Below are 107,993 nucleotides of genomic sequence, written 5' to 3' on the forward strand. Positions count from 1 at the left end.
GCAGACCCACCGTCCGACGTTCCAGAGTTTCGAGGCTGAGAACCCGAGCGAATCAAGGTCGTCAGACACCTGTGGCTGATTCCTGATGGAAGCAGTGTAGGTGCGGGTGACGACCTTTTTCGCCATACGTAACCTATGTAGTCAAACCTACTTGAACGTATGGTTTAGACGTGGAATATCCTGCCCTGCTCTCGGCGGTGGATTGTAGGGGCGCTGTCGGATTCATCCCCGCCCTGAAGGACGGGGCTTTCTCCTTGAGTCTCCGTAAGTTCTTCTCTCCGTCATATCGAAAAAACGGCCGGCGTCGGGCGCTCGCCGCCGCCTCAGTACGCCGATTCGCCGACGGTCCGCAGGTACTCGACGTCGCCCGTGTGGGCCGCGTCGTCGAAGTCGCTGACGCGTACCGCGATCTTCGTTCCCTCGCGCGCTCCGTCGGGCGCGCCGTGCACGGTCAACACGGTGTCGCCGACGCGGGCGCGCACGCCGTCGTCGGTGTCCGTGACGAACACCACGAACTCGTCGCCCTCCTCGAAGCTCGGCGTGCTCGTGCGGAACGACCAGCCGGCGGTCAGCTTCGTCCAGTTCATACGCGACTCACCTCCTCGGACTCGCGGTCCGGCACGTACTCCAGGCCGAACCCGGTGAGCGCGGCGACGAGGAACACCGCGAAAAGGAACCAGCCGTGGAAGACGAACGGCACCACGTTCACGGGGCTGACGATCATCTCGGGGCCGTACTGCTCGACGAGCGCCGGCATCTGCGAGTAGCCGGCGAGGACGCCGCCCGCCCACGGGAAGATGTAGCCGAGCGCGGACGTGTTCGCGTCGAGGATGTTCGCCCGCCGGTAGCCGTTGATGTTGAACGACTCGCCGACGCGCGCGACGTACGGGGAGATGGCGATCTCGGCCGCGGTGTTGATCGTGATGGCGGCGTTGACGAGCGCTGTCCCGAGGACGAGCGTCGTCTCCGCGCGCCGCACCGAGGTCGCGGCCGTCGAGAGCAGGAAGTCCTGGATCGCCTCGAACGCGCCGCCGCGGATCATGATCCGCGCCCCGGCGACGATGAGGAGCGTGAGGACGATGAGCGGGAAGAAGCCCGACGCGCCGACGTAGAGGCTACCCCCGACGCCCGACGCGGTGTCGGGGCCCGCCATCGAGAGGATCGGGAGCCACGTGAATGCCTCCGCGAACGGCGCGTTCGCGGGCGCGACGAAGGAGAGCATCCCGTTGAGCGATTCGAGACCGAGAAGCAGGTTGGCGACGATCGCGGTGAGGATGCCCCACGTGATCGCCTCAACGATGTGTCGGCCGCGGACGGCGGTGTAGATGACGACGCCCATCGAGACGAGGTGGACGAGCCCGACCGGGTTCCCGCTCGGGAGCGCGCCGTTCCCCGCGCCCGTGGACATCGTCGCGCCCGCGATCAGGTAGGCGACGAACGCGAGCGCGGCCGCCGTCACCGCGTACTTGAAGCGCGAGGCGACGACGCCGCCGATGTCGGCGTCCTGCGTCACCGCGCTCACGATCGTCGTGTCGCTGACGGGCGCGAGGTTGTCGCCGAACGCCGCCCCGGAGAGGATCGCGCCGAACATGAGGACGGGGTTCGCGCCGAGCAGCACCGTCGCCGGGAAGAACGTCGTGACGAACGTCACGGCGGTCCCGTAGCCCGTCCCGATCCCCGTGGCGAGCAGCGCCGCGAGGATGAACGTCACGGCCGGGAGGATGGCGAGCAGCGTCGCCTGCGACACCGGAAGCGACTGGGCGACCCAAACGAGGCCCGTGACGAACCCGCCGTCCTGGAGGAGCTGGGCGAACATCCCCGCCCAGAGCCACGCGACGATCGCGGTCGCGGCCACGCGCTGGGTCATCCCCTCGAAGATCGCGTTCGCGTACGCCGACCAGTCGCCCTTGGCGAAGAACAGTCCGATGACGAGCGCGACCAGCATCCCGATCACGAGCCCGGTCGTGTCGCCGATCCCGAACAGGCCGCTCTGTACAACCGCCCACAGGACGAAGACCCCGAGCGGGATCGCGCTCGCCGCGGCCCCGCCGTGGAACTCCAAGTCGGGCCCGGACGAGCCCGCCATGTCGAGTTCCGCCTCGACGTCCTCGGTGGTCTCGTCGTCGTTCGTGTGACTCACGACTCACGTCTGTGTGTCGGGCGGATAAATAGCCTCGGAACGACACGAAACCGGCCGGGCGAGCCCGCGACCGGCCCCGCGTCCCGCGCGGCTCTCAGTACTTCGCGTCCGCGCCCGTGACCTCGTAGACGTCGTCCATGATGTCGTCGCGGCGCGCCTGCCAGCGATCGAGGCCGTCCGGGCTCGACGGGTACGACTCGTAGTGATCGAGGAGGCGGTCGGCGACGCGCTTCGTCCGGTACATCTGGTAGATCTGTCCCCAGTGGCCGAAGCTCTTCGCGGCGACCTTCGCGGCGAGGCCGACGCCGAAGCTCGACGTGCCGGCGTAGAGCGCTTCGCTGAGCTGTTCGCCGGGCAGGCTGGCGAGCAGGCTCATCAGGTCGTCGACGTCGACGGCCGTCGAGAGGACGTTGTAGACGTCGAGGGCGGCGTAGCGCGCGCCGAAGTGGTCCATGACGCGCTCGTTGTACGACCAGAGGGCGGCCTCGTCGTGGACGCCGTCTTCGAGGGCGTCGATGGCGGCCTCGGCGGCGTACGTCCCGGCGTACGCGGCGCCGGCGATCCCGCCGCCCGTCGTGGGGTTGACGTGGCCGGCGGCGTCACCGACCGCGAGGTAGCCGGGGTGGGTCGCGGAGTCGTACGGGCGTCGGGTCGGGAGCGCCGCGCCGAGTTTGTCCTTCACTTCGGCGCCCGCGAACTCCGAGCGGGTCTGCAGGTCGCGTTTGAGATCCTCGACGAGGTGCATCGGCTCCTCGTTCATCTGGAAGCCGAGGCCGGCGTTGATCTCCGTGTCCGTGCGCGGGAAGTACCAGAGGTAGCCGGCGGCGCGCTCGGTCGGCTTGAACACGAGGGCGTCGTCCCACTCGACCGGCTCGGGGACTTCGACGATCTCGCGGTAGGCGGAGCAGAACTGCGAGTAGTCGACGTTCGTGTCGAAGGTCGACTCGCTGAAGTCGACCGCGTCCTGGAGGAGCGAGAGCGAGCCGGCGGCGTCGACGACGAACGCCGCGTCGTACGTGACCGCGTCGCCCTTCCGGGTAGCCCTCACGCCGGTGACGCGGCCCGAGCGGTCCTGCTCGACGTCCTGAACGACCGTGTCGTAGTGGAACTCGACGCCGGCCTCGCTCGCGCTCTCGATGATCCGCTGACCGTACTTCCAGCGGTCGATGACGGCGAGTTCGCCGGGGATCGGGATGTCGAGGACGGTGTCCTCTTGTGGGATCTCGAAGCGTCCGTGGTCGACGCCGGTGTTGGTGAACGCCGGTTCGAGTTCGGACTTGGGGATGGCGTCCGGGAAGTTCGCCGCGCCCTTCAGCGCGTCCCCGCAAGCGATGTGGCCCGCTTCCGCGGCGTCCTTCCGTTCGACGACGACGACGTCGTAGCCCGCCTTCGCGGCGGTCGCGGCGGCGTAGCACCCGGACGTGCCGGCGCCGACGACGACGAAGTCGAACTCGTGGGTAGTCATACCGCGGTGATTGTGACGGGCCGTGAAAACTCTTTACGGACGTTCTGGACGCGAATCCGTCGCCGGCGCGGCGACACGGCGCGATAAAGAGTTTTACCGGCGCTCGTCCAAGCGCGTTCCATGACCGACCACACCGTCGAGTTCGTCGGGCGCGACGAGACCATCGAGGTCTCGGAGACCGAGACGATCCTGAAGGCCTGCCTCCGCGAGGGGATCGCACAGGAGTACTCCTGTCGCGTCGGGATGTGTCTGGCCTGCTCGGCCGAGATCGTCGAGGGCGAGGTCGCCCAGCCGGCCGCGCGCGGTCTCAGCGAGGCGGAGGCCGAGGACTACTGTCTCACTTGCATGGCGCGTCCGCTCTCCGATCTGAAGATCGAGCGCGGCAAATACCCGCCGAGTATCGAGACCGACGCCGCCGACGTCGACGCCGACGCCGACGGCCCGGTCACCGCGACTGACGACTGAGGCTCGGACGGCCGGGACTCAGAGGTCGGGCGCGGGCGCGGCCTTCTGCAGCGCGGTCTCGGCGACGTTCCCGCCGTAGTCCGCGCACCGTGAGAGCGAGTCGACGACGAGCCCGAGGTGTTGGGCCTCGTGGGGTTCGAGGTCGCGCAGGAGGTCGTCGAGGGCGCGCGCGTGCTCGTCGATCCCGAGGACGGACTCGCGGGTGCGGTTGGCGAGCTCGGTCGCGTCGTCGCGCTCCTCCGCGAACAGCGCCTCCATGGCCGTATCGACGATGTCCGCGGCGTCCCCGTGGAGGTCGCCGAGGGCCTCGGCGGTGTCCGCCGGCACGGGCTCTTCGAGTTCGAGGGCGACGTTGGCGATCTTCGCCGCGTGATCGCCGATGCGCTCCAGCTGGCGGGCGCTGGAGTGGTAGTCGAAACACGTCTCGCGCGTGACGCCGAGCTCCTGGGCGGTGCGCGGCGAGCGCAGGGACCCCCGGAAGATGCGCGAGACGACGAACCAGAGTCGATCGACGTCGTCGTCGCGCTCGATGACGTCCTCGGCCATGTCGTGGTCGTTCTCGCAGAGGGCGGTGACGGCGTCGTCGAGCATGGAGAGCGCGATGAGCCGCATCCGGCGGACGGCGTTGTGCACGGAGAGCTCGCTCGAATCGAGGAGGTCCTGCACGACGATCCGATCGCTCGTCTCTTCGAGGACTTCGAGGCCCACGAGCCCCTGCGTGGCGTTCCGAACGGTCCGACGCTGATCGGGGGTGATACGACTCGCCTCGAGGACGAGGATGTCGAAGCCGCTGACGTACATCGTCATCACCGTGCGCGTGAGCGCGTCGCCCTCCATCCCGGTGATGTCGAACGTCCCGCGTTGCGTCTCGTCGTCGCTCACGGGCGAGAGCAGCAGCGACCCGCTGTCCGGGTGGAAGGCGATCTCGTCGCCGGCGCTGACGTCGTGGTCGCGGGCCCAGTCCTTCGGGATCGAGACGGTGAACGTCGAGCCACCGGTGACTTGCACCTTGCGGCGTTCCATACCCGTGGGTCAGGCACACGCAACCATAAATCCACGCGTATCTATATACCCACCAATCGGCGAGTCGAGACTGTGCGCCTATCGGCCCGAAAACGACCCGTTGAAGGCCCAAGGCGCGATCCAGGCGGTCGATGACACCCCGGGTAAGACACGGATATCTACCGACTGCTATCAAGAACTATATAGAGACAATAGTAGAGTATTTATTTGGGGATGGAGTTCCCACAGATGATGACGAAGCAGTTCAAACGCTTCGGGAAGCGCGTCTCGCGACGGAAAGTTCTCGGCGGCATCGGCGTCACGGGCGCCGCCGCCCTCGCCGGCTGTGGGGGCAACGGCGGGGGGTCCTCCGGGGAGACTAGCACGTCGACGGGCACGATGGAATCGACCAGCACGTCTAGTTCCGGGTCGGCCGACACGGGTCCGTTGACGGCGGATGGGTCTTCGACGGTCTACCCGATCACGAACAAGGCGGCCTCCATCTGGAACTACAACCCGCCCGCCTCCGACACGGAGTACTGGCCGTACGAGGACTACGACATCAGCACGGATCAGGCGATGGCGGACTACTGGGCGGGCATGTACGGCTTCGAGACCAACGAGAGCGGCGACCCGCCGTTCAAAATATCCATCGGTCTCAGCCACTCCGGGGTGGGCCTCACGAAAGTCATGAACGGTCAAGTCGACATCGGTGACGCGTCCGCCAACGTCCAAGCGGAGCTCGAGGACGTCGACTTCGACAAGTTCGTCAACCACGTCGTCGGCGTCGACGCCCAGCCCATCGTCGTCTCGAAGTACGTCTACGACAACGGCGTCCAGCAGCTCGACGCCGACACCGTTCGAGGTATCTACAGGGGCGAAATCACGAACTGGTCCGAGGTCGAGGGCTACACGGGCGACGACAAGGAGATTCAGGCCGTCGGCCGCGCCGTCGGTTCCGGGACGGACACCTCCTTCCGCGTCAACATGCTCGGCAGCGGCGACGCGGAGATGCCGGGTGTCGACATCCGCAAGGGGGAGAATCAGCAGGTCGCCACTACCGTCAAGAACTCCGACAACGCCATCGCCTACATGGCGCTCGCGTTCGTCTCCAACGACGTCCCCGCTATCGCTCTCAACTTCGACGGCACCGTCTACACGCCGGGAGAGAACCTCTCGGACGAGGGGTACCCGCTCGCGCGTGACCTCCACTGCTACACCTACGAGGGAACCTCGGACAAGGAGGCCGCGTTCCTCCGCATGCTCCTGCACGACTACGGGCAGGGCGAGTTCGTCGGCCCCGCCGGCTACGCGACTCTCTCCAACTCTCGGCAGGAAGAGGAACTTTCAAAGCTTCCGGACCCACAGTAACGCTCACGGCACAGCATGTCCGGAGCATCCACCACGCAGGCGGTTAGCCGGTCGGTCGCCGAGCTCGACTGGTCGGCTCGCATCGCCGGGCTGGTGGGTGCGCTCTCACTTCTCGCGGCGTTCGCCGCGTTCATCGTACGGCCGGGCGCCGTCGTCTTCCCGGCCGCCGTGTTCGCCGCCGTCGCGCTCTACGGCTGGTTCACGTATCAGGCCGAAACGGCGCGATCGTTGACGTTCCTCGCTACGGCCTCGACGCTCGTCATCCTCGGGGTGATCACCGTCTATCTGTTCGTCCAGGCGGTGCCCGTCGCCCGACGAATGGGCGCCTCGCTCCTCACGAGTTCGACGTGGGACGTGCACGCGAACCGATACGGGCTCGCGACGATGATGTGGGGCACGCTCATCACCACCATCATCGCAACGCTCGTCTCCGCGCCGCTCGGCGTCGCCGGGGCCGTCTTCATCAGTGAGATCGCACCCAAATCAGTCCGAGAAGCAGTTAAGCCAGCGATCGAGCTACTCGCCGGTATCCCCTCGATCGTGTACGGATTCATCGGGTTCGTCGTCCTCAACTCCTACATGATGGATCTCTTCCGGCTCCCGACGACTGGGAGCCTGTTTATCGTCGGGCTCGTCATCGGCGTGATGGCGCTCCCGACAGTCATCTCCGTCTCCGAGGACGCGCTCAACGCAGTCCCGAACGCGATGAAAGACGGGTCGGTCGCGCTCGGCTCGACCGACTGGCAGACGACGAAGAGCGTCTCCATTCCCGCGGCGATCTCCGGGATCTCCGCCGCCGTCATCCTCGGGGTCGGACGTGCGCTCGGCGAGACGATGGCCGCCACGGTCATCCTCGCCAACGTCACGACGCTCCCTGAACCCCTGTACGACGTGTTCGGCAACACCATCACCCTCACGTCCGCGATCGCCAGCCAGTACGGGGTCGCGGCCGGCCGGCCGATGCAGCTCTCCGCGCTGTTCGCCGCCGGCGTCGTCCTCTTCATCGTCGTGCTCGCGCTCAGCATCGTCTCCCAGACCATCGAACGTCGGATGCAACAGACGCTGGGGGGTGAGCAATGAGCGAGAGCTACGGGGACGAGCGTGCGAACATCGTCGCCGAGACCTCCGCAGTCGATCAGCTCGCGGTCATCCCGGCCACCTTCGGCGCCATCGCGTTCGTCGTCGGGTGGGCGATCGTCTTCCGCTGGATCAGCGTCACCGACACGCTAGCGGGCATCGAGTACGCGACGCTGCTCTCCATCGGTCACCTCCTCGCCGCGGCCGTCCTCTGCGCCGTCGGAGTCTTCTCGACGACCGGTATCGTCGACACCGAACCCGACGACTCCACGGGCCTGTTCACCGCGCTCGCCTTCGGCGCGATCGCGTTCATCGGTGTCGGGCTCACGGCCTCACAGACGCTCGGTACGGGAGCAACCGTGTGGTTCCCCACGAGTCTCGTCGCTGCCGTCGTCGTTGCGGGCGTCGTCTTGGGCGTTCCCGAGGATCTCGGCGTCACCCTCCCCGTCGCCGCGTTCGAACTCGTCGTCGGACTCGTCGTCCTCACCGACGTCATCGGGCCGTCGTGGGTGTGGAGCCCGAACGGGTTCTCGGCTTCCTTCGTCGGTCCCATCGCCATCGCGGCGTTCGCCATGGTCGGCAGTCTCCTCTGTGTCTGGGCCGGAACGAACGCCTCGAAGGGGTTCGGATCGCGCGGCCGCGAGCTGGGAGCGTACGCCCTCATCTCTACCTACGCGGTCGCGCTTCTCGCCATCCTCGCGCTCCTCATCATCTTCGTGGTACAGAACGGTCTCAATCAGGTGCTGAAGGGCGCCCAGCTCTGGCCGTTCAAGCTCCCGTTCGTCCTGAACGGCTACGGGCTTCAGTACGACGTCAACGGGATCTTCCCGGCGATCGTCGGCACCGTCTGGCTCGTCGTCGGCGCGGTCGTCTTCGCCGTCCCGCTCGCGGTCGGCGCGGCCGTCTACCTCACCGAGTACGCCGACCAAGGTCGCTTCACGCGGATCGTCGAAACCGCGACCAACGGCCTCTGGAGCACGCCGAGCATCGTCTACGGCCTCTTCGCGTTCGCGTTCCTCCTCCCGCGTATTCAGAACGACGTCACGCTCCTCACCGGGCAACTCGTCTTGGGGTTCATGCTCCTCCCGCTCGTCCTCATCACGAGCCGTGAGGCCCTACAGAACGTCCCAGACGAGTACCGCGACGCCAGCGCCGCGCTCGGTGTCACTCAGTGGCAGACGATCCGGAGCGTCGTCCTCCCCGCCGCGATACCGGGCGTCCTCACCGGGATCATCCTCGGTATCGGTCGGATCGCCGGCGAGACCGCACCGATCCTGCTCGTGCTCGTCCGCGAACCGTTCTCCGCGTCCACGCCGAGCGTACTCGGGTCGTTCCACTTCACCGCCACCGCGCCGTTCATCACGAACGACGCGCTCCTCGGCCCGGCGACCGCGCTCCCCTACCAGCTCTTCGCCGTCATCACCGCCGGCGTCGGTGCGAGTCAGGAGTTCGGCTGGGGGACCGCCCTCGTCCTGCTGTGCGTCGTCATGTTCTTCTACGCCATCGGCATCACCACGCGTATCTACTTCAGGAAGAAACTCCGCCAATGAGCCAGATAGAAACGCAAACCACGACCGGAGAGACCGAAGAACAGATCCGCGACGAGTGGCTCGAATACGAATTCGACGGCGAGACCGCCCTCTCGGTGGAGGACCTCGACGTCTTCTACGGGAACGATCAGGCGCTCCAGTCCATCGACATGGACATCCCGGAGAAGTCAGTCACCGCTCTCATCGGCCCCTCCGGCTGTGGGAAATCGACGTTCCTCCGGTGTCTCAATCGGATGAACGACCGCATCGACGCCGCGCGCGTCGAAGGTACCGTTGAGTTCGCCGGCGAGAACATCTACGACGACGACGTCAACCTCGTCGAGCTGCGCAAACGCATCGGGATGGTCTTCCAGAGCCCGAACCCCTTCCCGAAGTCAATCCGAGAGAACATCTCCTACGGGCCGCGCAAGCACGGCGACATCGACACGGGGCTCGTCGCCCGCCTCCTCGGCCGCGACGACCGCGACGAGGAAGAAGAGCTCGTCGAGCGCTGTCTCCGCGGGGCCGCGCTCTGGGACGAGGTCCACGACCGGCTCGACGACAACGCCCTCGGGCTCTCCGGCGGGCAACAACAGCGTCTCTGCATCGCCCGCGCGCTCGCGGTCGGCCCGGACGTCCTGCTCATGGACGAGCCGGCGTCCGCCCTCGACCCCATCGCCACCTCGAAGATCGAGGACCTCGTCGAGGACCTCGCCGAGGAGTACACCGTCGTGATCGTCACGCACAACATGCAACAGGCCGCGCGTATCTCGGATCAGACGGCCGTCTTCCTCACCGGCGGCGAGCTCGTCGAGTACGGCGACACCGACCAGATCTTCGAGAACCCGCAGAGTCAGCGCGTCGAGGACTACATCACCGGTAAGTTCGGGTAATCCCCCGAACGCTTTACAAGACCCCACGCACACCCACAGCCATGCCACGCGAAAGTTACCAAGCGCAACTGGCGGACATGCAAGAGGACGTCCTCTACATGAGCGAGGTCGTCATCGACCGCCTCCGGCTCGCGCTCGAAGCGATGGAGCAAAAGGACGAGGAAGCCGCGATGGAAGTCATCGACGGCGACGACGAGATCAACGACCTCTACCTGGAGTTGGAGCAGGACTGCATCGACCTGCTCGCGCTTCAACAGCCCGTCGCCGGGGACCTCCGTCTCATCGCCTCCTCGTTCAAGATCATCACCGACCTCGAACGCGTCGGGGACCTCGCGGTCAACCTCGGCGAGCACACCCTCGACTCCCAACAGGACATGTTCCCCGAGGTCGACATCAACGCGATCGGCGACCTCACCGTGGAGATGCTCGAGGACGCGATGGCGGCCTACGAGACCCGCGACGACGAGGCCTGCTACGACATCGCCGCGCGCGACGACGAGCTCGACCAGCTCTGCGAGCGCGCCTCCCAGACCGTCGTCCGCGACCTCATCGAGACCGAACTCGACGCCGACGACGGCGAGGACGACGTCGAGGCGCTCATGCAGGACGTCTCCCGGATGCTCCTCACCGTCCGCGACCTCGAACGCGTCGGCGACCACGCGGTGAACATCGCCGCGCGGACGCTCTACATGGTCGAGAACGACGAGGAGCTCATCTACTGATCCGCCGGGTTCGCCTCGGGGCCGCCGGCGCGGCTCCTCTACTATTCGTACTGCGTTCACACGCAGGCGGCGACGGGGACGTCACTAGCACGGCCTCCGGGGCGGCCTACGCTTCGGGCGTCTCGAAGTAGGTGCCGCCGCGGAGGTAGTCGACGCCGAAGGCGACGAGGACGAGCCCGGAGAGCGCGAACAGGCCGCGAAAGAGCAGTCCCTGACCGGTGAGCGCACCGAGGCACATCGACGCGCCGAGACAAACGTGACCGACCCCAACGAGCCGGAGCGCGCCGACGCGTTCGCGGATCGGGTTCGGGACACCGCCGAGGAGTTCGAAGACGCCCGCGACGACGAAGACGGCGAGCTGGACGCCGGTGGCACCGTCGAGGGCTGGTGCCCCGAAGACGGCGAAGAACGTGGCGGCGAGGACGAGGAGGAACGCGCCGAGATAGCCGAAGCGGCGGAACGTGAGGGCCATGGCGTCCCCTGGGTCGGCCGTCCCCAAGTATCCATCACCTCGCGGGCGCGCGATCGAGTGCGCACACCGGCGTACGCGGAAGCGCGTACACGCCCTCAGGCGCGCGAAAACGCGCGTTTCGGGCCCGAAAGGTTTAGAAGCCCGTCCGGCATACCGGTGAGTATCGACCCGCCGCGAGGGCGGGATACCCACCGTGGAACTCATCATCACAGAGAAGGACAACGCCGCCCGTCGCATCGCCGACATCCTGAGCGACGGCGGCGCGTCCACAGAGCGTAGCGGGGGCGTCGACGTCTACGAGTGGGGCGGCCGGCGGTGCATCGGCCTCTCCGGACACGTCGTCGGCGTCGATTTCCCCCCGGAGTACAGCGATTGGCGGGACGTCGAGCCGGCGGAGCTCGCGGACGCCCCGGTGACGAAGACGCCGACGCAGGAGTCCATCGTGAACGTCCTCAAGCGCCTCGCGGGGGAGGCCGACTCGGTCATCATCGCCACCGACTACGACCGCGAGGGCGAGCTCATCGGGAAGGAGGCCTACGAGCTCGTCCGCGAGGCCAACGAAGACGTCCCGGTCTCGCGAGTGCGCTTCTCCTCGATCACGGAGAACGAGGTGAAGTCGGCGTTCGCGGACCCGGACGACCTCGACTTCGACCTCGCGGCGGCGGGCGAGGCCCGACAGATCATCGACCTGATCTGGGGGGCGGCGCTCACGCGCTTCCTCTCGCTCTCCGCGCGGCAGGTCGGCGACGACTTCATCTCCGTCGGTCGGGTCCAGTCCCCGACCCTGAAGCTCATCGTCGACAAGGAGCGGGAGATCGAGGCGTTCGATCCCGAGGACTACTGGGAGCTGTTCGCCGACCTGGAGAAGGACGAGGCGAGCTTCGAGGCCCAGTACTTCTACCTCGACGAGGACGACAACGAGGCCGAGCGCGTCTGGAACGAGGACGACGCCGACGCGGCCTTCGACGTCCTGCGCGAGGCGGCGACGGCGGTCGTCGAGTCCGTCCGACGTCGCACGCGGACGGACGACCCGCCCGCGCCGTTCAACACGACGCAGTTCATCCGCGCCGCGAGCTCGCTGGGGTACGCCGCGGGCCGCGCGATGAGCATCGCGGAGGACCTCTACACCGCGGGGTACATCACCTACCCGCGCACCGACAACACGGTCTACCCTGAGGACCTCGACCCCGCCGACCTGTTGGACGCCCTCTCCGCACAGCGCGATTTCGCCGAGTCGGTCGAGCTGCTCGAAGGGCTCGACGAGCTGACGGCGACGCGGGGCGACGAGGAGACGACGGACCACCCGCCGATCCACCCGACGGCCGACCTCCCGAGCAAGGGCGACCTCTCGGAGGACGAGTGGGAGGTGTACGAACTCGTCGTGCGGCGCTTTTTCGCCACGCTCGCCGAGCCTGCGGAGTGGGAGCACCTCCGCGTGGTGGCGGACGCGGACGGCGAGCGTCTGAAGGCGAACGGCCGCCGCCTCGTCGAGGAGGGGTATCACGCGGTCTATCCCTACTACGGAACGGACGAGAACCACGTCCCGGACGTCACGGAGGGCGAGGAGCTGGCCATCTCGGACGCCCGCATCGAGGCGAAGCAGACCCAGCCGCCCCGGCGGTACGGCCAGTCGCGGCTCATCGAGACGATGGAGGAGATGGGGATCGGGACGAAATCGACCAGACACAACGTGATCGAGAAGCTCTACGACCGGGGGTACATCGAGAACGATCCGCCCCGACCCACGCGGCTGGCGATGGCGGTCGTGGAGGCCGCCGAGGAGTACGCGGACCTCGTCGTCTCCGAGGAGATGACGGCCGAACTCGAGGCCGACATGACGGCGATCGCGGAGGGCGAGACGAGCCTCGATTCGGTGACCGAGGAGTCCCGCGAGATCCTGGATCGCGTCTTCGAGGCGCTCGACGAATCGCGCGAGGAGATCGGCGAACACCTCCGCGAGTCGCTGAAGGCCGACAAGCGCCTCGGGCCGTGTCCGAAGTGCGGCTCCGACCTGCTCGTGCGCCGGAGCCGACAGGGGTCGTACTTCGTCGGTTGCGACGGCTACCCGGAGTGTCGGTTCACGCTCCCGCTCCCGTCGACGGGCGAGCCGGTCGTGCTCGACGCGGAGTGCGAGGAGCACGGCCTCAACGAGGTGAAGATGCTCGCCGGGCGGAACACGTTCGTCCACGGTTGCCCGCTCTGCGCGGCGGAGGAGGCCGCGGAGACGGAGGACCGGATCATCGGGCCGTGTCCCGCGTGTAACGAGGAACACGGCGGCGAGCTCGCCATCCGGAAGCTCCAGTCGGGGTCGCGCCTCGTGGGCTGTACGCGCTACCCGGACTGCGAGTACTCGCTCCCGCTCCCGCGGCGGGGCGAGATCGAGGTCACGGACGAGTACTGCGAGGAGCACGACCTCCCCGAGCTCGTCGTCCACGACGAGGGCAGCGAGGAGCCGTGGGAGCTCGGCTGTCCGATCTGCAACTACGAGGAGTACCGGGCGCGACGGGGCCTCGACGGGATCGACGGGATCGGCCCGAAGACGAAGGAGAAGCTCGCCGAGGCGGGTATCAAGGACCTCGCGGATCTCGCGGACGCGGACGCGGAGGGCGTCGCCGAGACCGTCGAGGGCGTCAGCGCCGAGCGAGTCCGCGACTGGCAGGCGAAGGCGGACTGAGACTGAGCACGCGACCCCCGCGTGGGGGTCGCAGCATGGAACCGGAAAACAATGGCAGGGTAGGGCGCGTCGAGGCGCCCGGCGCAGGTCACCGACTGCCCGACTGACGTCGCGTCGGTGATCGTCGTACCGCCGTGGTTGATCAGTGACGACTCACCTCCGCGGGTGGGCGGCGTGCGGGTGCCGCGTGGGCGGCCCGTCGATACGTGGGAGTCGATGGTCGATATGGCATCGGTCGGTGTGCGGTTCTGTCGGTGTGTGTCTCGTTCGACTCCATGAGTGTCTCAACGGGCCTCGATGTCGAGGCTCCCGCAGGCCGGGCAGTTCTCCCGCGGCGCTTCGTACGCCTGCCCGCAGAGCCGACATTCGAAGTCGTGATCCGTCGGATCGGACAGGAGTTGCGTCGCGAGGTGTGCGATCGTAGCCATCGTCCTTCACGACGTACTGTGTGCCACACCCACTAATAACTATCGGCTGTACGTCCGGTAATTTGATCGTTCACATGGCGTACTAGCGTAGTATTCCCCCAATTACCGTACGATCTGTGTATATTGTCCCGTATGTCGCCACGTAGATCCAATCCGACAGTCGCGTGCGGGCCGTGGGCTTAAGCCCGCCGCGGCCCAACCCCGTCGCGATGCGGCTTGACGACTACGTCGAGGGACTGAAGCCCGACGAGGAGTACGAGCGGCGGAAACTCGCCGAGGAGAAGTCCTACGCGATCACGGACTACCTCGACGACGCGCGCGCCTCCTTCGAGGCCGTCAAACAGGGCGACTCGCTCTACGGGGCGACCGCCCCCTCGGTCTTCGTCGGCCGCTCGTCGTACCCGAACGTCTCCGCCGGTATCCTCTCGCCCGTCGCCGAGGAGTCGGGGGCCGACGCGGACGACTACGCGACGAGCGGTGCGTGGTACGAGCGCGGCCTCGGCATCGACAACGTCCTCCAGTACCGGACCGGGTTACTGAACTCCCGACGCTCGGCGGACGTGAACGTCGAGGACGTCTGGGACGGCTTCGTCGGCACGCAACGCGAGGTCGCCATCGCGGACCGGCCGGTGGACGTCGAGATCGGCCTCGCCTCGACGCCCGACTTCGATCCCGACCAGTACGCCCAGCCGACGGCGAACGCGCCGAGCGGGCCGAACGCGTCCGTCGAATCGGCCGACCTGACCGAGAACCCTCACGTCCCGCGCGCGGTCGAGAAGACCCTTGAGGACGACGACTGGCGCGCGCAGGGCGCGATGGTCTACCTCTACGAGCACGGTCTCGACGTCTACGACGTCAACCGCGTGCTCTCCGTCGGCGCGCTCGGACAGGGCGAGAACAGGAGACTGGTCCCGACGCGCTGGTCGATCACGGCCGTCGACGACACCGTCGGGCAATACCTCCGCGGGCAGATCCGCGACGCGCCGAGCGTCGACGGCGTCGAGGTGCGATTGAACGAGTACATGGGGAATCGCTACTGGGTCGTGCTCGCGCCCGGGAGCTGGGAGTTCGAGCTCGTCGAGATGAAGTCTCCGGGGAGCGTCTGGAACCCCGATCCCTCGGGGGACGTCTGGATGGCGGCCGCGAGCGAGGGATACGAGGGGCGCTCGGGCTACGTCGAGGAGACGGCGGGCGCGTACTACGCCGCCCGGCTCGGCGTCCTCGAACACTTAGCGGAGCGGGGCCGGCAGGCGAAGGCGCTCGTCCTCCGCGAAGTGAGCGACGACTACTGGGCGCCCGTCGGCGTCTGGCAGGTCAGAGAGAGCGTCCGGCACGCCTTCGAGCGCGAGGCCGCCGACGCCGAGACGCTCCACGGCGCGGTTCGAGACCTCGCCGAGCACCTCCCCGTGAGCCTCGCGGCGCTCCGCCGGAAGTCGACGATGGTCGCCGGCCTCCAGACCGGACTGGACGATTGGGCGTAGAAGACTTACAACGGACGGCGCGCTACGGACGTGTATGAACGCCCTCCACGCGCTCGCTCCGCCCGCGCCGGCCTTCCTCGGCGGGTTCCCCGGCGGGATAGAACTGCTCGTGATCCTCCTCATCGCCGCCTGCGTCTTCGGCATCCCGACGCTCCTCCTGCTCGGTGGCGGCGGCTATCTGTTCGCGCGCTCCTCGCGGCGCGACGAGCGTCTCGAAGAGCTCGAACGCGAAGTCGACGCCCTCCGCGATCGCGTGGGCGACGACGAGGACGACGGGAGCGATCGCGCCGAGGGCGATGGGAGCGACCGCGACGAGAGCGAACGGGCCCCGGGCGACGCGCCGCCGCGAGGGGACGGGCGGTGACGTCGCGCGTCGCGCTCGGGGCGTGCGCAGAGAGGAGTACCTTTGTGGGCCCCGCGCCAACCGCACGCTAATGGCACGTCCCTCCGCAGCCCCCGATCGCGGGGCACAGGCGAAGACGTTCGCGCTGGCGACCGGCGTCGGACTCGGCGGCCTCGCCTTCGGCTTCGCGCTCACGCTCGCCGCGGCCGCCGGCGTCCGGTTCGCCGGGTTCACGCTCACGCCGTCGCTCTCCATCGTCCTCAGCGTCGTCCTCCTGCAGGGCGTCGCGTTCGGCACGGTCGCGTACGCCTACGCGAACTACCGCGAGGACCCGGGTCGGTTCATCACCTTCCGCGTCCCGACGATCCGCGAGGTCGGGCTCGCCGTCGCGGGCTGGCTCGGCGCGCTCGGTGCGCTCGTCGTCATCTCGCTCGTCCTCCAGTCGGCGAACGCGCCGACGGCGAGCAACGAGGTGGCGAACTACGGTCTCGAACACCCCGAGGTCCTGTTGGTCCTCGTCCCGCTCTCCTTCCTCCTCGTCGGACCCGGCGAGGAGTTGCTCTTCCGCGGCGTCGTTCAGGGGACGCTCCGCGAGCGCTTCGGACGCGTCCCCGCGGTCGTGCTCGCCAGCCTCATCTTCGCCAGCGTTCACTTCACGTCGCTCTCGGGCGCGCTCACGGGACGGGTCGTCACGATCGGCGCGCTCTTCGTCATCTCGCTCGTCCTCAGCGGCCTCTACGAGTACACCGGCAACCTCACCGTCCCGGCGCTCGTCCACGGCGCGTACAACGCGACGCAGTTCGGACTGCTCTACGTCTCCATCGCGTACGGCGATCAGCTCCAGCAGGCCTCGGGCCTGCTCGGTTGAGGCGCGAGAATCGGATCGGATCGGATCGGATCGGATCTGATCGGCCGTTACGCCTCGGCGTCGTCGCTTTCCGCGTCCGCAGTGCTGTCCGCACCGTCGTCCCTTTCCGCGTCGGCGTCGGTCGCCGTCTCGTCGCCCGCCGCGTCCACCGCGCCCGCGGGCACCGGCCCGTCGCCGATCTGTTTGCGCACCGCCTCGACGAACTCGCGGCGCGACTCGAAGTACGGAACGTCGCAGTGCGCGAGGACGTCCGCGAGACGCCGGGGGCCCGTCGGCGTCCGAATCGTCGTCTCGCCGTCGCGGCGGACGATCTCGCTCCGCTGGATCCCCCACGTGAAACGCGAGGCGACGCGCGCGATCGGCGCGCCCTCGACGGGAGCGCCCGGACCGAGTTCGACCGCGGGCTCCGCCGCCTCCTCGTCGTCGTCTGCCATACGCGAGGTGTCGGCGGGCCGCCGATTAGGGCTTTCGGTGCGCGCGCCCGGGGACCGGCGTCTGACGTACCGTTTTTACGCTCGGGGTCGTATGTGGAGGTATGACCAGCCTCGCGGACGCGTATCAGCGCGACGCCAACGGCGCGAGCCAGCGTCGCGTCTACGCGGGGACCGCGCTCTTCGGGGCGGGCGCGCTGCTCGTGGTCGCCGGCATCCTCGCTGGCGCGACCCACCTCGTGATGGGGCCGACTCCCTCGACGGCCGCGAAGTTCGCCGCGCGCGAACTCGGCTTGACGCTCGGGTGCCTCGGCGTCCCCGCCATCTTCGTCGGCGTCTTCACCGTCCTGCCGGCGAGTCGGTTCTACCGCGTCGCGGCCGCCGCGGGCGCGCTCGTCGCCGTCGCCGGGACGCTCGTCCTCCGCTATGCCTACCCGACGCGGTGGTACGCGGGCGGCGGCTCCGTCCCCTCGACGACGGCGCTCGCCGGCGCGCTCGTCTACGTCTTCGCGCTCATCGTCATCTTCTGGTGTCTGTTCACCGCCGTCGCCACGTTCAAGACCCGAAACGCCCCCGGCGGAACCGTCACCCTCACCGTCACCGAGGACGGGCGGACGAGGACCGTCGAGGTACCCCGCGAGGACCTCGACGCGCGCACCGCGGTCTCGGGCGACGACACGGGCTCGTTCGGCGGCGTCGGCGTCTTCGGCGGCGTCGAGCGCGAGGACCACGGTCCACGGCCGACATCCGACGGCGGCGCGACGACGCCGGACGTTCGGGACGTCCCGAACGGGGAGCGCGAGGCCGAATCGTCGGAGTCGGAACCCGACGTCGGTCCCGACCGCTACTGCGGGAGCTGTACCCACTTCGACTACGTCCGGACCGACGACGGCGACATCCGACCGTACTGTGGCTACCACGACGAGCTCATGGACGACATGGACGCCTGCGAGCAGTGGACGCGAGAGTAGGGCGTCAGAGCGACGCCAACCGCGCTCGGACGTCGTCCCAGTGGCTCCCCGTCCAGTAGCGTTGTCCGCAGTCGACGCAGCGCCACACGCGCTCCGCGTCGTCGGGGACGTGTTCGGGATGGGGCGGATCGGCGTCCGCCAGCCGGCCGTTGCAGGACGCACACCGCTCGGGTTCGTTGGGGAGCGAGAGGGCGAACCCGCGCTCGTCGAGCTCCGCGAGCTGGTCGTCGACGTGGCGCGTCCGTAAGAGGACGCTCTCCGGCGTGCGCCGCGCCAGCTCCTCGTCGCGCGTGAGGAGCGTGCGTCCCTCGCGGGCCGCGATCTCGCGCAGCCGATCGTCGTCCTCGACGCCGCGATCGAGGGCGTACGCGGCGTCGTAGCCGCACATGCGGAGGACGCGCGCGAGCGTTCCGAGCATGACGTCGAGCAGCAGCGGTCCGTCGCCGTCGCCGTTGCCCGCCATCAGTCGAGGAACGCGCGGAGCCCGTCGGCGTCGCGCGCGTTCAGCACGTCGCCGGCTTCGGCCCACCCGCGCCGGGCGGTGTGGACGCCGTAGGGTCGTTGGGCGTACTCCGCGGGCGAGTGCGCGTCGGTATCGACGGCGATGGTCGCGCCGGCGTCGACGGCCGCCCGGACCGCGGTCCCCCACAGATCGAGGCGGTGGTAGTTGGCGTTCACCTCGAGCGCCGTCCCGGCGTCGGCGGCCGCGGCGGCGAGCGCGGCGGCGTCGAACGCCATCGCCGGCCGCTCGGTGAGCAGGCGACCCGAGGGGTGTCCGAGGACGTCGACGCGCGGGTGCTCGACGGCCGCGACGAGGCGGGCGGTGCGATCGCCGCCGTCGTCTCCCAACCCCGAGTGGGGGGAGGCGATCACGAGGTCGAGATCGGCGAGGACGTCGTCGCTCACCGAGCCCACGTCGCCGTCGGCGTCGACGTTCGCCTCGACGCCGTGGAGCACCTCGACGGCGACGTCGTCTCGGACGTCGTCGACGGCGTCCATCTGCTCGCGGAGGTCGGCGTCGCTCAGTCCGGAGTCCCCGAAGACGCCCGGACCCTCGGCGTGGTCGGTGATGCAGACGTAATCGTGGCCGAACTCGGCCGCGGCCTCGATCATCTCGCGGAGCGAGTGCCCGCCGTCGGACCAGTCGGTGTGGACGTGGAGGTCGCCCCGGAGGTCGTCCTCGGCGACGAGGTCCGGAAGCGCCCCCTCGCGCGCGGCGTCGATCTCCCCGCGATCCTCACGGAGCTCCGGCGGGATCCACGGCAGGCCGAGCGCGTCGTACACGCCCGCCTCGGTCTCGGCGGCGAGCAGGTCGCCGACGCGCTGGCCCGCGTCGGGGTCGTCGACGTCAGCAATATCGAAGGCGCCGTACTCGTTGACCTTCTTGCCCTGTGCGATGGCGTGGTTGCGCAGCGTGACGTTGTGGGCCTTCGAGCCCGTGAAGTACTGGAGCGCCGCGCCGAACTCGGCGTCGACGACGACGCGGAGGTCGACGCGCAGGCCGTCGACGCGCACCGAGGTCTTCGTCTCGCCCGTCTCGATGACGTCGCCGACGCGCTCCCAGTCGGCGAGGTGATCGCCGACGCGCTGACCCGCGTCGCTCGCCGCGAGGACGTCCACGTCGCCGTTCGTCTCGCGCCACCGGCGGATCGAGCCCGCGATCGCCGCGCGCTCCACGGCGTCGTGCGTTTCGAGATGGTCGACCACGTCGTCGGCGAGCGGGCGCGTCTCGCCGAGGAGGGCGCGCTCGCCGGCCTGACGGGCGAACGGGATGCCCTCGCGGATGTTCGCCTCCGTCTTCGCGCCGAACCCCGAGACCCCGCTGATCTCGCCGCTCTCTGCCGCGTCTTCGAGGTCGTCGAGGGTCGTCACGCCGAGCGCGTCGTAGAGCTTCTTGACGGTCTTCGGCCCGACCCCCTCGACGCGCGTCAGGGCGTCCATCTCGACCGGGAGTTCGTCACGCGCGTCCTCGAGTTCCGCGAAGGAGCCCGTCTCGACGTAGTCGACGACGTGATCCGCGATCCCCTCACCGACGCCGTCGATCCGTTCGACCGCGTCGGCCCCCTCGTCGACCAGGTCCTCGATGGCCTCGGGGTGATCGCGGACGTTGTCGGCGGCGCGCCGGTAGACGCTCGGGCGGTAGTCGTCGCCCATCGCCTCCAGCAGGTCGGCGTACTCATCGAGGACGGCGGCGACCTCGGCGTTCCGGCTCACCGTCGCCCCCCGCCGTGTCCGGCACCGCCGACGCCGTTCCCGCGACCGCGGCCGCGGCCCCGCGAGCCGTCGTCGTCGCGTCCGAGCGCCTTCTTCAGGAAGGTGTGCCAGCGTTTCGTGTCGGCGGCCTCCTTCGCCTCGATCTCGCGTTCGATGTCCGCGGTGTCGAGCGATTCGAGCGCGTTGAGCGCGCGATCGATGCCGATGACCTCGTCGGCGAGCGTCTCGCCCTCCGCGTAGTCGATTTCGGCCTCCTCCAAGCGCTCAACGCGCTCGCGGCGCGCGCGTCGGAGCGTGCGTTTCGCGTCCTCGACTTCCTCGCGGCGCTCGGGGGGGATCCGATCGAGCCCGCTCGTCTCGAAGACGAACTCGCGGAGGGGGAACGACTCGCCACTGAGGGCGATCTCGTCGGGGATCGTCGCGCCGACGGTCGCGGACTCGCGTCCGATACGCTCCAAGAGCCCCTTGCGCTCGTACTCCTTCATGCGTCCGTGGACGTCGGGTGTGGCCTTGTAGGCTGGGGGGAGAGCGTGGGGCCAAACGAACGTGAGGGCCCACGAAAACGCGAACGGGGAGCGACGCGACCCGTGAGCGAAGACCGATCGCGGGACCGAAGTCACTAACCGGGAGCCGTCCCGACACGTCGGTAATGGCGACGTGTGACCGCTGCGGAAGACAGGTGGGGATGCCCTATCGGTGTCGGTTCTGCGGCGGCACGTACTGCGAGGAGCACCGCCTCCCGGAGAACCACGACTGTCCGGGCCTCGACGAGTGGGACGACCCGGCGGGCGTCTTCGGGCCGGAGGAGACCGGCCGAGAGGAGAAATCGCGCGTCGAGCGCGCCGTCCAGTCGGTCGGTGCGACGGGCGGGCCGCTCGGCTACCTCCGAGGGAACGTCGCGTACGTCTTCCTCGGGCTGATGGTGCTCACGGTCGGGCTCCAGGGGGTCGTCTCGACGCTCGGGATCTCATCGGTCTCCGCGCAGAACCTCTTCACGCTGAACACGACGAACCTCCTCTGGGTCTACCCGTGGTTCACCTCGATCTTCGCGCACGGCGGGTTCGCCCACCTTCTCGTCAACGGGATCGCCCTCTACTTCTTCGGGCCGACGGTCGAGCGACGGGTGGGATCAGGGCGCTTCGCCGCGCTGTTCCTCGGCGCGGGCGCGCTCGCCGGCCTCGCGCAGGTCGGCACCGCGGCGTTCCTCGGACAGTACGCGGCGGTCCTCGGCGCGAGCGGCGCGATCATGGCCGTGATGGGCGTCCTCACCGTCTTGAACCCGAGCCTGCGGGTGTACATCTACTTCATCCTCCCCGTCCCGCTCTGGCTGTTCACGCTCGGGTTCGCCGCCTACTCCCTGTTCGTCACCTCGGTCGGCGGCATCGGGAGCGGCGGCGTCGCGCAGGTCGCGCACCTCGCCGGCCTCGCGGTCGGCCTCGTCTACGGCGCGTACCTCAAGTCGCAGGGCGGGCGTGCGCCGGACGAACTCACGCTCGGCGGCGGGCCGGGCGGCCCGGGTGGACCCGGTCGGGGGCGCATCTGAATGGAGGTCGTCCGTCCGGCGTACCTCCCGGACCCCGCGCTCGACGCCGCGGCGATGGAGGCGATGCAGCGCGATATCGCCGCGGACGCGACGTTCGCGGACGACCACGGCCTCGCTCCGGACGCGATCCGGGTCGACGACCGGATCGAGGCGGGAGAGTCGGTGGAGCCTGCGCAGGCGACGCTCGACGGCGACGGGCCGGTCGTCGCCGGCGTCGATCAGGCCTTCCGGGAGGACGAGGCCGTCTCGGTCGCGGTGGCGCTCCGCGGCGGGCGGGTCATCGAGCGGGCGGTCGGGCGCGCGCCCCTCGAAATCCCGTACGTTCCCGGGCTGCTCGCCTTCCGCGAGGGCAGCGCGATCGTCGACGCGCTCGAATCGCTCTCGGTCGGGCCGGATCTGCTCGTCCTCGACGGGAGCGGGCGGATCCACTACCGCGAGGCCGGTATCGCCACGCACGTCGGTGTGCTCTTCGACGCCCCGACCGTCGGCGTCGCCAAGAACCTCCTCTGCGGGACGCCGGTCGCGGACGTCGAGGGCCGCTACCTCGACGCGGGCGAGCGCGTCGGTATCGAGGCGAACGAGGAAGTCGAGACGTGTCCGGCGGGGACGACGATCGGCCACTTCTACCAGTCGCGTCAGTACGATCACCCCGAGCGCCGCCACGTCAATCCGCTCGTCGTCAGCCCGGGCCACCGGGTGGCGACGGGGACGGCGACGGATCTCGTCGCCGCGACCTGCGCGGGGTACAAGCTCCCCGAGCCGACCCGCCTCGCGGACGCGGCCGTCGGTGACGTGACGGGAGAGTAGCGTGGCGACGAGGGACTAGCGAGTCGCCACGAGGAAGCGAGCGGGAGCACCGAGAGCGACACGCGAGTAGCGTGGCGACGAAGGACTAGCGAGTCGCCATGAACGCATCGACCGGAGCGGGGCGTGCGGAGCCGCGGACGGGACCGCTTCGCCCACGCTTAACTGCCCGGCGCGCGACCGGACGCGTATGACAGACGAGACCGTACTCATCACGGGCTGTTCGTCCGGGATCGGACGGGCGACGGCGGAGGCGTTCCTCGCGGCGGAGTGGACGGTGTGGGCGACGGCGCGCGACGAGAGCGATCTGGCGGCGCTCCGCGAGGCGGGTGCGCGCACCGCCGAGCTGGACGTGACGAAGCCCGCGCAGTGCCAGGAGGTCGTAGAGGAGCTCGTCGCGGCGGAGAGACGCCTTGATTGTCTCGTGAACAACGCGGGCTACGGGCAGATGGGCGCGGTCGAGGACGTCCCGACGCGCCGGGTGCACAAGCAGTTCGACGTGAACGTCTACGGGCCCCACCGGCTCGTCCGCGCGGTGCTCCCGCACATGCGCGAGCGCGAGGCGGGGACGATCGTCAACGTCTCCAGCGTCGTCGGGCGCGTCTCGACGCCCGGACAGGGCGTCTACGCCGCCTCGAAGTTCGCGCTCGAAGCGCTCAGCGACGCGCTGCGCGGCGAGGTCGAACCCCACGGCATCGACGTCGCGCTGATCGAGCCGGGACCGGTGGACACCGAGTTCGGCGAGCGCGTCAGCGAGGAGCTCGAACCGGTCGGCTCCTCGGGTGCGTACGATCGCGTCTATCGGTTCCTAGAGGGCTTCGATACCGTCTCGAACGGGTTCGCGACGAGCGCGCCCGAGGACGTCGCGGCGGCGGTCCTCGAGGCGGCGAGCACGACCCGACCCGCGGCGCGATACCCCGTCGGCCCGGCGGCGAAGGCGATGAGCCTCGCGCGCTACCTCCCGGATCGGCTGCGCGATCGCGTCGTGAACGCGCTCTACGATCTCGCCTGATGGTCGCGAGCGACGCCGAGGCGCGCCGGGACCTCGCGCGCGAGTGCGCGCTGGCGGGATTCGAGGCCGCGCATCCGGCGACGGTGGTCCGCGAGGAAGTCGCGCTGGACGGCGGACGCCTCCGCATCGGCGGGGCGACGATCGACTGCGACGACTACGAGACGGTCGTCGTCCTCGGCGGCGGCAACGCGGCCTCGCAGGTCGCGGCGGCGCTCGAAGACGTCCTCGGAGACGCGCTCGCGGGCGGCGTCGTCGTCACGGACGATCCGGCGGAGACCGAACGCGTCGACGTGCGACCGGGCGATCACCCGGTGCCGAGCGAGCGCGGCGTCGCGTCGACACAGGCGTTGTGCGAGGCGGCCGACGCGGTCGACGAGCGGACGCTCGTCCTCGCGGTGATCACGGGCGGCGCGAGCGCGCTCCTCCCCGCGCCGGCGGCGGGGCTCACGCTCGCCGACCTCCGCGCGACGACGGACGCCCTGCTGGACAGCGGGGCGACGATCAACGAGGTGAACGCCGTCCGCAAGCACTGCTCGGCCCTCAAGGGCGGCCGCCTCGCGGCGCGTCTCGCGCCGGCGCGCGTCGCCACGCTCGTCTTCAGCGACGTCGTCGGCGACGACCTCTCGGTCATCGGAAGCGGGCCCACGGTGGCGGACCCCTCGACGTACGCGGACGCGCTCGCCGTCCTCGACGACTACGACGTAGCGGTACCCGAGGCGATCCGCGGGCACCTCGAACGCGGTGCCGCCGGTGAGCGCGCGGAGACCCCCGGCGCGGACGATCCGGCGTTCGAACGCGTCTCGACGCACGTCTTGGCGACGAACCGGACGGCGGTGGACGCCGCGGTCGGGCGGGCGCGCGAGGCGGGCTACGAGCCGCTCGTGCTCTCGACGCGCGTCCGGGGCGAGGCCCGCGAGGCCGCGAAGACCCACGTCGCGATCGCGGAGGAGGCGCTGGCGACGGGCGATCCGCTCTCCCCGCCTTGCGTCGTCGTCTCCGGCGGCGAGTGCACGGTGACGGTGCGGGGGGACGGCGAGGGCGGGCCGAACCTGGAGTTCGCGCTGTCGGCGGCGCTCGAACTCGACGGGGAGACGGCGCTCTGCGCCGTCGATACGGACGGCATCGATGGCGCGACGGCCGCGGCGGGTGCGGTCGTGGACGCGGCGACGCTCGCGGACCGGCGGGCGGCGCGGCGGGCGCTCCGCGAGAACGACGCGCTCCCCGTGCTCGACGACGCGGACGCGCTCGTCACGACGGGGGCGACGGGGACGAACGTGAACGACCTCCGGGTGCTCGTCGTCGGGTGACCCGCGTCAGGCCACGGCGACGACGATGTTCTTGAGGATGACGATCCAGACGATGCTGACGATCCCGAGCGCGAGCGTGGCGAGCGTCCACGCCTGGTAGGCCGTCGCGGTCTCCATGTCGGAGAACTCGGTGATGATCCAGAAGTAGGAGTCGTTGGCGTGGCTGACCGTCATGCTCCCCGCGCCGATGGCGAGGACGGCGAAGACGCTGCCCCACGTGCCGGCGAGGCCGAGGTTGGGGAGGAGCGGCGCGACGATCCCGGCGGTGGTGAGGATGGAGACGGTCGAGGATCCGAGCGTCGTCTTGAGCGCCGCGGCGAGGACGAAGACGGCGATCAGGCCGAGGCCGAGGCCGCCGAGGGCGTTCCCGACGAAGTCGCGCAGCGGGAGTGCGCCGAGGACGCTACCGAAGGCGCCGCCCGCCCCGGTGACGGCGAGGATGACGGCGGCGTTCGTCAGCCCCTCGCTCACCCACTCGCTCGACATCTCGTCGGTGTACGTGGGGACGGTGGCGAAGCCGACGAACGCGCCGATGATGAGCGCGACCGAGGGGTCGCCGACGAACTGGAGCGCGCTCTGGAGCTGGCCGGTGACGAACGCGGGGTCCTCCGCGCTCGGGTAGGTGGCGACGCTCCCGACGGCGATGAGGACGATGGGGACGACGAGCGGGGCGAACGCCGCGGCCGGCGAGGGGAGGTGTCCGTATTCGGCCTCGATCTCCTCGACGGTCGTCTCAGGTGCGGGGTCGATCTCGTAGTTCGAGGCGACGCGATCGGCCCACTTCGCGGCGGCGAAGATCACGGGGATGCTGACGACGATCCCAGCGAGCATCACGAGCCCGATGGGAGCGTGGAGGATGCCCGCGGCCGCGATGGGGCCGGGCGTCGGCGGGACGAAGACGTGCGTCGTGTAGAGGCCGCCGGCGAGCGCGACGGCGACGGTGGCGAGCGACAGCGACGAGCGCTCCGCGATCGCGCGGTTCAGCCCGGAGAGGATGACGAACCCGGAATCGCAGAAGACGGGAATGCTGACGAGGCCGCCCGTGGCCGCGAGCGCCTCCGTCGTCAGGTCCTCACCGAAGAGGCCGAGGACGGTCTCGGCGATGACGATCGCGCCGCCGGACTTCTCCAGGATGGTGCCGATGATCGTGCCCGCGAGGATGACGATCCCGATGTAGCCGAGCGTCCCGCCGAAGCCGTCGGTGACGAGCGTGGCGGCCCGCGCGGGATCGATTCCGCCGAGGAGCGCCGTCCCGTACGCGGCGACGAGCAGCGTCAGGAACGCGTGCAGTTCGAGGCGCGCCGTCGCGACGACGATGAACGCGACGGCGAGGAGCAAGAGCGCGAGGAGTGCGTATCCCTGTAGCATACGCACGGGAGTGCGTCACCCCTAGTAATAATCATTATCGTTTCGCCCGTCAGGCGAGACACGCCGCGACGACCCGGAGCGCGTCGGGGCCGCGGACCTCCTCGGCCAACAGCGGGACGCGTTTCACGTCGTGACCGCGGAAGAGGTCGTGGGCCTCCGCGAGCGCGTCCTGCTGGACGTCCCAGCGGCGTTGGCAGAACTCACACTCGTCGAGGTTCGGCGAGACGAACGTCTCCGGGGGGATCTCAGGCACCACGTCCACGAGCGGCTCCATCACTTTGTTGACGACGACCGTCGAGACCGGGATGTCGAACTCGGCCAAGCGCTCGCGTAAGCGCGTCGCCTCGACGACGCTCATCCCCTCGGGGACGGTGACGATCCGGAAGTCCGTCCGCGCGGGGTCGGTCAGGACGGCGCGCAGACGCGTCACGCGCTCGCAGACCTCCTCGACGCCGGCCGTCCCCGCGTCCGCGCCCGCGTCGTCACCGGCGCCGAACATCCCCTTCATCGAGTCCATCATCCCGCCCATCTTCTCCCGGAACTTCAGCATGCGGCCCATCATCGAATCCATCAACTCGGGGAGTTCGAGCAGGCGGAGCGTGTGACCGGTCGGCGCGGTGTCGACGACGACGCGCTCGAAGCGATCGTCGTCGAGGTACTCGACGAGCAACTGCATCGCCGCCGCCTCGTCAGCGCCCGGCATCGGTCCGCCGAGGGGATTCGCCGACTCCCCGCCCGCACCGCCCAGCAGGTCGCCGAGGCCGCCCATCGGTCCCGCGCCCGCACCCTCCTCGCCGCCGAGGCCCATCGCGCCCGCGCGCTCCATCGCCTCGTCCGGGTCGATCTCGACGCCCCAGAGCGGGACGTCCTCGCGGAGCCGCCCGGGTCGATTCGGCACGTCGACCCCGTACGTGTCGGAGAGGCTGTGCGCCGGGTCGGTCGAGACGACGAGCGTCGGCGTCCCGTCGGTCGCGCTCGCCAGTCCCGTCGCCGCCGCCATCGTCGTCTTCCCGACGCCGCCCTTCCCGCCGTAGAGGACGTACTCCGCCGTGCCCGCCGCGACGCTCGGCGCGTCGAGGTCCTCGACGGCCTCCACTTCGAGTTCGCTCATACGTGGATGAGGGAGTTCCGGAGGGGTAGGCTCTCTGGTCCGCGCGAGCGAAGTAAGTAAGCGACTAGCGGGGCCGGAGGTCCCGCGAGGGGGAAAACTCCCGGTCGCTGGAGGCGACCGATGAAACTCGCGCCGACAGAGCGAGTACGCTGAACCGCAGACCACACCGGGAACGTTCGACGTAGAGCAGCCATTGAACGTTCGATAGAGGGCGGATCAGCCTACTGCGTGGACACGACCGCGTCATACGTGTGGTTGTCATATCTCACGTAGCGGTAGTGAGTCCACGGGTGGACACTGACATTCTTCGGCACGTCAGCGATCCCCTTCTGAAGCGCGTGCTTGAAGACCCGCTGTTGGGCAGGAGTCAGCTCATCGAATTGGACCGCATCGCCGGATGAAACGTTCCCGTCTGCTTGCTGAACGTGAAGGTGGTACTGTGAGTTCTGGTTGTTCGATGGCGATAGAGGGTTTATAGCGGCACAGCCTGCAAGGACGATTAAGCACACTGCAACGAAGGTGTGGAGGGAGACACGGACCATATACTGAGCTGATGGTTATCTGTCAGATACTTTCAGGGGGTGTTCCTACTCAGTCATTCGATAGGCAACAGACCGGACGCCCGTTCCACGACGAGCGACGGCGAGTCGAACGACGCGGGCCAGCGTTCGCGGGACGAGTGGTCCGACAGGACCCGGTAGTCCCGCGATTCACTCGCGGCTTCGCCGCGAGGCGCGAGGACCCCTGAAGGGGGTCCGATGCGCTTTTGTCGTAGCTTTTGCCAGCGAGTGAGCGAAGCGAACGAGCGCGGCAAAGGGTACGTTAGGTCGTTTAGAAGTACTCAGCCAGTCGTTCGGCGGCGGTGTCGACGCGCGGGGAGACGAGCGCGAAGCGGAGCCAGTCGCTTCTGGCCGCTCCGAATGCCTCGCCGGGCATCCCGGCGACGCCGGCTTCGTCGATGAGGCGCTTCGCGTTCGCCATCGTGCCGGGGTAGTCGGGGAAGCGCGCGAGGACGTAGAAGGCCCCCTCGGGCGTGGTGTACGCCGCGCCGGCGCGATCGAGGGCGGCGGTGAAGGTCTCGACCCGCTCGCGGAGGCGCTCGCGGTTCGCCTCGTGGTAGGAGGCGTCCGTCGTTCGCAGCGCCTCCAGGACCGCGGCCTGCGCGGGGCGGCTCGTCGCCACGTTCGTCAACATGTTCCGCGTCCGGGCCGCGGGGGCGTCGCGCGCGGGGAGAACCACGTAGCCGACGCGGAAGCCCGTGATGGCGTACGTCTTCGAGAAGGAGTTCGTGACGACGACGTGCTCCGAGTTGAGCGCGAGCGCCGACGTGAACTCGCCCGTGAAGTCGAAGTGGTCGTACACCTCATCAGAGACGAGCATGGCGTCGTAGTCCTCGGCGACGGCGGCGAGTTCGCGCATCGTCTCCTCGCGGTAGACGGCCCCCGTGGGGTTGTTCGGCGTGTTGACGACGATGCAGGCCGTCTCGTCGCTCGCCGCGGCGCGGACGTCGGCGGCGTCGAGGCAACCCGTGTCGTCGACGGGAACGAAGCGCTGGACGCCGCCGAGCATCTCCGCCTTACCGGGGTAGTAGGGGTAGACGGGATCGGCCATCAGGACCTCGGAGCCGTCGAAGCGTTCGAGGGCGCGCGCCATCCCGAGCGTGTTCGCCATCCCGCCGCCGTTCGTCACGATCACGCGCTCCGTGGCGACGCCGCGGCGCTCGGCGATTCGCTCGCGGAGCTCGCGGAGGCCGGCGCTCGGCGGATACTGGAACTGTTCGCCGCCGGTGTCCGCGTAGTCGTGGAGGCCCTCGCTGATCCCGTCGGGCGCGCCCCAGTCGGGGTTCCCCGACACCATGTCGACGACATCGCGCTCGGCGGCGTCCGCGTACTGCATCACCGTGAAGAAAAGCGGTTCCTCGTACTCCATACGGGGGAGCGCGGCCGCGAGGCGGTTAAGCGCTTCCCGACGAGGACGAGGCCGCGTCGCGCGTCCACCCGGGATCGCGCCCGGTCCGCGCGATGCGCCCCGCCCGGCACGCCGGGCAGTAATCGGGGGCCTCCTCGGCGCTCCGCGGGACGTACACCGCACCGCCGCACTCGACACACGCGTCCGCGACGACCGTCGCGCAGTCGGCGCAGACGTTGAAGTCGTCGACCGTCAGGTCGCGGAGGGGTTCGAGTTGTTTGTCCAGGACGTACTCGTCGATGACCGACTCACAGTTCTGGCACGGTTGCATGGCGATCCGTATTGCCGTCTGTTGGCATGAACCATATAGCTGTCCCCCGATCGGGCGGACGGCGCGGTGGGGGAGTGGGTAGGTGAGTACAGCGCGCACGTCGGCCGATAGGACCGTCGCGCCGCGGGGCCGAACCGCTTAGGTAGCCGACGCTCCCCATCACGGGTATGACGGACAACGCGGACCCGGACGCGGCGCGACGCTACTACGACCTCGTCGACGACGAGGACTACGAGGGGTTGCTCGGCCTCTTCAGTCCCGATGTCGTCTACGAACGCCCCGGACAGCCGGCCATCGAGGGGCTCGCGGACATGGAGGCGTTCTACGAGACCGGCCGCCCGCTCGAAGACGGCGAGCACACCGTCTTCGACGTCGTCGCCGACGGCGACACCGTGGCCGTCCGCGGACGCTTCGAGGGCGTACAGGACGGCGAGTCGGTCGCCTTCGGCTTCGCCGACTTCCACGAGTTCGACGGGGAGGGGTTCATCGCGCGGCGCTACACCTACACGGATCGGGACACGGTCTGAGGACAGTACGACAGTGCCGCGGCGAGCGCGGGACGCCCGCAACTGCAATACCCTCCCCGCGACTACGCCGGGGTATGCGTGACTACGCCGACGACCCGCCGATCGAGGAGCGCCTCGGCGACGCCCTCCGTTCCGCCGGTGACACGATCGCCACGACGGAGTCCTGCACGGGCGGCCTCGTCGGGTCGCTCCTCACGGACGTTCCCGGCTCCTCGGACTACTTCGATCGAACGTACGTCACCTACACGTACGACGCGAAACTCGACACGGGCGTCTCCCGCGAGGCCCTCGACGGCCACGGCGCGGTGAGCGAGCCCGTCGCCCGCGAGATGGCGCGCGCCGTCCGCGACGCCGCGGGGACGACGTGGGGCGTCTCCACCACGGGGATCGCCGGCCCGACGGGCGGGAGCGAGGCCAAGCCCGTCGGCACCGTCTACGTCGGCGTCGCGCACGCCGGCGCGTGGGGCGCGGACGACACCTACGCGACCGTCGAACGCTACGAGTTCGACGGCGACCGTACCGAGATCAAAGAGCAGATCGCCCGGCAGGCGCTCGACGACGCCCTCGACGCCGTGGAGGCCCGCGAGTGAACAAGAAAGACCACATCCTCAACGGCGGCCTGCTCGGGATCGGCCTCGGCTTCGTCCTCCACCCCGAGGGGAACGTCCAGACGCTCGTCACGATGGCCGCCGTCTTCGTCCCCGTCGTCCTCGGCGCGCTGGTCCCCGACATCGACACCGAGTTCGGCAGGCACCGAAAGACCCTGCACAACGTCTTCGTCGTCGCCGTCCTCTACGGCTACACGATCTACTTCTCGAACCTCCAGTGGGTGTGGATCGGCGTCGTCTCCCACTTCGTCCTCGACGTCCTCGGCTCGAAGCGCGGCATCGCGCTCTTCTACCCGCTCTGGGACGAGGAGTTCGGCACGCCCGTCGGCGTCACGACGTCCTCGCAGTACGCGACGGTGATCACGATCGTCATCACGCTCGTCGAGCTCGGCGCGATCTACGCCCTGCTGACCTACGCGCCGAGCGTCATCCCCACCGTCGATCTCTCCGCGGTCTCCGTCTCCGTGCAGGCCCTGGGGTCGGGGGTCTGAGAGGCCGTCTCGGTTTCAGTAGACCCGCACGTCGTCGAAACGCCCCTCGTACGCGATGTGGCGCGGGTGCGTCGGCTCCATGCCCGAGAGCAGGATCCGATCCGCCTTCTCGTAGGTGTTCTCCCACGCGAGGTGGCAGAACTCCGCGCGACAGCGGAGGGTGTGTCGCCAGCCCGTCCGGTGTTCGACGCGCCGCGGCGCGCCCGCTTCGAAGGCCGCACAGAGGTCGGCCGCGCTCTGGATGTCGCGCTCGAACGTCGTCCACACCTCGCCGACCGTCGCGCGCCGGTGGGCGTAACTCGACCCGAAGGCGGGGAGGCCGTGCGCCTCGACGAGTTCGCGTGCGCGCTCGTTCTGGTACGGCCACTGCTTGGGGTTGTACACTTCGCCGGCGGCGATCCGGTCGCCGTAGCGCTCGACGTCCGCGGGCCCGAGGCTCACCGTGGCGAACGTCGGGTGGGGCGCGAGCACCGTCGCGTCCTGCGCGTCGAACGCCTCGAACGCGCCGTCGAGCGTGATGAAGTCCGGGACGGGATCGTCGAGACCGAGCGCGAGCACGTGTCTGCGCTCCTGCCACGGGCCGGTGAACACCTCGCGCGCCGGCACGACGAGGAGGTCGTCGTCGGTGAACGCGTCGGCGCGCTCGCGGATCGCGGGGAGGCGCGTGAAGTGCGGTGCGTACACGAGCACGTCGATGCCGCGGGCCTTCGCGCGCGCCGCGACGTCGGCGTCCAGGACTTTCACGTGTGGATCGACGCGGGTCTCCGTCACGCGACGGCGTACGCGGGGCGAGGCTTTTAGCGTTACACTTTCGCGCGCCCGGCCGGACGCTTTTTCTACGCGCCGCGAGACGCTCCCGATCATGTCCGACGACTGGCGCGACGACGACATCGACGCCGTGCTCCGCGTCCTCTCGCAGGGCGCGATCGGCGTCTCACCCGCCGGAATCGCCGCGAACGCCGACGCGCTCCTCGACGAACACCTCTCGATCACCGACGTCGAGGCGGCCCTCGACGCCCTCGCCGAGCGCGACGTGGTCGAGACGCTCGACGCCGGCGCGGCGGGCGCGTACTACCGACTCACCGATCACGGTCGGGATTACGTCGACGCCGAGTTCGCGGCGAACGCCTTCGGCTACGTGGATTAACCGAACGGAGCCGCCACCGCGCCGTCAGCGGACGGCACGGCCGTGAGCGAGTGGAAAGCGGGTCGTTCGCGGGGCAAGGACTATACCGCTCGTTCGTATCGATACCGGTGTGCCGACGAACGCCACGGGCCGACTCGCGTACCTCGCAGGCGAACGCGAGGTCGAGATCCGCGAGTATCCGGTCCCCGACCCCGAACCGGGCGCGCTTGTCACCGAAGTCGTCCGCGCGAACGTCTGTGGCTCCGAGCTGCACATCTGGAACGGGACCCATCCGCTCCTCGACCGGATGGTGCTCGGTCACGAGGCCCTCTGTCGCGTCAGCGACCTCGGCGAGGGCGTGACGACCGACTACGACGGCGAACCGATCGCGGAGGGCGACCTCGTCGCGCCCACCTACTTCGTCGCCTGCGGGAAGTGCGCGGCGTGCGGCCGCGGGGAGTTCCGCTCCTGCGAGAACGCCCTCTCCCACTGGGTGAAACACCCCGACGAGTTCCCGCACTTCCACGGGACCTTCGGGACGCACTACTATGTCCACCCCGAACAGTACTTCTACAAGGTCCCGGAGAACATCCCCGAGGGCGTCGCGGCGGCCGCGAACTGCGCGCTCACGCAGGTGCTCTTCGGGCTCGAGGAAGTGGACCTCTCCTACGGCGAGACCGTCGTCATCCAGGGCGGCGGTGGCCTCGGGCAGAACGCCATCGCCGTTGCGAACGAGTTCGGCGCGGAGACGATCCTCGTCGAGGGCGTCGAAGAGCGCATCGAGCGCGCGCGCGACTTCGGCGTCGACCACGTCGTCGACTTCCGCGAGTACGACACCGTCGAGGCCCGCGCGGATCGCGTCGCCGAGCTCACGGACGGCCGCGGCGCCGACATCGGCGTCGAGGTCGCGGGCGTCCCCGAGGCCTTCGCGGAGGGCCCACACCTCCTGCGCAACGGCGCGCGCTACCTCGAGATCGGGAACATCACGCCCGGCCACACGACCGAGTTCGACCCCGCGCTCCTCACGCGCAAGAACATCCAGGTGACGCCGACAATGCACTACGACCCGTGGTATCTCGGCAAGGGCCTCGACTTCCTCTCGCGCACCGTCGAGCGCTACCCCTACGCGGAGTTGATCGACGCGGAGTTCGACCTCGTCGACGTCTCGACGGCGCTGCAGAAGGCCGACGACCGCGAGATGACGCGTCCGTCGCTCGTTCCCGGTCACGAGCACTGACGAATCGCGCACGGGTCGACTCGTCCCGCGCTCGTATCGCCGAGGAGCGCTCCGCTCTGCTCAGCGTTCCTCGCTGTCGAGCACGCGGATCTGGTCGCCCCGGACCGTGACCGGGATGGGGACGGTCGCCTCGTAGAGTTCGACGGTGACCTGATCTTTGCCCTCGTCGATGCGCTGGACCTGCGCTTTTTCGCCCTTGAACGGGCCGGCGATGAGTTCGACGATGTCCCCCTCCGCGATGCCCTCGACGTCGGGCTTCGGGCTGAGGAAGTGCTCGACCTCGCTGATCGAGGACTCGCCGGGCACCATGCTGCGCGCGTGCGGGATCTCCTCCATGACGCGCGAGATGACGGCGTCGTTGTCCGCCTCGACCATCACGTAGCTGGTGAGCGCGTCGGGCGCGAGAACGGCGTGGATCTCGTTCTCCTCGCGGTTGGCGATCATGCTGGCGACCGTCTGCTCCTGACTCGCGGTCGTCTTGACGGCGAACACTCCCATGCGTCAGACACCCGTCCCGGGGATGAAGCCCATGACGAGGAAGATGACGAAGCCGATGATGCCGATGAGGAGGATACCGGCCCCGGCGATGAGGGCGATCTGGGAGAACTCCTCCCACTCCGGGGTGCTCGCCAGTTTCAGCACCCGCGTGTACGCTGAAAGCTCTAGGGGAACGTCCATACGGGAGGTTCGTCGTCGGTCCTTTTCTATCTTCCGCAACGGTCCGCGCCAGCGTGGTGGGGCGTCGACGTGAGGTTACAGGCCTTCGAGGCTCCGGAGTTTCTGCTCGACCTCCGGCGGCGCGCCGCTCGGGGCGTCCCGAACGCGATGGTCGGGGACGACGAGCGGAACGGGGTTCTCCGCGAGCGCGGTGCGCGCCAGCTGGCGGTCGGCCTCCTCGTCGGCGTCGAGACCGGCCGTCATACGAGTGAGCGTCTCGACGGTGACCTGCTCGCCGTAGCCGATCTGGCGCACCGTTTCGAGGACGGCGCGCTGGTCGGTCGCCATCGTGAGCCCGACGGCGACGTCGGCGAAGTCGTCGGCCACGCCCTCGAAGTAGGCGTTCAGTCGCTCGAAGAGCGGGTGGTCGTCCCGCGCGTCGTCGTCCGGGTCCTTGGGGAAGGAGACGTCGATGATGCGGTCGCCGGCGACGCCGAGTTGCACGTAGCGATCGAGGTACGTCGGGGCGAACGCGTAGATGCCGGCGTCCATACGGGTCCGGTCGGCCAGCGCGGACTTCAAGGTTCGTGGTCCGGGCGATCGGAGGGAAACGCTCTTGTACAGATGCGTGCATTAGTGTACAGTAATGGACGATGATTTCGCACCACAGGTGCGCTCGATCCTGCGCGCGGCGCGCGAGCGCGACGTCGCGGGCGGCCGGGTGTCGGTCGACCCGCGCTCGCTCGGAGCGGCCGTCGCGGACGCCAAGGCGGACGGACGGGTGCCCGTGATCGCGGAGGTGAAACCGACGAGCCCGACGACCGAGGGCGAGCGACGCGACGACCCCGTCGAGCTCGCCGAGGCGATGGTCGCCGGCGGCGCGAGCGCCCTCTCGGTGCTCACCGAGCCCGAGCACTTCGGCGGCTCGACGGCGAACCTCGAACGGATACGGGCGGCCGTCGACGTCCCCGTCCTCCGCAAGGATTTCGTGGTGCGCGAGGCGCAACTGGACGCCGTCGAGGCCGACGTCGTGCTCCTCATCGCGCGGTTCGTCGGCGACGACCTCGGACGCCTCCACGACGCGGCGCGCGAGCGTGGCTTTCAGGTGCTCGTAGAGGTCCACGACCGCGAGGAGGTCGCGCGCGCGCTCGACGCGGGCGCTGAGTACGTCGGCGTGAACAACCGCGATCTCGCCGAGCTCGACGTCAACCTCGGGACGTTCGAGGAGGTGGCGCCCGCGGTCCCCGACGACGTGACGCTGATCGCGGAGAGCGGGATCACCTCGCCCGCGGACGTCCGGCGGATGCGCGCGGCCGGCGCGGACGCGCTCCTCGTGGGCTCCGCGATCATGGACGGCGACGTCGCCGCGAACACCGAAGCGTTGGTGAACGCGGAGGTGGTGGAGTCCACATGAGCCGACGCGAGACCGCCACGGACGCGAGCACGAACGCGGACGATGGCGCGGGGAAGTTCGGTCGCTACGGCGGCCAGTACGTCCCCGAGGTCCTGATGCCCGCGGTCGAGGAACTCACCGACGCCTACGAGCGATACGTCCTGAACAACGAGGACGGCTTCGTGGACGACTTCCGCGAGCGCCTGCGCGACTTCGGCGGGCGACCCACGCCGCTGGGACGCGCGGACAACCTCTCCGAGCGGTACGGCCTCGACGTCTACCTCAAGCGCGAGGACCTCCTCCACGGCGGCGCGCACAAGCTGAACAACGCGCTCGGGCAGGTCCTCCTGGCGAAGTACATGGGCAAGGAGCGGATCATCGCGGAGACGGGCGCGGGCCAGCACGGCACCGCGACGGCGATGGCCGCCGCGTACCTCGACATGCCCTGCGAGATATACATGGGCCGGACGGACATCAACCGCCAGCGTCCCAACGTCTTCCGGATGCGCACCCACGGCGCCGAGGTCAACCCCGTGACCGTCGGTTCTGGGACCTTGAAGGAGGCGACGAACGAGGCGATGCGCGACTGGGCGACGACGGTCGAGGACACCCACTACGTCATCGGCTCCGTCGTCGGACCCCATCCGTTCCCGACGATGGTGCGCGACTTCCAGTCCGTCATCAGCGAGGAGGCCCGCGAGCAGGCGCTGGATCAGCTCGGCCGGCTCCCGGAAGCCGTCGTCGCCTGCGCGGGCGGCGGCTCGAACACGATGGGCGCGTTCCACGAGTTCGTCGACGACGAGGACGTCGCCCTCTACGCGGTCGAAGCGGGCGGGTCCGGCCTCGGCGTCGAGGCATCTGAGGAGTACGCGCCGAACTCCGCGAGCCTCGGCACCGGTACCGTGGGCGTGCTCCACGGCGCGAAGACGAAGCTCCTCCAGACGGCGGAGGGACAGATCGTCGAGTCCCACTCGGTCTCCGCCGGCCTCGACTACGCGGGCGTGGGCCCCGAGCTCGCGCACCTCGTCGATTCGGAGCGCGTGACGCCCGTGAACGTCGATGACGACGCGGCGCTCGCGGCGTTCCACCGGCTCTCGCGCGAGGAGGGAATCATCCCCGCCTTGGAGTCGAGCCACGCGATCGCTTACCTCGAACACTACGAGGGGGACGGCCCCGTGATCGTGAACGTCTCCGGGCGCGGCGACAAGGACCTCGACACCGTCATCGAGGAGTCCGAGAAGCGGGACCTCGAGGAGGCCCCGGACATGGAGGTGTTCCGCGCGTGAGCGCCGACGACGTCACCGCGGCGTTCGCGGACGGCCCCGCGCTCGTGCCGTACGTCGTCGCGGGCGATCCGAGCGCCGACGCCACCGAAACGTACGTCGAAGCGCTCGTCGAGGGCGGCGCGGACGTGATCGAGCTCGGCCTCCCGTTCAGCGAGCCGATCGCGGACGGTCCGACGATCCAGGAGGGCATCCGGCGCGCGCTCGACGCCGGAATGACGCCAGCGCGCTACCTCGACCTCGTACGCGACCTCGACGTCGACGTCCCCATCGTCTGCATGACGTACTACAACCTCCTCCTGCAGTACGGCGAGGGGGACGGGGTCGACGCGTTCGTCGAAGCCGCCGCGGACGCGGGCGTCTCGGGGCTCATCATTCCCGACCTCCCCGTGGAGGAGTCCACGGCGCTCGAAGCCGCCTGCGAGGCACACGACGTCGCGCTGATCTTCATCGTCGCGCCGACCACCACCCCGGAGCGCATCGAGCGCATCCTCGAACGCGCCTCGGGGTTCATCTACGTGCAGGCGCGCATGGGGACGACGGGCACGCGCACCGACGTCTCCGAGGACACCTACGAGAGCCTGGAGCGCCTCCCCGAAGGGGAGCTCCCCTACGCGGTCGGCTTCGGCGTGAGCGAGCGCGAACACGCGAGGGCGATCGTCGAGGGCGGCGCGGACGGCGTCGTCGCCGGCAGCGTCTTCGTCGACGCGATTGCCGCGGCGGAGAGCGTGGAGGCGGCCGCCGACGCCCTCCGCGAGAAGGCGGCGGAGCTGAGCGCCGGGATCGAGGACGCCACGCGGGGCGAAGCGCCCGAACCGGAAACGACAAAGTAGCCCGTACGGTACCACGTACCAACACGATGCACACGGGTACACGGGCGCGCCTCGACCGGATCGGCACGGACGGCAACTACCTCACAGTCCCGATGGACCACGGGGTCACGCTCGGGCCGGTCGCGGGCCTGCGCGACATCGAGACCACGATCGACGCGGTGACGCGCGGCGGCGCGGACGCCGTCCTCACGCAGAAGGGGATCGCCGAGCGCGTCCACCCGAACAAGAACGACGCGGGCTACATCGTCCACCTCAACGGCTCGACCGTCATCGGCCCGGACGAGAACGACAAGCGCCAGACGGGCACGGTCGAGGACGCCGTGCGCGCCGGCGCGGACGCCGTCTCGTTCCACATCAACGTCGGGAGCGACCACGAGCCCGAGCAGCTCACCGCGCTCTCCGAGGTGACGAGCGAGGCCCATCGGTTGGGACTGCCCGTGCTCGCCATGGCGTACGCCCGCGGTCCCGGCGTCGACGGCCACGACCCCGAGTCGCTCGGGCACGCCGTCCGCCTCGCCGAGGAGCTCGGCGCGGACCTCGTGAAGACCGCCTACTCGGGCGACACCGAGAGCTTCGAGCACGTCGTCGGCTCCACCGCCAAGCCCGTCATCATCGCCGGTGGCAGCCCCGAGGGAGATCGCGCGACGCTCGCCGCCGTCCGCGGCGCGATGGACGCCGGCGGCCGCGGCGTCTCCATGGGGCGCTCGATCTTCCAGCACGACGACCCCGAGGCGATGGCGCGCGCCGTCTCCGCCGTCGTCCACGACGACGCCAGCGTGGACGACGCCCTCGCGTACTTCGACTGAAGCCCGCCGGTTCCTTTTTTCCCCGCGGCGCCGATCGGTCACCGTGGGACGACTCAGCTACGACTTCGAGGGCGAGACGGTGATCGTGACCGGCGGGAGCTCCGGCATCGGGCGCGCGGTCGCCACGCGCTTCGGCGACGCGGGCGCGACGGTACTCGTCGCCGACGTGGACGAGGAACCGCACGACGTGGACGCCGTCGTGCCGACCGCACAGCGTATCCGCGACGACGGGGGCGAGGCGCACTTCGTCGAGACAGACGTCTGTGATCCCGACGAGGTCGAGAGCGTCGTCGACGCCGCTCACGAGTTCGGCGGCGTCGACGTGATGGTGAACAACGCGGGGATCAGTCGACAGGCGCCGTTCCTCGACATCGACCCCGACGACCTCGACGCGCTCTACGGGGTGAACGTGAAGGGGGTCTTCGTCGGCACGCAGGCCGCGGGCCGCGACATGATCGAGCGCGACGATCCGGGCTGTGTCGTCAACACCTCCTCGATCAGCGCGGAGGTGAGCCAGTTCGGCCAGTCCGCCTACGACGTTTCGAAGGCCGCGGTGGGGATGGCGACGCGCGGGGCCGCCCTCGAACTCGGCGAGCACGGCGTCCGCGTGAACGCGGTCGCGCCCGGCCACATCGGCACGGAGATCACCGAGGGGTGGACGGCGGAGGCGCGCTCGTACGACCGCGAGAGCGACCTCCTCAAGCCCCTCCCGCTCGGCCGCGCCGGCACGCCCGCGGACGTCGCGGGCGCGTTTCTCTGGCTCGCGAGCGAGGACGCGGGCTACGTGACGGGCGAGACGGTGACCGTCGACGGCGGGTGGCTCGTGACCTGACGGCGTCGGCCGCGTCCCCACGCGACGGCCCGAGCGTGGCCGTAGTCGCCACGTTCAAGCCGTCGCGTACTGAGGTGCAACTAATGACACGCGAAGTGTGGCTGAAGGCCGACGGCGCCGTCGGCGACTGGGAGGCCCGGAAGCGACGGATCACCGCCGGTCTCGAAGCCGGCGTCGACTGGGTGCTCGTCGACGAGGCGGACGTCGCGCGCGTCCGCGAACTCGGGCAGGTGAACGTCGCCGCGTTCACGAGCGAGGACGCCGACGTGATCGGCGAGGCCGAGGACGACGCCGCGGACGCCGACGCCTACGTCGTCGGCAAGAACGGCGAGGGCGACGGAACGGTCGAGCTCCCGAGCGACTTCTCCGGGAGCGCCGACCTCACCACGCTGCGCCGGAACGACGAGGTGGCCGGTGCCTACGTCCGCATCCTCGGGACGGAGTACGAGTCGTTCGCCGAGGCCGCCGCCGCCGACGCCGACTACACGTTCGTCGTCGGTGAGGACTGGACGATCATCCCCCTCGAGAACCTCATCGCACGCATCGGCGACGAGACCACGCTCGTCGCGGGCGTCACCACCGCCGAGGAAGCCGACACCGCCTTCGAGACGCTCGACATCGGCGCCGACGCCGTCCTCCTCGACAGCGACGACCCCGACGAGATCCGCCGCACCGTCGGCGTCCGCGATCGGGCCGAGCGCGAGACGCTCGACCTCGAATGGGCGGAGGTCGTCGAGATAGCCGAGGCCGGCGCGGCCGATCGGGTCTGCGTCGACACGGGAACGCTCATGGACGGCGACGAGGGGATGCTCGTCGGATCGATGAGCCGCGGGCTCTTCTTCGTCTACGCCGAAACGGCGGAGTCACCGTACGTCGCCTCCCGTCCCTTCCGCGTGAACGCCGGCGCGGTCCACGCTTACATCCGGACGCCCGACGGCGGGACGAAATACCTCGCCGAACTCGAGAGCGGCGACGAGGTGCAGGTCGTCGACGTCGAGGGGCACACCCGCGAAGCCGTGGTGGGGCGCGCGAAGATCGAGCGCCGCCCGATGTTCCGCCTCACCGCCGAGACCGACGACGGCGATCGGATCGACACCCTCATCCAGAACGCGGAGACCATCAAAGTCGAGACCGAGGACGGACGCACCGCCATCACCGACGTCGAGGCCGGCGACCGCGTCAAGGTCTTCACGCAGGAGGGCGGGCGTCACTTCGGCGAGCAGGTCGAAGAGCGGATCATCGAGAAGTAGCGAGCCCCGACCGCACGCGGGCCGCTACGCGTCCCGCGTCTCCTCGCCCGGATACTCCCACTCGAGTTCGGTCGTACACCACGGGCAGAAGTCGAGGTCGGTGTCGAGTTCCTTCCCGCAGACGGGACACGTCGGCTCGTCGCTCGCCGTCCGCGCCGGCGTCGACTGCCGGACGGCGACGAAGTAGGCATCGATAACGTTACAGAGTCGGACGACCAGCAGCGCGGCGGCCGCGTCCGCCGGAAGCGCCGCGGCGCTGAGCGCGCCGAAGTCGCCGTTCGAGAGCGCGACCTGGTACGTCTGGATCAAAGAATCGGGCACGAGGACGTACGCGGTGGCGAACGAGAGCACGATCCAGCCGACCGCGCGGAGCCACGCTCGGAGGTACGCGTGTCCGATCCCCGGATAGATCACGGAGAGGGCGGCCGCGACGACGCCCCGACGGTTGACACTCACGGTTACGCGGTATAGAGCGGGGTGGCTCTTAAACGCGGTCCTCTCACTCGACGGAGCGGAGAGAAGCGAGGGGCGGGCGCGAACGCGCGGGTTGGGGCGTCGCTACTGCGGCGACGGGCTCCCGCCCTGCGCGCCGGCGCTGCTCTTGCCCTTCTCCAAGGCCTCACCGGTGATGTTCTTCAGCCGAGCGACGAGCGAGTCCTTCTCGGGCTCGCCGACGAGCGCGAGATCGAGGACCTCGCTGATGTGGCTGACCGGGATGACCTCGATCTGGTCTTTGTACTCGTCCTCGATCATGACGTCCTGTTCGTTCGCCTTCGGGATGATGACGCGATCGCAGCCGGCCTTCGCGGCGGCCTCGATCTTGTGTGTCACGCCCCCGACGGGGAGGACGTCCCCGCGCACGGACAGACTGCCGGTCATGGCGAGGTCCTGTGCGATCGGGATGTTCTCGAGGGCGCTGATGACGGCGGTGGCGACCGTGATGGAGGCGGAGTCGCCCTCGACGCCCTCGTAGGACTGCACGAACTGGATGTGGATGTCCTTGTCCGCGATGGATTCGCCCGTGTACTTCTTGATGATCGCGGAGACGTTCTCGACGGCCTCCTGGGCGATCTCCTGGAGTTTCCCGGTCGCGTAGATCTCGCCGCCCTCGCCCTGGCGGGGCGTGACTTCGGCCATGACGGGCATCATGATGCCGGAGTCCCCGCCCATGACGGCGAGGCCGTTGACGCGGCCGACGGCTTCGCCGTCGGAGGTCTTCAGCTCGTAATCCTTGCGGCGCGCGATGTAGTTGTCCGCGACCTGCTGCTCGATGGAGCGCGAGCGCTTTTTCGCCTCCAGGACGTCGTCGCGCTCGGTGTGCTCGTGGCCCTTCGAGCGGGCGATGTCGCCGGCGACGCGGACGAGCCCACCGAGGTTACGCAGTTCGAGCGTGAGGTGCTCCTTGCGGCCCGCGCGGCGCTTCGCCTCGAGGATGACCTCGCGGACGGCGTCCGGCGTGAAGTCCGGGAGCTGGCCGTCGCGCTCGATCTCCTGGGCGACGAAGCGCGCGAACTTGCGGCGCATCTCCGGGGTGTCGTCGATGGTGTCGTCCATGTACACCTCGTAGCCGTACCCCTTGATGCGCGAGCGCAGCGCCGGGTGCATGTTCTCCATCGCGTCCATGTTCCCCGCGGCGACCATGATGAAGTCACAGGGGACGGGCTCGGTCTGCACCATCGCACCCGAACTACGCTCGGACTGGCCGGTGATGCCGAACTCGCCCTCCTGAATCGCCGTCATCAGGTGCTGCTGAGAGCGGACGTCGAGCGTGTTGATCTCGTCGATGAACAACACGCCCTTGTTGGACTTGTGGATCGCGCCGGCCTCGACGCGCTCGTGGGCCGGGGTCTCCATGCCGCCGGACTGGAACGGGTCGTGCCGGACGTCGCCGAGGAGCGCGCCGGCGTGCGCACCGGTCGCGTCCTCGAAGGGCGCCGTCTGACGCTCGGCGTTGTTGATCAGGAGCTTCGGGATCATCGCGTCGCTCCCGCGATTCGAGTAGCGGAACGCGAAGTAGATGATCCCCGCCGCGAGGATACCGAGAAGGATCGCACCCTCGACGAGGAAGGCGTAGCCGACCACGACCGCGAGGACGATCCACATGAGGAACGTGCGCATCTGGTTGCGCTTTCGCACTTCCTCCTGGTGGGCCTCGACGATCTGGTCGCCCTTCCCGGCGGGGACGGTCCGGACCTTCGGTTCGTTCGAGTCGTCCGGGTTGTGGTAGACGAGGACGTCCTGCAGGCTCTCCTTCGGGAGGAGTTGGCTCATCGCCTTCGCCAGCATGGACTTCCCCGTCCCCGGAGTGCCGATCATCATCACGTGGCGGTGCTGTTTGGCCGCGCGCATCACGATGTCGCGGGCCTCCTCCTGGCCGATCACCTGATCGACCAGTCGCTCTGGCACCTTGATGTCCGCCGTCGAATCGACCTTGAGGCCGCCGAGGAGGTCGTCCTCCGCGGCGTCCTCGTCGATCTCGACGTCGCCCTCGACGTCCACTTCACTGCCGAGGTCGTCGAGGTCGCCGTCGGGCGAGGGGTCCGGGCGGGTGTCGGTGTCGTTCTCCCCCTCGTAGGGAGTGTCGGTCGTACGGTCGTTGCTCATAGAACCCTTATCGCTAGGTGATGGAAGGGGAGCGCGATTGATATACTTTCTCCCTCCGAGGAGCGACGAAAACGCCGGACACCGGCGCGGAGAAGCGGATATTCGCGGGTCGGTGACGCCGCCGTCGCCACGCTTATGCGGGCCCGGCGGGTGGGTGTGGGTACCGTAACAACCGATCATGACTCGTGGGTTCTACATCGGGCGGTTCCAGCCGTACCACCAGGGTCACCACCGCGTCATCGCGGACATCGCCGAGGAGGTCGACGAGCTCGTCGTCGGCATCGGAAGCGCGGATCAATCGCACAGCGTCCGCAACCCCTTCACCGGCGGCGAACGGATCATGATGATCACGAAGGCGCTGGCCGACCTCGACCTCGTGACGTACGCCGTCCCCCTAGAGGACATCAACCGGAACGCCGTGTGGGTGAGTCACGTCCGATCGATGAGCCCGAACTTCGACGTCGCGTACTCCAACAACCCGCTCGTCGTCCGCCTCTTCGAGGAGGCCGGCATCGAGGTCCGCGGGTCGCCCATGTTCGACCGCGAGGTCCTGCGCGGCACCGAGATCCGCGAGCGGATGGTCGCGGGCGACGACTGGTCCGACCTCGTCCCCGACGCCGTCGAGCGCGTCGTCTCGGAGGTCGACGGCATCGAGCGGATCAGACGGGTGAGTGACACCGACGTCGAGGCCACCCCGAACGACTGACCGATCCCCTCGCTTTTGTCCCTCGCTCGCGTTCGCACCCGACGTGATCACGCTCGCCTCCGACTTCGGGTCGCCCTATCCGGCGGCGATGCGCGGCGTCCTCTGCTCGCGCACCGACGCCCGCCTCGTCGACGTCGCGCACGACTTCCCCAGACAGGACGTCCGAACCGCCGCGTTCTGGCTCCGCGAACTCCTCCCCACCTTCCCGGCCGCCGTCCACCTCGCCGTCGTCGACCCCGGCGTCGGCACCGACCGTCGACCGATCGTCGTCACCGCCGGCGAGCACGCCCTCGTCGGCCCCGACAACGGCCTCCTCCTGCCCGCCGCCCGCGCGCTCGCCGAGGGCGACGACGGCGCGGCCGTCTCGTGCTACGAGGTCCCCGTCGACGACCCCGAGAGCACGACGTTCCACGGCCGCGACGTCTTCGCGCCCGCCGCGGCCGCCGTCCACGAGACGGGACCCGACGGCCTCGACTACCCCACCGTGGACGATCCGGTCGATCTCGCCTTCCCGGAGGCCACCGTCCGGGGCGGCGAGGCACGCGGCGAGGTGCTCGTCGTCGACGGTTTCGGGAACGCCATCACGAACGTCCCCGGCGACTTCCTCGCCGGTCGCCGGGGGGCGTACGCCCGCGTTGACGGTGAGCGCGTCCCGGTCGCGCGAACGTACGACGCCGTCGAGACGGACGAACGACTGGTGACGGTCGGGAGTCACGGCAACGTCGAACTCGCGGTGAACCGGGGACGCGGCGACGCGGCGTTCGGCGTCGAGGCCGGGAGCCGGATCCGACTCGCGCTCCCCTAATCGGTCGTTCCGGCCTCAGTCTCCATCGCGTCCGCGCCCGGCCCCTCGACGGCCTCGGTGAGCGAGACGTTGAGCGTGAGCATGCTGACGACGCCGCCGACGACCGTGACGGCGTTCTTCACGGCGTGATCGACGAGAGCGACCGCGAGCGCCGCGGGCGCGCCGATCGGCGTGAGCGCGACGACGAGCAGCGTGAACGCCCCCTCGTAGAGCCCGATCCCGCCCGGCGAGAGCGGGAGGACCTTAGCGAGGTTCCCCACGGAGACCGCGAAGAAGCCCGTGGCGAGGAGCGTCGAGAGCGGGAGGTCGACGCCGAACGCGAGGAGCACGCAGAGCGCGGTGACGACGTCGATCCCCCAGACGAGAACGCTCGTCGCGCCGACGCGCGCGAACGCCGGCCCGTCCGCCGCGACGGTCTGCACGTCGGCGACGAACGACTCGACGACGCCCGCGACGAGTTCGACGTAGCCGTCGTCGCTCGCCCACTCGATCAGGCGACGGGCGTAGCCGCCGTCCATGCGTGCGGACGCGACGATGGCGACGACGGCCGCGACGGCGAGCGCGCCCACGAGCCCCGCGACGGCGAGGGCGGTCTCCGCGCTCCGCTGGTCGGCCCCGAGCGCGTCGCCCGACACGGCCCCGGCGATCGCCGCCACCTGCTCGGGCGCGAAGGCGGCGAGGCCGAGCAGGACCGATCCCGCGAGGAGCGTGATCGTGAGCAGGTCGAAGACGCGCTCGACGGCGAGCGACGCGAACCCGGAGGTGTAGGGGACGCGCCGCCGGGCCTTCACGACGTACGCGCGGATGAAGTCGCCCCCGCGCATCGGGAAGACGAGGTTCCCCGTCTGCGAGACGAACACCGCCCCGGTGAGGAACCAGACGTCCTCCCTGTAACCGAGTTCGGAGAGGATGTCCCGGTAGCGCAGCCCGCGCAGCGGCCACGAGAGCGCGTAGACGACCGCCCCGAGCGCGACGATCGCCGGGTCCGCGTCCGCCATCGCGGCGAGCACCGAGCTCGGATCGAGGTAGAAGAGCATCAGCCCGAGCGCGACGAGCGTGAGCACGATGCCCGCGAGCGCGCCCGTCCGCCGCGTCACGTACGGCTCGACGCTGAACTCCCACCAGCAGCGCACGACCTGCGATCCCATCCCGAAGACGTCGCGCACGAGATCAACCTTCGAGTCGCCCTTCGGCTCCCAATCGACCGGGAACTCGTGGACGCGGAGACCCGCCCGCTGTGCGCGGACGAGCATCTCCGTGTCCCAGAACCAGTGTTCGTCCTCGACGTCGGGTTCGAGACGCTCGAACGCCTCGCGCGAGAACGACTTGAAGCCGCACTGGTGATCGCGCAGCTCGGACCCGAGGAAGAGCCGCGCGGCCAAGTTGAAGCCGCGGGAGGGGATGCCGCGCTTCGCCGGGCGATCCGCGACGTTCTCGGACATCCACCGCGATCCCGTCGCGACGTCGTAGTCGCCCGAGCGGACGCTCTCGACGAGGTGTTCGAGGTGGCGCATGTCCGTCGCCATATCCGTGTCGAAGTAGACGAGGACGTCGCCGTGGGCGGCCGCGAAGGCCGCGTCGAGCGCACCGCCGCGGCCGAGACGCTCGTCGCTGTGGAAGTGTCGAACGTCGTCGAACGCGGCGGCGAGTTCGTCCGCGATGTCGGGCGTTCGGTCGTCGCAGCCGTCCTCGGCCACGACGACCTCGTAGCTCCCGGCGGGGAGGAACGCACCGAGCGCGTCGCGCGTCGTGCGGACGGTGTGTTCGATCGTGTCCTCCTCGTTGTACGCGGGGAGGACGACGCTGACCTCGGTCTGCCGGTCGCTCATCTACCACTACTCGCCACGCTCCGAGTAAGTACCTTCTGCTCTCCGCCATCGGCGGTCGGGGTCGGCGGCCTGTTTCGCCATCCTACCAGGCCGGCCCCGAACGGCCGTTCGCGGGCACACGCAGTTCACTCTAATGCCCCGTTTTGTGGCCCCTTACCCCTCAAATACGGCGTTTTAACGGACGTACCAAACCCCCTATAGCCGATCGACCCCTCTCGTCACGTATGAGCACGAGCACGAGCGCGACCGCGGCGACGAGCACCCTCACCCCGAAGCAGGAACGGATCCTCGCGTACCTCCGCGAACACGCGGGCACGCGCACCTACTTCAAATCGCGGCTCATCGGCGACGCGCTCGATCTCTCCGCGAAGGAGGTCGGGACGAACATGACGGCGCTCCAAGAGGGGGAGTACGGGATCACCGTCGAGAAGTGGGGGTACTCCTCCGCGACGACGTGGAAGGTCTCGGTCTGAGTCAGGGGTCGTAGGCGACGAGCGCGTCGGCCTCGCGCGCGAGGGCGGCCGCCGCGTCGCCGAACGAGTCCGCGTAGCGGACGACGAGGACGAGCACCATCTCGGGCTGTGTGATCGCGTATCCGTCGTCTCGAGAGAGGAGGCCGACGCCCTCGAGCTCCGCGGCGTACTTACTGATCGTGCCGCGCGAGACGTCCGCGGCGTCGGCGAGCGCCGCGCCGTCCGCGTCCGGGTCGCGGAGGAGGGTGACGAGCATCGATCGGGGCGTCTCGCGGCGGAGGTAGCCGAGCGTGATCTTCTCGAGGTCGGCGAACTCCCCCGCGGGGTAGAACCGCCGATAGTCGCCGTCCCGGTAACTCTCGACCGCGCCGGCATCGACGAGCCGGCGGAGGTGGTGTTGGGCCTCGCCGGTACCGAGCTGGAGGTCGTCGCGGAGCTTCGAGAAGTGTGCGCCGGGCGTCGTCGTCAGATAGCCACCGATCGCCCCGGGGACGTCGCTCTCGCCCGCCGCCTCGTCGGCGAGACCGACGAGCGGGCTCGCGGCTCCGACCGCCGCGAACCGCCGGAGGGTCGCGCGCTTGCTCTCGTCGATCCCCATTCGGGCACGAGTACGTCGGGCTCGCGCAAAAAGTTTCGGACGCGCTACGACCGCTCCGTCTCGGTCTCGGCGTCGTCGGTCGCGTCGGGGGTCGTCGACCCAGACGTCTCCGCGGGTGACGCGCTCCCGGTATCGCCGCCCTCGAACTCGGCGTCCATCTCCTCGATGACCTGATCGGTCTCGGTCGCGCCCGTGTCCTGTCCGGCCATCACTTCCTCGGCCTGCTGTTCGAGCTTCTCCGGATCGACGTCCGCCTCCTCGCTGATCTCGTTCAGCAGCTCGTCGATGCTGTCGAGCCCGAGGAGTTCGCGCGTCTCCTCGTCGAAGTCGAGGCTGTCGAGCCCCTCGGCCTGCGTCGCCACGTCGCTGTCCGTGAGGTGCTTCCCGTATCGTCCGACGAGGCTCGTGAGCTCCTGCGGGAGGACGAACGTCGTCGACTCGCTCTCGCCCATGCGCTCGATCGCCTCCATCCCCCGCTCGATGACGGCGCGCTCGCCCATCGATTCGGCGGACTTCGCGCGGAGGACGGTCGAGACGGCGTCACCCTGCGCTTCGAGGACTTGAGACTGCTTTTGCCCCTGCGCGCGGATGATGTCCGACTGCTTCGCACCCTGCGCCTCCTCGATCGCGGACTGGCGTTCTCCCTGCGCTTCGAGGATCATCGCGCGGCGCTTGCGTTCCGCGGACGTCTGTTGCTCCATCGCCTGCTGGACGTCCTTCGACGGATTGACCTCGCGGACCTCGACGCTCTCGACGCGGATCCCCCACTCGTCCGTGGGTTCGTCGAGCTCCTTGCGGATGCGCGCGTTGATCTCCTGACGCTTGTTGAGCGTGTCGTCAAGCTCCATGTCGCCGATCACGGCGCGCAGCGTCGTCTGCGCGAGGTTCGAGACGGCGCGCTTGTAGTCGTCGACTTCGAGGAAGGCGCGTTTGGCGTTCATCACGCGGATGTAGACGACGGCGTCCGCCGTCACCGGCGAGTTGTCGCGCGTGATCGCTTCCTGTCGCGGCACGTCGATCGTCTGCGTCCGCATGTCGAACGTGTACGTCCGCGAGACGAACGGCGGGATGAAGTTGATACCCGGTTCCAAGAGGCCGCGGTACTCCCCGAAGACCGTGAGCGCCTTCTTCTCGTAGGCGTCCACGATCTCCACCATCTGATAGACCGTGACCGCCGCGAGCGCGACGAGGAGCACTGCCACGATCGTGAGCGGCAGGCTCCCGCCGAGCTGCAGCGGGGTGAGTGGGACCATGCGTAAACGATCACACAATTCGGGGATAAAGCTTCGCCCCGACCTTTTGCCGCGCGCCTTCGGCGCTTGCGAAAGCTCGACCATCGCCGGAAATCTTCGATTTCTGTCTATGCAGCGAGATCGTTCGAAAGACGCGACGCGTCTTTCGTGATGACGAGACGGCTCCGCCGTCTCGAACCACGCCGAAGGCGTCTCGCACGCAAAATGTCCGTCAGACCCCTCCACGGGAGGGGTCTTCGGACCTCGCGGCGAAGGCGCGAGCAGGATCGCTCGCGGTTCCCGTACCGCATCCGCCCACCGCCCCCGCATCCGCCTACCACTCCCGCATCCGCCTACCGCCCCCGCATCCGCCTACCACTCCCGCATCCGCCTACCGCTCCCGCTCCGCCTCGCCGTCCGTCTCCTCCGCCTCCGCGTTTCGTTCCGCGTTCGCCTCCGCTTCTCGTTCCGCCGCCGCCTCCCGTCCCGTTGCGAGTTCGCGGTCGATGTCGTCCGCGCCGTCGGTCTCCGCGACGGTGAGTACGTTCCCACCCCCAGGGTCGACGACGATCACGTCCGTTCCCTCCTCGATCGCGTCGGCGCCGTCGATGGTGCGGGCGGCGTACGTCGGGTCGAACCCCCCGGCGTCGGTCAGTCGAATCTGTCCCGACGAGCCCGTGACCCGGTCCGTGACGACGCCACGCGCGCCGCGCAGCGACGTCGATCCCTCCGTCTTCCCGCGACCGCTTCCCTCGTACAGTTCGAAGCGCCGGTAGCCCCAGAGCGCCAGCACGCCCACGACGAAGACGAGGAGGGCGAGCACGACGGGCGTGACGACGCCCGGAAGGAGCACGCCGGCGAGGCCCGCGACGAGGAGCGCGACGCCGATGACGACGAAGTGGGCACCGGGCGCGAACGCCTCCGCGATGCAGAGCGCGACGCCCGCGACGACGAGGACGAGCGAGAGCGACGCGCCGAATAGGTCCGCCATACGGGTACTCGGGGTGCGACCGGGAAGAACGTTACCCGCGACCTTTGGCTGCGCTCGCCTTCGGCTCGCTGGCAAAAGCTCGACCAAAAGCGCAGCGGACCACCTTCGGTGGTCCTTGCGCCCGAGCGCGAAGGGCTCGGTGGCTTCGCAAGTGAGCACCGCGAACGAACGCGATCGGCGCGACGGAGTCGCTCCGGAACCGGCGGGCGTCACGCGAGGCCGCAGGGCCGAGTGTGACTCAGAGAGAACGGAGTTCTCGCCTGACTCCGGGTCTTGACGGACTACTCGATCGCCGAACGCTTATACCGTGGTTTGACCACGTTTCGGCTGCCGAACGTTCCAACTGGTCAGCGTCCGCGCGACGAGCGGTCGCCGCTCGTCGCGCGGTTCACTCGCCCGGAGGGCGAGGCCGACGAATCCCCGTCAGGGGGCGAGGAAGGCTTTTTGTCGAGTTTTTGCAAGCGCGCATAGCGCGCGCTGCAAAAGGTCGTGCGTCAGCCGACGAGCAGGAGTGCGAAGACGCCGACCGCGAGCGCGACGCCGGCGACGAAGAAGACGACGTTCTCGGAGCTCGGTGAGCCGGGTTCGACCGGCGATGGCTCCGGACGCTCGGATTCCACGACGCCGTCCTCGCCGACCTCGTTGACGCCGAAGCGCCACTGCTCGTCGCCGGCGTCCGCGTCGTCGCCACCGTCGTCCGCGCGGTCGCTCCCGGCCATCACCGCTCACTCTCGCCGCCACTGATACTGCCGGCGTAGACGACGCCGCGTTCACCGTCGATGGTGACGACGTCACCGTCCGCGACGTCGTCGCTGAGCGCCGCGCTGCCGACCATCGGGAGATCGAGTTCGCGCGCGACCATCGCCGCGTACCCCGTCAGCCCGGTGTCGGCGCTGATGACGCCCGCGAGCCGTTCGAGGTCGCCCTCGAGCTCGCCCTCGAAGTCGGCGGAGAGGACCGCGATTGCGTCGTCGGGGGCGTCCGCAAGGTCGCCGTTCGTGACGCGGTGGACGGGACCGCTCACGCGGCCGCCGACCACCGACCGCCCCGTGGCGACCGTCTCGGCGGCGACGTGGACCTTCAGGGTGTTCGTCGTGTCCGTCCCAGCGATTTCTGTCATCATCCCGGAGATGACGACGACGGTGTCGCCCGACTCGACGACCCCCGCGTCGATCGCCGCGGAGACGGCGTTCTCGATGACCGCGGAGGCGCCGCCGTTCGTGTAGTCGGCGTACTGCGGCGCGACCCCGCAGGAGAGCGCGAGCTGCCGGCGGACGTCGTCGTTCGGCGTCGTGGCGACGACCGGCATCGCGGGGCGGAACTTCGCGGCCTTCCGGGCGGTGTACCCGGACTCCGAGGCGACGACGACCGCGGTCGCGTCCACGTCGCGCGCGAGGTAGCGCGCGGAGCGCGCGAGCGCGTCCGTTCGCGACTCGTCGGCCTTGGGCACGCGCTGCTCTCGCAGTTCGTCGTACTCGTCGCTCGCCTCGGCCTCGCGGACGATGCGGTCCATCGTCTCGACGACGTGCACGGGGTCGTCGCCGACCGCGGTCTCGGCGGAGAGCATCACGCCGTCCGTCCCGTCGAGGACGGCGTTGGCCACGTCGCTCGCCTCCGCGCGGGTGGGGCGCCGCGAGTGGACCATCGAGTCCAGCATCTCCGTCGCCGTGATGACCGGCGATCCCGCGTTGCGGCACTTGCGGATGATTCGCTTCTGCGTCACAGGGACGTCCTCCATCGGGCACTCGACGCCGAGGTCGCCGCGCGCGACCATCACGCCGTACGCGGCGTCGATGATCTCGTCGAGGTTCTCGACCGCGCCCGCGCGCTCGATCTTAGCGATGATCGGGATGTCCGCGCCGAACTCCTCCAGCGTCGAGGAGATCTCGTAGACGTCCTCCGCGCTCCGGACGAACGACGCCGCGACGAAGTCTACGTTCTCCTCGGCGGCGAGCCGCAGATCGCGTCGGTCCTTCTCCGTGACGATGTCGAGGTCGAGTTCGACGCCGGGGACGTTCACGCCCTTGCGCGACCCGAGCGTGCCGCCGCTGACGACGGACGCGGTGATGACGCCGTCGTCGACGGCCTCGACGCGCGTCTCGATCCGGCCGTCGTCGAGCAGGACGACGTCGCCGGGTTCGACCGCCGTGATGTCGTTCGAGAGGCCGATCCGTTCGGGCGTCGCGGTGTCGCCGACGGCGAACTCCACGCGCGCGTCCGTCTCGATCTGGATCGGGTCGTCGATCTCGGCCGTCCGGACCTCCGGACCCTGCGTGTCGAGCATCACCGCGAGCGGTTCGTCGGTGACGTCGTCGACCTGCCGAACGGTGTGGATCCGCTCGCGGCGGTCCTCGACCGTCCCGTGGCTCGCGTTCAATCGCGCGATCGACATACCGGCGTCGGCGAGTTCGCGGATCGTGCCCCGGTCGTCCGTCGCCGGGCCGAGCGTACAGATGATCTTCGCGTTCCTCATTGCCGCTCGCTTCGCTCGCCGCGAGGTAAAAGGTCGGGGGTTACTAGGAGCCGAGTTACTCTTTTCGAGCCGGCGCCACGTTCTTGCTCCTCCGGCGCTTCCTCAGCCCATGAGCCAGCGAATACGGATCGTCAGCGTCCTGCTCGTCGCTGCGTTCCTCCTCGCCATCGCGCCCGGAAGCGCCGCAGCGGCCGACGACTGTACCACCGGCGGCGTCAACGCGTCTGACGTCGAGGCGTTCGTCGACGGCTACAACGACAGCACCGACCGACTGCCCGGGATGCTCCGCGATCGGCTCGCCGACGAGCGCGTCGCCGTCGACGTCACCGGCGTGAACGACACGTACACCTGGTGACGAACGGAAGCGCGCACGTCGCGGAGATCGAGAACGGCAGCGTCGACCCGACCCTGCGCGTCACGACGACGGCGCCCGTCCTCTGTAACGCGACGGCGTCCGAGGACCCCGCTGGCTCCATGCTCGACGCCTACGACCGTGGCGACGTCGACATCGAGGGCGTCGGGATCGTTCGCGGCGCCGGCGTCACCGTCGCCAAGGCCGCCTACGGCGTCGGGAGCGCGCTCGGCGTCTGGTGACCGTCAGATGACTCCGGTCTTCGCCACGGCCTCGCGCGCCGCGGCCTCGCTGAGACCGTTCCCGAGGATCGTGTAGCGGTCCCTGATCTCGTGGGCCGTCGTGAGCGCCTCTAGGAGGAGCTCGTCGTCGATCCCGAGTCCCGCCGCGGTCGTCGGCGCGTCGATGGCGTCGAGGGCGTCGCGGACGGCGCGCCAGTCGCCGCGCTCCCCGCTGTGGAGGTACTCGGTGACGATGGCGGCGACGCCGACCTGGTGGCCGTGGAGGGCCTTCCCGGGCGCGATCCGATCGAGCTGGTGGCTCACGAGGTGTTCGGCGCCCGACGCCGGCCGCGAGGAGCCCGCGATGCTCATCGCCACGCCCGAGGAGACGAGCGCCTTCACGACCATCCACGCGGCCTCCTCCAGACCCGGACGGACGCTGTCGGCGCTCTCCACGAGGAGTTCGGCCGTCATCTCCGCGAGCGCCGCCGCGTACTCGCTGTACTCGACGTTCTTCAGCCGATTGGCGAGCCGCCAGTCCTTCACGGCGGTGTAGTTCGAGATGATGTCCGCACACCCAGCGGTCGTGAGCTCCCACGGCGCGTCGGCGAGCACGCCCGTGTCCGCGACGACGGCGACCGGCGGATCCGCGGCGACACTGTGACGCGTATCGCCCTCGGGGACCGAACCCCGCCCGGAGACGATGCCGTCGTGGCTCGCCGCCGTCGGCACGGAGACGAAGCCGAGGTCGCAGCGGTCGCTCGCCATCTTCGCGATGTCGATCGCCTTCCCGCCGCCGACGCCGATCAGGTACGCGGCGTCGCTCGCTTCGGCGGCGTCGATGACGCGTTCGACGGCGTCGAAGCTCGCCGTGTCGACTTCGACGATCGCGGGGTCCGTGCCGCCCGCCTCGTACTGCGCGACGATGTCGGCCGCCGCCACCTCGTGGGGCGTCGGGCTGGTGACGACGAGCGGACGGCCGCGGAGGTGCGTGTCCGCGACGACGTCCCGAACCTCCCCGAGGACGTCGTGGCCGACCACCACGTTCCGCGGGAGCTTGATCCACGACGTTTTGGTGAACATACCGGTTCGTCGGCGGCCCGCGACAAAGCGGTTGTCCTCTCTTCTCCCCTCCGCTCCCACGGCCCCCTCAGATCGTTTCGAGGACGTCGAGGACGGTCTCCTCGGCCGCGCGCTCCGGGCCGTTCTCGACCCCCGTTCGGTCGCCCTCGCGGTGCTCCCGCGCCGTGGTCGCCATCGCTTCCGCGACCGGCGTCGAGTCCCAGCCGAGCGCGGCCAGCTTGTGCGTGTCGAGCAGGTGCGGCGCGGGCCGGTAGAGCGGGAACGACCCGAGTTCGAGGCCGACCGTCGAGAGTTCGCGGTCGCTCGCGCGGACGAGTTCGACGTCCGTATCGAGGGCGTCCGCCGCCGCGCGCAGCGTGTCCGCGAGCGTGAGCGCGTTCCGATCCCCGACGTTGTACGCCTCGCCGGGCGTTCCCGACTCGGCGACGAGCCGAAGCGCCGACGCGACGTCCGCGACGTAGGCGCGCTGCCAGAGGTTCGTCCCGTCGCCGGGGACGACGACGCGATCGTACTCGTCGACGCGGTGGAGCCAGTAGTCGAGGCGCTCCGTGTAGTCGTGGGGGCCGTAGACGACCGTCGGGCGCACCGCCATCGCGTTCACCCCCCGCTCGGCCGCGCGGAAGACCATCCGATCGCCCTCGGCCTTCCGGTTCCCGTACGTCGCGTCCGTGTCGTCCGCGGCCTGATCCGCCGAGCAGTCGCACAGCGGCGTCTCGTCCTCCCGCTTCGGGACGTCCTCGGCCGCGTACGCCGCCCCGGAGGAGACGTAGACGTACGCGCCGACGTCGGCGAAGACCTCCGTCGCCTTGCGGACGTCGCGCGGGTGGTAGGCGACGCAGTCGATCACGACGTCGGGTTCGACCTCGCGTTTCGCCGTCAGGAGCTCGCGGTCGTTCGTCCGGTCGCCCGCGTAGTGATGAACGCCCTCGCGGTCCGCGAAGGGGGACGCGTGCTCCCCGCGGTTGAAGACCGTCACGCGGTAGTCGTGATCGAGTAGCTCCTCGACCGTGTGGCGACCGATGAATCGTGTCCCGCCGACGACGAGCGCTTCGTCCATACCGGCCGATCGTGCGGCCCGCAAAAAGGGGTGACGGGACGACGGACTCAGGCGACGCGGAAGCGCGCGACGTACGCCGTCCACGCGCCGTCCGCCCGGGCGACGACGCTGAACGCATAGGTTCCGGCGCCGAGAGTGAGCGGGCCGCAGACGACCGTCTCGTTCGCGGGCGACGCGTGCGACGCGCCGACCTGGAGCATCCACGCCTGCGACGCCCCCGGCGGGATCTCGCGCCACGGCTCGATCGTCGCGTCCGGCGCGACGCGCTCCCAGCCGTCCGCCGTCTCGCGGTGGACCGCCCAGTCGTAGGGGTTCATACCGAGCGTCGACTCGCCGCCGTTCGACAGCGTGAACTGGAGCGTCCCCGGCGCCGTGACGGTCGTCGCCGACGGCCGGAGGACGACGGGCGCGTCCGCGTTCGCCGCACAGACCGTCGCGTCGGCGGCACGGAGCGACGGGCACTCCCCGAAGGGCGGCGTCGTCCCGTCGCCGTCGTCGCCGTCACCATCACCGTCGTTCCCGCCGGCCCCGCCCGAACAGCCGGCGAGCGCGACGCTCACGGTTCCGGCGAGCGCGCCGCACAGTCGGCGTCGTGAGAGCTGTGTGCCCATACCGTCGGTAACGCGACGGGCGAGAAAAGCGATTTCGGGGACTGAAACGGGCGTTTCAGTCGGATCTCAGTCCGCGTGACCCGGTTCGGGTTCCGCCGCGGGCGCCGGGAGCGACTTGCGCGCGTCGTCCTCCGGGCGCTCCGCGATGGCGTCGGCGTAGGCGTCCGGCATCACCTTCACGAAGTCGTCGCGGGCCGCCGACCAGGTGCCGAGCAGGGTGGAGGCGCGATCGGAGTCCGTGTAGGTCTCGTGGTTCTGGACGAGTCGACGGAGCATCGCCTCGTCCTGGTCCGTGAGTTCGGTCTCCAGGGAGACCATCCCCCGGTTCGCCTTCTCGGCGAGTTCGTCGTCGGGGTCGTAGACGTAGGCGACGCCGCCGGACATCCCGGCCGCGAAGTTCCGCCCGACGTCGCCGAGCACCGCGACGACGCCGCCGGTCATGTACTCGCAGCCGTGATCGCCGACGCCCTCGACGACGGCCTTCACGCCCGAGTTCCGGACGGCGAATCGTTCGCCGGCCGTGCCATTCACGTACAGCTCGCCGTCCGTCGCACCGTAGAGCGCGACGTTCCCGATGAGGGTGTTCGTCGCCGGGTCGAAGGGCGCCTCGTCGGGCGTGTTCACGACGATCTTCCCGCCGGACATGCCCTTGCCGACGTAGTCGTTCGCCGCGCCCGTGAGGTTCAGCGTGACGCCCTGTGCGAGCCACGCGCCGAAGGACTGCCCGGCGATGCCGTCGAGGTCGAGCGACACCGTGTCGTCCGGGAGGCCATCGCCGCCGTGCGCCGTCGAGACGGCGTTCGAGAGCACGCCGCCGACCGCGCGATCGACGTTCGTCACGTCGGTGTCGACGCTGACGGAGTCGCCGGCCTCGATCGCGTCGCCGACGTCTTCGAGGACGTCCCAGTCGAAGTGCTCGTCGTGGTCCGTGTCCTGCTCGCGGGTGCGGTAGCGGTCGTCGTTGTCGACCGGGTCCGCGATGACGCGAGAGAGATCGAGCGTGCGGGCCTTCGGGTGGTCGACGTCGCGCTGGTCGAGCAGTTCGGTCCGCCCGACCATCTCGTCGAGGTCCGTGAAGCCGAGTTCCGCCATGATCTCGCGCAGCTCCTGCGCGATGAACATCATGAAGTTCACGACGTGTTCGGGCTGGCCGGGGAAGCGCTCGCGGAGCTTCTCGGACTGCGTCGCGATCCCGACCGGGCAGGTGTTGGCGTGACACTGTCGCGCCATCACGCAGCCGGAGGTGACGAGACTACCCGTCCCGAACGCGAACTCCTCGGCGCCGAGGAGCGCGCCGATGGCGACGTCGCGGCCCGTCTTGAGCCCGCCGTCGACGCGGAGCGTGACGCGCGAACGCAGGCCGGTCTCGCGGAGGAGCTGGTTCGCCTCGGCGAGGCCGAGCTCCCACGGGAGGCCCGCGTGCTTGATCGAGGTCTTCGGGGACGCGCCCGTCCCGCCCGCGTGCCCGGAGATGTGGATGCAGTCCGCCTTCGCCTTCGCGACGCCGGCGGCGATCGTACCGATGCCGGCCTCGGAGACGAGCTTGACGTGCACGCGCGCGTCCGGGTTACCCGAGCGCAGGTCGTAGATGAGCTGCTTGAGGTCCTCGATGGAGTAGATGTCGTGTTGGGGCGGCGGGCTGATGAGACCGACGCCGGGCGTCGAGCAGCGGACGCCGGCGATCATCTCGTTGACCTTCGAGCCGGGGAGGTGACCGCCCTCGCCGGGCTTGGAACCCTGCGCCATCTTGATCTGGAGATCCTCGGCCTCGGAGAGGTACTCCGAAGTGACGCCGAAGCGCCCGGAGGCGACCTGCTTGATCTTACACTCCCGCTCGGTGTTGAAGCGCTCGGGCGGTTCGCCGCCCTCGCCGGTGTTCGCCTTCGCGCCGATGGAGTTCATCCCCTTCGCGTTGTTCTCGTGGGCCTCGGGGCTGAGGCTCCCGAGACTCATCGCGGCCGTCGAGAAGCGCTCGACGATGTCCTCCGCGGGCTCGACCTCGTCGAGCGGGACGGGGTCGCGCTCCGAGCCGTCGATGTCGATGAGGCCGCGCAGCGTCTGGAGCTGCTGGGTCTGATCGTCGATCAGGTCCGAGAACTCCCCGAACTGCTCGTAGTCGTCGGAGCGGACCGCGGACTGCAGGGCGTTGACCGTCTGGGGGTTCCACTGGTGGAACCGACCGTTCGAGGTGTTCGTGAACTCGCCCTGTCGTTCGAGGTCGACCTCCTCGCTGGCGTACCCCTGCCGGTGGCGCTCGCGGAGGTCGGCCTCGATCTCGTCGAGCCCGATGCCGCTGGTCTTGTTCGGCGTCCCCTCGAAGTACTCGTCCACGAGGCCGTCGTTCAGGCCGACCGCCTCGAAGATCTGCGCGCCCCGGTAGGACTCGACGGTCGAGATGCCCATCTTGGACATGACCTTCAGCAGGCCCTGTTCGAGGGCGTCGACGTACGTGTCGACGGCCTCGGCGTCGTCCATCCCGTCCGGGCCGGCGACGAGGTCCGTCACCGTCTCCATGGCGAGGTAGGGGTTGACCGCGCCCGCGCCGTAGCCGACGAGCGTCGAGAGCTGGTGGACGGTCCGGGGATCGCCGGACTCGACGACCAGACCGGCACGCGTGCGCAGGCCCTCGCGGACGAGGTGGTGGTGGACGGCGCTCGTCGCCAGCAGGCTCGGGATGGCGAGGCGCTCCGCCCCGACGTCCCGATCGGAGAGCACGACGATCTCGGCGCCGTCGCGGATCGCGGCCTCGACCGTCGCGCGAACGTCCTCGACCGCGTCTTCGAGGTCCGTCTCGGGGTCGTAGGTGATGTCGACCGTGACGTCCGGGACGTCGGTGTCGCGGACGCGATCGAGGTCCCCGTCGGTCAGGATCGGGGAGTCGAGGACGACCTGATTGGCGTGGGCGGCCGTCTCGTCGAGGAGGTTTCGCTCCCGACCCAGTCGGGTCTGGAGGGAGGTGACGACGTCCTCGCGGATGTAGTCGATCGGCGGGTTCGTCACCTGCGCGAACATCTGGCGGAAGTAGCTGAACAGCGGGATGTTGAACTTCGAGAGGACCGCCAGGGGCGTGTCGTCGCCCATGGAGCCGACCGGGTCCTTCCCGGCGTCGAGCATCGGCTCCAACACTTCGTTCAGTTCGTCGTGGGTGTAGCCGAAGGCGGCCTGTCGGGCGCGCAGCGCGTCGCCGTCGCCGCTCGGGAGGGGGTCGGCGGCGTGCCCCTCGTAGTGCGTCTGCTCGGCGTCGACCCACTCGCCGTACGTCTCGTCGGTGAGGTCCTCGAAGACCTCGTCGTCGGGGACGACGCGCCCCTCCTCGGGGTCGGCGACGAAGAGCTGGCCGGGCTGGAGCCGGCCGCGCTCGGCCACCTCGGCGGCGGGCGTCTCGACGGCGCCCGCCTCGCTCCCCATGACGAGCGTGTTGTCGGTCGTGATCTCGTAGCGACACGGGCGGAGCCCGTTGCGATCGAGGGCCGCACCGACGCGTTCGCCGTCGGTCCCGACGACGAGCGCGGGGCCGTCCCACGGTTCGATGAGCGAGGCGTGGTAGTCGTACCAGTCCCGGCGCTCCTCGTCCATCGCCTCGTCGCCCTCCCAGGCTTCCGGGATGAGCATCCGGAGGGCGTGAGGGAGGTCGCGCCCGCCCTGCATCAGCAGCTCGAGGGCGTTGTCGACGCTCGCGGTGTCGGACTGGTCCGGGTCGGGGATCACGGGGCGGATCGTGTCGAGCTCGGCCTCGCTGAAGCGCTCGCTCTCGACGTCGTCCTCGCGGGCGCGCATCCAGTTGACGTTGCCCTTGATCGTGTTGAACTCGCCGTTGTGGACGATGTTCCGGTAGGGGTGGGCGAGGTGCCACGCGCCGAGGGTGTTCGTGGAGAAGCGCGCGTGCACGAGGACGAACGTGGAGGTGAGACGCTCGTCCTGTAGGTCCGGGTAGTAGTCGCGTACCTGATCGCCCTTCAGGAGACCCTTGTAGACGAGCGTCTGTCGGTCGAGCGAACAGACGTAGAATCGCTCGTGGTCGACCGCCTTCTCGACGGCGCGCCGGCCGACGTAGAGCGCGCGATCGAAGTCGTCGTCGTCCATGTAGTCGTCGGGAGTGACGACGAGTTGGGCGACGTGGGGTTCGGAGTCGAGGGCGGTCTGTCCGAGGTCGGCGTTGTTGGTCGGGACGTCGCGCCACGCGACGACGTCGAGACCGTGTTCGTCGAGGGCGGCGGCGACGGCGTCCTTGGTGTCCGCGCGTTCGTCGGCGTCCTGCGGGAGGAAGAACGATCCGACGGCGTACTGCTCGGGGAGGTCGTCGATCTCGTCGGCGAAGAAGCCGTCCGGGATTCGGAGGAGGATGCCGGCCCCGTCGCCGGTCTTCTTCTCAGCGCCGGTCGTCCCGCGGTGTTCGAGGTTCGCGAGGAGGTCGAGACCGTCGGAAACGACGTCGTGGCCGCCCTCACCGTCGAGGTCCATGACGACCCCGACGCCGCAGTTCGAGCGTGCCTCGGCCGGGTCCGCGAGGCGCCGGCCGCCGCTCCGTGCGTCGTGCTCAGTCATATGTGACTGTAAGACACGGGTCGTCGCATAAAACACCTTCCATCAGCACCTTAGGACATATAACCACAGCCTTAGACAGTATTAGGAGATAGGTATGGAAACAAACGAAAGCGGTCGAGTGGAAGGGGGAAGAACCGGGGGCTCAGTACGATCGGGCGAAGTACGCCGTCTCGACCGCGTCGTCGCCGCAGATCGTACACTCGTCGCCCGGTTCGTGGACCGCCTCCGCGCGGTGGGCGTTGTCGCGGTGGTCGCCCTCGACGGCCGATTCGTCGAGCGGGACCGCGACGATCTCCGCGTGGACCTTCTCCTTGATCGCCTCCTCGCAGGCCTCGTCGCCGCACCACGGCGTGCGGACGTAACCGCCGTGCTGGCCGATGGTACCCATGATCTCCTCCGGGCTGTCGGCCTCCCGGACGTTCTCCTCCAGGTTCTCCTCGGCGGCCGCGTAGAGCTTCGCGTACACCTCGTCAAGGTGCGCCTCGACGTCCTCGACGAGCGTGTCGCGCGCCGTCGTCGTCTGCTCGCCGTCGGGGCGGTGGACCGCGGTGACTTCCCCGTCCGCGACCTCATTCGGGCCGATCTCCAGGCGCAGGGGGACGCCCTTGAGCTCCCACTCGTTGTACTTGAACCCGGGGTTGCGCTCGTCGCGGTCGTCGAGGTGGACGCGGACGCCCGCCTCCTCCAGTTCCGCCGCGATCTCCGCCGAGTACTGGAGGACCGACTCCTTCGTGTCCTCCTGCCAGATCGGGACGATCACGACCTGCTCGGGCGCGACCGTCGGCGGCAGCACGAGCCCCTGATCGTCGGAGTGCGTCATGATGAGCGCGCCGAGCGCGCGCCACGAGAGCCCCCACGAGGTCGTGTGCGCGACGCGCTCCACCTCGTCCTCGTCGCTGAACGTGAGGTCGAAGGCCTCCGCGAAGGACTGCCCGAGGTTGTGCGACGTCGCGCCCTGCACGGACTTCCCGTCCGGCATCAGCGCCTCGACCGTGGTCGTGGTGTCCGCGCCCGGGAACTTGTCGTGGTCGGGTTTCGCGCCGCGCATCACGGGCATCGCGAAGACGTCCTCGTAGAGGCGCTGGTACTGATCGAGTCGCGTCAGGGTCTCCTCCCACGCGCCCGCTTCGTCCTCGTGGGCGGTGTGGCCCTCCTGCCAGAGGAACTCCTTCGTCCGGAAGAACGGCTTCGTCTCCGTGGCCTCCCAGCGGACGACGCTACACCACTGATTGAGTCTGAGGGGTAAGTCGCGGTGCGAGCGAACCCACTGGGCCATGTAGGGCGCGATGATCGACTCGGAGGTCGGGCGCACGGCGAGGCGCTCTTCCAGCTCGTCGTGTCCGCCGTGGGTCACCCACGCGACCTCGGGGTCGAAGCCCTCGACGACGTCCTTCTCGCGTTCGAGGTAGTCCTCGGGGATGAACAGCGGGAAGTAGGCGTTCTCGACGCCGGTCTCGTCGAACCACCGATCGAGGTTGTCCTGCACGCTCTCCCAGAGGCTGTATCCGCGCGGGCGCGTGACGATGAACCCACCCATCCCCTCCGGGGCGTAGCTCGCGAGTTCGGCCTTCTCGACGACCTCGGCGTACCACTCGCCGGGGTTGTACTCCTTCTGCTCGGTGATGCCGAGCTCCTGATCCTCACTCATTGTCGGTTTCGAGGCCGACTGCGGCCTTAAATCTCCTGAAGGGGCCCGCCGACCGGACGGGGGACAGGCTTAAGTGGCATGCGGACACATACCACGATGTAATGGGAGATACGAAGCGCGGTCGCGAACGGAAGGGCATGGGCAAACGCCAGCAGCGTCGCGAGCGCGAGATCTATCGAGCGCTCCGCGAGGACGACGGTCCGTCGGAGCCGTTCGTGCCCGAGGACACCGAGCTCTCCATCGGAAGCGACTGAGGGGGTCCCCGGCCGCGGCGTCCCCCGCCGCGGCCACCGTCGGTGTCGGTTACTGGTCTGGCGATTGTTTTCGCGCGCCGGGAAGGTAGGTCCCGGCGACGCGGTCAACGTCACGGTTCGAAGGTGTTGTCGCCGTCGCGCCACGCCCACCCGGGGAGTCGCGTCTGAACGCCCGCCGCGAGCGCCGCATCGAGATCGTCGAGTCCCGCACGGCCCGGCGTGTCCGCGACCGCCGTCACGTCCGCGTAGTGGAACGTCGCCTCCGCGAGCAGTCGGAGGGGCTGCTCGCCGGCGATCGTCGCGGCGAGCTCGCGGCCCAACAGCTCGTCCACGACGAACCCCGGGTAGTCGCCCCGGACGTCGAGCTCGCGGAGACAGAGCGCGAGTCCGGTGACGTTGACCGCCCGGTCCCCGTCCGCGAAGACCGCGTCGATCGCGTCGCGGTAGTCGTCGGCGTCGATCCCGGGCACGTCGGTGTCGAACGCCGCACCGAGGTCCGCGCGGACGGCGTTCACGACCGGAACGACCGCGTCCGCGCGGCCGCGGAGCCGCTCGCGTTCCGCACGGACCGTCGTCGGTGTCACGTCCATACCCCACCTCCCGCGGCGGCGACCGTCTACCTTGCGAAGGTGTTTTATAACCGCACGGGTATATAACTGGGCAAGCGGGTTTTCACGACTGCTCCCGCGGGATCCACGGGCATCTCCCGTGGGTCGACCGCACTCACTACGATGTCATCTCTCGGCCAGTCACCGAGCACGGGACGCGCGGCCGGGCCGTCTCGTCCGCGCCGCGCCGTGCCGTGACACCCCGACGAAGCCCGCCAAGTTCACTATGAGCTCCGTAGACACGCAACTCGAAGAACTACAACAGACGATCGCGGACGAAGTGCCACCGGACATCTCGGTCACCGAGGTCAAGTACGAGGGTCCCGAACTCGTCGTCTACACCCGCGACCCGAAGAAGTTCGCGGAGAACGGCGACCTCATCCGCCGACTCGCCTCCCAGCTGCGAAAGCGAATCACCGTCCGCCCCGATCCGGACGTCCTCTCCCCGCCCCGCGAGGCCCGCGAGGAGATCATGGACGTCGTCCCGGAGGACGCCGGCGTCACCGACCTCGACTTCCACGAGGACACGGGCGAAGTGGTCATCGAGGCCTCGAAGCCGGGCATGGTCATCGGCCGACACGGCTCGACCCTGCGCGAGATCACCCAGCGCGCGGGCTGGACCCCCGAGGTCGTCCGCACGCCGCCGATCGAGTCGTCCACCGTCCGGAACGTGCGGAACTTCCTGAAGACCGAGCGCGACGACCGACGCGACATCCTCGAAAAGGTCGGCCGACAGATCCACCGAGAGGAGATGTCCGACGACGAGTACGTCCGCATCACGACGCTCGGCTGCTGCCGCGAGGTCGGGCGCGCGAGCTTCATCCTCAGCACGCCCGAGACGCGCATCCTCATCGACTGCGGCGACAAGCCCGGGAGCGAGGACGAAGTGCCCTACCTCCAAGTCTCCGAGGCGCTCGGCGCCGGCGCGAACACCATCGACGCCGTCGTCCTCACCCACGCGCACCTCGATCACTCCGCCTTCATCCCGCTGCTGTTCAAATACGGCTACGACGGCCCGATCTACTGCACGGAGCCGACGCGCGATCTGATGGGCCTGCTCACGCTCGACTATCTCGACGTCGCGGCCAAGGAGGGACGAACGCCGCCCTACGACTCCGAGATGGTTCGAGAAGCCATCAAACACTGTATCACGCTCGACTACGGCGACGTGACGGACATCGCGCCGGACGTCAAGCTCACCTTCCACAACGCCGGTCACATCCTCGGGAGCGCCGTCACGCACTTCCACATCGGCGACGGCCTCTACAACGTCGCGTTCAGCGGCGACATCCACTACGAGGACACCCGCCTGTTCAACGGCGCGGTCAACGACTTCCCGCGCGTCGAGACGCTCGTCCTCGAGTCGACGTACGGCGGTCGGAACGACTACCAGACCGATCAGGAGGACTCCGAGCGCAAGCTCCTCGAAGTCATCAACGAGGCCTACGAGCGCGGGGGCAAAGTCGTCATCCCGGCGTTCGCCGTCGGGCGCTCGCAGGAGCTCATGCTCGTCCTCGAAGAGGCGATGCGCAACGACAAGATCCCGACCATGCCCATCCACCTCGACGGCATGATCTGGGAGGCCACCGCCATCCACACCACCTACCCCGAGTACCTCCGCGACGACCTCCGCGATCGGATCTTCCACGACGACGAGAACCCATTCCTCGCCGAGCAGTTCAACCACATCGACGGCGGCGAGGAGGAGCGCATGGACGTCGCCGAGGGCGAGGAGTGCATCGTCCTCTCCACGTCCGGGATGGTCACCGGCGGCCCCATCATGTCGTGGCTCGAACACCTCGGTCCGCAGGAGGACAACCAGATGATCTTCGTCGGCTACCAGGCCCAGGGGACGATGGGGCGGCGCATCCAGAGCGGGTGGGACGAGATCCCCGTCGGGGGCTCCGGGGGCCGCACCCAGCACCTCCAGCTCAACATGGACGTCGAGACCGTCGACGGCTTCTCCGGCCACGCCGACCGGCAAGGCCTCGAGAACTTCGTGCGCACGATGAACCCGCGCCCCGAGAAGGTGCTGTGCGTCCACGGCGACGAGCGCTCCACGCAGGACCTCTCGAGCGCGCTCTACCACGACTACAACATGCGGACGTTCGCGCCGAAGAACCTCGAAACGTTCCGCTTCCTCTGACTCTACCCGGCCGTTCACAGCGCCCCGGCCTCGCCGAGGCCGGAGGGCGAGCACGGCCCGACGAGACGGGCTCCGTCGGGGAGTCCATCACCGCGCGAGCGCGCGACGTTCCGGTGCACGCGAAGCCGCGTCTTCGGCGCGAGGCGACCGGCCGCCGTCAGTGGTCGGCGCCGCGTCCGCGTGCGAGAGGGCGTCGTCGTCTCGAACCGCGACTTCGCCCTCTCGTCACTGCGCGAGACCACTCGCCCGGTCAGAGCGCGAGGGCGGTCGCTGGCGCACGAAGGCGGTCGCGTACCAAGCTTCTTACTGCCACCACCCGGAGTGTCGATATGCGTATCGCGCTCATCGCGCACGACAAGAAGAAACCGGACCTCATCGACTTCGCGCAGAACCACGAGGAGCGACTGGCGCAGTTCGACCTCATCGGGACGGGGACGACGGGGAAGCGGATCATGGAGGAGACGAATCTGGAGGTGGAGCGCAAGGCCTCGGGACCGTACGGCGGCGACATGATGATCGGTGCGGAGGTGGCGGAGGGGACGTGCGAGGCGATCATCTTCATCCGCGACGTGCTGACCTCCCAGCCGCACGAACCGGACATCTCGGCGCTGTTGCGTATCTGCGACGTGCACGACGTCCCGCTGGCGACGAATCTCTCGTCGGCCGAACACGTCATCGACGGCCTCGCCGACGAGATCGGCGCGGACGAGTAGGAGCGGCCGCGGACGCTTAGTCGGTCGCGTCCGCGGGGTCGACGACGTCGCCGGCGTCGGGGTAGACGCCGACCTGCGCGCAGACGTCGGCCATCGGGCAGGCCTCGGGATCGTCGAGACACGCGGGTTTACGGGCGGTGCAGAAATCCCGACCGAACTGGATCATCGCCGTGTGGCCGAAGCCGCACTTCTCGGCGGGGAGCTCGCGCTCGATCGCCTCGCGGACGCCCTCGTGGTCGGCGTCAGGCGGCGCGAACCCCATCCGTCGCGCGATCCGATGGACGTGCGTGTCGACCGGGAAGACGCCGTCGCGCCCGCCGGCGAAGAGCAGGACGCAGTCGGCGGTCTTCGGCCCGACGCCCTTCATGTCGAGGAGAGCGGCGCGCACCTCGGCGTAGTCGGCCTCGCGGACGAAGCCGTCGAACGCGTCGGCGCCGCCGTACTCCGTCAGGACGCGCTCGGCGAGTCTGATGATCGTCTCCGACTTCTGGTTGTAGAGCCCGGCAGACGAGATCGTCTCGGCGAGGTCGGGCTGGTGGGCGTCCGCCAGCGCCTCGGCGAGGTCGGCGTCGCCGTCGGCGTAGCGCGCCATCAAGGAATCGTGGGCGGGCTGACTGGCCTCGTCGGACGTGTTCTGCGAGAGGACCGTGCGGACGAGGCACTCGAAGGCGTCCCGTCCGCCGTAGGTCTTCTGCCAGTAGCGCTCGCCGAGGCGGTCGACGACGCGTTCGACGAGCGGCGTGTCGGGATGGTCGCTCGCGTCGAAGGCCGCGCTCACGCCGCCGCCCGCGTCGCCCCCGGAGATGTTTCGAGTCGGCTCGTCGTCGCTCATGTGAGGAGGATAGCCGGCCGGCAGTAAAAGCGGGGCGGCCCGCGCCCGCTACGCGCCGAGGGCGTTCACGATGTCGTTCACGGCGTCGATCTCGTCCGCGAAGATCCCGTGCGGGGCGTCCGGGTAGAGACGCTCGTCGACGTCCGCCCCGAGGTCGCTGAGGACGGCGGTCGTCTCGCGGACGCGCTCTTCGGGGATATGAGGGTCGGAGTCGCTACAGCCGACGAACGCGGGCGTCCCGTCGAAGTCGCCGCCGTAGCGCTCGCGCTCGACGGTCTCGCCGATGAGGCCGCCGGAGAAGGCGGCGAGGCCGCCGTATCGGCGGGCGTCGCGCGCGGCGTACTCGGTCGTGAGACACGCTCCCTGCGAGAAGCCGAGCAGGAGGACGTCCTCGCACGCGATCCCGGCGTCCGTGAGCGTGCCGACGGCGCGCTCGACGGTGGCGAGCGCGGAGTCGAGGTGCGGCTGATTCGCTTCAGTCGGCGCGGTGAACGGATTTGGGTACCACGTCCGGTTCGCGGCCTGCGGGGCGAGGTACGCGACGTCGTCGCGCTCGAACTCCTCGGCGAGGCCGAGGACGCTCTGCGCGGTGGCACCGCGGCCGTGGATCAGCACCGCACCGACGCCGGCGTCGGCCGGGTCGGGACCCGCAGTGGCGAGTCCAGCGTCCGCGTGAGGGTCGGTGGCCGCCACCTAGAACACCCCGACGTTGAGGGCGTACTGCCAGTCGACGCCGCCGAGCGCGAGGAAGCAGAGCGCGCCGCCGGCGAGCCCGACGTTCTTCAGGAACGACGTCTGCTCGTCGCTCCGCTGGTCCTCGGGCGCGGCCCAGTAGTCGTGGATGGTGACCGCGGAGACGAGCAGGAAGACGGCGAGCGCGCCCGCCGCGAGCACCGGGAACGCGCCGACGACAATGGCGAGACCGCCGAGGACGAGCATCCCCCCGGAGACGAGGACGCCCGCCGTCGGCGCGGGGATTCCCTTCGACGCCGCGTAGCCCGCCATGTAGTCCGTCGCCCGGAAGTGGTTGAGCCCCATGTAGGCCAGCGTGAGCCCGAAGCAGAGCCGTGCGAGGAGGAAGATCTCGCCGGCAAGCGGCGTGTTCGCGATCGTCATCGCGACCCCCCGTCCGTCCGGCCGCCGATTCCGTTCCAATCCGCCGCGATGTCGTACACTGATTGCATCGTGTTACCTGATACGGTAGCGAACTACTTATTCCCCCGCGAACGTACCGGTAAGTAGGTGACATCCGTGTCAGTAGGCACCGAGATCGAGGCGGAGAACGAGGAGGCCTGTGCGGCCGTCGATTCGTTGGAGCTGATCGGCTCGCAGTGGCGACTCATCGTCCTCTACGCCCTCCAAGACGGCGAGAAGCGCTTCAACGAACTCAAACGCGCGACCGGCGCGAACGCGCGCACGCTCTCGCGCGTCCTCGACGACCTCGGTGACGCCGGACTCGTCTCCCGGCGCGTCGAGGAGGACGCGCCCGTCGCCACCTACTACGCCCTCACCGAGAAGGGCGGCGCGCTCTGCCCCGTCTTCGACGAGATCGAGGCGTGGGCGGACGAGTGGCTCTAGACGATCTTTTACTGCGAGCGCGCCTGCGGGCGCGCTCTGGCAAAAGCTCGGCCAAAAGCCCAGCGACCCACCTTCGGTGGGTCTCGGGCCTCGCGGCTTCGCCGCGAGTGAACCGCTTCGCTCGGGCTTTTCAAGCCACTCGCTCGCGGATGCTCGCCGCGTTGTTTGTCCGTCTTCGGTAGCGACACCCGATGAACAAGCCACGTGGCTAGCGTTCGGCAACCGAGCGGCTCGAGGAGTCCACGCGAGCGGAGCGAGTGTGGGCGAGCGAGAACTTTGTTCTCGCCCGGCGCCCGGAAGGTCGCCGATTCGCTCGCCGAAGGCGAGGCCGAGGAGGGTGCGAAGCACCCGACGACGGCTTTTGTCGTCAGAACGCCCCGCGTTCTGACTGAACAGTAGGAAGCCTCGCTTCCTACGGTGGCCGAGCTTTTACCAGAGCGTCCGAAGGGCGCTCGCAGTAAAAGGTCGTGGGACAGACTTTTGCTCGTCCTCTCAAATTGCGCCGGTATGGCCGAGGACGGAGCCGACGGCGAGCGAGGACTGCGCACGACGAGCGTTCACGCGGGCGCGAAACCCGATCCGGTGACCGGGGCGCGGGCGACGCCCATCTACCAGACGACGTCCTACGAGTTCGACGACGCGGAGGACGCCGCGGGGCAGTTCGCCCTGGAGAAACCGGGCCACATCTACGCGCGGTTGATGAACCCGACGGTGGACGTGTTGCAGGAGCGCCTTGCGGCGCTCGAAGGCGGGGTCGGCGCGGTGGCGACCGCCTCCGGGATGGGCGCGCTCAACCTCGCGACGTTCATCCTCGCGGAGGCCGGGGACAACATCGTCTCCGCCTCGGCGCTCTACGGCGGCACGTACACGTACCTCACGCACACCGTCGAGCGCCGCGGCGTCACCACGCGGTTCGTGGACACGCTGGACGTCGAGGCGTACGCCGAGGCGATCGACGAGGACACCGCGTTCGTCCACCTGGAGACGATCGGCAACCCCGCGCTCGTCACGCCGGACATCGAGGCGATCGCCGAGGTGGCCCACGAGCACGACACGCCGCTGCTCGTCGACAATACCTTCGCCACGCCGTATCTCTGCAACCCGATCGAACACGGCGCGGACCTCGTCTGGCACTCCACGACGAAGTGGCTCCACGGCGCCGGCACCACGGTCGGCGGCGCGATCGTCGACTCGGGGAACTTCGACTGGGCGGCGCACGCGGACGACTACCCGGAGGTCGGCGCGGACAACCCCGCCTACCACGGCGTGAACTTCGCCGAGCGCTTCGGCGACGCCGCGTTCACGTACGCCGCGATCGCGCGCGGCCTCCGCGATCTGGGCAATCAGCAATCGCCCTTCGACGCGTGGCAGACCCTCCAGGGCGTCCAGACGCTCCCCCTGCGGATGGAGCGCCACTGCGAGAACGCCGCGATCGTCGCGGAGTACCTCGACGATCACGACGACGTCGCGTGGGTGAACTACCCCGGCCTCGACTCCCACGAGACCCACGAGACGGCGAGCGAGTACCTGGACGGCGGCTACGGCGGCATGATCACGTTCGGCCTCGCGGCGGGCTACGACGCCGCGCGCGCGACCGTGGAGAACGCGGAGATGGCGTCGCTGCTGGCGAACGTCGGCGACGCGAAGACGCTCATCATCCACCCGGCGAGCACGACGCACCAGCAACTCACGGAGGAAGAACAGGAGGCCGCGGGCGTCACGCCGGACATGGTGCGGCTCTCCGTCGGCATCGAGGACCCCGAGGACGTCCTCGCGGACCTCGACCGGGCCATCGAGGACGCGACGGCGTAACGCCTAGTCGACGGTGAGCGTGACCGTCGCCTCGGCGCCGTCGGCGAGCGCGCTGACGAGGCCGCGATCGATTCCCTCGGCGGCGTGCGTTGCGTCGAGGAGGATCGTCCGGTCGTCGACGTAGTCGCTCGTGCGCCCGACCATGGAGCGGTCGCTCGCGTAGGTGAGCGCGGGGTCGCCGCGTCCCGTGACGGTGTGTTCGTGCCCGCCGGCTTCGAGCGTCGCCGTGATGGTCGCGTCGGCGTCGCTCGCGGCGGCGACGAACGCCTCGTCGAAGTCGGCGGGGGCGCGATCGGCCTCCACGGCGAGGATGCAGTCGCCGGCGGGCGTGAGGTAGTCGTCGGTCGTGACTTCGAACGTGCTCGCGTGCGCGGCGGTGACGTTCCCGTGACCGGACGCGCGGACGACCTCGCGGTGCATACGCCGCGTAGCCCGCGGGGGCTATTTCAGTCCGTCCGTTCGGCGCGACGGGGACCGGCGAGGGCGGTACGTACGCGTGGTGTGCTAGCTGTTTACAACACCTCAGACAGCGGAAACTTTAAGTGCGGAAACGACGTACAGTCTGGTACCAGAACGCTGCGGGCGTTCGTCAGCACCGCTCGAGAATGAACCGACGCTCTCCTTACGACGGGCAACAGGACACGACGAGCGGTCGCCGTACGCGACGCTCCGGCGGAATGGAACCGAGGATCAAACAATGGTAGAGGAAGCAACTCTCGAAGTATCCGACGCGGACGAACTGATCACCGACGAAGAGCTCCAAGAGAAGTCCAAGGGGCAGCTCATCAAGAAGGCGGGTCAGTTCCGCGACCGACGTAACGAACTCAACCAACTCGCTTCTTCGCGCGCCTCCGACCGCGACGACCTCAACGCCAAGACGCGCGAGAAGGTCGACGAGGCCCAGGAACACCGCGAGAAGCGCGACGAACTCAACGAGCGCGTCCAGGAGCACAAGGAGCAGCGCAACGAGCTGAACGCGAAGGCCAACGAGCTCTTCGACAAGGTCGACGAGCGCAAGGGCGATCTCGAACTCGACGAGGGCAAGGACCTCGACGAGCTCAAAGAGGACATCGAGCAGCTGGAGTTCAAACAGCAGACCGAGGTCCTCTCTCCCGAGGACGAGCGCGAGCTCATCGAGAAGATCGAGAACAAGCGCGAGGAGTACCAGACGCGCAAGGAGACCCTCGAGGACAACGACGACCTCGAAGACCTCGTCGACGAGGCCGAGGAGGTCCGCGCCGAGGCCTCGAACCACCACGAGAAGGTCACGGAGCTCGCCGACGAGGCCCAGCAGCACCACAACCAGATGATCGAGGCCTATCGGGAGGCCGACGACATCCGCGACGAGGCCGACGAGATGCACGAGAGCTTCGTCGAGGCTCAGGAGTCCGCCGACGCCCACCACGAGGCGTTCGTCCGCGTCCAGAAGCGCCTGCGCGAACTCGACAAGCAGGAGGAAGAAGAGCGCAAGGACGAGCGCGCCGCGAAGCAGGAGGAGGCCCGCGAAGAGGCCGAGGAGATCTACGAGCGGTTCAAGGAGGGCGAGACGGTCGACACCGAGGACCTCCGCAAGCTCCAGAAGTCGGGCCTGCTGTAAGCCCCGACGCCGACGCGACGTTTTTCCCCGTTTTTTCACCCGACCGGTAGTGGCCACGCGACGCTCCGCCTAACGCTTGACGCGTGACCCGTGTGTTTAGGTGACTCGCGACCCCGAGAGGCGATATGGACACCTTCGGGAAGCGAGCCGGGCGGGCTCTCCTCGTGCTGGGAGCCGTCTTCGTCGCGCTCGTCGTCGGCTGGACCGTCTTCGTGCGGGTGCCGAGGGACGTCGCCGACCTGCTCGGCGTCCTGCTCGTCCTCGGACTCGGGGTCGTCGTCTCGCGGGCGGCCGCGCGCGCCGGTCGGCGGTGGTTCGCCGCGTACGACGTCGCGGAAGTCGCGGTCGAGGGGCCGATCAGCCGCGACGGGAGCACGGGCGGGGTGACGGGCGGCGTGGTGACGCCGCCGGCCGACGCCGTCGTCGAACAGATCGAGCGGGCGGACGACGATCGGAACGTCGAGGGCCTGCTCGTGGCGCTGAACACGCCGGGGGGCGAGATCGTGCCGAGCGACGACATCCGGCTCGCCGTAGAGCGCTTCGACGGGCCGGTCGTCGCCTACGCGACCGACCAGTGTGCGAGCGGCGGCTACTGGATCGCGTCTGCGTGCGATCGGCTGTTCGCCCGCGAGGGCAGCCTCGTCGGAAGCATCGGCGTGATCGGCTCGACGGTGAACGCGACGGAACTCGCGGAGGAGCTCGGCGTCTCGTACGAGCGCTTCGCCGCGGGGAAGTACAAGGACGCGGGCCAGCCGCTCAAGAAGCTCGACGAGGACGACCGATCGTACCTCCAGGGGATCGTCGACGACTACTACGACGACTTCGTCGAGCGGGTCGCGGCGGGCCGCGGCCTCGATCCGGAGACCGTCCGGGAGACGGAGGCGCGCGTCTTCCTCGGCACCGAGGCGGAATCGCGCGGTCTCGTGGACGAGATCGGGACGGCGCGCGACGCCGAGGACGCGCTCGCCGACGAGCTGGGCCACGAGGTGACGGTGGAGGCGTTCCACGCGTCGCCCGGCCTGATCCGCCGGCTGCAGGGCGGCGGGCGCGCGCTCGCGCGGGCCGCGGGTGCCGGCGTCGCGGACGCGCTCGCCGGCGAAGACGACGGGGAGTTCCGTCTCCGCTGACGCGCGTGCGGCGCGCGAGGCGACGATGTGAGTCTTTTTACGCGCCGCGCGCGACGGTCGAACCGTTCGATGCGTACGTTGGTCGTGTGCGTCGACCGCGCGGGTGACGTCGCCCGGTCGACGGGAGTGGCGCTGCCGGTCGTCGGCCGGGACGCCGTCGAGTCCCTGGTCCTCGACCTCGGGCGTCACGACCCCGAGGACGCGACCGTCAACTGCCTCTTGGAGGCGTTGCGGGTCGGTGCGGACGTCGAGGACGGCGACGGCGAGGCCGTCGTCGCGGTCGTTTCGGGGTCGGCGGACACCGCCGTCGGGGCGGATCGCGCGCTCGCCGCGCAGCTCGACGAGCTCGTCGCCGCGCACGACCCGGACACGGCGGTGGTCGTGATCGACACCGCGGGCGATGGGGGCGTCGTCCCCATCGTGGAGAGCCGAGTCCCCGTGGACGCCGTCGACCGCGTCGTCGTCCGGCAGGCCCGCGACATCGAGAGCACGTATTACCTCCTGAAGCAGTTCCTCGCCGACGAGGAGCTCCGCGAGAGCGTTCTCGTTCCCCTCGGGGTCGTCCTCCTCGTCTTCCCCGTCCTCCTCACGGTCACGGGGAGCCTCGCGCTCGCCATCGCCTCGATCACGGCCGTCATCGGTGCGTTCCTCCTCTACAAGGGGTTGAGCGTCGACGAGCGTCTCGGAAGCCTCTCGACGCAGGCCCGCGAGGCGCTCTACTCGGGGCGGGTCTCCATCGTCACCTACGTCATCGCGGTCGGGCTGACGCTCGTCGGGGCGTTCGCGGGCGCGCTCGGCGTCTCGGGGCTCGGCGACGCGGGCGCGTTCGTCGCCGCGATGGCGTTCGTCTATCACAGCGTGCCGTGGCTCGCGCTCGCCGCGCTCGCGGGTGCGACCGGTCGGCTCATCGACGAGTTCATCCGGGAGGAGGGAGTGCGCGCCTCCTACCTCAACCTCCCCTTCGGCGCGATCGCGGTCGGCCTCGTCGTCCGGGGGTTCAGCGCGTACTTCGTCGAGCAGGCGGGTGTCATCCCGCCCGTGCACACGCCCGCGTTCCCGCTCGTCACGGCGGGGGCCATCTCGCCCGAGGAGCGCCTCACGGCGTACGTGTTGCTCGGCGTCCTCGTCAGCCTCGTCGGCATCCGGGTATCGAGTCGGCTCACCGCCGACGACCGCGACCGCGGCCGCGACGAGACGCCGTAGCGCGGGACCTTTAGCCGTCGGCGCGTACGGGGGCGTATGCACGACGGCGACGCGAACGGCGGAAGCGCGAGCGGCGGGGGCGCGAGCGGCGGCGAGTGGGTGGCGCTGTTCTCCGGCGGGAAGGACTCCAGCTGGGCGCTCTACGAGGCCCTGCGGGCGGACATGAACGTCACGCGCCTGCTCACGGTCCACCCGAGCGAGGACTCCTACATGTACCACGTGCCGGCGACGCGCCTCACGAGCCTCGCGGCGGAGAGCATCGGCATCGAGCACGTGAACGTCCGTCCCGACGACTTCGACGCGCCGAACGCGGTAGACGCGAGCGCGCAGGGCGACGCCGAGCTCGAACCGCTGGAGCGCGCACTGCGCGGCCTCACCGACGACTTGGAGAGGGGGCTCGCGGGCGTCACCGCGGGCGCGATCGAGAGCGAGTTCCAGACCTCGCGCATCGAGGCGATGGCCGATCGGCTCGGCTGCGAGGTGTTCGCGCCGCTCTGGGGGGAGGACACGCGCGAGCTCGGCGAGGCGATGCTCGATGCGGGATTCGAGATCACGATCCTCCAAGTCGCCGCGTACGGCCTCGACGAATCGTGGCTCGGCCGGACGCTCGATCGGGGCGCGCTCGACGAACTCGGCGCGCTCAACGACGAGTACGGCGTCCACCCGCTCGGTGAGGGGGGCGAGTTCGAGACGTTCGTCACCGACGGCCCGCACATGGATCGTCCGATCGAATTGGCGTACGACACCGTCTGGGAGGGGAACCGCGGTCACGTCGAGATCACCGACGCGCGGCTCGCGTGATCGCCGCCCGGCGCGCTCCGTGCGCCGTCTCGTCAGTCCGGTTCTTTCGAGATCGGGGCGATGCGGACGCCTCGGCGACGAGAAGCGTCGGTCCGGAAACCCTAACCGCCACTGCGCCGAGTACGTCGGTATGGGGGACGTCGCCGATTTCGTTCGGGACGGAGGATCGCTCCGCGATGAGTCGGAGTTCCTTCGCGTGCTCGTCGAGAACAGTTCACAGGGGATACTGACGATCGACACGGACAGCGTCGTGCTGTTCGCCAATCCGTCGATCGAGCGGATCCTCGGCTACACGCCCGAGGAGCTGATCGGGAGCTCGAAGATGACGATCATCCCCGAGCGGCTGCGCTCGGCGCACCAGAACGGGCTGGACGCGTTCGTCGAGACGGGCGAGCGGCACATCGACTGGAACGGGACGGAGCTCCCGGCGCTCCACAAGGACGGCCACGAGGTCCCCGTCTCCGTGAGCATCCGAACCCACGAGTACGACGGCGAGCGGGTGTTCACCGGGATGTTCACGGACATCACGGAGCGCAAACACCGCGAGGCGACGCTCCGCGAGCAGAAGGCGGAACTGGAGGAGTTCGCGGACGTGCTCTCGCACGACCTTCGCAATCCGCTTCAGGTGGCGAAGGCGCAACTCGCGCTCGGCCGCCACGCGGACGACGCCGCGGAGCGCGAGGAGTTCTTCCACACCGTCGACGAGTCGCTGGATCGGATCGACACGATCATCGAGGACATGCTGGCGCGCGCCCGCGACGAGGGGGAGGCGCGGACGCCCGACACGCTCTTACTCCACGCGATCGGGCGGGCGGCGTGGGAGACGGTGGCGACGCGGAACGCGACGCTGACGCTCCCCGATGGGGCGTGGCAGGTGCGGGCGAGTCGGAGCCGGCTTCGGCAGCTCTTCGAGAACCTCTTTCGAAACGCGGTGGAGCACGGCGGCGACGACGTGACGGTCCGCGTCGACGTGCTCGACGACGGACGGGGGTTCTACGTCGCCGACGACGGGCCGGGGTTCGACGACGACGTGAAGGCCGAGGCGGTGACGGGCGACGGGCCGATCGGCGGACACTACGGTCTCCACATCGTCGGGACGGTCGCGTCCGAGCACGGCTGGGAGATGCGACTCGCGGACGCCGCCGAGGGCGGGGCGCGGATCGAGTTCCACGACGTGATGCTGATGGAGAAGGAGTAGGCCCGCTATTCTTCGTTCGTGATGTGCGTGTGTGCGCCGACGAGCGCGCCCGAGAAGTCGATGTTCTCCAAGCGGGTGTCGCGATCGATGATGGAGTTCCGAACGTCGCACTCGTAGAGGCTGGCGTCCGGGAAGACGACGGCGCGATCGAGGCTGGAGTCGACGACCTCCGCCCCGCCCATGACGTGGACGTCGTCGCCGACGACGGTGTTCTCGACGGTGGCGTCGTCGTCGACGAGCGAGTCGCCGCCGAGGGTCCACGCGACGGCGTCGAGGTAGGACTCGGGCGTCCCGATGTCGAACCACGCGCCCTCGAAGGTGTAGGCGTGGACGCCGGTGCGACCCTGCAGCCACTGGATGAACCACCCGGGCTCGTCGGGGTTCTCGCCTTCGCTGAGATACGTCTCGAAGAGCGGCACGACGTCCGCCGGGAAGGCGTAGCAGGCGATGGAGACGAGCGTGCTCTTCGGGTCGTCCGGTTTCTCTTGGAAGTCGACGACTTCGTCGCCGTCGAGGTCGACGAGTCCGTAGGACTTCGCGCGCTCGTAGCTGCCGACGTCGTACGCGGCGAGCGTCGGCGCTTCCTTCGACTCGAAGAAGTCGACGAAGTCAGAGACGTCGAAGCTGATGAGGTTGTCGCCGGCGATGACGAGCGTGTCGTCCGCGACGTTCTCGCGCTCGAAGAGCTGCGCGAGCGCGCCGACGACGCCGAACTTCTCGTCCTCCTCGCTGGTCTCCTCCACGGAGAGCGTCGGCTTCTCGTACTCCGAGTCGGCGAGGTGGTAACGGAAGTCGTCGGCGAAGCGCTCGTTCGTCGAGACGAACACCTCGTCGATCCGGTCGTCGGCCTCCAGCTCGTCGAATATCCGATCGATGACGGTGGACTCGCCGACGGGGAGGAACATCTTCGGGCGGTTCTTGGTGATGGGCCAGAGACGCGTCGCGTACCCGCCCGCCAGCACGACGGCTTTCATACGCTCACCGATCATCGCGGTCGGTAAGTCCTTTTTGCTCCCCATCCGACAGATCACCGCTAGCGCTAAACCCCGAGACGCCCCAGGTGGGCGTATGGAGTCACGGACGACGCGCGAGCGCATCGCCGACGCGCTTCACGAGGGACCGGAGACGCCGAGTTCGCTCGCCGAGCGGTTCGAGGTGACGCCGCACGCCGCGCTCGGACACGTCGAGCACGTCGCACAGTCCGTCCGGGGCGCCCCGAACGAGGAACTGCTCGTCCGCCCGCCCGAGTGCCGCGAGTGCGGTTTCACCGGGTTCGACGACCCGCTGAACCTCCCCTCGCGCTGTCCGGAGTGCAAACACGAGGGCATCGAGGAACCCGCGTTCGTCGTCGAGGACTAGAACCCGAGGCGTTCGCCGGGGTTCGTCGAGCGATCGCGCCCCGCGTGGGCCTCGCTCTCGCCGACGCGAACGAAGTCGTAGTCGCCGTCGACGAGGTGGACGGCGCCGTCGGCGACCGCGACGGCCGCCTCGTCGAGCGTCGCGCCCTCGGGCGGTCCGAAGTCGCAGTAGCCGCTATCGCGGTCGAAGGTCGCCCCGTGTTTCCCGCAGACGAGGTCGTCGTCGCGGATCGTGGCCCCGTCGCCCGTGTCGAAGCGGACGTCCGTCCAGTGGGGACAGACGTTGCGCCACGCGGCGACCTCGCCGCCGCCGACGCGCACGAGGACGAACTCGACCTCCTCGCCCGCGGCGTTCCGGAGCGTGACGAGGAGCGTCGAGTCGGGCGGGACGTCGTCGAGGTCGACCAGCCGGGTGCCCGGGGCCATCAGTCGAGTCGATCGGTCGCGTCGTCCACCCAGCGGCCGACGCGCTTGGGCGAGAGACCGATCTCGTCGGCGAGGTCGGCGACGTCGGCCGCGGCGAGATCGGCCACGGTCTCGACGCCGGCGTCGGCGAGGCGCTCCGCGTACGCGGGGCCGACGCCGGAGATGATCTCGACGGACTCGGCGCCCTCGGTGTCGGGGACGTCGTCGCCCGCGTCGGGATCGACGTCCTCGATGTCGGTCTCCATGTCGACCTCGCTCGGCCCGGCGGCCTCCGCGGGTTCGGCGGCGTCCGCGGGCGACTCGGGGTCGGCCTCCTCGACGGCGTCGTCGACGAGCGACTCGGTGGACGCCGACGCGTCCGTCGCCGCGGCCGACGGGGAAGCGGACGCGTCGTCGCTCTCGGTAGCGTCCGTGGTCTCGGAGTCGTCGACCGTTCCGGACTCGTCGTCGGTGTCGCTCGCAGCGTCCGCCGCGGTCGGGTCGACGGCGTCGACGTCGGTCGTCACGTCGTCTGTGCCGGGTCCGGCGGCCTCGGCCGGCTCAGCCGCCTCTGCGGGCGATGCAGGCTCTCCCGCCTCGACCGACTCCTCGACGAGCGACTCCGTAGACGCCGCGGCGTCCGTCGCCGCGGCGGGCGGTTCGTCGACGTGGTCGTCCGTCTCGGTAACGGCGACGTCGTGACCCCGTCCGGACCCCTCAGTGCTGAGTCCGAGCAGCGTCTTCAGCTTCGAGATGAGGCTCATACACCCGGCTAACACCCGGAGACGACTTAAACCCGGTCCCGAAGCGCGTCGTTCATCGCGTCGACGGGCGCGTCGCGCCCCGTCCAGCGCTCGAAGGCGGCGACGCCCTGGTAGAGGAGCATCCACGCGCCGTCGATGGTCGTCGCGCCCGCCGCGGCGGCCTCGCGGAGGAGGCGCGTGTCGAGCGGCGAGTAAACGGCGTCGAGCACGGCGAGATCGGCGTGGAGCGCCGCCGCGGGAACGGGCGAGACGTCCTCCGCCATGCCGACGCTCGTCGCGTTCACGAGGACGTCCGCGTCCGCGAGCACGTCGGGGAGGGCGTCGAGGCCGGACGCCGTCCCGCCGACGTCGTCCGCGAGGGCCTCGGCGCGCTCGACGGTCCGATTAGCGACGTGGACGCTCGCGCCGTCCTCGACGAGCGCGACGGCGGCCGCTCTCGCCGCCCCGCCCGCGCCGACGAGCACCGCGTCGGCGCCCGCGAGAGGGACGTCGAAGCGCTCGAAGGAGCGTCTGACGCCCGCGACGTCGGTGTTGTGTCCCGTCGGGACCGGCCCGGAGAAGTCGACGGTGTTGACCGCGCCGACGCGGCGCGCGAGGTCGTCGGGTTCGACGGCGTCGAGGGCGTCCCGCTTGAACGGGATGGTGACGTTGAGACCGGCGAGACCGAGCGTGTCGGCGGCGTCGATCGCGGCCGCGCCGCGGGCGGCGTCGGGTTCGAGCGTGACGTACCGTGCGTCCACGCCGCGCTCGGCGTACGCGGCCTCGTGCATCGGCGGGGAGAGCGAGTGCCCCGCGGGGTTGCCGATCAGTCCGTAGACGTCCATGGCGGTCCGGGGACGCCCGGCGGCAAAAGTCCCCCGCTCGCGCGGCGGCGACCCGTCGGCGGCGGTCGCGGCGTCAGTGGCCGCCGGCGGTGACGCCGAGGGCGAGCACGAAGTAGACGACGACGGTGATGAAGACGGCGTAGAGGAGTCCGCCGATCAGGAAGGGGCGGGGCTTCATCGGACGCTCGGCGGCGGAGTGCGCGCGGAGGTAGAGGATCCCCCCGGAGACGACCGCGAGGACGACCGAGAGGGCGTTGAGGAAGCCGGACGTCCCCCACGCGAGCGAGAGGTCCCAGTCGGTGAAGACGATGCCGAGGGTGACGGGGAGCGTCCCTTGGAACGCCATCGCGCCCGTGATGTTGCCGAGCGCGAGCGTGTCCTTGTCGCGCGAGATCCAGAGGATGGAGTTGAACTTCTCCGGGAGTTCGGTGGCGAGCGGCGCGATGAGGAGCGCCACGATGGCGATGGGGACGTCGAGGACGTGCGTGGAGAGCCACTGCACCTCGCTGACGAAGAGATGCGCCCCGGTGACGATGATCACGAGCGCGAACGCCGTCTGGCCGGCGACGAGGGCGGGCCGGGGGTTCTCGCCGTGCTCGCGCGGGTCGTAGCCGACCGCGGCGAGGGCGCGCTCGACGAGGAGGCCGAGGTGGAGCGCGTCGATGTCCTCGCTCTCGGCGAGTTCGCCGCTGCGGAGCGAGCGGACGAGGTAGACGAGGTAGAGGAGGAGGAGGAGCGCGCCCATGGCGTACTCGACGGGGCGGGAGTGGACGAACGCCGCGGCGAACGCGACGACGTAGCCCACGAGGAAGAAGGAGAGGTCGCGGCGGGTCGCGGCGTCGTTGAAGTGCATCTCGTCGCCGAACGTCCGCCGGTCGCGGAAGTGGAGGACGCTCGCGCCGACGAGGAACATGGCGATGGTGGCGAGCATGAACGGCGCGCCGAGGATCGCGCCGACGCCGACGTGTGCGGCCTCCTCGCCCCCGTGGAGGATGGCGATGACGGGGATGAGGGTCTCGGGGAGCGCGGTGCCGACGGCCGCGAGGATGCTCCCCGTGGCGGACTCGCTGACGCCGAGGCGGTGGCCGAGCCACTCGACGCCGTTCGTGAAGACCTCCGCGCCGAGCAGGAGGAGCGCGAACGCGCCGAGCAGGAGGAGCGAGCGGTCGGCCGTCGCGGAGAGGAGCGCCGGCGCGAGACCGGGGTACATGCCTGCGCGTAGCGAGAGCGCTCTTGTAAGCGCGTTCATTCCACCACCCGCTGGCCGAGACTCGACGGTCCTAAGCGCGCCCGCGCCGTTCGCCCGATATGACCGTCGGGATCGTCGTGAGTCGCGCGGACAGCGCGTCGGTACGGATCGGCGAACAGCTACGCGAGCGCGCCGACTGGGAGCGAGTCGACGACGGAGACGGGGCGTCGGGTTCGGGCACGGGCGCTGGCGACGGTCCGGCTCCCGTCGCCCGCTACGCCACCGAGGGGTTCGAGCTCGCGGAGTTCGAGCCGTGGCACCTCGAACTCGACGGGGTCGCCGCGGCGTTCGACGACCCGGACTGCCTCGTCTTCGCGTCGCGCCACGCCGGCGAGACCGGCCCGCTCCTGACCGCCCACTTCACGGGCAACTTCGGCGCGGCGGAACACGGCGGGTCGGATCGCGCGCTCGCCGAGGCGTGCCCGAACGCCCACCGCGCGGTCGTGCGCGCGCTCGCCGACCACGCCCCCGAGGGGTACGACGTCGGGATGGAGTGCACGCACCACGGGCCGACGTCGGTCGGCGCGCCCTCGATGTTCGTCGAACTCGGCTCCACCGAGGCCGAGTGGACGGATGACGCCGGCGCGGCGGCGGTGGCGGACGCCGTCTTGGACCTCCGCGGCGTCGCCCCCGACACCGAGCGCGCGGTCGCGGCGTTCGGCGGCGGGCACTACGTCCCGCGCCCCACCCGGATCGTCGAGGAGACGGACTGGGCTGTCGGGCACGTCGCCGCGGACTGGTGTCTCGACGACCTCGGCGACCCGCGGGAGCACCGGGACGTGATCGAGCGCGTCTTCGCCGCGAGCGGCGCGACGCGCGCCGTCGTCGACGGCGAGAAGCCGCGGCTCCGCGACGTGATCGACGAGGCGGGCTACGGGGTCATGAGCGAGACGTGGCTCCGCGAGACGACGGGCGTCGCCCTCGATCTCGTCGCGGCGCTCGAAACCGAGCTCGGGAGCGTCGACGACGGCCTGCGCTTCGGCGATCCGGCGCGGGCGGCGGACGCGACCGCGGACTACGTCGTCGTCGACCACCCGGACGCCCTCTGGGCGGACGCGCACAGCGTCGATCCGGACGCGGCGCGCGCGGCGGCGCGCGAGCGCACACTGGCGTACACGACGGAGGAGAACGGTAACCGCGTCGCCGGCGCGCTCGCGGTTCCCGACACGGCGGCGTACGACGCGTACGTCGACGCGCTCGCGGCGCTGCTGCGTGAGAAGTACGACGAGGTGACGCGCGCGGACGGGTCGGTCCAGATCACCGACACCGGGTTCGACCCCGCGGCGGCGGCCGAACGCGGCGTTCCGGAGGGGCCGAAGTTCGGTCGGCTGGCGAACGGGGAGGCAGTCGAGGTGGACGGCGAGACGATCGCGCCCGCCGACGTCGCGCGCGAGCGGACGGAGACGTACGGGCTCGCGGACCCGAGCGAGGGAAAAGGTAATTAAACACTTCTCGTTTACTGTATAGGCAAATGGACTCCATCGTGCAGGACGCAATCGACGAGGCCGAGGAGGACGACGCGTCCTCCACGGGCGTCTCCCCCGACACAGACGGCGGTGGGGGCGACTCCGGGCGGATGTCTGACGAGGAGCTGCTCGGGGTACTCGAAGAGCTCCAGACGAACATCACGGTCGTCGGCTGCGGCGGCGCCGGATCGAACACCGTCAACCGGATGTTCGAGGAGGGAATCGAGGGGGCGAAGCTGGTCGCCGCGAACACGGACGTCCAACACCTCGTCGACATCGAGGCGGACACGAAGATCCTCATCGGTCAGGAGAAGACCCGCGGACGCGGTGCCGGGTCGCTCCCGCAGGTCGGTGAGGAGGCTGCACTGGAGTCCCAAGACGACATCAAGGAGGCCATCGCCGGCTCCGATATGGTCTTCGTCACCGCGGGCTTGGGCGGCGGGACCGGCACGGGGAGCGCCCCCGTCGTCGCCGAGGCCGCCCGGGAGGCCGGCGCGCTCACCATCAGCATCGTCACGACGCCGTTCACCGCGGAGGGCGAAGTGCGACGGAACAACGCCGAGGCCGGCCTCGAACGCCTGCGCGACGTTTCTGACACAGTTATCGTCGTCCCGAACGACCGCCTGCTCGACTCCGTGGGTAAGCTCCCGGTCCGACAGGCGTTCAAGGTCTCCGACGAGGTGCTCATGCGCTCCGTGAAGGGGATCACCGAGCTCATCACGAAACCCGGCCTCGTCAACCTCGACTTCGCGGACGTGCGCACCGTCATGGAGAAGGGCGGGGTCGCCATGATCGGCCTCGGGGAGTCCGATAGCGACTCCAAGGCCGTCGACTCGGTCAAGAGCGCGCTCCGGAGTCCGTTGCTCGACGTGGACATCGGGCAGGCGAACTCCGCGCTCGTGAACGTCACCGGTGGGCCGGACATGAGCATCGAAGAGGCGGAGGGCGTCGTCGAGGAGATCTACGACCGCATCGACCCGGACGCGCGCATCATCTGGGGGACGTCGGTGGACGAGGAGCTCGACGGCGAGATGCGCACGATGGTCGTCGTCACCGGCGTCGAGTCGCCGCAGATCTACGGCCACAGCGACGACGCCGAACTCGAGACGAGCGGGAGCGGCCGCGACATCGACTACGTCGAGTAACGCCGTCGCCGCCTTCGGGTTCGCGTCGGCCGCCGCGCGCGGCAGAATCGTTATGTGCCGAGACGCTCACCCTCGGGTATGCGCGAAACCGACGTGTTCTGTCCGCTCGTCACGCCGATGGACGCCGAGGGAGAGATCGACTACGACGGGCTCGAATCCGTGGTTCGTAGCGTCCGCGATGCCGGCCTGGACGGGTTCGTCCCCTCCGGGACCACGGGCGAGTTTGCGAGCCTGACGCGCGAGGAGAACCGGGCGGTCGTCGAGCGCGTGCGGGCGGTGGCGGGAGACGACGCGACGGTGATCGCCGGGGCGGGCGCGACGTCCGTCCCGGACACCGTCTCGGCGCTGACCGACGCCGCGGAGTCGGGCGCGGACGCGGGTCTCGTCGTCGTCCCCTACTTCCACACCGCGAACGCGGCCGACGGGAACGCCCGCTTCCTCCGCCGCGTCGCCGACCGGAGCCCCCTGCCGCTCTATCTCTACAACATCCCGGCGTGTACGGGAAGCGAGATCCCGGTCGAGACCGTCGTCGAGCTCGCCGACCGCGACGACGTCCACGGGCTGAAGGATTCGAGCGGCGACTTCGGCTACGTGACCGACGTCCTCGCGGCGGCGCCGGACGACTTCGCGGTGTACCAGGGCGTCGACGACCAGCTCGTCCCCGCGGGACTGATGGGGGCGACGGGCGGGATCAACGCGCTCTCGAACGCGGTGCCGGAGGTGTTCGCAGCCGTCCGTGACGCGCTGAACGCGGGCGACGACGAGCGGGCGCGCGAACTCCACCGCGGTGGACTCAAGCCGCTGTTCTCGTTCTGTGCGGATCACGGCTTCGCGCCGGCGACCAAGGCGGCGCTCGCGGCGCGCGGACGGATCGACGAGGACGCGGTCCGGCCGCCGCTCGTCGAGCTCGACGAGGGCGCGCGCGCGGCGATCGCGGCGGCCGTCGACGACGCCCTCACGCTCGTGTCGTGAGCTGAAGCGAGCGCGTCCGCCGTCCGCGGATCACGGGACGCGGCCGAGGACGACGCGCCCGCCGTATTCGGCCGCGAGGAACGTCGCCGCGGCGGTGAGGCCGATCGTGGCGTACTCGCCGAGCGCGAGCGCGAGAGTCAGCGCGCCGACGGCACAGCCGACGACGATCCCGGCGAGCCCGGCGACGATGCCGTGCGCGATCGCGCGGTCGCGTTCCGCGGGGACCGTCTCGGGGTTGAGCGCGACGTCCATGACGGGGACGGCGACGGCGAAGCCGACGGCGAACGGGAACGGCGCGGGCGCGACGGTCGAGACGACGGCGGCGAGCGCACCGGCGAGGAGCGCTCCCAGGACGAAGACCGCGGCGCGGACGTGGCGGGCGGGAGTGTTCACGGCCCCGCGTTCGCGGGCCACGGCCTAAAAGCGGTGGTCGGGGGAGGCGCGGCTACGTGGTGGGCGTCCGAGAGGATCGAGGCGACGAGACGCGACGGAAGACGCGGAGGGTTACGCCGGGAGGGTGTCCTCGGCTTCGAGGAGCTCGTGGTAGCGGTTGCGGATCGTCACTTCGCTGATGTCGGCGACCTCGCTGACCTTCGCCTGCGTCGTCTTCTCGTTGGTGAGGAGCGCGGCGGCGTAGACGGCGGCGGCGGCGAGACCGACCGGCGACTTCCCGGAGTGAACGCCCTTGTCCTTCGCGGTCTTCAGCAGGTCGCGGGCGCGGTGTTCGGCCTCGTCGCTGAGACCGAGGGAGGACGCGAAGCGCGGGACGTAGCTCTCGGGGTCCGCGGGGCGAACTTCGAGGCCGAGCTCTCGGATCACGTAGCGGTACGTGCGGGCGATCTCGGCCTTCTCGACGCGCGAGACGTCGGTGATCTCGTCGAGGCTGCGCGGGACGCCGGCTTGTCGGGCGGCGGCGTAGACGCAGGAGGTGGAGACCCCCTCGATGGAGCGACCGGGGAGGAGGTCCTCCTCCAGCGCGCGGCGGTAGATGACGGAGGCGGTCTCCCGGACGTTGTCGGGGAGGCCGAGCGCGCTCGCCATCCGGTCGATCTCGCCGAGCGCCTGCTTCAGGTTGCGCTCCTTGGCGTCGCGGGTGCGAAAGCGCTCGTTCCACTTGCGCAGGCGCTGCATCTTCTGGCGCTGATTCGAGGAGAGGCTGTTACCGTAGGCGTCCTTATCGCGCCAGTCGATGTTCGTCGAGAGCCCCTTGTCGTGCATCGTGTTCGTCGTCGGCGCTCCCACCCGACTCTTCTGGTCCTTCTCCTGCGAGTCGAACGCGCGCCACTCGGGGCCGCGATCGATGTCGTCCTCGTCGACGACGAGACCGCAGTCCATACAGACGGACTCGCCGTGCTCCTCGTCGGCGACGACGAGGCCGCCGCACTCGGGGCATTCGTCGGTCGATTCGGTGGTGTCTTCCTGCTCCGTTTCGCGCTCTCCGCGCTGTCGTGCTCTGGTGCGTGCGTTTTGCATACTGCGTGTGCCCCCGGAAAACCCGGAAATCGTCGTGACGCCTTTCTTTTCGCAAAACGCACTTAACGGTTCCGTAATAGACCGACAGCGGTATGCGTAGGCGCCACATACGGCAGTATCGTTCGTGAGAGTCTGTTCGCTCGCGCCGGCCGCGACGGCGACCGTCGTCGCGCTCGGTGCCGGAGCCGATCTCGTCGGCGTGACGCACAACGCGACCGTGGACATCGATGCGCCCCCGGTCGGCGGCTGGCTGAACCCCGACTACGACCGAGTCGCCGAGTGCGATCCCGACGTCGTCCTCACCGGCGACGCCCTCCAGCGCGACGTCCGAGACGAACTCGCCGCTCGGGGACACGACGTCCGACACCGCGAACCGACGCGCCTCGACGACGTCCTCGCGGGGTTCGCGATCCGGGGCGACGACGTGGGCAGGGCCGCCGCCGGCGAGCGCCTCGAAGCCGACTGCCGCGAGCGCGTCGCGGCGATACGTACGGCCGTCGAGGGGGCCACACGGCCGGTCGTCTACTGCGAGGAGTGGGACGATCCGCCGATGGCGGCGGGAAACTGGGTCCCGGACGCCGTGCGGGCGGCGGGCGGACGCCACCCCTTCGTCGACCCGGGAGACCGCTCGCGCGAGGTCGAACGGGAGACGGTCGAGGCCGCCGGCCCCGACTACGTCGTCGCGCACTACTGCGGGCGTGGCGGTCGGGACGGCCGCGCTCGGCCGGACTTCGACGCGCGCGGTTGGCGCCTCGACGCCGAGGTGCACGTCCTCGACGACGCGCTCCTCAATCAGCCGAGTCCGGCGCTCATTGATGGGATCGAGGCACTGGCGCGACGACTCCACCCCGAGCGGATGTGAGAGACGGGGCGGGTCTCGGGGGGATCGCGCTCGAACGGTCGGCGGTCGTCGGAGCGTCGAGCCCCCGGTCCCCACACCGGACGCGCGATCCCGTGGCGGCGAGGACCGCCGAGAGAACGCGACGGTGGGCGGTCCGGGGGCGGTTCACAGTCGGTCCTCGGCCCGCTTGGCGACGCGAGCGAGGCGGGTGCGCTCGAAGTAGGTGAGTTCGACGACGAAGACGGCGGCGAGGGTGAGGACGACGAAGCCGAAGGTCTGTGGTTCGTGGACCGCGAGGTGGTAGCAGAGCAGCGGGAAGAGACAGGCGGCGCCGACGGCCCCGAGGAGCGGCGGGAGCGGATGGACCCGGTCGCGGTCGCGCTCGGCGAACGCGAGCGCGCTCATGGTGCCGAAGACGACGAGGAAGGCGAAGGACGCGAGCGCCGTGATCCCGTCGAGCGTGCCGTAGACGGTGAGCCCGAGCGTGACGATCCCGAGGAGAAGGACGGTGCGCTGGGGGACGCCGTCGCCGTCGCTCGAAGCAATACGGTCCGGGAGGACGTTCTCGTCGGTCATCCCGTCCGCGAAGTGGGCGGCGGAGAAGAGTGTCGCGTTGATCGCGCTCCCCGTCGAGACGACCGCCGCGACGGCGATGATCGTGAACCCGAGCGATCCGAGGACCGGTTGGGCGGCCTTCGCCAGCGCGATCTCGCCGTACTGGGCGATCTGCGCGGGCGTGAGGAGACTCGTCGTCGTGACGCCGACGAGGACGTACGTGGCGACGGCGACCGGGACGGCGACGTAGACGGCGCGCGGGATCGTCGTCTCGGGGTCAGCGATGCTCTCCCGATCGTAGAAGAGCAGCTGCCACCCCTGGAAGGCGACGAAGGAGACGCCGGCGGCGACGACCGGCGCGACCGTCGCGGCCCCGGTGATACCGAAGTCGAGCAGGCCGTTCGCGTGCCCGTAGACCGCCGCGAGGACACCGAACCCGAGCAGGACGGCCATCTTCGCGGCGACGAGGACGTTCTCCGCGGTACCGGTTGCGCGCGCGCCCATGCGGTTGAGCGCGACGAAGCCGACGACGGCGAGCGCGGAGACGAGCGGTCGCGCGAGCCCACCCAGCGTCTCGCGGAGTCCGAGGAGACCGACGGAGTACTCGCCGAAGGCGTAGGCGTACATCGCCATCGAGCCGATGTAGCCGAAGAGCAGCGTCCACCCGACCATCCCCGCGATCGTCGTGTTGTTCGTGTAGCGCTGGACGAACGTGACCGACGCGCCGGTCCGGTCGGACACCGCGTTGAGTCGATTGTACGAGTAGCCCGCGCAGAGCGCGACGACGCCGGCGACGACGAACGCGAGCCACGTCCGCGTGCCGGCGATCCGCGCGACGACGCCGAGTACCGAGAAGATCCCGCCGCCGATCATCCCGCCGAGCGCGATGGAGACCGCGGACGGCATGCCGAGTCGATCCGACATCACGCCACGGTACGGCGAGGATCGTCTTAGGGACACGGGCCGCGGCCGGCCCGACGCCGCGCGGCGAACCCCGGGGCGTTCGACGCCCGCGCGGGTGAAGGCGGACACCGGGCGCGTCAAGGACGAGGGTGCGGGCCCGCCGCAGAGAACGAGGAGCGACCGGCGAACGGTTCGGAGGCGGAGTGCGTCTTTCGACGCTGCGCGGGCCGGGGAGTCGCGGGGTCTGCGAACGAGATGCGTTCGCCCGGCCTCGCGGGAGCGACGTCCCGCCGCCGACGGCAGACGCCGCGTTACTCGGCGGCGATCACGTCGTCGATGCGGACGATCATGGTCGCGGCCTCGGTCGCGGCGGCGAGCGCTTCGTGCTTGACGGCGGCGGGGTCGAGCACGCCGTGCGCGACCGGGTCGCCGATCTCGCCGCGGTCGCCGACGGTGACGACGCCGGCGCGGCCGGTCTCGTTCTCGGCGCGGAGGTCGACGAGGGCGTCGATGGGGTCCATGCCGGTGTTCTCGGCGAGGGTGCGCGGGAGGACGTCGAGGGCGTCGGCGAAGGCCTCGGCGGCGAGCTGCGCACGGCCGTCGATGCGCGCGGCCTCGTCGCGGATGCGGTCGGCGACGACGATCTCGACGTAGCCGGCGCCGGGGACGACGACGCCGTCGTCGAGAGCGACGGCGACGACGTCGAGGGCGTCGCCGATGGCGCGTTCGAGTTCGTCGAGGACGTGTTCGGTGCTGCCGCGGACGAGGAGAGTGACGGTGCTGGCGTCGGCCCCGCCTTCGACGAGCGCGAGGTCGTCCTCGCCGTAGCGTTCGACACGGACGGACTCGGCGTATCCGAGGTCGGCGTCTTCGACGAGCATCTGCGCGGTGGGGTGTTCGATGTCCATCTCCGCCAGGATGGTCACGCCGTCGTTCGTGATGACGACGGTACCCGTCGAGTCGACGAGCATCTTGTCCATGCCGCGGGGGCCGAGGGTCGTGCGAACCGCGTCGGCGACCGCCTTCCCGGCGGCGATGTTCGCCGTCTGCGCGTCGCGCCCGCGGGTGCGCCGGGCGTCGTCACCGAGGATGACCACCGGACTTCGGGTACCCTGATGGGACATGGATGACCGGAAGGCTCGCAGTTCTACATATGGTTTTCGCGGCACGTGCTGTGAAAGAACGCACGAGCGGTGCGAGCGCGGGTCAGCATGGCGGCTACAGGTCGTAGCGGGACATCGCGCGGTCCATCCGCGAGGAGACGCCGTTCGGGTTCCGAGTCGGCGTCCGGTCACGTCGGCGGGCGCGGAGGCCGGCCTCGACACCGCTGACGGCGTTCGTCAGGACCGCGCGTCCCCGCGAGAGCCACGACGACGGGGTCTCGTCGCCGTCGAGCACGTCGCGCGCCGCGGCGCCCGCCTCGCGGAGCGCGTGGCGGACGGCGCGCCACGCGACGGAGAGGCTGACGCCGTAGTTCTTAGCGAGGCGGTAGGCGAGCGCGCGGTACTTGAGGCCCGTCGCGGACCCCTCCGGGGTCTCGGCGACGCGGTCGGGCACGTCGTCGCCGTCCGCGCGGAGGACGGCGAAGGCGGGTTCCCAGACGACGCGCGTGTCGAGGCCCGCGAGGCGGTGGGCGGCGTCGCGGGCCGCGCCGGTCTCCAGGTACTCGTCGAAGCCGTCGAGGGCCTCGGCGGCCGCGCGCGTGAACGCGACGTTCCCGCCGTCGAAGTAGCGGACGTCGCGGCCGGCGACGGTCTCGCGTTCGCACTCCTCCGTCGTGACGCCGCCGGAGACGGCGCGGTGGACGGGGCCGGTGACGACGTCCGCGCCCGCCTCGATCGCCGCCGCGAGCGCGTCGTACCACCCTTCACGGACGACCGAGCGGTGATCGACGAACGCGACGACGTCGCCCGTCGCGGCCGCGAGTCCGGCGTTTCGGGAGGCGTTGAGGTTCCGTTCGGGAATTTCGAGGAGGACGTCGGCGGCCGGGTGGTCGCGGACGAGCCCCGAGGTCCCGTCGCTCGACGGGCCGTTGACGACGACGACCTCGACGTCGGGGAGGTGCGTATCGAGGGCGTCGAGGGCGCGCGCGAGACGGCGGCGCGCGTTCAGGGTGGGGACGACCACCGATAACTCCATAGCCCTACCGAACGGGGCCGGGCGTAAAAGCGACGCGACACGGCGTCAGACGTGCGCGTGCCAGTAGGAGACGGACGCGAGGCGATCGCCGAACGGGGTGTCGCCGACGGCGACGTCGGCGTCGCGGATGGGGTCGGCGAGCCACCCGGGGAGCTTCCGGTAGAAGCCGTACGGGAGGACGAAGTCGTGGGCGTCGCTGCGAAGCGTGAGGCCGGCGCCCCCGAGGAGGTCGCGGACTTCGCTCGTCGAGTAGAGCCGGGACCCCATCGGGAGGAGGGAGTTGTAGAGCGAGCGCGTGCTGTATCGGTTGAAGGTGTCGAAGAAAACATCGCCCTTCGAGACGCGCGCCATCTCACTGAGGAACTTCGCGGGGGTGTCGGCGAGGTGGAAGAACCGCATGGCGAAGACGGCGTCGAAGTAGTCGTCGGGGAAGGGGAGTCGGGCGGCGTCGCCCCGCATGAACTCCAGGTGGTCGTCGACGCCGACCTGACGGGCCTTCGCGCGCCCCTCGCGGAGCATCGCGGCGGAGATGTCCATCCCGGTGATGTCGGCCCCCCGTTGAGCGCAGAGGACGGTGAATCGGCCGGTCCCGCACGCGACTTCGAGCACCCGCTTGCCGTCGAGTGGGCCGAGGGCGTCGAGGACGGCCTGCTTCTCGCGGCGGTCGATGAGCCGGCCGCCGCCGGAGAACCGCTTGTCCTCGTACTCCGCCGCGACCTCGTCGGCCTGGTACCACTCCTGTCCCTTCACGGTCTACACGACTCTACATCTGCGGGAATGTAAAACGATACTGGATGCGCGTCGGGGGACCCCGCGACGGTCGTCCGACGACGACGCGTGCGGCTCACTGGTACGACCTTATACAGTATAAGGTAGCCGTCGTTCGAAGTACCAACCTTTATCTACGGGTGTGTGCGATTTACTGCCATGAGTACGACGGGAGAGCAGCGACCATCACCGATAAAAGACGACGAGGAGTTCCGCGAGCGGCTCCGCGACCTCCCGCCGAGCGCGAAGCTCGTGGCGAAAGTCCTCGAAACCGAGGAGCCCCTCTCACAGGGCCAGCTCGCCGAGGAGTCGCTGCTGCCGGATCGAACCGTCCGATACGCCCTCAACCGCCTCGACGAGGCCGGTCTCGTCGACTCGCGGTACAGCTTCCGCGACGCGCGCAAGCAGGTCTACTTCCTCGATCACTGACCGGCGCGTGTCCGGCATCGAGCGCGTCCCCGTCCCCGTCGACCGCCGCGTCCCGAGCGGCCGGACGAACGCGTACGTCGTCGATACCGTCCTCGTCGACCCCGCCGCGCGCTGCGCTCGACTGGACGGCGTCGGCGGGATCGAACACGTCGTCGCCACGCACACGCACCCGGATCACGTGGGCGCGCTCGCGCGCTACGCCGAGCGGAACGGGGCCACCGTCTGGGCGTACGCCCCCTACGCCGATCGCTTCGCCGACGCCACCGGCGTCGCTCCCGATCGGACGTACCGCGAGGGCGACTCGGTGGGACCGCTCGACGTCGTGGCGACGCCCGGCCACGCGCCCGATCACGTCTCCTTCGTGTCCGGCGACGAGTATCTCGTCGGCGACTGCTGTCGCGCGGGCGGGAGCACCGCCATCGCCGACGAGGGCGACCTACGGGCGTACCTCACGAGCCTCCGACGGCTCTACGCCCGCGACCCGGGGACGCTCTACCCCGGACACGGCGACCCGATCGAGCGCCCGCGCGAACGCCTCGCCGCGGTCGTCGCGCACCGCCGCGAGCGCGACCGGGACGTCCGTGCGGCCGTGGCGAGCGGCGCACGGACCGTCCCCGAGATCGTCGAGGCCGTCTACGACCGCGACCGCGGTGCGTTCCGGTCCCTCGCCGCCGCCACCGTCCGCGCACACCTCGACAAGCTCGTCGTCGAGGGACGCGTGACGCGCGAGGAGACGCCGGACGGGCCGCGATATCGCGCCTGAGAGCACGACACGGCGCGCGCCGCGCGGCTCGGCGTCGAGAGCCGGGGGACACGGGAGGCTTTTGGCGGTCGAGCGCCGATCCGTGCGCATGGAACGCCTCGAAGACGAGCTCGAGCGCGCGCGGGAGTTGGACGTGGCCGCGCTCGCGGACGCCATCGAGGCGATCGGCTTCGAGTGCACGCGCTGTGGCGGGTGCTGTAAGGGCGTGGGCGAGGAGCACACGGCGACGGTGTTCCCGGACGAGGCCCGAGCGATAGCCGACGCCGAGACGTTGGAGTGGCGCGACGTCGCGCGCCCGATGCCGTACGGCCTCGACGCCGACGGGGCCGGGGAAACGTTCGAGTGGGCCCTGCAGACCGACGACTGCGGGGACTGTACCTTCTACGAGGAGGAGGGGAGCGCGACGAGCGACTCCGCGGGAACCGGCGCCTGTACCGTCCACGACCACCGACCGCTCATCTGTCGGACCTACCCGTTCTCGGTGGCGCTCGGCGGCACGAGCCAGCCGATGGGCGAGGCCGTCGACGAGGCGGGGATGGTTCGCGCCCACGAGTGCGAGGGACTCGGCCGCGACATCTCGCGGGCCGACGCCGAGGAGCTCGCCGCGGCGCTCAAGGAGCGCGCCGTGACGGAGTTAGAGGAGGCGATCGACGTCCGCGACGCGTACGCGCCCGTCGATCCCGACCCCGGCGAGACGGTCGTCCACGACTCCGAGGGCGCAAAGCGGCCGGACGGGACGCGATACGAGGGGTAGACCCCCCGCGAGCGGCGGGGGGAAGACGGAGACGGTGCGGGTACGGAGATCGGACGGTCAGGCGTCGGCGTCGTCCTCGATGGTCTCGCCGACCGCGAAGTTGGACTTCACCTGTGTGATCTCGACTTTGACGCGATCGCCGATCTCGACGTCGGGGACGATGATGACGTAGCCGCGTTCGACGCGGGCGATACCGTCGCCCTGCTTGCCGATGTCCTCGATCTCGACGTACCGGATCTCGCCCTCCTCGACGGGGGGCTGTGGCCCCCCGCCGGTGGCGTCACCCGTCGCGGGCGTGGAGCCACTCGAAGCGGCATCGCTCGATGAGTCGGCGCTCGCCCCGTCGTCGTCGCGTTCGATGAGCGCGACGCGGTACACCTCACCGGGATCGACGGCACCGGCCTCGATCTCGCTTGTCGGGACGCGGACGACGTACTCGTCGTCGCTGACGGTAACTTCGGCGTTGAACAGACAGAGGAGCTGATCGGAGATTTCCACTGTGAGACCCTCGTGGGAGCATCGGCATCGTCCATAATAGTTCTACCCCACCCCTAGCGGGTGAAGCGCGCGAGGTCGGCGTCCCCCGGTGCCTCCGCCGGGGTCTCGTACGGGCGGTTGACGACGATGTCGCCGGCGGTGCCCGAACCGACGCCGGGGAGCGCACGGAGCTCGTCCATCGACGCCTCGTTGAGGTCGAGGGGATGGGGGACGCCGGTGACGGAGCGATAGCCGTGATCGGTGACGGCGACGTCCGTGACGGTCCCGAGCTCGCGTTCACCGGGGACGGCGACGAGGAGCGCGTACGTCCCGAGCGAGCGCCCGAAGGTCTTCCCGTCCTGGTGGTACTCGAAGTGGACGTCCTCCAACACGGTGCCAGGCGGACAGACGCGTTCGAGCATCGGCTGGTCGACCTCCTCGCGGACCGCGCTCTTGTATCGCTTGAAGCGCTTCTTGTTCTGCCTCGCCACGTCCGCGCCCGTCTCCGCCATCTCCGTCCCCTCGAACGCCATCACCTGCCGGATGTTGATACGGCGGAGCATCAGCCCCGCCTCGTAGACGCGTTCGAGGAAGCGCCTGTTGTGCTCGTAGGTCTCCTCGCGTTCGCCCTTCAGCCCGTGCAGGAGATTGATGCCGGGGAGGAGCTTGGGGAGACGGCTCACCTCGTCGCCCGTCGAGGGGCCGACTTTCTCCGACTCGCCGGGCCGCCAACCGCCCTCCTCGTTGACGATGCGGACGGCCTCAAGGCACTCGTCGGCGTCCACGAGGAGGTTGTTCTCCTCCTGGACGACGGGGTCCGCGGATTCGAGGCCGAAGGCCGCGGTGTCGCCCGGCGTGTTGTGCTCGGCGATGACTCGGATCGCCTCGCGGGACTTCTCGGGATAGTCCACGATGGTCACCGGGTTCATGTTGTCGAGGTGGAGCGTCCCGAGGTCCGGGACGGCCGCGCGGATGCCGCCGTAGAGCTCGCGGAGGGCGTCGGGGTTCGGCGCCTCGCCGTCCCCCCCATAGGCGAGGATGTCGGCCTGCCGGCCGATGCGGAAGTCGTTCACGCCGGCGTCCGCGAGCGCGGCGACCTCGGAGACGACGGAGTCGGGCGTCCGGAAGTCCGGGTCGCCGTACATCGGCTCCGTGCAGAACGAACAGCGGTACGCACAGCCCCGGGAGGTTTCGAGTTCCGCGATGAGGTACTCCGGGTGGTTCGGGTGTTGCTCGACGACGAACGCACCCGCCTCCGCCCAACGATCGAGTTCCGCGTTGTCCCGATAGCGGTCCTCGAATCCCTCGAGACCGCTCGCAACGAGGTCGTGGGCGGCCGCCTCGACGTCCGCCATAGCGAGGAAGTCGAAGTCGAGGTCGTCGCGCGCCATGTCCTGCGCGCCCGCGTTCTCCTCGCCGACGCCGAACCTGATCGGGCCGCCCATCAGCGAGGTGCCGTTCGCCGTCCACGCGAGTTCGCGCACCTCGTCGGGTTCGGCGGGCGTGCCACCCACGTATTTCCCCGGAACCGTCATCCCGCCGAGGTAGATCATGAGGTCCGCGTCCTCGACGTCCAGCCAGCGCGAGCGGTCGTCGCGGAGCGCGTCGATCGTGTGGTAGGTGATCTGCGACTCGGGGACGCCCGCCTCACGGAGCGCACCCGCCGTGTAGCGCGGATAGGTGGAGATGTACGGCGGCACCCCGAAGTGGGCCGGCTCGTCGACGTAGCCGTCCACGATGGTCACGGAAAGCGTCGCGGGGTCGGTCATGAGCGGGGAAGGGGTTCGACGCGTAAAAACGCGACCGTCGCGGCGCGCCGCGCGAGCGGACCGGCCGAATCCGCGGAAGCCCGCGTGTTTATTGACCTCCCGGGCGAACGCACGAGCATGCCCGCGACGATGGAAGTCGAGTGCACGGCCGACGACTGCGAGCTCGACATGGCGGAACTCCACTACACGTACGACGTCCCGGACGACGTCTCGACCGCCGACCTCCGGTGTCCCTACTGCGGGTCGGAGACGTCGCTCGCGGAGATCGAACTGTGAGCGACCTCGTGACGTACGGCGCGGCCGCGAGTCGCGCCGTTCTGAAGCGCGTCGGTCGCGCGATGAGCCGCGTCCAAGAGCGCACCGCGCTCGCCGTCGACGTCCTCGAAAGCGACGACGAGTACCTCCTCGTCTTCGACGCGCCGGGCGTCGAGACCCGAGACGTCGAGGTCACGGCGGAGGACGGGGGCGTCACCGTTCACTTCGATCGGTACCGGGAGTATCGCGACGGGTTCCGGACGCTGCTCGCCGGCCGCGGCCTCGCGCTCGACGGTCACGCGGAGCTACCGGCGGACGCCGCGGTCGACGATCCGGGCGCGCGCGCCGAGCTCCGAGACGACGGGACGCTCCACGTCTACGTGCCGAAGGGCGACGCCGTCGCCATCGAGTAGCGGGGAACCCCGGACGGGCGCCGCGTCACCCGCATCGAACCGGTTCAGAACCGCGTCGGATCGAACGCGCCGACGCCGTCACGTTCTCCCAACACGTCTTCCGCGAGTCGCTCGCCGGCGGCCGGCGCGCGCATCAGCCCGTGACCGTTCCACCCGGCCCCGACGTAGAGACCGTCCGCGACCTCGCCGAGCAGGGGATCGTTGTCCGGCGTCCGCGCACAGACGCCCGCCCACGAGCGCTCGATCGGGACGTTCGCGTTCACGACGCGCTCGCGGAGGCGCTCGACGATCCGATCGCGGAACGCGTCGTCGGCCTCGCCGTCGTAGTCGTCGGGATCGACCGGCGTCGTGACGCCGTCGCCCGCGATGATCCCCTGCGCGTGCGGCCGGGCGTAGTACTCCCGCGTCGCGTCGTAGAGGATCGGGATCGCCGGCCCGCCGGCGACGGCCGCCTGGACGCGATACGGCTCCACGGGCACGGAGACGCCCGCGTCCGCGAGTACGTCGCCCGTCCACGCGCCCGCGGCGACGACGACCGCGTCGTACGCCGCGCCGTTCACCCGGGGCGGGTCGAGGGCGACGGACGCGGTCGTGTGCGTTCGCACGTCCGCGCCCGCGTCGCGGGCCTTCGCCGCGAGCAGGTCGACGTAGCCCGCAGGATCGACCGTACCCGCCGTCCGCGCGAGGCCGGCGACGACGACGTCGTCCGCGCGCAACACCGGAAACCGCCGTCGGATCGCCTCGGCGTCGACGAGTTCGACGTCGCGGTCGTGGTGGCGCATTCGCTCGACTTGTTCCCGGATCGCGCCCGCGGCCGCTCCGCCCTCCGTTGCGAACCAGAGGTACGGCGTGCGTGCGAAGCGGAAGTCGCGTTCGCCCGAGAAGGAGCGAAAGCGCTCGATTGCGCGCTCGGCGAGCGCGACGTCGACGTCCTCCGCGTAGGCGTCGTACGCGATGCCGGCCGCGCGCGACGTGCTCCCAGCCCCGAGGTCGTCGCGCTCGTACAGCGTCACGTCCGCGTCCCGACAAGCGAGATCGTACGCGGCCGTCAGTCCGACCGCGCCGCCGCCGACGACCGCGACCGAGCGCGCCGTCATCGCGGCCACCCCGTCGACGCGCGACCACCCGGCCGTCCCGTCGACGCCCGACTACCCGGCCGTCCCGGGGCCCGCCGCCCGTCGCCCGCGCGTCCGTGTCCGTGCATATCCGATGGGGTGGCGCGGCGGCCACTTCAACGGACACGGTCGCGCGGCGTGCTCGGTGCGTGCGAACCCCCGGTTGAGCGGAGAGGAAATAAAATTATACTGATACGTGACCGGAGGACCGGGGTCTGAGGCCACGACGCGACCACTTTCACTTTCACCACGCGCACGGGTGAGCTATTAGCAACGAGGGATCGTAGGCCGGTGTATGAGTGCCGATGGAGCGGCCGTCGTCGGGGAGTCGAGTCGTGAGGAAGCGCGAATCGACGTCACGGAGGCGTCGTTCGCGTGGGTGCGCTCGTTCGTCCGCGGGCGCGACGCGCACTTCGAACGCGACGGCGAGCGGACGTATCTCGTGCTCGACTAGCGGAACGCGTCGGGGCCGCGGGCGGGGTAGCCGACGACAGTGTCCGCGCCGGCGTCCTTCAGTTCCGCGACGCGCTCGCCGACCGTCTCGGCGTCACCGACGAGCGCGTAGTCGCGCACGGCGGCGGAGAGCACCTCGCGGGCACGGCCGGTCGCCGACCCGTCAGTCGCGGCGTCGTCCGGGAGCGCTCGCCGGACGGGACCGCGTCGAGCCGTGTAGTCGCCGAGCGCGTCCAAGATGGCCTCCTCGTCGTCGTCGAGAACGACGGGTGCGTAGAGCGAGACCTGCCCCTCGTAGCCCGCCACGCGGAGCGCGCGGAGGTCGCGGTCGGTCGAGCGCGAGAGCAGTTCGAACTGACCGGCGCCGGTGGCGAGCGCGACGCGCTCGATACCCTCGGTGCCGACCCACGCGTCCGGGTAGGCCTCGACGGCCGCGCCGAGGCGCGGCGCGATGCGCTTCTCCTGCTCGTCGTCGTCGAGGTACGCGCCGTGGCCGGCGACGAGAACGCGGCCGGCGTCCTCCGGGAGCGTCGCGGCGAGCTCGTCGTCGCCGAGCGGGTCGAACCCCGCCGCCCGAACGGGCGTGGTGAGCCGGAGGTCGCGCCGGGCCGCGATGTCGGCGAGGACGTCCGATTCGGGGAGGTGCGCGCGACCCTCGTAGTCGATGACGACCGTGTCGAAGGGGAGGTCGGCGGCGACGCTGACGTCGCACTCCATCGGCTTCAGCGCCACCGCGTCGATGCCGGTCTCGCGGGCGCGGGCCGCGGCGCTCAGCACGCTGTGCCCTCCGCGACGCGTCGGCGACGTGTCTCGCTCACGGCTGCGGTCTCAGAACGGTGCTGGAACGCGACCACTCGTCTGGGCGACCATGTACGTCCGCACTAGGCCGCGTCCCGGCAAAAGCGTAGCGGATTCACGGCTCGGCGTCGGGATCGACGACGCGATCCGGCGTCGTCGGTCGCTCCCACCCGCAAGCGAGTTCGAGGAACTGGACGAGGATGCGCCCGGTCGCTCCCCAGACGGTGTATCCGTCGACCCGGAAGAAGTGAACGTCGAGCTCGCCGTATTCGGGGTGGTCGCGGCGCTCCAGTTCGTGGTTCGCGGGGTCGAGCAGGGCCGCGAGCGGGAGGACGGCGATCTCCGCCACCTCGCGGCGATCCGGGTCGTACGTCCGGTCGGGAACGCGAGCGACGATGGGCGTGATCGCGTAATCGGTCACCGTCTCGATGTCGTCGAGGCGTCCGACGACGCGCGCCTCCTCGGGGCGGAGACCGATCTCCTCGTCGGCCTCTCGGAGCGCCGTCGCGGTCGCGTCGGCGTCGCTCGGTTCGCGGCCGCCCCCGGGAAAGCTCATCTGTCCCGGATGTTCGCCGAGGTGATCCGCGCGCTTCGTGAAGAGGAGCGCGGGACCGTCGGACGCCTCGACGACCGGGACGAGGACGGCCGCCTCGCGCTCCGCGCCCGCGCTCGTCTCGGGACGGCGGGTGGCGATGCGACCGAGGTCCATGCCGGTGTGCAGACGCCTCGCCCCCTTAATCGTTCCTCGGGACGCGTCACCGCGCATCGGCGATGCGCTCCCGGACGTCGGTGAAGTCGGTCCCGGTCAGCGCCGCGGCGTCGTACGTGACGTCGATCAACACCGCCGGGTCGGGCGCCTCGATCCCCGCCTCGTCCCCGCTCTCGTCCTCGCCGTCCGCGTCGCCTCCGCTCTCATCGAGCGCGGCGACGTCGGCCGCGAGGCGCGCGCGGAGCGCCGTCTCGACGGCGTCGCTCGGCACGTCGCGCCGCGGTGCGTCGAGCAGGTGAGGGAGGTCCTCGCCGCCCTCGGGGGTCACCGGGAACGCCCGCGGCCCGGGGACGAGGAGAGATGCGTCGGCGTCGAGCGTCCCGAGGCCCGCCGGATCGACTTCGAGGAGCGCGTACGCCTCGCGGGCGTCCGCGACGGCCCGATCGTGCGACTCGCGGTCGTGATCGTCCCCCCGGCGCGCGGCGAGATCGGCGACGGCACCGGCGAGCTCCTCGCGTGTCAGGCCGCCGAAGAGGTCGCAGACGCCCGCGAGTTCGTCTGAATCGAGGGACATGGAGGGGAGTGGGCGTCGCGGGCGCTTCAACGTACCGCGTCGAGGTCCGCCGCGGCGGCCTCGCGGACCTCCGCGATCGAGAGCGGCGCGTCGTCCCACGCGGGGAGGCGGGTGTCGGGCCCCGGTTCGCTCACGGCCGCACGGTACGTCTCGACCTGTTCGCGCTCGGCGGCCGCGTCGTGCGCGAACCCGTTGAACGCCGCGTCGGCCGCGTAGCCGCGCTCGAAACGCTCGGCGGCCGCGACGTAGCGCTCCGGGAGCGTGTCGTACTCCGGGCTGACGCCCGCCTCCTCGACCACGCGGAGGAGCGCGTCGCCGACGCCCTCGCTCATGTCGCCGAGCCCCGTGGGGCCCGAGACGGCGCGGTGGTCGTGTTCGTAGAACCCGAGGTCCACCTGCGCGACGCCGTCGGGTCCGGTCGTCCGGTAGGCCTCGCCGAGCGTCCCGACTTCGAGCCCCCAGCGCCGCTGGACGCGCAGCGAGCGCGCGACGTCGCCGGTCATCGCGCACTCGCCGGCGAGCGCGTAGCGGAACGCGCCGAGATAGTCGAGGATCTCGTGATCGTGGCGGTCGGCGAGCGCCGCGATCAGCGGCTCGTAGAAGAGCCGAAAGAGCCGCCCGTAGAGCCGGCCGGACTCCACGCGGGCGTAATACCCCTTCGTGAAGTCGAAGTCGCCGGCGAGCGGCGCGAGGAGTTTCGGCACGTCGCGCTCGCTGTAGCTCTCCGCGTCCGCGTCGTGGAGGGCGACGTGCGCCGAGTCGGCCGCGAGCCCGAGCGCCAGCCAGATGTCCCGGCCCTTGCCCGTCTCGCCGTCGAGACCGACCCCGTCCAACAGGTCGGCGAGGCGCGTCCCTGAACACCAGAGCACCTCCAGGGGGAGATCGAAGCCGTCGAGCCAGTCGCAGAAGGCCGGGACGCGCTCGGCCGGGGCGCGAAGCGGCACGAGCACGCGCTCAGGGTCGAGCGACGCGAGCGTCGAGAGGACGCCCTCGGCGGCCAGCCCCGCGTACTCCCGTTCGGTCATCGGGACGATCACCGTCGTGCGGCCCACGGGGGCGTCCGGGGCCGCCCCGCCGTAGTCGTGGAGCGTCGCCACCCGCTCCTGCGTGTACTCCATACGGGGCGTGGGCGCGCCGACGGCAAAAAGTCGGGCGAAGCGGGCGCGCCGGCCGACGACGAACGCGTTATCGTCCGGCCCGGTACGCACGGACCGCGTCCATGTACCCCTCGCGGTACGTCGGATACGCGTACTCGTAGCCGAGATCGCGCACCAACGCGTTCGAGCAGCGCTTACTGGTCGTGAGTCGCCGGCGCGCCGCCTCGGAGAGGTCGTCGGCGGCGAGGCGGTCGGCCCGCGGGACCGTCGCCGGCCGCGCGACGCCACACGCGTCCGCCAGCCACGCCGCGAGATCGCGCCGATCCACCGGCTCGTCGTCCACCGCGAGCAACAGCGGTTCGTCCGTCTCCGTCAGCGCGAAGCGGACGATCCCCGCGGCGTCGTCGCGGTGGAGCATGTTCAGGTACCCCTCGACGACCGAACCCGTGGTGTAGCGTTCCAGCCGGTAGCGATCGGGGCCGTAGAGGCCGGCGAAACGGACGACGCGCCCCGCCATCCCGTGTTCGGCCGGGCGCTCGCGGGCGACGCGCTCGGCCTCGACGAGCACCTCGGTCTTCTCCGTCGTCGGCCGGAGGGGCGTGTCCTCGTCCACCCACTCCCCGTCGTGGTCGCCGTAGACCCCCGTGCTCGACGTGTAGACGAGCTGGGTCGGCGCGTGCTCGCGCTCGCCGAAGGCGTCGATCGCGGTGCGCAGACCCTCGACGTAGACCTGTCGGGCGGCGTCGGCGTCGCGCCCGCCCGAGGAGGCGGCGAAGACGACCGCGTCGACGTCCGGGACGGCATCGAGGCTCTCGGCGTCCGTCACGTCCGCGCGCACGGCGTCGAAGCCCGCCTCGCGGATCGCCGCGAGGCCGTCGTCGGAGCGCCGAACGCCGATCGGTTCGTGGCCGGTCGCGGCGAGCTGGCGGCCGAGTTCGAGGCCGACGTAGCCGCAGCCGAGGATGGCGACCCGCATCGTCACCACGGGTTCTCGACCGCGAGGTGGTGAACGACGCGCGCGTACTCCGCGAGCGTCATCTCGCGGCGCCCCTCGACCTTCTGCTGGAGCACCTTCGGGTCGAGATCGGTGTCGATGGCGCGCTGGAGCGCGCCGATGTCGACGACCGCGGAGCTCATCTGGAGCATCAGGTGATCCCGGACTTCGAGCAAGTAGTCGTCGGCCGCGGGATAGTCCGGCGAACAGGACAGGACGGCCGCGGCCTCCGCGAGGGTCACGTCGTCGGGGTTGTCGAGGATCACCTCGACGCGTTCGGTCGAGAGGTCCGTCTCCGCGGCGACGGGCTCGATCCCGCGTTCCTCAATGACGGCCGTGAGCGCGGCCAGATACTGGGTTCGGAGCGCCTCCGGGGCTGTCGCCGCTGGATCGGCGATCTCCTCTGTGAGCATACTCGACGTTAGCGCTCGGGCTAAATGGGGGTTTCTCACTCGCCGCGCGCCGCCCACCCCGCCGAGGTCTCGCTCAGCCGCCCGACGTCGCCGACGCCACGCGGACCCGGCGGGACGACCGCGACGACGCCCGTCCGATAGTCGAAGGCGAGCGCGGTGTCGCGGCCGAGGCGATCCGCGCGACCGTCGCCGTCCACGTCGAGCGCCACGGGGGCGTCGGCGCGGACGTAGCGGCCGGGCTCAGCCCTTGACGAGGCTACCGCCGTCGAAGTCGGTGGCGTCGAAGTCGATGTCGAGGAGGTCGAGCATCGTCGGCGTCAGATCGAAGAGGTTGGCCTCGTCGATGGCGACCTCGGGCGCGTCGGTGACGAGCGTCGCGTTGTCGAAGGAGTGCATCCCGTTGCGCGGGCCCTTATCGAAGACCGTCTCGCTCCCGCGGAAGCCGGCCTTCAGGTCGAACCCGTGGTTCGGGATGGCGACGAGGTCTGGCGCGATCTCGTCGTGATCGCCCGCGAAGGCGTCCTCCTTCTCGACGACGCGCGCGACGACCGGTTCGCCGTTCGGTCCTTCGAGCGCCTCGATCTCGGCCTTCAGCTCGTCGCGGACCTCGTAGTAGTCCTCCTGTGCGACGCTTCCGCGCGGCTCGCGCCCCTCGAGGTTGAGGTAGAAGCGCCCGGGAACGAAAGCGTACGCGCGCGTGTCGTCGTCGATGTCAGCGAGGCTGTCGTGCTCGTCGTCCTCGAAGGAGAGCCACCCGCGCTCTTCGAGCCAGTGGTTGAGGTGGACCTCGTAGTCGAGCGTCGTGAAGCCGTGATCGGAGGCGACGACGAAGGTCACGTCGTCGGGCGCGGCCTCGCGGAGCTTCCCGATGTAGTCGTCGACCTGATCGTAGAAGTCGAGGAATTCCTCTTTGTTCTCGCCGTCGCGCTCGTAGTCCTCGAAGAGGAAGTGGTTGACCCGGTCGGTCGTCATGAAGACGCCGAAGAAGAGGTCCCAGTCGTCCCCCGTGAGGTAGTGGTCGAAGGCCTCGTAGCGCTTGTCGAGGGTGTGGTGGGCGTCCTCGACGAACTCCGTCTTGTCCTCGTCGTGACCGAGTTTGGCGTTGACGTCGATGCGATACCCCAGCTCGTCGAGGTAGTCGCCGACGTCGCTCGGGTGGGAGGCCTTCTTCACGCCAGGGGAGAGGAACCCCGAGACCATCCGGTCGACGTTGCGCTGGGGCGGGAAGGTGACGGGGACGTTGAACACGGAGGCGCGCCGGTCGGCGTCGGTGACGCGATCCCAGAGACGGGTCGCCTGTACGTCGCGGCCCATCGGGACGTACGTGTCGTACGTCCCGGTCTCTCGGTCCTGAAAGCCGTATACGCCCGTCTTGCCGGGGTTGACGCCGGTCGTGAGGGAGGGCCAGCAGGCGCTGGATTCGGGAGGCACGATGCTCTCGATGGCGCCACCGGCACCGTCCTGTGCCATCGCCGTGAGGTTCTCGAACACCTCGGGGTGGTCCGCGACGAGCGAGTAGGGCACGCCGTCGATTCCGATGAACGCGACCCGCGGACCGTCGTCGCCGCGGAGTCGGTCGAAGAGTCCCATATCGCCTTTGTCCGCTCGCGCGGCTTAAGAACGTTCGTTCGCGTCGGCTTTCGCCCCTGTCTACGAGCGGGTCGCCGACGAGCGAAACGGGAGCGGCGCGGCGGGAGGCGAGCCACGGACGGCGATCGGTGGCGACGGGGCAGCAGCGACGCGACGTTATACGTCGTCGGTGGCGGTGGCGACGGGGCAGCAGCGACGCGACGTTATACGTCGTCGGTGGCGGTGGCGACGGGGCAGCAGCGACGCGACGTTATACGTCGTCGGTAGCGGTGGCGTCCCCGTCCGCGGTGTCGTCGGCGTCGGCGGCGTCGTCGGCGTCGTCGTCGTAGTTCGTCGGGACGACGGTGAGGTGATCGAGGCCGACCGCGGGACGGTTCGTGGACATACGCGACCGTCGGGCCGCCACGCCCAAAGTATTACCCATGCGCATACCTCATCGGCGTGCCGGCGGCGGATACCCGATGGTAATCGGCGCCACGACGCGGCACAAAGAAGCGGGGCGGGTGCGTTAGAAGTTCTCGTCGTAGAGGTGCTGGGCGTGCTCGATGGCGTCCTTCGCCGTCTGCGCGTCCTCCCAGTCGCCGACGGAGACCTCCTTGCCCTCCTCGAGGTTCTTGTAGGTCTCGAAGAACTCGGCGATCTCGGCCTTCTTCTGCTCGGTGAGGTCCTCAACGTCGGTGATGTGGTCGTAGCGCGGGTCCTCCTCGGGGACGGCGATGACCTTGTCGTCCTTCTCGCCGTCGTCGTCCATCCGCATGAGGGCGACGGGGCGAGCTTCGATGACGCACTCGGGGAACGTCTGATCTTTCACGAGGACGAGGACGTCGAAGGGGTCCCCGTCGTCGTAGTAGGTCTGCGGCATGAAGCCGTAGTCCGAGGGGTAGTGGACGTTGCTGTGGAGGACGCGATCGAGCACCGTGCCCGGGATGTCCTTATCGTACTCGTACTTGTTGCGCTCGCCCTTCAGACACTCGACGACCGCGTAGACGGTGTCGGGCGCGTCGGGTCCGGTTTCGAGGTCTTCCCAGAGGTTGACCATAACGATTTGGTGTGCGATTGACGCCGTAAAGGGCCTTTCGGGTCACCGGAGCGGGACTCAACGCCGGAATCGTGAGAAGCGTTTAAATACCGTCTGTGTCATTAAGTACAACTATGTCAGAGGCACAACGCGCGGCGCGTACCGGCGTCCGCGATCTGACAGCGTTCCAGAAGAACATCCTCGTGGTCCTCGCCGAAGAACCACGATACGGGCTCGCGGTCAAGCGGGAGCTCGAAGAGTACTACGGCGAGGAAGTCAACCACGGCCGACTCTACCCGAACCTCGACGACCTCGTCGAGGAGGGGATGGTCGAGAAAAGCGAACTCGACAAGCGGACCAACCAGTACGCGCTGACGGACGCCGGCGTCGAGGCCGTCTTCGACGACCTCTCGTGGGCGCTCGAGAAGTTCGTCGCGACCGGCGAGCGCGCCGCGCGGATCCGCGACGTCGTCGCCGAGTACGAATAACGGGGCGGTGCGGACGTCCCGCTACGGCACCTCTTCGTCTACGAGTGCGAACGCGTAGCGCAGCGACTCTGAGAGCCGATCGAGCTGTGCGTCGCTCGGCCACGCGTTGCGCACGAGGTACTCCTCGCGGAACTCGTCGAGCTCGTCGCGCGTGAGCGCCTCGATCGGCTTCGCGTAGTGATTGCTGGCGAAGTCGGCGAGCGCCGTCACCGTCTCGCCGTGGACGCTCCCGTGCGCCTCGTGGACCGCGCGGGCGATCCCGCGGTTGTGCGTGGCGACCTCGTCCCACTCGTCGGGGTCGCCCGGGCCGCCGAGGGGGCGCTCGACGGCCTCCTCGGGGTCGAAGCGGTCCATCCGGATCGTCCCCGCCTCGTCGAGCCACGCTTCGGGGTAGCAGACGAGCGTGACGGTGCCGCCGTCCTCGCGCTCGCGGGCCGCGTACCCCGCCTCGGCGAGCAGGGCGTCGCGCTCCGATCGATAGGCGTCGGCCTCGTCGGGGTCGCTCGCGCGCAGAGCGAGACAGGTGAGACGTTCGGCCTCGGCGACCGTCTCCGCGGATAGCTCAGGCACGATCGAGCGCCTCGTTCGCCAGGTCGTCCGCGCGCTCGTTCACTTCCCGGGGGACGTGCGTGATCGACCAGTCGTCGAACTCGCCCAGCAGTTCCCGGACGCGCACACGACGCTCGCGGAGGGCGGGGTCGTTCGTGTCCCACGCGCCCGTCACCTGCTTGGCGACGAGTTGAGAGTCCCCGCGGATCTCGATCTCGTCGAAGCCGAAGTCGGTCGCGGCCTCGAGGACGGTGATGAGCGCGTCGTACTCCGCGCGGTTGTTCGTCGTCGACCCGATCGTCTCCGACCCCTCGGCGACGATGCCGTCGCCGGGCGAGACGAGCACCCAACCGACCGCCGCGGGGCCGGGGTTACCCCGGGACGCGCCGTCGAAGTACGCGTGGACGCGGCCGCCGTGCTCGCGGAGGACGGCGGTGACGTCCGCAGGGCGTGCGCCCTGCACGACCACCTGATCGTCGTAGGCGACGGCGCTCGCGTCGCCGAGCGTCGCCCGCCAGCGCTCGTGCTCGGTGTTCCCCTCGGCGAACGTCGCGCCCGCCTCGTCGAGGCGCGTGCGGGCCGCGTCGGGGTCGCAGTCGATGACCGGCATTCGGGTGAACGTCGGGGCGGTGCGAGTAAAGGGGTTACCGTTCGGCGCGCGGCGCCCGAACGACGGCGGGCGGGCGGACACCGCGAGCGGACGGGCGCGGGCGGCGTTCGTGCCGGCGAGCGCGCCGAGCCGGCGGTCCGAAGGGGTTTTGCTGGCCCGGATTTATACCCCGAGCATGCACTCCCCGTGGGCCGACTGGGACCACGTCCTCAAGGTCGACCCGGACAAGGACCTCGTCGACGGCGAGACCTTCGACGACGTCTGCGAGACCGGGACGGACGCCATCGAGATCGGCGGCACCCTCGACGTGACGAGCGACAAGATGCGCCGCGTCATCGACGCCTGCCGGACGCACGACGTCCCGCTCTATCAGGAGCCGTCGAACCCCGCGGTCGTCGTCGAGGACGACGCGCTCGACGGCTATCTCGTTCCGGTCGTGATGAACGCGGGCGACGTCGCGTGGATCACGGGCGCGCACAAGGAGTGGGTCCGCATCGACGACGTCGACTGGGCGCGTACCGCGACCGAGGCCTACATCGTCCTGAACCCGGAGGCTTCCGTCGCCGAGCTCACGGACGCCGACTGCGAGCAGAACGCGGACGACGTCGCGGCGTACGCGGAAGTCGCGGAGCGGATGCTCGGACAGGACGTCGTCTACGTCGAGTACTCGGGAACGCTCGGCGATCCCGAGAAGGTCGCGGCGGCCTACGACGCTCTGGAGGAGGCGACGCTGTTCTACGGCGGCGGCATCCACGACTACGACGACGCCTACCTGATGGGCCAGCGCTCGGACGTCGTCGTCGTCGGGGACCTGCTACACGAGGAGGGGTGTGAGGCGGTCCGCGAGACGGTCGAGGGCGCCCGCGACGGGAAGGCCGCGCGGTAGGCGGACGTCCCCGCCGACGCGAAGGGCGGCATTTAAGCGCGCCACGCCGATATGGGCGCACATGGACGAGAGAACGTACACGGCCGACGCCGAACCGGGCGACCACGTGACGGTCGCCGGGTGGGTTCACGAGGTCCGCGACCTCGGCGGGATCGCCTTCCTCATCCTCCGAGACAAGTCCGGCAAGATCCAAGTGAAGTTCGAGAAGGACGAGATGGACGAGGACCTCGTCGAGACGGGGCTCAACGTCCACCGCGAGTCCGTCATCAGCGTCACCGGCGAGGTGGAGGCGGAGGATCGCGCCCCGACGGGCGTCGAGATGCTCCCCGGGTCGGTGGAGGTCCTGAACGAGGCGGACGCGGAGCTCCCCCTCGACCCCTCCGGGAAGGTCGACGCCGACCTCTCGACGCGCCTCGACAACCGGACGCTCGACCTCCGGAAGAAGGAGGTACAGGCGATCTTCGAGATCCGAGCCGAGGTCCTGCGCGCGGTCCGCGACTACTTCCGAAGCATCGGCAGCACGGAGATCAACACGCCGAAGATCGTCGCCACCGGCACCGAGGGCGGCACGGAGCTCTTCCCGATCACGTACTTCGGCGAGGAGGCGTTCATGAACCAGAGCCCGCAGCTCTTCAAGCAGCTGATGGTCGGCTCCGGGCTGGAGCGCGTCTTCGAGGTCGGCCCGATCTTCCGCGCGGAGGAGCACAACACGCCCCGACACCTGAACGAGGCGACGATGATCGACTTCGAGTCCGCGTTCATCGACCACGAGGAGGCCATGGACGTCTGTGAGGGCACGCTGAAGGCGGCCTACGAGGCCGTCGCCGAGAACTGCACCGAGGAGCTCGACCTGCTCGGCTACGACGACTTCGAGACGCCGGACGGCGACTTCCCACGGCTCACCTAC

Annotated in this window: 118 protein-coding genes (1 of these 118 running past the window's edge); 55 read left to right on the forward strand and 63 right to left on the reverse strand. The window is 69.7% G+C overall.

Features of this window, described 5'->3' with window-relative positions; genetic code table 11:
* Positions 1-323: 323 nt before the first annotated feature.
* From J2754_RS08805 to J2754_RS08815, 3 genes are all read right to left on the reverse strand, one after another.
* A complete protein-coding gene (locus tag J2754_RS08805) occupies positions 324-587 on the reverse strand; it encodes a DUF7513 family protein (RefSeq protein ID WP_188877904.1) in 264 nt (87 codons plus the stop codon).
* Positions 584-2,086: a Na+/H+ antiporter NhaC family protein gene (locus J2754_RS08810; RefSeq protein ID WP_188877938.1), complete on the reverse strand. Its 1,503-nt coding sequence runs from the start codon at positions 2,084-2,086 to the stop codon at positions 584-586. Before J2754_RS08810 ends, J2754_RS08805 begins: the two co-directional genes overlap by 4 nt.
* Positions 2,087-2,234: 148 nt before the next feature.
* On the reverse strand, positions 2,235-3,605 hold the full coding sequence (locus J2754_RS08815; protein WP_211087209.1) for a geranylgeranyl reductase family protein: 1,371 nt from the start codon (positions 3,603-3,605) through the stop codon (positions 2,235-2,237).
* 120 nt (positions 3,606-3,725) lie between these two features.
* Between J2754_RS08815 and J2754_RS08820 the strand changes: the two genes are divergently transcribed.
* Positions 3,726-4,070, forward strand: a complete 345-nt coding sequence (locus tag J2754_RS08820; RefSeq protein ID WP_211087210.1) for a 2Fe-2S iron-sulfur cluster-binding protein — start codon at positions 3,726-3,728, stop codon at positions 4,068-4,070.
* Between the two features lie 18 nt (positions 4,071-4,088).
* Here the strand turns inward: J2754_RS08820 and J2754_RS08825 are convergent, their stop codons facing one another.
* Complete coding sequence (locus J2754_RS08825; RefSeq protein WP_211087211.1) at positions 4,089-5,093, reverse strand: phosphate signaling complex PhoU family protein; 1,005 nt, start codon at positions 5,091-5,093, stop codon at positions 4,089-4,091.
* A gap of 231 nt (positions 5,094-5,324) precedes the next feature.
* Here J2754_RS08825 and J2754_RS08830 point away from each other — a divergent pair, with 231 nt between their 5' ends.
* From J2754_RS08830 to phoU, 5 genes are read left to right on the forward strand one after another with little or no spacing between them, the layout of a single operon-like run.
* The gene (locus J2754_RS08830) at positions 5,325-6,443 is read left to right on the forward strand and encodes a PstS family phosphate ABC transporter substrate-binding protein (RefSeq protein ID WP_211087212.1); all 1,119 of its coding nucleotides are present in this window, start codon (positions 5,325-5,327) and stop codon (positions 6,441-6,443) included.
* A 15-nt stretch (positions 6,444-6,458) separates the two neighbouring features.
* Entirely contained in the window at positions 6,459-7,523 is a 1,065-nt protein-coding gene (pstC, locus tag J2754_RS08835; protein ID WP_211087213.1) for a phosphate ABC transporter permease subunit PstC, read from the forward strand.
* Positions 7,520-9,070, forward strand: coding sequence for a phosphate ABC transporter permease PstA (gene pstA, locus J2754_RS08840; RefSeq protein WP_211087214.1), 1,551 nt, complete (start codon positions 7,520-7,522; stop codon positions 9,068-9,070). Before pstC ends, pstA begins: the two co-directional genes overlap by 4 nt.
* Positions 9,067-9,942 carry a phosphate ABC transporter ATP-binding protein PstB gene (gene pstB, locus J2754_RS08845; protein WP_188877896.1) on the forward strand — a complete coding sequence of 292 codons (876 nt, stop codon included), beginning with the start codon at positions 9,067-9,069 and terminating at the stop codon, positions 9,940-9,942. Before pstA ends, pstB begins: the two co-directional genes overlap by 4 nt.
* A gap of 41 nt (positions 9,943-9,983) precedes the next feature.
* A complete protein-coding gene (phoU, locus tag J2754_RS08850) occupies positions 9,984-10,664 on the forward strand; it encodes a phosphate signaling complex protein PhoU (protein ID WP_188877895.1) in 681 nt (226 codons plus the stop codon).
* A gap of 106 nt (positions 10,665-10,770) precedes the next feature.
* Here phoU and J2754_RS08855 read toward each other — a convergent pair whose 3' ends face one another.
* Positions 10,771-11,136 (reverse strand): DUF7994 family protein, encoded by a 366-nt coding sequence (locus J2754_RS08855; RefSeq protein WP_211087215.1) that lies wholly within the window; start codon positions 11,134-11,136, stop codon positions 10,771-10,773.
* Positions 11,137-11,329: 193 nt separating this feature from the next.
* Here J2754_RS08855 and J2754_RS08860 point away from each other — a divergent pair, with 193 nt between their 5' ends.
* Positions 11,330-13,810: a DNA topoisomerase I gene (locus J2754_RS08860; RefSeq protein WP_211087216.1), complete on the forward strand. Its 2,481-nt coding sequence runs from the start codon at positions 11,330-11,332 to the stop codon at positions 13,808-13,810.
* Positions 13,811-14,094: 284 nt separating this feature from the next.
* Here the strand turns inward: J2754_RS08860 and J2754_RS08865 are convergent, their stop codons facing one another.
* Positions 14,095-14,238 carry a PhlB family protein gene (locus J2754_RS08865; RefSeq protein WP_211087217.1) on the reverse strand — a complete coding sequence of 48 codons (144 nt, stop codon included), beginning with the start codon at positions 14,236-14,238 and terminating at the stop codon, positions 14,095-14,097.
* A gap of 209 nt (positions 14,239-14,447) precedes the next feature.
* Here J2754_RS08865 and nreA point away from each other — a divergent pair, with 209 nt between their 5' ends.
* The 3 genes from nreA (at position 14,448) to J2754_RS08880 (ending at position 16,930) form a co-directional block, all read left to right on the forward strand.
* On the forward strand, positions 14,448-15,719 hold the full coding sequence (gene nreA / locus J2754_RS08870; RefSeq protein WP_188877890.1) for a DNA repair protein NreA: 1,272 nt from the start codon (positions 14,448-14,450) through the stop codon (positions 15,717-15,719).
* A gap of 34 nt (positions 15,720-15,753) precedes the next feature.
* Positions 15,754-16,083, forward strand: a complete 330-nt coding sequence (locus J2754_RS08875) for a hypothetical protein (RefSeq protein WP_211087218.1) — start codon at positions 15,754-15,756, stop codon at positions 16,081-16,083.
* Between the two features lie 70 nt (positions 16,084-16,153).
* On the forward strand, positions 16,154-16,930 hold the full coding sequence (locus J2754_RS08880) for a CPBP family intramembrane glutamic endopeptidase (protein ID WP_211087219.1): 777 nt from the start codon (positions 16,154-16,156) through the stop codon (positions 16,928-16,930).
* A 47-nt stretch (positions 16,931-16,977) separates the two neighbouring features.
* Here the strand turns inward: J2754_RS08880 and J2754_RS08885 are convergent, their stop codons facing one another.
* Positions 16,978-17,364, reverse strand: coding sequence for a DUF5789 family protein (locus J2754_RS08885; protein WP_425350985.1), 387 nt, complete (start codon positions 17,362-17,364; stop codon positions 16,978-16,980).
* Positions 17,365-17,465: 101 nt separating this feature from the next.
* On the opposite strand from J2754_RS08885, the gene J2754_RS08890 reads away from it, so the two are divergent.
* Positions 17,466-18,332, forward strand: a complete 867-nt coding sequence (locus J2754_RS08890) for a cell division protein CdpA domain-containing protein (RefSeq protein ID WP_188877886.1) — start codon at positions 17,466-17,468, stop codon at positions 18,330-18,332.
* A 4-nt stretch (positions 18,333-18,336) separates the two neighbouring features.
* Here J2754_RS08890 and J2754_RS08895 read toward each other — a convergent pair whose 3' ends face one another.
* From J2754_RS08895 to J2754_RS08905, 3 genes are read right to left on the reverse strand one after another with little or no spacing between them, the layout of a single operon-like run.
* On the reverse strand, positions 18,337-18,795 hold the full coding sequence (locus J2754_RS08895; RefSeq protein WP_188877885.1) for a Mut7-C RNAse domain-containing protein: 459 nt from the start codon (positions 18,793-18,795) through the stop codon (positions 18,337-18,339).
* Complete coding sequence (locus tag J2754_RS08900) at positions 18,795-20,546, reverse strand: DNA polymerase/3'-5' exonuclease PolX (protein ID WP_188877883.1); 1,752 nt, start codon at positions 20,544-20,546, stop codon at positions 18,795-18,797. Before J2754_RS08900 ends, J2754_RS08895 begins: the two co-directional genes overlap by 1 nt.
* The gene (locus J2754_RS08905) at positions 20,543-21,031 is read right to left on the reverse strand and encodes a DUF5788 family protein (RefSeq protein WP_188877882.1); all 489 of its coding nucleotides are present in this window, start codon (positions 21,029-21,031) and stop codon (positions 20,543-20,545) included. Before J2754_RS08905 ends, J2754_RS08900 begins: the two co-directional genes overlap by 4 nt.
* 164 nt (positions 21,032-21,195) lie before the next feature.
* Between J2754_RS08905 and J2754_RS08910 the strand changes: the two genes are divergently transcribed.
* The 4 genes from J2754_RS08910 (at position 21,196) to J2754_RS08925 (ending at position 25,212) form a co-directional block, all read left to right on the forward strand.
* The gene (locus tag J2754_RS08910; protein WP_188877881.1) at positions 21,196-22,089 is read left to right on the forward strand and encodes a rhomboid family intramembrane serine protease; all 894 of its coding nucleotides are present in this window, start codon (positions 21,196-21,198) and stop codon (positions 22,087-22,089) included.
* The gene (locus J2754_RS08915; protein ID WP_188877880.1) at positions 22,090-22,896 is read left to right on the forward strand and encodes an endonuclease V; all 807 of its coding nucleotides are present in this window, start codon (positions 22,090-22,092) and stop codon (positions 22,894-22,896) included.
* 187 nt (positions 22,897-23,083) lie between these two features.
* Positions 23,084-23,905 (forward strand): SDR family oxidoreductase, encoded by an 822-nt coding sequence (locus J2754_RS08920; protein WP_211087220.1) that lies wholly within the window; start codon positions 23,084-23,086, stop codon positions 23,903-23,905.
* Positions 23,905-25,212: a glycerate kinase type-2 family protein gene (locus J2754_RS08925; protein WP_188877877.1), complete on the forward strand. Its 1,308-nt coding sequence runs from the start codon at positions 23,905-23,907 to the stop codon at positions 25,210-25,212. Before J2754_RS08920 ends, J2754_RS08925 begins: the two co-directional genes overlap by 1 nt.
* 6 nt (positions 25,213-25,218) lie before the next feature.
* On the opposite strand, the gene J2754_RS08930 is transcribed toward J2754_RS08925, so the two are convergent.
* The 5 genes from J2754_RS08930 to J2754_RS08945 form a co-directional block, all read right to left on the reverse strand.
* Complete coding sequence (locus tag J2754_RS08930; RefSeq protein ID WP_188877875.1) at positions 25,219-26,580, reverse strand: GntP family permease; 1,362 nt, start codon at positions 26,578-26,580, stop codon at positions 25,219-25,221.
* Between the two features lie 49 nt (positions 26,581-26,629).
* A complete protein-coding gene (locus tag J2754_RS08935) occupies positions 26,630-27,691 on the reverse strand; it encodes an ArsA family ATPase (protein WP_211087221.1) in 1,062 nt (353 codons plus the stop codon).
* 221 nt (positions 27,692-27,912) lie between these two features.
* Positions 27,913-28,233 carry a DUF7979 domain-containing protein gene (locus J2754_RS16835; protein ID WP_483420142.1) on the reverse strand — a complete coding sequence of 107 codons (321 nt, stop codon included), beginning with the start codon at positions 28,231-28,233 and terminating at the stop codon, positions 27,913-27,915.
* Between the two features lie 289 nt (positions 28,234-28,522).
* Positions 28,523-29,620 carry a pyridoxal phosphate-dependent aminotransferase gene (locus tag J2754_RS08940; protein ID WP_188877872.1) on the reverse strand — a complete coding sequence of 366 codons (1,098 nt, stop codon included), beginning with the start codon at positions 29,618-29,620 and terminating at the stop codon, positions 28,523-28,525.
* Positions 29,621-29,645: 25 nt separating this feature from the next.
* On the reverse strand, positions 29,646-29,930 hold the full coding sequence (locus tag J2754_RS08945; protein WP_188877871.1) for a DUF7571 family protein: 285 nt from the start codon (positions 29,928-29,930) through the stop codon (positions 29,646-29,648).
* A gap of 167 nt (positions 29,931-30,097) precedes the next feature.
* Here J2754_RS08945 and J2754_RS08950 point away from each other — a divergent pair, with 167 nt between their 5' ends.
* The 3 genes from J2754_RS08950 to J2754_RS08960 all read left to right on the forward strand — a co-directional run bounded on the left by J2754_RS08950 (position 30,098) and on the right by J2754_RS08960 (position 31,556).
* Complete coding sequence (locus J2754_RS08950) at positions 30,098-30,457, forward strand: nuclear transport factor 2 family protein (protein ID WP_188877870.1); 360 nt, start codon at positions 30,098-30,100, stop codon at positions 30,455-30,457.
* Positions 30,458-30,531: 74 nt separating this feature from the next.
* Positions 30,532-31,047 carry a CinA family protein gene (locus tag J2754_RS08955; RefSeq protein WP_211087222.1) on the forward strand — a complete coding sequence of 172 codons (516 nt, stop codon included), beginning with the start codon at positions 30,532-30,534 and terminating at the stop codon, positions 31,045-31,047.
* Positions 31,044-31,556 (forward strand): metal-dependent hydrolase, encoded by a 513-nt coding sequence (locus J2754_RS08960; RefSeq protein WP_188877868.1) that lies wholly within the window; start codon positions 31,044-31,046, stop codon positions 31,554-31,556. Before J2754_RS08955 ends, J2754_RS08960 begins: the two co-directional genes overlap by 4 nt.
* 15 nt (positions 31,557-31,571) lie before the next feature.
* Here J2754_RS08960 and J2754_RS08965 read toward each other — a convergent pair whose 3' ends face one another.
* Complete coding sequence (locus J2754_RS08965; protein ID WP_342590114.1) at positions 31,572-32,327, reverse strand: PHP-associated domain-containing protein; 756 nt, start codon at positions 32,325-32,327, stop codon at positions 31,572-31,574.
* A gap of 91 nt (positions 32,328-32,418) precedes the next feature.
* On the opposite strand from J2754_RS08965, the gene J2754_RS08970 reads away from it, so the two are divergent.
* The gene (locus J2754_RS08970; RefSeq protein WP_211087224.1) at positions 32,419-32,703 is read left to right on the forward strand and encodes a hypothetical protein; all 285 of its coding nucleotides are present in this window, start codon (positions 32,419-32,421) and stop codon (positions 32,701-32,703) included.
* A gap of 109 nt (positions 32,704-32,812) precedes the next feature.
* A complete protein-coding gene (locus J2754_RS08975) occupies positions 32,813-33,919 on the forward strand; it encodes a zinc-binding dehydrogenase (protein WP_342590115.1) in 1,107 nt (368 codons plus the stop codon).
* A 60-nt stretch (positions 33,920-33,979) separates the two neighbouring features.
* Here the strand turns inward: J2754_RS08975 and J2754_RS08980 are convergent, their stop codons facing one another.
* From J2754_RS08980 to J2754_RS08990, 3 genes are all read right to left on the reverse strand, one after another.
* Complete coding sequence (locus J2754_RS08980) at positions 33,980-34,417, reverse strand: transcription elongation factor Spt5 (RefSeq protein ID WP_188872009.1); 438 nt, start codon at positions 34,415-34,417, stop codon at positions 33,980-33,982.
* A 3-nt stretch (positions 34,418-34,420) separates the two neighbouring features.
* Positions 34,421-34,597 (reverse strand): protein translocase SEC61 complex subunit gamma, encoded by a 177-nt coding sequence (locus tag J2754_RS08985; protein WP_188877864.1) that lies wholly within the window; start codon positions 34,595-34,597, stop codon positions 34,421-34,423.
* A gap of 75 nt (positions 34,598-34,672) precedes the next feature.
* Entirely contained in the window at positions 34,673-35,128 is a 456-nt protein-coding gene (locus J2754_RS08990; RefSeq protein WP_188877863.1) for an MGMT family protein, read from the reverse strand.
* A 94-nt stretch (positions 35,129-35,222) separates the two neighbouring features.
* Between J2754_RS08990 and trpC the strand changes: the two genes are divergently transcribed.
* The 6 genes from trpC to J2754_RS09020 all read left to right on the forward strand — a co-directional run bounded on the left by trpC (position 35,223) and on the right by J2754_RS09020 (position 40,973).
* Entirely contained in the window at positions 35,223-35,990 is a 768-nt protein-coding gene (gene trpC, locus J2754_RS08995) for an indole-3-glycerol phosphate synthase (RefSeq protein WP_211087225.1), read from the forward strand.
* Positions 35,987-37,255 carry a tryptophan synthase subunit beta gene (gene trpB, locus J2754_RS09000; RefSeq protein ID WP_188877861.1) on the forward strand — a complete coding sequence of 423 codons (1,269 nt, stop codon included), beginning with the start codon at positions 35,987-35,989 and terminating at the stop codon, positions 37,253-37,255. Before trpC ends, trpB begins: the two co-directional genes overlap by 4 nt.
* Entirely contained in the window at positions 37,252-38,085 is an 834-nt protein-coding gene (trpA, locus tag J2754_RS09005; protein WP_211087226.1) for a tryptophan synthase subunit alpha, read from the forward strand. Before trpB ends, trpA begins: the two co-directional genes overlap by 4 nt.
* Positions 38,086-38,111: 26 nt before the next feature.
* On the forward strand, positions 38,112-38,891 hold the full coding sequence (locus J2754_RS09010) for a 2-amino-3,7-dideoxy-D-threo-hept-6-ulosonate synthase (RefSeq protein WP_188877859.1): 780 nt from the start codon (positions 38,112-38,114) through the stop codon (positions 38,889-38,891).
* 43 nt (positions 38,892-38,934) lie between these two features.
* Positions 38,935-39,723, forward strand: coding sequence for an SDR family NAD(P)-dependent oxidoreductase (locus J2754_RS09015; RefSeq protein ID WP_188877858.1), 789 nt, complete (start codon positions 38,935-38,937; stop codon positions 39,721-39,723).
* Positions 39,724-39,806: 83 nt separating this feature from the next.
* Positions 39,807-40,973 (forward strand): 3-dehydroquinate synthase II, encoded by a 1,167-nt coding sequence (locus J2754_RS09020; protein ID WP_211087227.1) that lies wholly within the window; start codon positions 39,807-39,809, stop codon positions 40,971-40,973.
* 24 nt (positions 40,974-40,997) lie between these two features.
* Here the strand turns inward: J2754_RS09020 and J2754_RS09025 are convergent, their stop codons facing one another.
* Positions 40,998-41,429, reverse strand: coding sequence for a DUF7575 domain-containing protein (locus J2754_RS09025; RefSeq protein WP_188877855.1), 432 nt, complete (start codon positions 41,427-41,429; stop codon positions 40,998-41,000).
* Between the two features lie 102 nt (positions 41,430-41,531).
* Positions 41,532-43,577 (reverse strand): ATP-dependent protease LonB, encoded by a 2,046-nt coding sequence (gene lonB / locus J2754_RS09030; RefSeq protein WP_188877854.1) that lies wholly within the window; start codon positions 43,575-43,577, stop codon positions 41,532-41,534.
* 178 nt (positions 43,578-43,755) lie between these two features.
* Here lonB and J2754_RS09035 point away from each other — a divergent pair, with 178 nt between their 5' ends.
* Positions 43,756-44,283 (forward strand): nicotinamide-nucleotide adenylyltransferase, encoded by a 528-nt coding sequence (locus J2754_RS09035; RefSeq protein WP_188877853.1) that lies wholly within the window; start codon positions 43,756-43,758, stop codon positions 44,281-44,283.
* A 43-nt stretch (positions 44,284-44,326) separates the two neighbouring features.
* Entirely contained in the window at positions 44,327-45,088 is a 762-nt protein-coding gene (locus tag J2754_RS09040) for an SAM hydrolase/SAM-dependent halogenase family protein (RefSeq protein ID WP_188877851.1), read from the forward strand.
* On the opposite strand, the gene J2754_RS09045 is transcribed toward J2754_RS09040, so the two are convergent.
* A complete protein-coding gene (locus J2754_RS09045) occupies positions 45,085-46,917 on the reverse strand; it encodes a flippase-like domain-containing protein (RefSeq protein ID WP_211087228.1) in 1,833 nt (610 codons plus the stop codon). The two genes, J2754_RS09040 and J2754_RS09045, sit on opposite strands and share 4 nt — an antisense overlap.
* Positions 46,918-47,141: 224 nt before the next feature.
* Here J2754_RS09045 and J2754_RS09050 point away from each other — a divergent pair, with 224 nt between their 5' ends.
* Positions 47,142-47,390, forward strand: a complete 249-nt coding sequence (locus J2754_RS09050) for a DUF7123 family protein (RefSeq protein ID WP_188877847.1) — start codon at positions 47,142-47,144, stop codon at positions 47,388-47,390.
* A gap of 1 nt (position 47,391) precedes the next feature.
* Here J2754_RS09050 and J2754_RS09055 read toward each other — a convergent pair whose 3' ends face one another.
* From J2754_RS09055 to pyk, 5 genes are all read right to left on the reverse strand, one after another.
* Positions 47,392-47,988, reverse strand: a complete 597-nt coding sequence (locus tag J2754_RS09055; protein ID WP_188877846.1) for a winged helix-turn-helix transcriptional regulator — start codon at positions 47,986-47,988, stop codon at positions 47,392-47,394.
* A gap of 44 nt (positions 47,989-48,032) precedes the next feature.
* Positions 48,033-49,241 carry an SPFH domain-containing protein gene (locus tag J2754_RS09060; protein WP_211087229.1) on the reverse strand — a complete coding sequence of 403 codons (1,209 nt, stop codon included), beginning with the start codon at positions 49,239-49,241 and terminating at the stop codon, positions 48,033-48,035.
* A gap of 370 nt (positions 49,242-49,611) precedes the next feature.
* Positions 49,612-50,211: an NfeD family protein gene (locus J2754_RS09065; RefSeq protein ID WP_188877843.1), complete on the reverse strand. Its 600-nt coding sequence runs from the start codon at positions 50,209-50,211 to the stop codon at positions 49,612-49,614.
* Positions 50,212-50,705: 494 nt separating this feature from the next.
* A complete protein-coding gene (locus tag J2754_RS09070) occupies positions 50,706-50,930 on the reverse strand; it encodes a DUF7312 domain-containing protein (RefSeq protein WP_211087230.1) in 225 nt (74 codons plus the stop codon).
* Entirely contained in the window at positions 50,930-52,684 is a 1,755-nt protein-coding gene (pyk, locus tag J2754_RS09075) for a pyruvate kinase (protein ID WP_211087231.1), read from the reverse strand. The genes J2754_RS09070 and pyk overlap by 1 nt, the downstream gene beginning before the upstream one ends.
* A gap of 109 nt (positions 52,685-52,793) precedes the next feature.
* Between pyk and J2754_RS09080 the strand changes: the two genes are divergently transcribed.
* Entirely contained in the window at positions 52,794-53,039 is a 246-nt protein-coding gene (locus tag J2754_RS09080) for a hypothetical protein (RefSeq protein WP_188877838.1), read from the forward strand.
* Positions 53,036-53,278, forward strand: a complete 243-nt coding sequence (locus J2754_RS09085) for a hypothetical protein (protein ID WP_188877837.1) — start codon at positions 53,036-53,038, stop codon at positions 53,276-53,278. Before J2754_RS09080 ends, J2754_RS09085 begins: the two co-directional genes overlap by 4 nt.
* A gap of 3 nt (positions 53,279-53,281) precedes the next feature.
* On the opposite strand, the gene J2754_RS09090 is transcribed toward J2754_RS09085, so the two are convergent.
* From J2754_RS09090 to proS, 5 genes are all read right to left on the reverse strand, one after another.
* A complete protein-coding gene (locus tag J2754_RS09090) occupies positions 53,282-54,340 on the reverse strand; it encodes an NAD(P)-dependent glycerol-1-phosphate dehydrogenase (protein WP_188877835.1) in 1,059 nt (352 codons plus the stop codon).
* A 67-nt stretch (positions 54,341-54,407) separates the two neighbouring features.
* Positions 54,408-55,397: an NAD-dependent epimerase/dehydratase family protein gene (locus J2754_RS09095; protein ID WP_188877833.1), complete on the reverse strand. Its 990-nt coding sequence runs from the start codon at positions 55,395-55,397 to the stop codon at positions 54,408-54,410.
* Between the two features lie 47 nt (positions 55,398-55,444).
* Complete coding sequence (locus tag J2754_RS09100) at positions 55,445-56,008, reverse strand: hypothetical protein (RefSeq protein WP_188877831.1); 564 nt, start codon at positions 56,006-56,008, stop codon at positions 55,445-55,447.
* A 66-nt stretch (positions 56,009-56,074) separates the two neighbouring features.
* On the reverse strand, positions 56,075-60,553 hold the full coding sequence (gltB, locus tag J2754_RS09105) for a glutamate synthase large subunit (RefSeq protein WP_211087232.1): 4,479 nt from the start codon (positions 60,551-60,553) through the stop codon (positions 56,075-56,077).
* 142 nt (positions 60,554-60,695) lie between these two features.
* Positions 60,696-62,201, reverse strand: coding sequence for a proline--tRNA ligase (gene proS, locus J2754_RS09110; protein WP_211087233.1), 1,506 nt, complete (start codon positions 62,199-62,201; stop codon positions 60,696-60,698).
* Between the two features lie 101 nt (positions 62,202-62,302).
* On the opposite strand from proS, the gene J2754_RS09115 reads away from it, so the two are divergent.
* Positions 62,303-62,455 carry a hypothetical protein gene (locus J2754_RS09115; protein WP_188877827.1) on the forward strand — a complete coding sequence of 51 codons (153 nt, stop codon included), beginning with the start codon at positions 62,303-62,305 and terminating at the stop codon, positions 62,453-62,455.
* Between the two features lie 110 nt (positions 62,456-62,565).
* On the opposite strand, the gene J2754_RS09120 is transcribed toward J2754_RS09115, so the two are convergent.
* The gene (locus J2754_RS09120) at positions 62,566-63,045 is read right to left on the reverse strand and encodes a DUF7984 family protein (RefSeq protein WP_211087234.1); all 480 of its coding nucleotides are present in this window, start codon (positions 63,043-63,045) and stop codon (positions 62,566-62,568) included.
* Positions 63,046-63,289: 244 nt separating this feature from the next.
* Between J2754_RS09120 and J2754_RS09125 the strand changes: the two genes are divergently transcribed.
* Together J2754_RS09125 and J2754_RS09130 are read left to right on the forward strand one after the other, a co-directional pair.
* Positions 63,290-65,209 carry a beta-CASP ribonuclease aCPSF1 gene (locus J2754_RS09125; protein ID WP_211087235.1) on the forward strand — a complete coding sequence of 640 codons (1,920 nt, stop codon included), beginning with the start codon at positions 63,290-63,292 and terminating at the stop codon, positions 65,207-65,209.
* A 329-nt stretch (positions 65,210-65,538) separates the two neighbouring features.
* A complete protein-coding gene (locus J2754_RS09130; protein WP_211087236.1) occupies positions 65,539-65,922 on the forward strand; it encodes a methylglyoxal synthase in 384 nt (127 codons plus the stop codon).
* Between the two features lie 16 nt (positions 65,923-65,938).
* Here J2754_RS09130 and J2754_RS09135 read toward each other — a convergent pair whose 3' ends face one another.
* Genes J2754_RS09135 through J2754_RS09145 form a run of 3 tightly spaced genes read right to left on the reverse strand, consistent with a single transcriptional unit; the run spans position 65,939 to position 67,870 of the window.
* Positions 65,939-66,754: an endonuclease III domain-containing protein gene (locus J2754_RS09135; RefSeq protein WP_188877822.1), complete on the reverse strand. Its 816-nt coding sequence runs from the start codon at positions 66,752-66,754 to the stop codon at positions 65,939-65,941.
* A 48-nt stretch (positions 66,755-66,802) separates the two neighbouring features.
* A complete protein-coding gene (locus tag J2754_RS09140) occupies positions 66,803-67,447 on the reverse strand; it encodes an alpha/beta hydrolase (protein WP_188877821.1) in 645 nt (214 codons plus the stop codon).
* Positions 67,448-67,870, reverse strand: coding sequence for a DoxX family protein (locus tag J2754_RS09145; protein ID WP_188877820.1), 423 nt, complete (start codon positions 67,868-67,870; stop codon positions 67,448-67,450). It abuts the gene before it with no gap.
* A 135-nt stretch (positions 67,871-68,005) separates the two neighbouring features.
* On the opposite strand from J2754_RS09145, the gene J2754_RS09150 reads away from it, so the two are divergent.
* The gene (locus J2754_RS09150; protein WP_188877934.1) at positions 68,006-68,332 is read left to right on the forward strand and encodes a winged helix-turn-helix transcriptional regulator; all 327 of its coding nucleotides are present in this window, start codon (positions 68,006-68,008) and stop codon (positions 68,330-68,332) included.
* Positions 68,333-68,839: 507 nt separating this feature from the next.
* Positions 68,840-70,144: an O-acetylhomoserine aminocarboxypropyltransferase/cysteine synthase family protein gene (locus tag J2754_RS09155; RefSeq protein WP_188877818.1), complete on the forward strand. Its 1,305-nt coding sequence runs from the start codon at positions 68,840-68,842 to the stop codon at positions 70,142-70,144.
* Between the two features lie 3 nt (positions 70,145-70,147).
* Here J2754_RS09155 and J2754_RS09160 read toward each other — a convergent pair whose 3' ends face one another.
* Entirely contained in the window at positions 70,148-70,564 is a 417-nt protein-coding gene (locus J2754_RS09160; protein WP_188877817.1) for a DUF371 domain-containing protein, read from the reverse strand.
* Positions 70,565-70,841: 277 nt separating this feature from the next.
* Here J2754_RS09160 and J2754_RS09165 point away from each other — a divergent pair, with 277 nt between their 5' ends.
* From J2754_RS09165 to J2754_RS09185, 5 genes are all read left to right on the forward strand, one after another.
* Positions 70,842-71,741: a coiled-coil protein gene (locus tag J2754_RS09165; RefSeq protein ID WP_188877816.1), complete on the forward strand. Its 900-nt coding sequence runs from the start codon at positions 70,842-70,844 to the stop codon at positions 71,739-71,741.
* Positions 71,742-71,866: 125 nt separating this feature from the next.
* A complete protein-coding gene (gene sppA / locus J2754_RS09170; RefSeq protein WP_211087237.1) occupies positions 71,867-72,868 on the forward strand; it encodes a signal peptide peptidase SppA in 1,002 nt (333 codons plus the stop codon).
* A gap of 69 nt (positions 72,869-72,937) precedes the next feature.
* Positions 72,938-74,071, forward strand: coding sequence for a DUF373 family protein (locus J2754_RS09175; RefSeq protein ID WP_211087238.1), 1,134 nt, complete (start codon positions 72,938-72,940; stop codon positions 74,069-74,071).
* Positions 74,072-74,107: 36 nt separating this feature from the next.
* Positions 74,108-74,872: a diphthine--ammonia ligase gene (locus J2754_RS09180; protein WP_211087239.1), complete on the forward strand. Its 765-nt coding sequence runs from the start codon at positions 74,108-74,110 to the stop codon at positions 74,870-74,872.
* Positions 74,873-75,002: 130 nt separating this feature from the next.
* A complete protein-coding gene (locus tag J2754_RS09185) occupies positions 75,003-76,070 on the forward strand; it encodes a PAS domain S-box protein (protein ID WP_211087240.1) in 1,068 nt (355 codons plus the stop codon).
* 5 nt (positions 76,071-76,075) lie between these two features.
* Here J2754_RS09185 and J2754_RS09190 read toward each other — a convergent pair whose 3' ends face one another.
* Positions 76,076-77,044, reverse strand: coding sequence for a nucleotidyltransferase family protein (locus J2754_RS09190; protein ID WP_211087241.1), 969 nt, complete (start codon positions 77,042-77,044; stop codon positions 76,076-76,078).
* Between the two features lie 94 nt (positions 77,045-77,138).
* On the opposite strand from J2754_RS09190, the gene J2754_RS09195 reads away from it, so the two are divergent.
* Positions 77,139-77,429 carry a transcriptional regulator gene (locus tag J2754_RS09195; RefSeq protein WP_188877809.1) on the forward strand — a complete coding sequence of 97 codons (291 nt, stop codon included), beginning with the start codon at positions 77,139-77,141 and terminating at the stop codon, positions 77,427-77,429.
* On the opposite strand, the gene J2754_RS09200 is transcribed toward J2754_RS09195, so the two are convergent.
* The 4 genes from J2754_RS09200 to J2754_RS09215 all read right to left on the reverse strand — a co-directional run bounded on the left by J2754_RS09200 (position 77,426) and on the right by J2754_RS09215 (position 80,631).
* Positions 77,426-77,854, reverse strand: a complete 429-nt coding sequence (locus J2754_RS09200; RefSeq protein WP_188877808.1) for a Rieske (2Fe-2S) protein — start codon at positions 77,852-77,854, stop codon at positions 77,426-77,428. The two genes, J2754_RS09195 and J2754_RS09200, sit on opposite strands and share 4 nt — an antisense overlap.
* The gene (locus tag J2754_RS09205) at positions 77,854-78,597 is read right to left on the reverse strand and encodes a helix-hairpin-helix domain-containing protein (RefSeq protein WP_211087242.1); all 744 of its coding nucleotides are present in this window, start codon (positions 78,595-78,597) and stop codon (positions 77,854-77,856) included. The genes J2754_RS09200 and J2754_RS09205 overlap by 1 nt, the downstream gene beginning before the upstream one ends.
* 26 nt (positions 78,598-78,623) lie before the next feature.
* A complete protein-coding gene (gene aroE / locus J2754_RS09210; protein WP_211087243.1) occupies positions 78,624-79,421 on the reverse strand; it encodes a shikimate dehydrogenase in 798 nt (265 codons plus the stop codon).
* Between the two features lie 73 nt (positions 79,422-79,494).
* Complete coding sequence (locus J2754_RS09215) at positions 79,495-80,631, reverse strand: sodium:calcium antiporter (RefSeq protein WP_211087244.1); 1,137 nt, start codon at positions 80,629-80,631, stop codon at positions 79,495-79,497.
* A 98-nt stretch (positions 80,632-80,729) separates the two neighbouring features.
* On the opposite strand from J2754_RS09215, the gene J2754_RS09220 reads away from it, so the two are divergent.
* From J2754_RS09220 to J2754_RS09230, 3 genes are all read left to right on the forward strand, one after another.
* Entirely contained in the window at positions 80,730-82,115 is a 1,386-nt protein-coding gene (locus J2754_RS09220) for a D-aminoacyl-tRNA deacylase (RefSeq protein WP_211087245.1), read from the forward strand.
* A 26-nt stretch (positions 82,116-82,141) separates the two neighbouring features.
* Positions 82,142-83,281 (forward strand): cell division protein FtsZ, encoded by a 1,140-nt coding sequence (gene ftsZ / locus J2754_RS09225; RefSeq protein ID WP_188877802.1) that lies wholly within the window; start codon positions 82,142-82,144, stop codon positions 83,279-83,281.
* A gap of 78 nt (positions 83,282-83,359) precedes the next feature.
* Positions 83,360-84,253: a dihydrodipicolinate synthase family protein gene (locus tag J2754_RS09230; RefSeq protein ID WP_188877801.1), complete on the forward strand. Its 894-nt coding sequence runs from the start codon at positions 83,360-83,362 to the stop codon at positions 84,251-84,253.
* 30 nt (positions 84,254-84,283) lie between these two features.
* Here the strand turns inward: J2754_RS09230 and J2754_RS09235 are convergent, their stop codons facing one another.
* Both J2754_RS09235 and J2754_RS09240 read right to left on the reverse strand, forming a co-directional pair.
* Positions 84,284-84,646 (reverse strand): hypothetical protein, encoded by a 363-nt coding sequence (locus J2754_RS09235; RefSeq protein ID WP_211087246.1) that lies wholly within the window; start codon positions 84,644-84,646, stop codon positions 84,284-84,286.
* Positions 84,647-84,757: 111 nt separating this feature from the next.
* Positions 84,758-85,726: a transcription initiation factor IIB gene (locus J2754_RS09240; protein ID WP_188877799.1), complete on the reverse strand. Its 969-nt coding sequence runs from the start codon at positions 85,724-85,726 to the stop codon at positions 84,758-84,760.
* Between the two features lie 124 nt (positions 85,727-85,850).
* On the opposite strand from J2754_RS09240, the gene J2754_RS09245 reads away from it, so the two are divergent.
* Positions 85,851-86,588: a helical backbone metal receptor gene (locus tag J2754_RS09245; RefSeq protein ID WP_211087247.1), complete on the forward strand. Its 738-nt coding sequence runs from the start codon at positions 85,851-85,853 to the stop codon at positions 86,586-86,588.
* A 144-nt stretch (positions 86,589-86,732) separates the two neighbouring features.
* On the opposite strand, the gene J2754_RS09250 is transcribed toward J2754_RS09245, so the two are convergent.
* The 4 genes from J2754_RS09250 to J2754_RS09265 form a co-directional block, all read right to left on the reverse strand.
* Positions 86,733-88,046 carry an APC family permease gene (locus J2754_RS09250; RefSeq protein WP_188877797.1) on the reverse strand — a complete coding sequence of 438 codons (1,314 nt, stop codon included), beginning with the start codon at positions 88,044-88,046 and terminating at the stop codon, positions 86,733-86,735.
* Positions 88,047-88,336: 290 nt separating this feature from the next.
* Positions 88,337-89,149: a TCP-1/cpn60 chaperonin family protein gene (locus J2754_RS09255; protein ID WP_211087248.1), complete on the reverse strand. Its 813-nt coding sequence runs from the start codon at positions 89,147-89,149 to the stop codon at positions 88,337-88,339.
* 94 nt (positions 89,150-89,243) lie between these two features.
* The gene (locus J2754_RS09260; RefSeq protein WP_188877794.1) at positions 89,244-90,164 is read right to left on the reverse strand and encodes a glycosyltransferase family 2 protein; all 921 of its coding nucleotides are present in this window, start codon (positions 90,162-90,164) and stop codon (positions 89,244-89,246) included.
* Between the two features lie 45 nt (positions 90,165-90,209).
* Complete coding sequence (locus J2754_RS09265) at positions 90,210-90,914, reverse strand: class I SAM-dependent methyltransferase (RefSeq protein WP_211087249.1); 705 nt, start codon at positions 90,912-90,914, stop codon at positions 90,210-90,212.
* Between the two features lie 177 nt (positions 90,915-91,091).
* Here J2754_RS09265 and J2754_RS09270 point away from each other — a divergent pair, with 177 nt between their 5' ends.
* The 3 genes from J2754_RS09270 (at position 91,092) to J2754_RS09280 (ending at position 92,878) form a co-directional block, all read left to right on the forward strand.
* A complete protein-coding gene (locus J2754_RS09270) occupies positions 91,092-91,361 on the forward strand; it encodes a MarR family transcriptional regulator (protein ID WP_211087250.1) in 270 nt (89 codons plus the stop codon).
* A gap of 7 nt (positions 91,362-91,368) precedes the next feature.
* Positions 91,369-92,124, forward strand: coding sequence for an MBL fold metallo-hydrolase (locus tag J2754_RS09275; RefSeq protein ID WP_211087251.1), 756 nt, complete (start codon positions 91,369-91,371; stop codon positions 92,122-92,124).
* 88 nt (positions 92,125-92,212) lie between these two features.
* Positions 92,213-92,878 carry a YkgJ family cysteine cluster protein gene (locus J2754_RS09280; RefSeq protein WP_188877790.1) on the forward strand — a complete coding sequence of 222 codons (666 nt, stop codon included), beginning with the start codon at positions 92,213-92,215 and terminating at the stop codon, positions 92,876-92,878.
* Between the two features lie 57 nt (positions 92,879-92,935).
* Here the strand turns inward: J2754_RS09280 and J2754_RS09285 are convergent, their stop codons facing one another.
* Together J2754_RS09285 and J2754_RS09290 are read right to left on the reverse strand one after the other, a co-directional pair.
* Positions 92,936-93,376 (reverse strand): TRAM domain-containing protein, encoded by a 441-nt coding sequence (locus J2754_RS09285; protein WP_188877789.1) that lies wholly within the window; start codon positions 93,374-93,376, stop codon positions 92,936-92,938.
* Positions 93,377-93,429: 53 nt separating this feature from the next.
* Positions 93,430-95,124 carry a radical SAM protein gene (locus tag J2754_RS09290; protein WP_188877788.1) on the reverse strand — a complete coding sequence of 565 codons (1,695 nt, stop codon included), beginning with the start codon at positions 95,122-95,124 and terminating at the stop codon, positions 93,430-93,432.
* A gap of 117 nt (positions 95,125-95,241) precedes the next feature.
* Between J2754_RS09290 and J2754_RS09295 the strand changes: the two genes are divergently transcribed.
* Both J2754_RS09295 and J2754_RS09300 read left to right on the forward strand, forming a co-directional pair.
* Positions 95,242-95,400, forward strand: a complete 159-nt coding sequence (locus J2754_RS09295; RefSeq protein WP_188877787.1) for a DUF7559 family protein — start codon at positions 95,242-95,244, stop codon at positions 95,398-95,400.
* Positions 95,397-95,792 carry an Hsp20/alpha crystallin family protein gene (locus tag J2754_RS09300; protein WP_229772810.1) on the forward strand — a complete coding sequence of 132 codons (396 nt, stop codon included), beginning with the start codon at positions 95,397-95,399 and terminating at the stop codon, positions 95,790-95,792. Before J2754_RS09295 ends, J2754_RS09300 begins: the two co-directional genes overlap by 4 nt.
* A 44-nt stretch (positions 95,793-95,836) precedes the next feature.
* Here the strand turns inward: J2754_RS09300 and J2754_RS09305 are convergent, their stop codons facing one another.
* Positions 95,837-96,889, reverse strand: a complete 1,053-nt coding sequence (locus J2754_RS09305) for an NAD(P)/FAD-dependent oxidoreductase (RefSeq protein WP_188877786.1) — start codon at positions 96,887-96,889, stop codon at positions 95,837-95,839.
* Positions 96,890-97,202: 313 nt separating this feature from the next.
* Here J2754_RS09305 and J2754_RS09310 point away from each other — a divergent pair, with 313 nt between their 5' ends.
* A complete protein-coding gene (locus tag J2754_RS09310) occupies positions 97,203-97,361 on the forward strand; it encodes a hypothetical protein (protein ID WP_188877784.1) in 159 nt (52 codons plus the stop codon).
* Here the strand turns inward: J2754_RS09310 and J2754_RS09315 are convergent.
* From J2754_RS09315 to J2754_RS09355, 10 genes are all read right to left on the reverse strand, one after another.
* On the reverse strand, positions 97,358-98,137 hold the full coding sequence (locus J2754_RS09315; RefSeq protein WP_211087252.1) for a DUF7388 family protein: 780 nt from the start codon (positions 98,135-98,137) through the stop codon (positions 97,358-97,360). The two genes, J2754_RS09310 and J2754_RS09315, sit on opposite strands and share 4 nt — an antisense overlap.
* Before the next feature lie 136 nt (positions 98,138-98,273).
* Complete coding sequence (locus J2754_RS09320; RefSeq protein WP_188877782.1) at positions 98,274-98,867, reverse strand: NUDIX hydrolase; 594 nt, start codon at positions 98,865-98,867, stop codon at positions 98,274-98,276.
* Between the two features lie 46 nt (positions 98,868-98,913).
* Positions 98,914-99,441: a DUF7109 family protein gene (locus J2754_RS09325; RefSeq protein ID WP_188877781.1), complete on the reverse strand. Its 528-nt coding sequence runs from the start codon at positions 99,439-99,441 to the stop codon at positions 98,914-98,916.
* A gap of 26 nt (positions 99,442-99,467) precedes the next feature.
* The gene (locus J2754_RS09330) at positions 99,468-100,559 is read right to left on the reverse strand and encodes a glycosyltransferase family protein (protein ID WP_188877779.1); all 1,092 of its coding nucleotides are present in this window, start codon (positions 100,557-100,559) and stop codon (positions 99,468-99,470) included.
* Between the two features lie 67 nt (positions 100,560-100,626).
* A complete protein-coding gene (locus tag J2754_RS09335) occupies positions 100,627-101,514 on the reverse strand; it encodes an SDR family oxidoreductase (RefSeq protein WP_188877930.1) in 888 nt (295 codons plus the stop codon).
* A gap of 2 nt (positions 101,515-101,516) precedes the next feature.
* Positions 101,517-101,945, reverse strand: coding sequence for a DUF5791 family protein (locus J2754_RS09340; RefSeq protein ID WP_188877778.1), 429 nt, complete (start codon positions 101,943-101,945; stop codon positions 101,517-101,519).
* A 35-nt stretch (positions 101,946-101,980) separates the two neighbouring features.
* Positions 101,981-102,154, reverse strand: a complete 174-nt coding sequence (locus J2754_RS09345) for a DUF7286 family protein (protein WP_188877777.1) — start codon at positions 102,152-102,154, stop codon at positions 101,981-101,983.
* Between the two features lie 31 nt (positions 102,155-102,185).
* Positions 102,186-103,535, reverse strand: coding sequence for an alkaline phosphatase family protein (locus J2754_RS09350; RefSeq protein WP_188877776.1), 1,350 nt, complete (start codon positions 103,533-103,535; stop codon positions 102,186-102,188).
* A 250-nt stretch (positions 103,536-103,785) separates the two neighbouring features.
* Entirely contained in the window at positions 103,786-103,920 is a 135-nt protein-coding gene (locus tag J2754_RS16445) for a hypothetical protein (RefSeq protein WP_268238672.1), read from the reverse strand.
* A 123-nt stretch (positions 103,921-104,043) separates the two neighbouring features.
* Complete coding sequence (locus J2754_RS09355) at positions 104,044-104,574, reverse strand: inorganic diphosphatase (protein WP_188877775.1); 531 nt, start codon at positions 104,572-104,574, stop codon at positions 104,044-104,046.
* Positions 104,575-104,687: 113 nt separating this feature from the next.
* On the opposite strand from J2754_RS09355, the gene J2754_RS09360 reads away from it, so the two are divergent.
* Positions 104,688-105,041: a PadR family transcriptional regulator gene (locus tag J2754_RS09360; protein ID WP_188877774.1), complete on the forward strand. Its 354-nt coding sequence runs from the start codon at positions 104,688-104,690 to the stop codon at positions 105,039-105,041.
* Between the two features lie 21 nt (positions 105,042-105,062).
* On the opposite strand, the gene J2754_RS09365 is transcribed toward J2754_RS09360, so the two are convergent.
* Entirely contained in the window at positions 105,063-105,611 is a 549-nt protein-coding gene (locus tag J2754_RS09365; protein ID WP_211087253.1) for a DUF7108 family protein, read from the reverse strand.
* Positions 105,604-106,200 carry a ribonuclease HI gene (gene rnhA, locus J2754_RS09370; RefSeq protein ID WP_188877773.1) on the reverse strand — a complete coding sequence of 199 codons (597 nt, stop codon included), beginning with the start codon at positions 106,198-106,200 and terminating at the stop codon, positions 105,604-105,606. The genes J2754_RS09365 and rnhA overlap by 8 nt, the downstream gene beginning before the upstream one ends.
* A gap of 175 nt (positions 106,201-106,375) precedes the next feature.
* On the opposite strand from rnhA, the gene J2754_RS09375 reads away from it, so the two are divergent.
* Together J2754_RS09375 and aspS are read left to right on the forward strand one after the other, a co-directional pair.
* On the forward strand, positions 106,376-107,086 hold the full coding sequence (locus tag J2754_RS09375) for a phosphoglycerol geranylgeranyltransferase (RefSeq protein ID WP_211087254.1): 711 nt from the start codon (positions 106,376-106,378) through the stop codon (positions 107,084-107,086).
* Between the two features lie 61 nt (positions 107,087-107,147).
* Positions 107,148-107,993, forward strand: the 5' portion of a protein-coding gene (gene aspS, locus J2754_RS09380; RefSeq protein ID WP_211087255.1) for an aspartate--tRNA(Asn) ligase. It continues 456 nt past the right edge of the window; only the first 846 of its 1,302 coding nucleotides appear in the window; its start codon is at positions 107,148-107,150; the stop codon falls past the right edge of the window.

It is taken from the genome of Halarchaeum nitratireducens (assembly GCF_017874695.1).
GTDB classification, from domain to species: Archaea; Halobacteriota; Halobacteria; order Halobacteriales; family Halobacteriaceae; genus Halarchaeum; species Halarchaeum nitratireducens.

What these genes read in the sequence shown, in the direction of transcription:
- J2754_RS08805 (WP_188877904.1), bottom strand. Translation starts at nt 587, where the DNA reads ATGAACTGGACGAAGCTGACCGCCGGCTGGTCGTTCCGCACGAGCACG.
- J2754_RS08810 (WP_188877938.1), bottom strand. Translation starts at nt 2,086, where the DNA reads ATGGCGGGCTCGTCCGGGCCCGACTTGGAGTTCCACGGCGGGGCCGCG.
- J2754_RS08815 (WP_211087209.1), bottom strand. Translation starts at nt 3,605, where the DNA reads ATGACTACCCACGAGTTCGACTTCGTCGTCGTCGGCGCCGGCACGTCC.
- J2754_RS08820 (WP_211087210.1), top strand. Translation starts at nt 3,726, where the DNA reads ATGACCGACCACACCGTCGAGTTCGTCGGGCGCGACGAGACCATCGAG.
- J2754_RS08825 (WP_211087211.1), bottom strand. Translation starts at nt 5,093, where the DNA reads ATGGAACGCCGCAAGGTGCAAGTCACCGGTGGCTCGACGTTCACCGTC.
- J2754_RS08830 (WP_211087212.1), top strand. Translation starts at nt 5,325, where the DNA reads ATGACGAAGCAGTTCAAACGCTTCGGGAAGCGCGTCTCGCGACGGAAA.
- pstC (WP_211087213.1), top strand. Translation starts at nt 6,459, where the DNA reads ATGTCCGGAGCATCCACCACGCAGGCGGTTAGCCGGTCGGTCGCCGAG.
- pstA (WP_211087214.1), top strand. Translation starts at nt 7,520, where the DNA reads ATGAGCGAGAGCTACGGGGACGAGCGTGCGAACATCGTCGCCGAGACC.
- pstB (WP_188877896.1), top strand. Translation starts at nt 9,067, where the DNA reads ATGAGCCAGATAGAAACGCAAACCACGACCGGAGAGACCGAAGAACAG.
- phoU (WP_188877895.1), top strand. Translation starts at nt 9,984, where the DNA reads ATGCCACGCGAAAGTTACCAAGCGCAACTGGCGGACATGCAAGAGGAC.
- J2754_RS08855 (WP_211087215.1), bottom strand. Translation starts at nt 11,136, where the DNA reads ATGGCCCTCACGTTCCGCCGCTTCGGCTATCTCGGCGCGTTCCTCCTC.
- J2754_RS08865 (WP_211087217.1), bottom strand. Translation starts at nt 14,238, where the DNA reads ATGGCTACGATCGCACACCTCGCGACGCAACTCCTGTCCGATCCGACG.
- nreA (WP_188877890.1), top strand. Translation starts at nt 14,448, where the DNA reads ATGCGGCTTGACGACTACGTCGAGGGACTGAAGCCCGACGAGGAGTAC.
- J2754_RS08875 (WP_211087218.1), top strand. Translation starts at nt 15,754, where the DNA reads ATGAACGCCCTCCACGCGCTCGCTCCGCCCGCGCCGGCCTTCCTCGGC.
- J2754_RS08880 (WP_211087219.1), top strand. Translation starts at nt 16,154, where the DNA reads ATGGCACGTCCCTCCGCAGCCCCCGATCGCGGGGCACAGGCGAAGACG.
- J2754_RS08885 (WP_425350985.1), bottom strand. Translation starts at nt 17,364, where the DNA reads ATGGCAGACGACGACGAGGAGGCGGCGGAGCCCGCGGTCGAACTCGGT.
- J2754_RS08890 (WP_188877886.1), top strand. Translation starts at nt 17,466, where the DNA reads ATGACCAGCCTCGCGGACGCGTATCAGCGCGACGCCAACGGCGCGAGC.
- J2754_RS08895 (WP_188877885.1), bottom strand. Translation starts at nt 18,795, where the DNA reads ATGGCGGGCAACGGCGACGGCGACGGACCGCTGCTGCTCGACGTCATG.
- J2754_RS08905 (WP_188877882.1), bottom strand. Translation starts at nt 21,031, where the DNA reads ATGAAGGAGTACGAGCGCAAGGGGCTCTTGGAGCGTATCGGACGCGAG.
- J2754_RS08910 (WP_188877881.1), top strand. Translation starts at nt 21,196, where the DNA reads ATGGCGACGTGTGACCGCTGCGGAAGACAGGTGGGGATGCCCTATCGG.
- J2754_RS08915 (WP_188877880.1), top strand. Translation starts at nt 22,090, where the DNA reads ATGGAGGTCGTCCGTCCGGCGTACCTCCCGGACCCCGCGCTCGACGCC.
- J2754_RS08920 (WP_211087220.1), top strand. Translation starts at nt 23,084, where the DNA reads ATGACAGACGAGACCGTACTCATCACGGGCTGTTCGTCCGGGATCGGA.
- J2754_RS08925 (WP_188877877.1), top strand. Translation starts at nt 23,905, where the DNA reads ATGGTCGCGAGCGACGCCGAGGCGCGCCGGGACCTCGCGCGCGAGTGC.
- J2754_RS08930 (WP_188877875.1), bottom strand. Translation starts at nt 26,580, where the DNA reads ATGCTACAGGGATACGCACTCCTCGCGCTCTTGCTCCTCGCCGTCGCG.
- J2754_RS08935 (WP_211087221.1), bottom strand. Translation starts at nt 27,691, where the DNA reads ATGAGCGAACTCGAAGTGGAGGCCGTCGAGGACCTCGACGCGCCGAGC.
- J2754_RS16835 (WP_483420142.1), bottom strand. Translation starts at nt 28,233, where the DNA reads ATGGTCCGTGTCTCCCTCCACACCTTCGTTGCAGTGTGCTTAATCGTC.
- J2754_RS08940 (WP_188877872.1), bottom strand. Translation starts at nt 29,620, where the DNA reads ATGGAGTACGAGGAACCGCTTTTCTTCACGGTGATGCAGTACGCGGAC.
- J2754_RS08945 (WP_188877871.1), bottom strand. Translation starts at nt 29,930, where the DNA reads ATGCAACCGTGCCAGAACTGTGAGTCGGTCATCGACGAGTACGTCCTG.
- J2754_RS08950 (WP_188877870.1), top strand. Translation starts at nt 30,098, where the DNA reads ATGACGGACAACGCGGACCCGGACGCGGCGCGACGCTACTACGACCTC.
- J2754_RS08955 (WP_211087222.1), top strand. Translation starts at nt 30,532, where the DNA reads ATGCGTGACTACGCCGACGACCCGCCGATCGAGGAGCGCCTCGGCGAC.
- J2754_RS08970 (WP_211087224.1), top strand. Translation starts at nt 32,419, where the DNA reads ATGTCCGACGACTGGCGCGACGACGACATCGACGCCGTGCTCCGCGTC.
- J2754_RS08980 (WP_188872009.1), bottom strand. Translation starts at nt 34,417, where the DNA reads ATGGGAGTGTTCGCCGTCAAGACGACCGCGAGTCAGGAGCAGACGGTC.
- J2754_RS08985 (WP_188877864.1), bottom strand. Translation starts at nt 34,597, where the DNA reads ATGGACGTTCCCCTAGAGCTTTCAGCGTACACGCGGGTGCTGAAACTG.
- J2754_RS08990 (WP_188877863.1), bottom strand. Translation starts at nt 35,128, where the DNA reads ATGGACGCCGGCATCTACGCGTTCGCCCCGACGTACCTCGATCGCTAC.
- trpC (WP_211087225.1), top strand. Translation starts at nt 35,223, where the DNA reads ATGGACGATGATTTCGCACCACAGGTGCGCTCGATCCTGCGCGCGGCG.
- trpB (WP_188877861.1), top strand. Translation starts at nt 35,987, where the DNA reads ATGAGCCGACGCGAGACCGCCACGGACGCGAGCACGAACGCGGACGAT.
- J2754_RS09010 (WP_188877859.1), top strand. Translation starts at nt 38,112, where the DNA reads ATGCACACGGGTACACGGGCGCGCCTCGACCGGATCGGCACGGACGGC.
- J2754_RS09020 (WP_211087227.1), top strand. Translation starts at nt 39,807, where the DNA reads ATGACACGCGAAGTGTGGCTGAAGGCCGACGGCGCCGTCGGCGACTGG.
- lonB (WP_188877854.1), bottom strand. Translation starts at nt 43,577, where the DNA reads ATGAGCAACGACCGTACGACCGACACTCCCTACGAGGGGGAGAACGAC.
- J2754_RS09035 (WP_188877853.1), top strand. Translation starts at nt 43,756, where the DNA reads ATGACTCGTGGGTTCTACATCGGGCGGTTCCAGCCGTACCACCAGGGT.
- J2754_RS09045 (WP_211087228.1), bottom strand. Translation starts at nt 46,917, where the DNA reads ATGAGCGACCGGCAGACCGAGGTCAGCGTCGTCCTCCCCGCGTACAAC.
- J2754_RS09050 (WP_188877847.1), top strand. Translation starts at nt 47,142, where the DNA reads ATGAGCACGAGCACGAGCGCGACCGCGGCGACGAGCACCCTCACCCCG.
- J2754_RS09055 (WP_188877846.1), bottom strand. Translation starts at nt 47,988, where the DNA reads ATGGGGATCGACGAGAGCAAGCGCGCGACCCTCCGGCGGTTCGCGGCG.
- J2754_RS09060 (WP_211087229.1), bottom strand. Translation starts at nt 49,241, where the DNA reads ATGGTCCCACTCACCCCGCTGCAGCTCGGCGGGAGCCTGCCGCTCACG.
- J2754_RS09065 (WP_188877843.1), bottom strand. Translation starts at nt 50,211, where the DNA reads ATGGCGGACCTATTCGGCGCGTCGCTCTCGCTCGTCCTCGTCGTCGCG.
- J2754_RS09070 (WP_211087230.1), bottom strand. Translation starts at nt 50,930, where the DNA reads ATGGCCGGGAGCGACCGCGCGGACGACGGTGGCGACGACGCGGACGCC.
- pyk (WP_211087231.1), bottom strand. Translation starts at nt 52,684, where the DNA reads ATGAGGAACGCGAAGATCATCTGTACGCTCGGCCCGGCGACGGACGAC.
- J2754_RS09080 (WP_188877838.1), top strand. Translation starts at nt 52,794, where the DNA reads ATGAGCCAGCGAATACGGATCGTCAGCGTCCTGCTCGTCGCTGCGTTC.
- J2754_RS09090 (WP_188877835.1), bottom strand. Translation starts at nt 54,340, where the DNA reads ATGTTCACCAAAACGTCGTGGATCAAGCTCCCGCGGAACGTGGTGGTC.
- J2754_RS09095 (WP_188877833.1), bottom strand. Translation starts at nt 55,397, where the DNA reads ATGGACGAAGCGCTCGTCGTCGGCGGGACACGATTCATCGGTCGCCAC.
- J2754_RS09100 (WP_188877831.1), bottom strand. Translation starts at nt 56,008, where the DNA reads ATGGGCACACAGCTCTCACGACGCCGACTGTGCGGCGCGCTCGCCGGA.
- gltB (WP_211087232.1), bottom strand. Translation starts at nt 60,553, where the DNA reads ATGACTGAGCACGACGCACGGAGCGGCGGCCGGCGCCTCGCGGACCCG.
- proS (WP_211087233.1), bottom strand. Translation starts at nt 62,201, where the DNA reads ATGAGTGAGGATCAGGAGCTCGGCATCACCGAGCAGAAGGAGTACAAC.
- J2754_RS09115 (WP_188877827.1), top strand. Translation starts at nt 62,303, where the DNA reads ATGGGAGATACGAAGCGCGGTCGCGAACGGAAGGGCATGGGCAAACGC.
- J2754_RS09120 (WP_211087234.1), bottom strand. Translation starts at nt 63,045, where the DNA reads ATGGACGTGACACCGACGACGGTCCGTGCGGAACGCGAGCGGCTCCGC.
- J2754_RS09125 (WP_211087235.1), top strand. Translation starts at nt 63,290, where the DNA reads ATGAGCTCCGTAGACACGCAACTCGAAGAACTACAACAGACGATCGCG.
- J2754_RS09130 (WP_211087236.1), top strand. Translation starts at nt 65,539, where the DNA reads ATGCGTATCGCGCTCATCGCGCACGACAAGAAGAAACCGGACCTCATC.
- J2754_RS09135 (WP_188877822.1), bottom strand. Translation starts at nt 66,754, where the DNA reads ATGAGCGACGACGAGCCGACTCGAAACATCTCCGGGGGCGACGCGGGC.
- J2754_RS09145 (WP_188877820.1), bottom strand. Translation starts at nt 67,870, where the DNA reads ATGACGATCGCGAACACGCCGCTTGCCGGCGAGATCTTCCTCCTCGCA.
- J2754_RS09155 (WP_188877818.1), top strand. Translation starts at nt 68,840, where the DNA reads ATGGCCGAGGACGGAGCCGACGGCGAGCGAGGACTGCGCACGACGAGC.
- J2754_RS09160 (WP_188877817.1), bottom strand. Translation starts at nt 70,564, where the DNA reads ATGCACCGCGAGGTCGTCCGCGCGTCCGGTCACGGGAACGTCACCGCC.
- J2754_RS09165 (WP_188877816.1), top strand. Translation starts at nt 70,842, where the DNA reads ATGGTAGAGGAAGCAACTCTCGAAGTATCCGACGCGGACGAACTGATC.
- sppA (WP_211087237.1), top strand. Translation starts at nt 71,867, where the DNA reads ATGGACACCTTCGGGAAGCGAGCCGGGCGGGCTCTCCTCGTGCTGGGA.
- J2754_RS09175 (WP_211087238.1), top strand. Translation starts at nt 72,938, where the DNA reads ATGCGTACGTTGGTCGTGTGCGTCGACCGCGCGGGTGACGTCGCCCGG.
- J2754_RS09180 (WP_211087239.1), top strand. Translation starts at nt 74,108, where the DNA reads ATGCACGACGGCGACGCGAACGGCGGAAGCGCGAGCGGCGGGGGCGCG.
- J2754_RS09185 (WP_211087240.1), top strand. Translation starts at nt 75,003, where the DNA reads ATGGGGGACGTCGCCGATTTCGTTCGGGACGGAGGATCGCTCCGCGAT.
- J2754_RS09190 (WP_211087241.1), bottom strand. Translation starts at nt 77,044, where the DNA reads ATGAAAGCCGTCGTGCTGGCGGGCGGGTACGCGACGCGTCTCTGGCCC.
- J2754_RS09195 (WP_188877809.1), top strand. Translation starts at nt 77,139, where the DNA reads ATGGAGTCACGGACGACGCGCGAGCGCATCGCCGACGCGCTTCACGAG.
- J2754_RS09200 (WP_188877808.1), bottom strand. Translation starts at nt 77,854, where the DNA reads ATGGCCCCGGGCACCCGGCTGGTCGACCTCGACGACGTCCCGCCCGAC.
- J2754_RS09205 (WP_211087242.1), bottom strand. Translation starts at nt 78,597, where the DNA reads ATGAGCCTCATCTCGAAGCTGAAGACGCTGCTCGGACTCAGCACTGAG.
- aroE (WP_211087243.1), bottom strand. Translation starts at nt 79,421, where the DNA reads ATGGACGTCTACGGACTGATCGGCAACCCCGCGGGGCACTCGCTCTCC.
- J2754_RS09215 (WP_211087244.1), bottom strand. Translation starts at nt 80,631, where the DNA reads ATGTACCCCGGTCTCGCGCCGGCGCTCCTCTCCGCGACGGCCGACCGC.
- J2754_RS09220 (WP_211087245.1), top strand. Translation starts at nt 80,730, where the DNA reads ATGACCGTCGGGATCGTCGTGAGTCGCGCGGACAGCGCGTCGGTACGG.
- ftsZ (WP_188877802.1), top strand. Translation starts at nt 82,142, where the DNA reads ATGGACTCCATCGTGCAGGACGCAATCGACGAGGCCGAGGAGGACGAC.
- J2754_RS09230 (WP_188877801.1), top strand. Translation starts at nt 83,360, where the DNA reads ATGCGCGAAACCGACGTGTTCTGTCCGCTCGTCACGCCGATGGACGCC.
- J2754_RS09240 (WP_188877799.1), bottom strand. Translation starts at nt 85,726, where the DNA reads ATGCAAAACGCACGCACCAGAGCACGACAGCGCGGAGAGCGCGAAACG.
- J2754_RS09250 (WP_188877797.1), bottom strand. Translation starts at nt 88,046, where the DNA reads ATGTCGGATCGACTCGGCATGCCGTCCGCGGTCTCCATCGCGCTCGGC.
- J2754_RS09255 (WP_211087248.1), bottom strand. Translation starts at nt 89,149, where the DNA reads ATGTCCCATCAGGGTACCCGAAGTCCGGTGGTCATCCTCGGTGACGAC.
- J2754_RS09260 (WP_188877794.1), bottom strand. Translation starts at nt 90,164, where the DNA reads ATGGAGTTATCGGTGGTCGTCCCCACCCTGAACGCGCGCCGCCGTCTC.
- J2754_RS09270 (WP_211087250.1), top strand. Translation starts at nt 91,092, where the DNA reads ATGAGTACGACGGGAGAGCAGCGACCATCACCGATAAAAGACGACGAG.
- J2754_RS09280 (WP_188877790.1), top strand. Translation starts at nt 92,213, where the DNA reads ATGGAACGCCTCGAAGACGAGCTCGAGCGCGCGCGGGAGTTGGACGTG.
- J2754_RS09290 (WP_188877788.1), bottom strand. Translation starts at nt 95,124, where the DNA reads ATGACCGACCCCGCGACGCTTTCCGTGACCATCGTGGACGGCTACGTC.
- J2754_RS09295 (WP_188877787.1), top strand. Translation starts at nt 95,242, where the DNA reads ATGCCCGCGACGATGGAAGTCGAGTGCACGGCCGACGACTGCGAGCTC.
- J2754_RS09305 (WP_188877786.1), bottom strand. Translation starts at nt 96,889, where the DNA reads ATGACGGCGCGCTCGGTCGCGGTCGTCGGCGGCGGCGCGGTCGGACTG.
- J2754_RS09310 (WP_188877784.1), top strand. Translation starts at nt 97,203, where the DNA reads ATGAGTGCCGATGGAGCGGCCGTCGTCGGGGAGTCGAGTCGTGAGGAA.
- J2754_RS09320 (WP_188877782.1), bottom strand. Translation starts at nt 98,867, where the DNA reads ATGGACCTCGGTCGCATCGCCACCCGCCGTCCCGAGACGAGCGCGGGC.
- J2754_RS09325 (WP_188877781.1), bottom strand. Translation starts at nt 99,441, where the DNA reads ATGTCCCTCGATTCAGACGAACTCGCGGGCGTCTGCGACCTCTTCGGC.
- J2754_RS09330 (WP_188877779.1), bottom strand. Translation starts at nt 100,559, where the DNA reads ATGGAGTACACGCAGGAGCGGGTGGCGACGCTCCACGACTACGGCGGG.
- J2754_RS09335 (WP_188877930.1), bottom strand. Translation starts at nt 101,514, where the DNA reads ATGCGGGTCGCCATCCTCGGCTGCGGCTACGTCGGCCTCGAACTCGGC.
- J2754_RS09340 (WP_188877778.1), bottom strand. Translation starts at nt 101,945, where the DNA reads ATGCTCACAGAGGAGATCGCCGATCCAGCGGCGACAGCCCCGGAGGCG.
- J2754_RS09350 (WP_188877776.1), bottom strand. Translation starts at nt 103,535, where the DNA reads ATGGGACTCTTCGACCGACTCCGCGGCGACGACGGTCCGCGGGTCGCG.
- J2754_RS16445 (WP_268238672.1), bottom strand. Translation starts at nt 103,920, where the DNA reads ATGTCCACGAACCGTCCCGCGGTCGGCCTCGATCACCTCACCGTCGTC.
- J2754_RS09355 (WP_188877775.1), bottom strand. Translation starts at nt 104,574, where the DNA reads ATGGTCAACCTCTGGGAAGACCTCGAAACCGGACCCGACGCGCCCGAC.
- J2754_RS09360 (WP_188877774.1), top strand. Translation starts at nt 104,688, where the DNA reads ATGTCAGAGGCACAACGCGCGGCGCGTACCGGCGTCCGCGATCTGACA.
- rnhA (WP_188877773.1), bottom strand. Translation starts at nt 106,200, where the DNA reads ATGCCGGTCATCGACTGCGACCCCGACGCGGCCCGCACGCGCCTCGAC.
- J2754_RS09375 (WP_211087254.1), top strand. Translation starts at nt 106,376, where the DNA reads ATGCACTCCCCGTGGGCCGACTGGGACCACGTCCTCAAGGTCGACCCG.